This window comes from Vibrio chagasii (assembly GCA_041879415.1).
Taxonomy (GTDB): domain Bacteria; phylum Pseudomonadota; class Gammaproteobacteria; order Enterobacterales; family Vibrionaceae; genus Vibrio.
Genome location: CP090851.1, coordinates 2881536 through 2996878, shown reverse-complemented (window position 1 = coordinate 2996878; position 115343 = coordinate 2881536). Strand labels below are relative to the sequence as shown.

At 45.7% G+C, this 115343-nt stretch carries 93 protein-coding genes, 9 tRNA genes and 3 rRNA genes (1 of these 105 only partly in view); 52 read left to right on the top strand and 53 right to left on the bottom strand.

The annotated features are described in order from the left end of the window. The 5 genes in view from ilvG to ilvA are tightly spaced (at most 33 nt apart) and all read left to right on the top strand, a layout consistent with a single transcriptional unit that may run on beyond the window. Window positions 1–958, top strand: partial view of an acetolactate synthase 2 catalytic subunit gene (gene ilvG / locus L0991_13455; protein XGB62368.1) — the 3' portion only. The gene continues 689 nt to the left of window position 1, outside the view; 958 of the gene's 1647 nt are visible here — the last part of the coding sequence; the start codon falls outside the window, past its left edge; its stop codon occupies window positions 956–958. A 1-nt stretch (window position 959) separates the two neighbouring features. Continuing rightward, window positions 960–1244, top strand: coding sequence for an acetolactate synthase 2 small subunit (gene ilvM / locus L0991_13450; protein ID XGB62367.1), 285 nt, complete (start codon window positions 960–962; stop codon window positions 1242–1244). 12 nt (window positions 1245–1256) lie between these two features. Then, window positions 1257–2210: a branched-chain amino acid transaminase gene (locus L0991_13445; GenBank protein XGB62366.1), complete on the top strand. Its 954-nt coding sequence runs from the start codon at window positions 1257–1259 to the stop codon at window positions 2208–2210. Between the two features lie 33 nt (window positions 2211–2243). Further along, window positions 2244–4085 (top strand): dihydroxy-acid dehydratase, encoded by a 1842-nt coding sequence (ilvD, locus tag L0991_13440; GenBank protein XGB62365.1) that lies wholly within the window; start codon window positions 2244–2246, stop codon window positions 4083–4085. Window positions 4086–4088: 3 nt separating this feature from the next. Then, complete coding sequence (gene ilvA / locus L0991_13435; protein ID XGB62364.1) at window positions 4089–5633, top strand: threonine ammonia-lyase, biosynthetic; 1545 nt, start codon at window positions 4089–4091, stop codon at window positions 5631–5633. 71 nt (window positions 5634–5704) lie between these two features. Here the strand turns inward: ilvA and L0991_13430 are convergent, their stop codons facing one another. After that, window positions 5705–6619, bottom strand: a complete 915-nt coding sequence (locus tag L0991_13430) for a LysR family transcriptional regulator (GenBank protein ID XGB62363.1) — start codon at window positions 6617–6619, stop codon at window positions 5705–5707. Between the two features lie 163 nt (window positions 6620–6782). Here L0991_13430 and L0991_13425 point away from each other — a divergent pair, with 163 nt between their 5' ends. Continuing rightward, window positions 6783–7994 (top strand): Bcr/CflA family multidrug efflux MFS transporter, encoded by a 1212-nt coding sequence (locus tag L0991_13425; GenBank protein ID XGB62362.1) that lies wholly within the window; start codon window positions 6783–6785, stop codon window positions 7992–7994. Between the two features lie 75 nt (window positions 7995–8069). Here L0991_13425 and L0991_13420 read toward each other — a convergent pair whose 3' ends face one another. The 24 genes from L0991_13420 to L0991_13305 form a co-directional block, all read right to left on the bottom strand. Further along, a complete protein-coding gene (locus L0991_13420; protein ID XGB63904.1) occupies window positions 8070–9689 on the bottom strand; it encodes a sensor domain-containing diguanylate cyclase in 1620 nt (539 codons plus the stop codon). A gap of 221 nt (window positions 9690–9910) precedes the next feature. Beyond that, a complete protein-coding gene (gene glmU / locus L0991_13415; GenBank protein XGB62361.1) occupies window positions 9911–11269 on the bottom strand; it encodes a bifunctional UDP-N-acetylglucosamine diphosphorylase/glucosamine-1-phosphate N-acetyltransferase GlmU in 1359 nt (452 codons plus the stop codon). Window positions 11270–11452: 183 nt separating this feature from the next. Continuing rightward, on the bottom strand, window positions 11453–11875 hold the full coding sequence (gene atpC, locus L0991_13410) for a F0F1 ATP synthase subunit epsilon (protein ID XGB62360.1): 423 nt from the start codon (window positions 11873–11875) through the stop codon (window positions 11453–11455). 18 nt (window positions 11876–11893) lie between these two features. Then, entirely contained in the window at window positions 11894–13297 is a 1404-nt protein-coding gene (gene atpD / locus L0991_13405; GenBank protein XGB62359.1) for a F0F1 ATP synthase subunit beta, read from the bottom strand. Between the two features lie 51 nt (window positions 13298–13348). After that, entirely contained in the window at window positions 13349–14215 is an 867-nt protein-coding gene (atpG, locus tag L0991_13400; GenBank protein ID XGB62358.1) for a F0F1 ATP synthase subunit gamma, read from the bottom strand. A gap of 48 nt (window positions 14216–14263) precedes the next feature. Then, window positions 14264–15805, bottom strand: a complete 1542-nt coding sequence (atpA, locus tag L0991_13395) for a F0F1 ATP synthase subunit alpha (protein XGB62357.1) — start codon at window positions 15803–15805, stop codon at window positions 14264–14266. 13 nt (window positions 15806–15818) lie between these two features. After that, a complete protein-coding gene (gene atpH, locus L0991_13390; protein XGB62356.1) occupies window positions 15819–16352 on the bottom strand; it encodes a F0F1 ATP synthase subunit delta in 534 nt (177 codons plus the stop codon). A gap of 15 nt (window positions 16353–16367) precedes the next feature. Further along, entirely contained in the window at window positions 16368–16838 is a 471-nt protein-coding gene (gene atpF, locus L0991_13385; protein XGB62355.1) for a F0F1 ATP synthase subunit B, read from the bottom strand. Between the two features lie 59 nt (window positions 16839–16897). Beyond that, window positions 16898–17155 carry a F0F1 ATP synthase subunit C gene (atpE, locus tag L0991_13380; protein ID XGB62354.1) on the bottom strand — a complete coding sequence of 86 codons (258 nt, stop codon included), beginning with the start codon at window positions 17153–17155 and terminating at the stop codon, window positions 16898–16900. 51 nt (window positions 17156–17206) lie between these two features. Then, complete coding sequence (gene atpB / locus L0991_13375; protein XGB62353.1) at window positions 17207–18004, bottom strand: F0F1 ATP synthase subunit A; 798 nt, start codon at window positions 18002–18004, stop codon at window positions 17207–17209. 8 nt (window positions 18005–18012) lie between these two features. After that, window positions 18013–18402: a F0F1 ATP synthase subunit I gene (locus tag L0991_13370; GenBank protein ID XGB62352.1), complete on the bottom strand. Its 390-nt coding sequence runs from the start codon at window positions 18400–18402 to the stop codon at window positions 18013–18015. Window positions 18403–18593: 191 nt separating this feature from the next. Then, window positions 18594–19475, bottom strand: coding sequence for a ParB/RepB/Spo0J family partition protein (locus tag L0991_13365; GenBank protein ID XGB62351.1), 882 nt, complete (start codon window positions 19473–19475; stop codon window positions 18594–18596). A gap of 23 nt (window positions 19476–19498) precedes the next feature. Next, on the bottom strand, window positions 19499–20272 hold the full coding sequence (locus L0991_13360; GenBank protein ID XGB62350.1) for a ParA family protein: 774 nt from the start codon (window positions 20270–20272) through the stop codon (window positions 19499–19501). 14 nt (window positions 20273–20286) lie between these two features. Next, window positions 20287–20919, bottom strand: a complete 633-nt coding sequence (gene rsmG / locus L0991_13355; GenBank protein XGB62349.1) for a 16S rRNA (guanine(527)-N(7))-methyltransferase RsmG — start codon at window positions 20917–20919, stop codon at window positions 20287–20289. Continuing rightward, window positions 20919–22814 carry a tRNA uridine-5-carboxymethylaminomethyl(34) synthesis enzyme MnmG gene (gene mnmG, locus L0991_13350; protein ID XGB62348.1) on the bottom strand — a complete coding sequence of 632 codons (1896 nt, stop codon included), beginning with the start codon at window positions 22812–22814 and terminating at the stop codon, window positions 20919–20921. Before mnmG ends, rsmG begins: the two co-directional genes overlap by 1 nt. Window positions 22815–23296: 482 nt before the next feature. Further along, on the bottom strand, window positions 23297–23731 hold the full coding sequence (mioC, locus tag L0991_13345) for an FMN-binding protein MioC (protein XGB62347.1): 435 nt from the start codon (window positions 23729–23731) through the stop codon (window positions 23297–23299). Between the two features lie 50 nt (window positions 23732–23781). Then, window positions 23782–25143, bottom strand: a complete 1362-nt coding sequence (gene mnmE, locus L0991_13340) for a tRNA uridine-5-carboxymethylaminomethyl(34) synthesis GTPase MnmE (GenBank protein XGB62346.1) — start codon at window positions 25141–25143, stop codon at window positions 23782–23784. Window positions 25144–25272: 129 nt separating this feature from the next. Next, window positions 25273–26895 carry a membrane protein insertase YidC gene (gene yidC, locus L0991_13335; protein ID XGB62345.1) on the bottom strand — a complete coding sequence of 541 codons (1623 nt, stop codon included), beginning with the start codon at window positions 26893–26895 and terminating at the stop codon, window positions 25273–25275. A gap of 2 nt (window positions 26896–26897) precedes the next feature. Continuing rightward, complete coding sequence (gene yidD, locus L0991_13330) at window positions 26898–27155, bottom strand: membrane protein insertion efficiency factor YidD (GenBank protein ID XGB62344.1); 258 nt, start codon at window positions 27153–27155, stop codon at window positions 26898–26900. After that, window positions 27122–27445, bottom strand: coding sequence for a ribonuclease P protein component (gene rnpA, locus L0991_13325; GenBank protein XGB62343.1), 324 nt, complete (start codon window positions 27443–27445; stop codon window positions 27122–27124). Before rnpA ends, yidD begins: the two co-directional genes overlap by 34 nt. Before the next feature lie 45 nt (window positions 27446–27490). Next, window positions 27491–27625 carry a 50S ribosomal protein L34 gene (rpmH, locus tag L0991_13320; protein ID XGB62342.1) on the bottom strand — a complete coding sequence of 45 codons (135 nt, stop codon included), beginning with the start codon at window positions 27623–27625 and terminating at the stop codon, window positions 27491–27493. Window positions 27626–27831: 206 nt separating this feature from the next. After that, the gene (locus L0991_13315) at window positions 27832–28569 is read right to left on the bottom strand and encodes an amino acid ABC transporter ATP-binding protein (protein ID XGB62341.1); all 738 of its coding nucleotides are present in this window, start codon (window positions 28567–28569) and stop codon (window positions 27832–27834) included. Then, complete coding sequence (locus L0991_13310) at window positions 28566–29237, bottom strand: amino acid ABC transporter permease (protein XGB62340.1); 672 nt, start codon at window positions 29235–29237, stop codon at window positions 28566–28568. The genes L0991_13315 and L0991_13310 overlap by 4 nt, the downstream gene beginning before the upstream one ends. Window positions 29238–29352: 115 nt before the next feature. Further along, entirely contained in the window at window positions 29353–30102 is a 750-nt protein-coding gene (locus L0991_13305) for an amino acid ABC transporter substrate-binding protein (GenBank protein XGB62339.1), read from the bottom strand. A gap of 310 nt (window positions 30103–30412) precedes the next feature. Between L0991_13305 and dnaA the strand changes: the two genes are divergently transcribed. The 5 genes from dnaA to L0991_13280 all read left to right on the top strand — a co-directional run bounded on the left by dnaA (window position 30413) and on the right by L0991_13280 (window position 37512). Beyond that, on the top strand, window positions 30413–31840 hold the full coding sequence (gene dnaA, locus L0991_13300) for a chromosomal replication initiator protein DnaA (GenBank protein ID XGB62338.1): 1428 nt from the start codon (window positions 30413–30415) through the stop codon (window positions 31838–31840). A gap of 81 nt (window positions 31841–31921) precedes the next feature. Further along, window positions 31922–33022: a DNA polymerase III subunit beta gene (dnaN, locus tag L0991_13295; protein ID XGB62337.1), complete on the top strand. Its 1101-nt coding sequence runs from the start codon at window positions 31922–31924 to the stop codon at window positions 33020–33022. Window positions 33023–33059: 37 nt separating this feature from the next. Then, window positions 33060–34139 (top strand): DNA replication/repair protein RecF, encoded by a 1080-nt coding sequence (recF, locus tag L0991_13290; protein ID XGB62336.1) that lies wholly within the window; start codon window positions 33060–33062, stop codon window positions 34137–34139. A 17-nt stretch (window positions 34140–34156) separates the two neighbouring features. After that, a complete protein-coding gene (gyrB, locus tag L0991_13285) occupies window positions 34157–36574 on the top strand; it encodes a DNA topoisomerase (ATP-hydrolyzing) subunit B (protein XGB62335.1) in 2418 nt (805 codons plus the stop codon). Window positions 36575–37077: 503 nt separating this feature from the next. Continuing rightward, a complete protein-coding gene (locus tag L0991_13280; GenBank protein XGB62334.1) occupies window positions 37078–37512 on the top strand; it encodes an Hsp20 family protein in 435 nt (144 codons plus the stop codon). Window positions 37513–37752: 240 nt separating this feature from the next. On the opposite strand, the gene L0991_13275 is transcribed toward L0991_13280, so the two are convergent. From L0991_13275 to glyQ, 4 genes are all read right to left on the bottom strand, one after another. Next, on the bottom strand, window positions 37753–39006 hold the full coding sequence (locus L0991_13275) for a valine--pyruvate transaminase (GenBank protein XGB62333.1): 1254 nt from the start codon (window positions 39004–39006) through the stop codon (window positions 37753–37755). A 250-nt stretch (window positions 39007–39256) separates the two neighbouring features. After that, window positions 39257–41344 carry an alpha-amylase gene (locus L0991_13270; GenBank protein XGB62332.1) on the bottom strand — a complete coding sequence of 696 codons (2088 nt, stop codon included), beginning with the start codon at window positions 41342–41344 and terminating at the stop codon, window positions 39257–39259. 202 nt (window positions 41345–41546) lie between these two features. Continuing rightward, a complete protein-coding gene (gene glyS, locus L0991_13265) occupies window positions 41547–43613 on the bottom strand; it encodes a glycine--tRNA ligase subunit beta (protein ID XGB62331.1) in 2067 nt (688 codons plus the stop codon). 2 nt (window positions 43614–43615) lie between these two features. Then, window positions 43616–44536, bottom strand: coding sequence for a glycine--tRNA ligase subunit alpha (glyQ, locus tag L0991_13260; protein ID XGB62330.1), 921 nt, complete (start codon window positions 44534–44536; stop codon window positions 43616–43618). A 420-nt stretch (window positions 44537–44956) separates the two neighbouring features. On the opposite strand from glyQ, the gene L0991_13255 reads away from it, so the two are divergent. Both L0991_13255 and L0991_13250 read left to right on the top strand, forming a co-directional pair. Continuing rightward, window positions 44957–45514, top strand: coding sequence for a TMEM165/GDT1 family protein (locus L0991_13255; GenBank protein ID XGB62329.1), 558 nt, complete (start codon window positions 44957–44959; stop codon window positions 45512–45514). Between the two features lie 147 nt (window positions 45515–45661). Beyond that, the gene (locus tag L0991_13250; GenBank protein ID XGB62328.1) at window positions 45662–45916 is read left to right on the top strand and encodes a hypothetical protein; all 255 of its coding nucleotides are present in this window, start codon (window positions 45662–45664) and stop codon (window positions 45914–45916) included. Between the two features lie 83 nt (window positions 45917–45999). Here L0991_13250 and tusA read toward each other — a convergent pair whose 3' ends face one another. Then, entirely contained in the window at window positions 46000–46251 is a 252-nt protein-coding gene (gene tusA / locus L0991_13245) for a sulfurtransferase TusA (GenBank protein XGB62327.1), read from the bottom strand. A 149-nt stretch (window positions 46252–46400) separates the two neighbouring features. Between tusA and L0991_13240 the strand changes: the two genes are divergently transcribed. Then, entirely contained in the window at window positions 46401–46586 is a 186-nt protein-coding gene (locus L0991_13240; protein XGB62326.1) for a hypothetical protein, read from the top strand. 153 nt (window positions 46587–46739) lie between these two features. Beyond that, on the top strand, window positions 46740–47681 hold the full coding sequence (locus L0991_13235; GenBank protein ID XGB62325.1) for a LysR family transcriptional regulator: 942 nt from the start codon (window positions 46740–46742) through the stop codon (window positions 47679–47681). An 87-nt stretch (window positions 47682–47768) separates the two neighbouring features. On the opposite strand, the gene L0991_13230 is transcribed toward L0991_13235, so the two are convergent. The 3 genes from L0991_13230 to fadB form a co-directional block, all read right to left on the bottom strand. Next, window positions 47769–48749 (bottom strand): oxidoreductase, encoded by a 981-nt coding sequence (locus L0991_13230; protein XGB62324.1) that lies wholly within the window; start codon window positions 48747–48749, stop codon window positions 47769–47771. Between the two features lie 242 nt (window positions 48750–48991). Further along, the gene (gene fadA / locus L0991_13225) at window positions 48992–50155 is read right to left on the bottom strand and encodes an acetyl-CoA C-acyltransferase FadA (protein ID XGB62323.1); all 1164 of its coding nucleotides are present in this window, start codon (window positions 50153–50155) and stop codon (window positions 48992–48994) included. Window positions 50156–50181: 26 nt separating this feature from the next. Beyond that, a complete protein-coding gene (fadB, locus tag L0991_13220; protein ID XGB62322.1) occupies window positions 50182–52353 on the bottom strand; it encodes a fatty acid oxidation complex subunit alpha FadB in 2172 nt (723 codons plus the stop codon). A 227-nt stretch (window positions 52354–52580) separates the two neighbouring features. Between fadB and L0991_13215 the strand changes: the two genes are divergently transcribed. The 10 genes from L0991_13215 (at window position 52581) to L0991_13170 (ending at window position 61170) form a co-directional block, all read left to right on the top strand. Continuing rightward, on the top strand, window positions 52581–53204 hold the full coding sequence (locus L0991_13215) for a YigZ family protein (protein XGB62321.1): 624 nt from the start codon (window positions 52581–52583) through the stop codon (window positions 53202–53204). A 34-nt stretch (window positions 53205–53238) separates the two neighbouring features. Then, window positions 53239–54696, top strand: coding sequence for a TrkH family potassium uptake protein (locus tag L0991_13210; GenBank protein ID XGB62320.1), 1458 nt, complete (start codon window positions 53239–53241; stop codon window positions 54694–54696). A 10-nt stretch (window positions 54697–54706) separates the two neighbouring features. Next, window positions 54707–55234, top strand: coding sequence for a menaquinone-dependent protoporphyrinogen IX dehydrogenase (gene hemG, locus L0991_13205; protein XGB62319.1), 528 nt, complete (start codon window positions 54707–54709; stop codon window positions 55232–55234). Window positions 55235–55686: 452 nt separating this feature from the next. Further along, a 16S ribosomal RNA gene (locus L0991_13200) occupies window positions 55687–57239 on the top strand. A gap of 88 nt (window positions 57240–57327) precedes the next feature. Next, window positions 57328–57403 (top strand) — tRNA-Glu (locus tag L0991_13195). 2 nt (window positions 57404–57405) lie between these two features. Further along, window positions 57406–57481 (top strand) — tRNA-Lys (locus tag L0991_13190). 33 nt (window positions 57482–57514) lie between these two features. Next, window positions 57515–57590 (top strand) — tRNA-Val (locus tag L0991_13185). Between the two features lie 321 nt (window positions 57591–57911). Next, a 23S ribosomal RNA gene (locus L0991_13180) occupies window positions 57912–60802 on the top strand. Window positions 60803–60894: 92 nt separating this feature from the next. Next, window positions 60895–61010, top strand: a 5S ribosomal RNA gene (gene rrf / locus L0991_13175). The 16S, 23S and 5S rRNA genes sit together here with 4 tRNA genes alongside, the layout of an rRNA operon. Before the next feature lie 69 nt (window positions 61011–61079). Further along, window positions 61080–61170 (top strand) — tRNA-Ser (locus L0991_13170). Window positions 61171–61285: 115 nt separating this feature from the next. Here the strand turns inward: L0991_13170 and ilvY are convergent. Beyond that, the gene (ilvY, locus tag L0991_13165; protein XGB62318.1) at window positions 61286–62176 is read right to left on the bottom strand and encodes an HTH-type transcriptional activator IlvY; all 891 of its coding nucleotides are present in this window, start codon (window positions 62174–62176) and stop codon (window positions 61286–61288) included. A gap of 145 nt (window positions 62177–62321) precedes the next feature. Here ilvY and ilvC point away from each other — a divergent pair, with 145 nt between their 5' ends. Continuing rightward, window positions 62322–63806: a ketol-acid reductoisomerase gene (gene ilvC, locus L0991_13160; GenBank protein XGB62317.1), complete on the top strand. Its 1485-nt coding sequence runs from the start codon at window positions 62322–62324 to the stop codon at window positions 63804–63806. A 222-nt stretch (window positions 63807–64028) separates the two neighbouring features. Here the strand turns inward: ilvC and L0991_13155 are convergent, their stop codons facing one another. The 4 genes from L0991_13155 to L0991_13140 form a co-directional block, all read right to left on the bottom strand. Further along, window positions 64029–64280, bottom strand: a complete 252-nt coding sequence (locus tag L0991_13155; protein ID XGB62316.1) for an accessory factor UbiK family protein — start codon at window positions 64278–64280, stop codon at window positions 64029–64031. Window positions 64281–64399: 119 nt separating this feature from the next. Further along, on the bottom strand, window positions 64400–67522 hold the full coding sequence (locus tag L0991_13150) for a multidrug efflux RND transporter permease subunit (GenBank protein ID XGB62315.1): 3123 nt from the start codon (window positions 67520–67522) through the stop codon (window positions 64400–64402). Between the two features lie 11 nt (window positions 67523–67533). Next, the gene (locus L0991_13145; GenBank protein ID XGB62314.1) at window positions 67534–68640 is read right to left on the bottom strand and encodes an efflux RND transporter periplasmic adaptor subunit; all 1107 of its coding nucleotides are present in this window, start codon (window positions 68638–68640) and stop codon (window positions 67534–67536) included. Window positions 68641–68658: 18 nt separating this feature from the next. Then, complete coding sequence (locus tag L0991_13140) at window positions 68659–69240, bottom strand: TetR/AcrR family transcriptional regulator (protein ID XGB63903.1); 582 nt, start codon at window positions 69238–69240, stop codon at window positions 68659–68661. 180 nt (window positions 69241–69420) lie between these two features. Here L0991_13140 and rep point away from each other — a divergent pair, with 180 nt between their 5' ends. After that, entirely contained in the window at window positions 69421–71439 is a 2019-nt protein-coding gene (gene rep, locus L0991_13135) for a DNA helicase Rep (GenBank protein XGB62313.1), read from the top strand. A gap of 97 nt (window positions 71440–71536) precedes the next feature. Here the strand turns inward: rep and L0991_13130 are convergent, their stop codons facing one another. Further along, a complete protein-coding gene (locus tag L0991_13130; GenBank protein XGB62312.1) occupies window positions 71537–71950 on the bottom strand; it encodes a cytochrome c5 family protein in 414 nt (137 codons plus the stop codon). 298 nt (window positions 71951–72248) lie between these two features. Between L0991_13130 and L0991_13125 the strand changes: the two genes are divergently transcribed. The 11 genes from L0991_13125 to L0991_13075 all read left to right on the top strand — a co-directional run bounded on the left by L0991_13125 (window position 72249) and on the right by L0991_13075 (window position 81780). Next, window positions 72249–72325: transfer RNA gene (locus tag L0991_13125), tRNA-Arg, on the top strand. 50 nt (window positions 72326–72375) lie between these two features. After that, window positions 72376–72451: transfer RNA gene (locus L0991_13120), tRNA-His, on the top strand. Between the two features lie 76 nt (window positions 72452–72527). Continuing rightward, window positions 72528–72604: transfer RNA gene (locus tag L0991_13115), tRNA-Pro, on the top strand. Between the two features lie 46 nt (window positions 72605–72650). Next, a tRNA-His gene (locus L0991_13110) sits at window positions 72651–72726 on the top strand. Between the two features lie 10 nt (window positions 72727–72736). After that, a tRNA-Pro gene (locus L0991_13105) sits at window positions 72737–72813 on the top strand. A 903-nt stretch (window positions 72814–73716) separates the two neighbouring features. Beyond that, window positions 73717–75444, top strand: coding sequence for an ABC transporter ATP-binding protein (locus L0991_13100; protein ID XGB62311.1), 1728 nt, complete (start codon window positions 73717–73719; stop codon window positions 75442–75444). Between the two features lie 94 nt (window positions 75445–75538). Continuing rightward, complete coding sequence (locus tag L0991_13095) at window positions 75539–77092, top strand: ABC transporter substrate-binding protein (GenBank protein ID XGB62310.1); 1554 nt, start codon at window positions 75539–75541, stop codon at window positions 77090–77092. Window positions 77093–77270: 178 nt separating this feature from the next. Continuing rightward, the gene (locus L0991_13090) at window positions 77271–78248 is read left to right on the top strand and encodes an ABC transporter permease (GenBank protein ID XGB62309.1); all 978 of its coding nucleotides are present in this window, start codon (window positions 77271–77273) and stop codon (window positions 78246–78248) included. 2 nt (window positions 78249–78250) lie between these two features. Continuing rightward, on the top strand, window positions 78251–79189 hold the full coding sequence (locus L0991_13085; GenBank protein XGB62308.1) for an ABC transporter permease: 939 nt from the start codon (window positions 78251–78253) through the stop codon (window positions 79187–79189). Window positions 79190–79376: 187 nt separating this feature from the next. Next, on the top strand, window positions 79377–80321 hold the full coding sequence (locus tag L0991_13080) for an SPOR domain-containing protein (GenBank protein ID XGB62307.1): 945 nt from the start codon (window positions 79377–79379) through the stop codon (window positions 80319–80321). A gap of 217 nt (window positions 80322–80538) precedes the next feature. Next, on the top strand, window positions 80539–81780 hold the full coding sequence (locus L0991_13075; GenBank protein XGB62306.1) for an NADH:ubiquinone reductase (Na(+)-transporting) subunit B: 1242 nt from the start codon (window positions 80539–80541) through the stop codon (window positions 81778–81780). Between the two features lie 65 nt (window positions 81781–81845). On the opposite strand, the gene L0991_13070 is transcribed toward L0991_13075, so the two are convergent. The 9 genes from L0991_13070 to L0991_13030 form a co-directional block, all read right to left on the bottom strand. Then, window positions 81846–82097: a DUF6482 family protein gene (locus L0991_13070; protein XGB62305.1), complete on the bottom strand. Its 252-nt coding sequence runs from the start codon at window positions 82095–82097 to the stop codon at window positions 81846–81848. 142 nt (window positions 82098–82239) lie between these two features. Next, entirely contained in the window at window positions 82240–83934 is a 1695-nt protein-coding gene (locus L0991_13065) for a hypothetical protein (protein ID XGB62304.1), read from the bottom strand. Window positions 83935–84290: 356 nt separating this feature from the next. Further along, a complete protein-coding gene (locus tag L0991_13060; GenBank protein XGB62303.1) occupies window positions 84291–86786 on the bottom strand; it encodes an AAA family ATPase in 2496 nt (831 codons plus the stop codon). 309 nt (window positions 86787–87095) lie between these two features. Then, the gene (locus L0991_13055; protein XGB62302.1) at window positions 87096–87554 is read right to left on the bottom strand and encodes a hypothetical protein; all 459 of its coding nucleotides are present in this window, start codon (window positions 87552–87554) and stop codon (window positions 87096–87098) included. Beyond that, window positions 87551–89596: a hypothetical protein gene (locus tag L0991_13050; protein ID XGB62301.1), complete on the bottom strand. Its 2046-nt coding sequence runs from the start codon at window positions 89594–89596 to the stop codon at window positions 87551–87553. Before L0991_13050 ends, L0991_13055 begins: the two co-directional genes overlap by 4 nt. Next, window positions 89596–91344, bottom strand: coding sequence for a hypothetical protein (locus L0991_13045; protein ID XGB62300.1), 1749 nt, complete (start codon window positions 91342–91344; stop codon window positions 89596–89598). Before L0991_13045 ends, L0991_13050 begins: the two co-directional genes overlap by 1 nt. Beyond that, complete coding sequence (locus L0991_13040) at window positions 91337–92662, bottom strand: site-specific integrase (protein ID XGB62299.1); 1326 nt, start codon at window positions 92660–92662, stop codon at window positions 91337–91339. The genes L0991_13045 and L0991_13040 overlap by 8 nt, the downstream gene beginning before the upstream one ends. A gap of 97 nt (window positions 92663–92759) precedes the next feature. Next, the gene (gene gorA / locus L0991_13035) at window positions 92760–94118 is read right to left on the bottom strand and encodes a glutathione-disulfide reductase (GenBank protein XGB62298.1); all 1359 of its coding nucleotides are present in this window, start codon (window positions 94116–94118) and stop codon (window positions 92760–92762) included. A 187-nt stretch (window positions 94119–94305) separates the two neighbouring features. Next, window positions 94306–95145 carry a 23S rRNA (adenine(2030)-N(6))-methyltransferase RlmJ gene (locus L0991_13030; protein ID XGB62297.1) on the bottom strand — a complete coding sequence of 280 codons (840 nt, stop codon included), beginning with the start codon at window positions 95143–95145 and terminating at the stop codon, window positions 94306–94308. A gap of 278 nt (window positions 95146–95423) precedes the next feature. On the opposite strand from L0991_13030, the gene prlC reads away from it, so the two are divergent. Next, on the top strand, window positions 95424–97466 hold the full coding sequence (gene prlC, locus L0991_13025) for an oligopeptidase A (protein ID XGB62296.1): 2043 nt from the start codon (window positions 95424–95426) through the stop codon (window positions 97464–97466). A gap of 68 nt (window positions 97467–97534) precedes the next feature. On the opposite strand, the gene asnC is transcribed toward prlC, so the two are convergent. After that, window positions 97535–97999, bottom strand: a complete 465-nt coding sequence (asnC, locus tag L0991_13020) for a transcriptional regulator AsnC (protein XGB62295.1) — start codon at window positions 97997–97999, stop codon at window positions 97535–97537. A gap of 125 nt (window positions 98000–98124) precedes the next feature. On the opposite strand from asnC, the gene L0991_13015 reads away from it, so the two are divergent. The 3 genes from L0991_13015 (at window position 98125) to L0991_13005 (ending at window position 102853) form a co-directional block, all read left to right on the top strand. Then, window positions 98125–101247, top strand: coding sequence for an EAL domain-containing protein (locus L0991_13015; GenBank protein XGB63902.1), 3123 nt, complete (start codon window positions 98125–98127; stop codon window positions 101245–101247). A 138-nt stretch (window positions 101248–101385) separates the two neighbouring features. Further along, a complete protein-coding gene (locus L0991_13010) occupies window positions 101386–102165 on the top strand; it encodes a class I SAM-dependent methyltransferase (GenBank protein ID XGB62294.1) in 780 nt (259 codons plus the stop codon). Between the two features lie 121 nt (window positions 102166–102286). Next, window positions 102287–102853 carry a DUF3450 domain-containing protein gene (locus L0991_13005; protein ID XGB62293.1) on the top strand — a complete coding sequence of 189 codons (567 nt, stop codon included), beginning with the start codon at window positions 102287–102289 and terminating at the stop codon, window positions 102851–102853. Window positions 102854–102970: 117 nt separating this feature from the next. On the opposite strand, the gene L0991_13000 is transcribed toward L0991_13005, so the two are convergent. After that, complete coding sequence (locus L0991_13000) at window positions 102971–103849, bottom strand: carboxylate/amino acid/amine transporter (protein XGB62292.1); 879 nt, start codon at window positions 103847–103849, stop codon at window positions 102971–102973. A gap of 52 nt (window positions 103850–103901) precedes the next feature. After that, complete coding sequence (gene uspA / locus L0991_12995; GenBank protein ID XGB62291.1) at window positions 103902–104336, bottom strand: universal stress protein UspA; 435 nt, start codon at window positions 104334–104336, stop codon at window positions 103902–103904. A gap of 189 nt (window positions 104337–104525) precedes the next feature. Between uspA and ftnA the strand changes: the two genes are divergently transcribed. The 3 genes from ftnA to L0991_12980 all read left to right on the top strand — a co-directional run bounded on the left by ftnA (window position 104526) and on the right by L0991_12980 (window position 106868). Beyond that, window positions 104526–105053: a non-heme ferritin gene (ftnA, locus tag L0991_12990; protein ID XGB62290.1), complete on the top strand. Its 528-nt coding sequence runs from the start codon at window positions 104526–104528 to the stop codon at window positions 105051–105053. Between the two features lie 68 nt (window positions 105054–105121). Further along, window positions 105122–105445, top strand: coding sequence for a universal stress protein UspB (uspB, locus tag L0991_12985; GenBank protein XGB62289.1), 324 nt, complete (start codon window positions 105122–105124; stop codon window positions 105443–105445). Window positions 105446–105674: 229 nt separating this feature from the next. Next, on the top strand, window positions 105675–106868 hold the full coding sequence (locus tag L0991_12980; GenBank protein XGB62288.1) for an NAD(P)/FAD-dependent oxidoreductase: 1194 nt from the start codon (window positions 105675–105677) through the stop codon (window positions 106866–106868). A 124-nt stretch (window positions 106869–106992) separates the two neighbouring features. On the opposite strand, the gene L0991_12975 is transcribed toward L0991_12980, so the two are convergent. Further along, the gene (locus L0991_12975) at window positions 106993–107898 is read right to left on the bottom strand and encodes a DMT family transporter (GenBank protein ID XGB62287.1); all 906 of its coding nucleotides are present in this window, start codon (window positions 107896–107898) and stop codon (window positions 106993–106995) included. Window positions 107899–108036: 138 nt separating this feature from the next. Here L0991_12975 and rmuC point away from each other — a divergent pair, with 138 nt between their 5' ends. From rmuC to tatC, 7 genes are all read left to right on the top strand, one after another. Further along, the gene (gene rmuC / locus L0991_12970; GenBank protein XGB62286.1) at window positions 108037–109569 is read left to right on the top strand and encodes a DNA recombination protein RmuC; all 1533 of its coding nucleotides are present in this window, start codon (window positions 108037–108039) and stop codon (window positions 109567–109569) included. Window positions 109570–109634: 65 nt separating this feature from the next. Beyond that, window positions 109635–110414, top strand: coding sequence for a bifunctional demethylmenaquinone methyltransferase/2-methoxy-6-polyprenyl-1,4-benzoquinol methylase UbiE (gene ubiE, locus L0991_12965; GenBank protein ID XGB63901.1), 780 nt, complete (start codon window positions 109635–109637; stop codon window positions 110412–110414). Between the two features lie 102 nt (window positions 110415–110516). After that, window positions 110517–111122, top strand: coding sequence for an SCP2 domain-containing protein (locus tag L0991_12960; GenBank protein XGB62285.1), 606 nt, complete (start codon window positions 110517–110519; stop codon window positions 111120–111122). Continuing rightward, window positions 111119–112753 carry a ubiquinone biosynthesis regulatory protein kinase UbiB gene (gene ubiB, locus L0991_12955; GenBank protein ID XGB62284.1) on the top strand — a complete coding sequence of 545 codons (1635 nt, stop codon included), beginning with the start codon at window positions 111119–111121 and terminating at the stop codon, window positions 112751–112753. Before L0991_12960 ends, ubiB begins: the two co-directional genes overlap by 4 nt. A gap of 53 nt (window positions 112754–112806) precedes the next feature. Then, window positions 112807–113049 carry a Sec-independent protein translocase subunit TatA gene (gene tatA / locus L0991_12950; GenBank protein ID XGB62283.1) on the top strand — a complete coding sequence of 81 codons (243 nt, stop codon included), beginning with the start codon at window positions 112807–112809 and terminating at the stop codon, window positions 113047–113049. A gap of 3 nt (window positions 113050–113052) precedes the next feature. Continuing rightward, a complete protein-coding gene (gene tatB, locus L0991_12945) occupies window positions 113053–113460 on the top strand; it encodes a Sec-independent protein translocase protein TatB (GenBank protein XGB62282.1) in 408 nt (135 codons plus the stop codon). Between the two features lie 66 nt (window positions 113461–113526). Next, a complete protein-coding gene (gene tatC / locus L0991_12940) occupies window positions 113527–114282 on the top strand; it encodes a twin-arginine translocase subunit TatC (protein ID XGB62281.1) in 756 nt (251 codons plus the stop codon). 285 nt (window positions 114283–114567) lie between these two features. On the opposite strand, the gene L0991_12935 is transcribed toward tatC, so the two are convergent. Beyond that, window positions 114568–115329, bottom strand: a complete 762-nt coding sequence (locus L0991_12935) for a TatD family hydrolase (GenBank protein ID XGB62280.1) — start codon at window positions 115327–115329, stop codon at window positions 114568–114570. Window positions 115330–115343: the final 14 nt, after the last annotated feature.

The following is a 115343-nucleotide window of genomic DNA, read 5'->3' as shown; positions in this document are numbered from 1 at the left end:
TACACTGAAAGGCTTAGGTACCATTGAGCGTGACGACCCACACTACTTAGGCATGTTAGGTATGCACGGCACCAAAGCCGCTAACCTAGTGGTTCAAGAGAGTGATTTATTGATTGTTGTTGGTGCTCGTTTTGATGACCGAGTAACAGGCAAGCTCGATACCTTTGCACCTCACGCTAAGGTTATCCATATCGATATCGATGCAGCTGAGTTCAGTAAACTGCGTCTGGCTAATGCACCAATTCGTGGCGACATCAACAAGATCATGCCTCAACTAGAGCTTACTCAAGACATCTCTTCTTGGGTTCATCATTCTGAAGGCCTACGTAGCTCATTCAAGTGGCGATATGACCACCCAGGAGATCTGATCTTTGCTCCACTGCTGTTGAAGCAGCTTTCAGACATGATGCCAGCAAGCTCTATCGTTTCAACTGATGTAGGCCAACACCAAATGTGGGCTGCGCAGCATATTCAACCTCGCGATCCACAAAACTTCATCACCTCTGCCGGTTTAGGCACCATGGGCTTTGGTTTACCAGCCGCGATGGGTGCTTCGGTTGGCCGTCCTGATGACCAATCTATCCTTATCTCTGGTGATGGTTCGTTCATGATGAACGTGCAAGAGCTTGGTACGCTAAAACGCCGCCAAATCCCAGTGAAGATGGTACTGCTAAACAACTCTCGCTTGGGTATGGTTCGCCAATGGCAATCTCTGTTCTTTGATGGTCGCCACAGTGAAACCATCTTAGATGACAACCCAGACTTCGTAATGCTTGCAAAAGCCTTCGATATCCCAGGCAAGACCATCACTCGCAAAGAAGAAGTAGAACCCGCTCTAAAAGAGATGCTAGAGAGCAAGACGGCTTACCTACTTCATGTTCTTATCGATGAAGAAGAGAACGTATGGCCACTAGTACCGCCAGGTGCTTCAAACAGTGATATGTTGGAGAACACATAACATGAAAAGATACCTATTAGACATCAAAGCCGATGATAAGCCAGTACTACTAGAGCGTGTTCTTCGTGTTATTCGTCACCGTGGTTTCATCGTTAAGCAAGTAGCCGGTACTCAGAATCATGAAAGCAAGATCGCCAGCGTTGAGATCATTGTCGACAGTGAGCGTCCAATTTCCTTCTTGGTAAATCAAATCGAAAAGCTGTGGGATGTACGTACCGTTGACGTTATCTCTATCAGTCGTAATGAATTGCCAAACAACAACTTACAACAAAAGATAAGTGCATAAGGAACCGCAAACATGACAGCAAAAACGGCAGACTATATTTGGTTTAATGGTGAAATGGTTCCTTGGGCTGAGGCGAACGTTCACGTCTTAACCCACGCTATGCACTACGGTACTTCAGTGTTTGAAGGTGTACGTTGCTACGACACACCAAAAGGTCCGGTCATCTTCCGTCACCCAGAGCACGCAAAGCGCCTAAAAGACTCAGCAAAAATCTACCGCTTCCCGATTCCTTACACTGAGGAAGAAATTATGGAAGCGACTCGCGAAACACTACGTCAAAACAAACTAGAGTCTGCGTACATCCGCCCTCTAGGCTTTGTTGGTAACGTGGGTTTGGGTGTATGTCCTCCAGAAAATACTGAGATGGACCTAATCATCGCCGCTTTCCCTTGGGGCTCTTACCTAGGTGAAGAAGCGCTAGAAAATGGCGTAGATGCGATGATCTCAAGCTGGAACCGTGCGGCTCCAAACACCATCCCAACAGCTGCAAAAGCGGGTGGTAACTACCTATCTTCACTACTGGTTGGTGGTGAAGCACGTCGTCATGGTTACGATGAAGGTATCGCTCTCAGTGTCGATGGTTACCTTTCTGAAGGTGCGGGTGAGAACATCTTTGTTGTGCGCAATGGCGTGCTATCTACACCACCAGCGACCAGTGCAATTCTGCCGGGCATCACGCGTGATTCAATCATGACGCTAGCAAAAGACATGGGGTATGAGATCCGTGAAGAGAACATTGCTCGCGAAGCGCTATACCTTGCCGACGAAGTCTTCATGACAGGCACAGCAGCGGAAATTGTTCCAGTTCGCAGTGTAGACAAAATTACAGTAGGTGAAGGCAAACGCGGTCCTATCACTGAAAAAGTTCAAGCGGCTTACTTTGGTCTTTTCAATGGTACCACTGAAGATAAGTGGGGCTGGCTAGACTATGTTTACCCAGAAAACCAAACTTCAGAAAATCAGTAAGCAACAGCCAAATATTTTATAAGGATTTAAGCAATGCCAATCTATCGTTCAGCAACGACTACCCACGGACGCAACATGGCTGGTGCGCGCGCTTTATGGCGTGCAACTGGCGTTAAAGATGATGACTTCGGTAAGCCAATCATCGCAGTTGTAAACTCTTTCACTCAATTCGTACCGGGCCACGTTCACCTTAAAGATATGGGCCAATTAGTTGCAGGTGAAATCGAGAAAGCGGGCGGTATCGCTAAAGAATTCAATACCATCGCAGTTGATGATGGTATCGCAATGGGTCACGGCGGCATGCTGTACTCACTGCCATCACGTGAGCTTATCGCAGACTCTGTAGAGTACATGGTTAATGCTCACTGTGCGGATGCGATGGTATGTATCTCTAACTGTGACAAAATCACTCCGGGAATGATGATGGCAGCAATGCGCCTAAACATCCCAGTGATCTTTGTATCAGGTGGCCCAATGGAAGCAGGTAAAACCAAGCTTTCCGATCAGATCATCAAGCTAGACCTTGTTGATGCGATGATCCAAGGTGCCGATCCAACAATTTCAGATGAGCAAAGTGAGCAAGTAGAGCGCTCTGCATGTCCAACATGTGGTTCATGTTCAGGCATGTTCACGGCTAACTCAATGAACTGTCTAACCGAAGCGCTTGGTCTGTCTCAGCCAGGTAACGGCTCTATGCTAGCAACGCACGCTGACCGTGAAGAGCTGTTCATCAATGCCGGCAAGCGTATCGTTGACCTGACTAAGCGTTACTACGAGCAAGACGACGCATCAGCACTGCCTCGCAATATCGCGAACCGCGCAGCCTTTCAAAATGCGATGGCTCTAGATATCGCAATGGGTGGTTCTAGTAACACCGTTCTTCACCTATTAGCAGCGGCTCAAGAAGGTGAAGTGGACTTTGATATGGGCGATATCGACGAGATGTCTCGTCGTGTTCCACACCTATGTAAAGTGGCTCCTTCAACACCGAAATACCACATGGAAGACGTTCACCGCGCTGGTGGTGTAATGGCTATCCTAGGTGAGCTAGACCGTGCAGGCCTACTGAACAACCAAACTCGTACTGTACTTGGCCTAAGCATGCAAGAGCAGCTTGCTCAATACGACATCATGCAGACAGAGGACGAAGCGGTACTTAAGTTCTTCCGCGCGGGTCCTGCTGGTATTCGTACGACTAAAGCCTTCTCGCAAGATTGTCGTTGGGATCGCCTTGATGACGACCGTAAAGAAGGTTGTATCCGTACCAAAGAGAACGCATTCAGCCAAGAAGGTGGCCTAGCGGTACTTTCAGGTAATATCGCCGTTGACGGTTGTATCGTTAAGACAGCAGGCGTTGATGAAGAGAACCTGAAATTCCAAGGTCCTGCTATCGTATTTGAAAGCCAAGACACAGCCGTAGAAGGCATCTTAGGTGGCAAAGTAAAAGCGGGTGAAGTGGTTGTTATCCGTTACGAAGGCCCTAAAGGTGGTCCGGGCATGCAAGAGATGCTTTACCCGACGACTTACCTAAAATCTATGGGCTTAGGTAAGTCTTGTGCACTACTAACGGATGGTCGTTTCTCTGGTGGTACATCGGGTCTATCTATCGGTCACGCTTCTCCAGAAGCAGCAAGTGGCGGTACTATCGGCCTAGTTCAAGATGGCGACATCATCACTATCGATATCCCTAGCCGTTCAATCACACTGGATGTGCCTGAGGCTGAGCTAGAAGCACGTCGTGTTAAGCAGGATGCACTAGGCTGGAAACCAGCAGACCGTCAACGTGAAGTATCATTCGCACTAAAAGCTTACGCAAGCATGGCAACCAGTGCTGATAAAGGCGCGGTGCGTGATAAGTCGAAGCTTGAGGGCTAATCTATGAGTGATGACACGGTCAGTCCCCAAAAACAAACTGGCGCAGATTATCTGCGTCAGATCCTGAGAGCGCCAGTTTACGAAGCAGCAATAGTGACACCTCTGCAAGAGATGCCTCGCTTAAGTGCTCGTATTGGTAATCAGGTTCAGCTAAAGCGCGAAGACCGTCAGCCGGTCCACTCGTTCAAGCTACGTGGTGCCTACAACATGGTATCAAGCCTTTCAGAGCAGCAGAAAGCCGCAGGTGTGATTGCCGCATCGGCAGGTAACCATGCTCAAGGTATGGCACTGTCCGGTTCTAAGCTTGGTATTCAAACCACGATTGTGATGCCAAAAACCACACCAGATATCAAAGTTGATGCTGTACGTGGCTTTGGCGGTAACGTGGTTCTGCACGGCAGCAACTTTGATGAAGCAAAGGCTGAAGCAGAGCGCCTTTCCGCTGAACATGGCTACACCTTTGTGCCTCCTTTCGATCACCCATTGGTGATCGCAGGACAAGGCACCATGGGTATGGAGATGCTTCAGCAAAATGGTCACATGGATTACATCTTTGTGCCTGTCGGTGGTGGTGGTTTAGCGGCTGGTGTTGCAGTGCTAGTTAAGCAGCTGATGCCAGAAATCAAAGTCATCGCGGTTGAACCAGAAGATTCATCTTGCTTGAAAGCAGCACTCGACGCCGGAGAACCAGTAGTACTGGATCAAGTCAGCATGTTTGCCGATGGTGTTGCGGTTAAGCGCATTGGTGAAGAGACATTCCGTCTGTGTCAGCAGTACATCGATGGTCACATTGCTGTGTCTAGCGATGAGATCTGCTCTGCGGTGAAAGACATCTTTGAAGATACTCGCGCAATTGCCGAACCTTCTGGTGCACTTGCTCTGGCAGGATTGAAGAAGTTTGCTGAGCAGAACCAATTGCAAGGCAAGCAACTGGCAACGGTACTGTCTGGTGCTAATACCAACTTCCATGGTCTGCGCTATGTGTCTGAACGTTGTGAATTGGGTGAGAAGCGCGAAGGTCTGCTTGCGGTTACTATTCCTGAACGACAAGGTGCCTTCCTAGAGTTCTGTAATATCATTGGCGGCCGTGCTGTGACTGAGTTTAACTACCGTCATAACGATGACAGCCTGGCGAACATCTTCGTCGGTGTACGTCTCAATGGTGGACAGGAAGAACTCGATCACATCATCAACGACCTACGTGAAGGTGGCTACCCAGTCGTCGACCTGTCTGATGATGAGATGGCAAAACTGCACATTCGCTACATGATTGGTGGCAAGCCATCAAAACCATTGAAAGAGCGCTTGTACAGCTTTGAGTTTCCAGAATATCCAGGTGCATTGATTAAGTTCCTTGATACCTTAGGTACTCACTGGAATATCAGCCTGTTCAACTACCGTAACCACGGCGCTGATTACGGCCGCGTATTATGTGGTTTTGAACTGGACGATGAAGATTTGGCTCAGTTCTCTACTCACCTGAGAGAGCTTGGTTACCAGTGCAAAGATGAAACCGATAACCCTTCTTACAAGTTCTTCTTGTCATAAGAGCGAGTTACCGAAACAAAAGAGCGAGTGAAAACTCGCTCTTTTTGATCTTGCCGACAAAGATCTTTCAATTAGATCGCTTTGCGATGATCCAACCAATCTCGGTGAAGTTGTTCACTGGATCCTAAATAGTTGACCATCCACTCGATCAACTTGTGGTTGTCGTCTTTTCGCCACACCAAGCAGCACTGACTCAACGGGCTCGGCTCTGGCAAAATTTTCTCCACCAGCAAACCTTGCTCGATAATCGGCGCGGCAATATGCCTTGGCATGTACCCTACTCCAACACCGTTCTTCAGACATTCAATCGCGCTATACCAGTTAGGTAACAGCAAACGCCTTTGATTAGCGTAGTGGCCAGTGTGACGCTTAGGCAGCACGCTTGAGGTGTCATCCAAGCAGATGGCTGGATATTGGCTCACGAACTCTTCATTGAGATTCTGTTCGCGCACACACGGGTGACTTGGTGACATCACAAACGCCCAATCTAATTGCCCCATGTCTTTGACTTCAAAATCGCCGCCAACTGGCACTGCCGAGGTCGCGCCAATCACGATATCCGCTCTGCCTTGTGCTATTGCTTCCCAAGAGCCGTTAAACACTTCCATGTTGATCTGTAGCTCAGCAAACTCAAAGGTTTGATAAAACTCTTCAATCATCGGCTTCATCTTGTCGAGCTTCACCACATTGTCGAGCGTAAGACGCAAGGTTTTCTTCCAACCACGAGCTGCTCGACGAGTCTGGGCACTGACCTCTTCCATTTGTCTCAGTAGTGCACGCGCCTCTTCAATGAACAGTTCACCTGCCGGAGTGAGCTCGACCTTTCTCGGTAAACGCCTGAAAAGTAAAACATCCAGTTCTTGCTCGACTTGTCTGACACCATAGCTGATCGCCGAGGGCACTTTGTGCAACTGCTCAGCCGCCGCGGTAAAGCTACCCAAGCGCGCTACCGTATCGAGCATTTCTAAAGAGGATTTAGAGAACATAAGCCTTCAAATTTTTTGATTGATAACCACATATTTTAGCGTTTTATTTTATCAGATCCGAAAAATAGAATGTCAGCATAAATAAACAGGGACTTTCACCTCTGTATATCAAACAATTTTTTTGATGATAAAAACATCACTACTTTTAGCGTAATGGCATCTTATGAATATTTCTAAATTTCAATTGGTCTACCTTGCAGTACTTTCAATGCTAGGTTTTATCGCGACCGATATGTACCTTCCTGCATTTAAGGCGATGGAGATCGATTTCGCAACCGGCCCTGAGCAGATCGCACTATCTCTTACCGTGTTCCTTGGTGGTATGGCAATGGGTCAACTGCTTTGGGGACTGGCGAGTGATAAATACGGTCACCGCAATACGCTGGCGGTTGGTCTTTTTATTTTCACGGCCGCTTCGTTCGGTTTGGCATTCAGTACTGAGGTATGGCACCTACTGACGCTGCGCTTCATTCAAGCGATTGGCGTATGTGCACCAGCGGTAATCTGGCAAGCGATGGTTATCAAGCGCTACTCTGAGAGCAGCAGCCAACAAATTTTTGCAACCATCATGCCTTTGGTGGCACTGTCTCCAGCTCTGGCACCTCAACTTGGTGTACTACTGGCAGATAACTTTGGCTGGCACAGCATCTTCGTGACATTAACACTAATGGGTGCGCTGCTAGTGGCAACTACTATGGCTCAACCAAAAGAAGCGCCAGAAGTAAAACAAACATCAGTTAAAACTGATATCAAGATGCTGCTTAAATCAAAGCCTTACGTGGGCAACGTATTGATGTTTGCATCGGCTTCTGCAGCGTTCTTCGCTTACCTAACGGGTATGCCTGAGATCATGGCTCAGTTAGGCTACGAAGCAAAAGATATCGGCCTGAGTTTCATCCCACAGACGATCGCATTCATGGCGGGTGGTTACTTCGGTAAGCAAGCCGTGAAGAAGTATGGTGATGGTGTGGTACTAAGAAATCTGATTGGTTTGTTCAGCGTTGCTGCAATGCTTATCTTCATCGCATCGCAGTGGGAGCTGACATCAATCTGGCCTCTACTTGCACCTTTCTGTCTGATTGCAGTAGCGAATGGCGCACTTTACCCAATCGTGGTAAACCGTGCCCTATCAAGTGCGAAGCAAAGCCCAGCAACAGCGGCTGGCCTACAGAATAGCTTGCAAATCAGCATCAGCAGCCTATCAAGCGCATTGGTAGCAGCAATGGCTAGCCAAGCACTAAGTGCAACAGGTATTGCAGTTGTAATTTGTTTAGGCGCCCTATGGATTGGCTACATTGTGTCGAACAAAGAGCTTTCAGAACACTTTGCAGCACCAGATAACTCTCGTGTTGTAGCAGAAGAGAAGCAAGACTAGTTTCTAGCTTCATATAAACAAAAAAAGAGCGAGGTTACTCGCTCTTTTTATATCTGAATTTTGTACTCACTAGAGTTACTGCGAAACCGCTTCTCCATCAACAACTTCCAACGCAGGTGCCTTATGGCGGCTGTACTCATCATAGTTAACCACTCGACTGCGTCCCATGTCTTTTGCCATGTACAGAGCATTGTCCGCCATCTTAACCAGAGATTCGGTATCTGAGGCTGGCTTAGGATATGTCGCGACACCAATCGATACACCTAACTGGCCTAAAGAAAGCCCTTTGTGCTCTAAGTGCATAGAACGAACCGCATCACACAAGGTTTGTCCGAATTCGGTCGCTTGCTGCATGGTGTAATGTGGAAGCAGCACCGCCAACTCTTCACCACCTAAGCGACAAGCAATCTCATCTTCACTGACACTTTGCTTGAGCAAAGCGCTGATCTCTTTTAGTACGAAGTCACCCGCATCATGACCAAAGTTGTCATTAAAGCGTTTGAAATGATCCAAATCGAGCATTAACAAAGACAGTGGCTGCTCGCTGGTGGCCGAATTCATCGAGTGTTCTTCTAGCTTCTGCTCAAAGAAGCGACGGTTGAACAGTCCAGTGAGTGGATCGCTCAATGCTTGCGAGCGAAGCTTCTCTTGCAGGCTCAAGTTAGCCAGCGCCAAGCCTAGGTGTTCTGACACACTGAAAGCCAATTGCTCGGTGATTGGGTCAATCTCGATATGCCCTTGACCGAAATAAAGGTGCATGATGCCAATGGTGTTGCCATGAGCGGTCAATGGGATACAAAGCGTCTGATTGTTTTCCATCTCATGCATGTGACCACAAGTTAACGAGTGAAAGTCATCATTTGATTGATGTGCTCGCCCCTTTCGCAGTGACCAACACTCTTCCGGTGCAAAGCTCGCACTTCCTGGCCAAGCCTCTCCCCAATCTAGCTGAGTGATGAGCTGGTTACGCGAAGCACGCATCAATGAAACACTGCCGTTCACCTGACCAAGAATTCGCGGCAAGATATCTGAGACGATCTGCTGAGCTTCCACCATGTTGTTACATGCCGCAAGCATATTCGCCAAACGGTGCATCAACTCAATCTCATGGGTTCTTTGGCGAATACGCTCATCTTGCTTCTTCTGCTCTTCTTCAACCTTGTGCACAATCTGACGGTTACTCACATACGAAGTGCCAATCAAAAAGCTCAAGCTCAATACAACCATCCCGATCAGAATACCCATTAGCTGGAAGTTCATCTGCTTAAGTTGATGCATTGGTGAAGAGATCACGATAACGAAACTGCTGCCATTCATCGACTCTTTGTGCGAGTAATAGATACGATCGACAGAAGTGACGGTACTAAAGCGTACATCGCTGCCAAGGCCAGTTTTCAAAGCTTGCTGAAACTCGGGACGATTGCTGTGGTTCTCAACACTCGCAAGTGCATGATCGGAAAGGTCTGTATCACCAATGACCACACCGTCAGTGTTAATGACCTGTATTCTCAGCCGAGTGCTGGCTTGCGTCAAGTTGCCAATGTAGTCGTCCACATCCACTCCGGGAGTAAACAAACTGCTATCTTCACGGATTTCATAGACAACATCAGACATCAATGAGACGAGATGGTTACGTTCGTTCTCTACCACTAACTTTTCCAAGGTGATGTAAAAGCCGTATAAGCCCACCAGCATTGAAAAAGATAAAATAACGATCGGCAAGGTTTGCCACTTTTTATCAACAAGTCTCATTTTGCACACACTTTAAATTTACAGAATGACAGACCAAATATTAACAATCTGCCTACAAAATACAATTAGGAAATAGATTATTTTTTTATCAGTAAATGATGACAAAAAAGCCAGCAACGTTAGTTGCTGGCTTTCACAAGAATCAAACTTTAAGTGTTAGAAGATTACTTTTTCTTTGGGCGCTGCCAATCCGCAATCTTGCGCTCTTTAGCACGGCTGATAACCAGTTCATTTTCAGAAACATCACGCGTTACCGTTGAACCCGCGCCTACTGTCGCGCCATTGCCGATAGTAACAGGGGCGATTAATTGGCTATCAGAACCAACGAATACGTCATCGCCGATGATAGTCTTAAACTTGTTCGCACCATCGTAGTTACAAGTAATAGCACCAGCACCAACGTTAACACGCTGGCCAATCTCAGCATCACCTAAGTAAGTAAGGTGGTTCGCTTTAGAACCTTCACCAAGACGAGTGTTCTTCACTTCAACAAAGTTACCAACGTGCGAATCATTACGCATGTCAGCACCTGGACGTAGGCGAGTAAATGGACCAACTGTGCAGTCTTCACCAACAGTTGCACCTTCAATTACGCTGTATGGGCGAATAACCGTGTTGTCATCAATTTCACAGTCTTTTAAAACACAGCCAGTGCCGATAACCACGTTATCACCAATGCTTACGCTGCCTTCAATAATCACGTTGGTGTCGATTTCAACGTCCATACCACACTGCAGTTCGCCACGTAGATCAAAGCGGCTTGGATCGCGTAGCATAACGCCCTGCTTCAATAGCTTGTCTGCTTGCTCAGCTTGGTAAGCACGCTCTAGACGAGCCAGTTGAGAGCGATCGTTCACGCCTTCAACTTCAATTGGGCTTACAGGGTGTACAGCTTCTACCGCACGACCTTCATCATGAGCTGCAGCAATAACGTCAGTTAGGTAGTATTCACCTTGCGCGTTGTCATTGCTTAAGCCAGACAACCAACGCTTAAGATCACCACCTGTCGCGACCATAACGCCGGTGTTGATCTCTTTGATAAGCTTCTGCTCATCCGTTGCATCTTTTTGTTCAACTATAGCTACTACTGGGCCATTGCGACGAATGATACGGCCGTAACCCATTGGGTTATCCAGCACAACCGTAAGTAGTGCAATACCACCGTTTGGTTGAGCGTCTAATAGGTTTTCAATAGTTTCAGGCGAGATAAGAGGAACATCACCGTAAAGCACCAGTACTTTCTCATCATCAGCAAAGTGCGCTGATGCCTGATCAACCGCATGACCTGTACCTAACTGCTCTGCTTGCAGTGCCCAATTTACCGATTCCTCAGCCAAAGTAGCCTTCATCTGATCACCACCATGGCCGTAAACCAAGTGGATATTTTGAGCGCCTAGACCATTACAGGTATCGATCACATGCTTCACCATTGGTTTGCCTGCAAGAGTATGCAGAACCTTTGGTGTGTTTGAGTACATGCGAGTACCTTTGCCCGCTGCAAGAATTACCGCGCTAAACTTCATTGTAAACCTATCCGACGTAATTTTTATTTAAGCTGATATTGTAACCGTTTTGAGACAAAAACTTAAATTGTAATAACCATTTAATCGGTGGTGATACGTAAACGTATATATATGAGTATGCAAAAAAACAAAAAGGCGACCCTTAGGTCGCCTTTAGCTCAGAACCAATAATCTTATAAAAGATTAGCGGCGCTGTTTTGTCAGTTCGATAACTCGTAACTGAGCAATGGCTTTAGCCAGTTCACCGGCCGCTTGTGCGAAGTCTATGTCGCCATGCTGATTTTGGATATTCTCCACAGCTTTGCGTTTAGCTTCTTCCGCCTTTGCTGCGTCTAGCTCTTCACCACGGATAGCTGTATCAGCCAGTACAGTCGCTGTACCAGGCTGAACTTCTACCATACCACCAGAAACATAAATGATTTCTTCGTGGCCGTGCTGCTTAACAATACGCACCATACCAGGCTTGATAGCGGTCAGCAGTGGAGTATGACCATGGAAAATACCAAGCTCACCCTCACTACCGGTCACCTGAAACGTCTCAACAAGACCAGAGAAAAGCTTTTTCTCTGCACTTACTACGTCTAGGTGAAAGGTTATTGCTGCCATATCGCCTCCTAGTTAGCCTTATAGCTTCTTAGCATTCTCAATAGCTTCGTCGATAGTACCGCAGTACATGAACGCTTGCTCTGGAATGTCATCGTATTCACCAGATAGTAGACCTTGGAAGCCACGTAGAGTCTCTTTTAGAGGTACGTAAACACCTGGGTCACCAGTAAATACTTCCGCTACGTGGTAAGGCTGAGTAAGGAACTTCTCAATCTTACGAGCACGAGATACTACTTGCTTATCTTCTTCAGATAGCTCGTCCATACCTAGGATAGCAATGATATCTTTCAGCTCTTTATAGCGCTGAAGTGTAGACTGAACGCCACGAGCGATGTCGTAGTGCTCTTGTCCAACTACCAATGGATCCAGTTGGCGAGATGTAGAATCTAGCGGGTCGATCGCTGGGTATAGACCCATAGCTGCGATGTTACGGTTAAGTACAACCGTTGCATCCAAGTGCGCGAACGTTGTTGCTGGAGACGGGTCAGTCAAGTCATCCGCAGGTACGTATACCGCCTGTACAGACGTGATAGAACCTTGCTTAGTTGACGTGATACGCTCTTGTAGAACACCCATTTCTTCCGCAAGAGTAGGTTGGTAACCTACCGCAGAAGGCATACGGCCTAGAAGTGCTGATACCTCAGTACCTGCAAGCGTGTAACGGTAGATGTTATCTACGAATAGTAGAACGTCACGACCTTCGTCACGGAAACGCTCAGCCATTGTTAGACCAGTCAGTGCAACACGTAGGCGGTTACCTGGTGGCTCGTTCATCTGACCGTAAACCATCGCTACTTTTGATTCTTCAGGTTTTTCAACGTTTACAACGCCTGCTTCCTGCATCTCAAAGTAGAAATCGTTACCTTCACGAGTACGCTCACCTACACCTGCAAATACAGATAGGCCAGAGTGTTGAAGTGCGATGTTGTTGATAAGTTCCATCATGTTAACGGTCTTACCTACACCTGCACCACCGAATAGACCGATTTTACCACCCTTAGCGAATGGACAAACCAAGTCGATTACCTTAACACCCGTCTCTAGAAGAGCTGTCTCGTTAGACTGTTCTTCGTAGCTTGGAGCTTCACGGTGAATTGCGTAGTGCTCTTCTGCACCGATTTCACCACACTCATCAATCGCGTCACCTAGAACGTTCATGATACGACCTAAGGTCTTAGTACCTACTGGTACTGAGATTGGAGCGCCAGTATTTTCTACTGTCAAACCACGACGTAAACCATCAGAGCTACCCATTACGATTGCGCGAACTACGCCACCGCCAAGTTGTTGCTGAACTTCAAGAACTAGACGCTCTTTCACTTCATTAACATTCAGAGCATCGTATACACGAGGTACTTCGCCCTGTGGGAACTCTACGTCGACTACCGCACCGATGATCTGTACGATCTTACCTGTAGCCATCGTTAATCCTCTAACTATTTAGTTTTACCTAAGCTTAAAACGAATAAGCGATTAAACCGCTGCTGCGCCTGAAACGATTTCAGAAAGTTCTTGTGTAATAGCCGCTTGACGCGCCTTGTTGTACACAAGCTCTAAATCATCGATTAGGTCGCTAGCGTTGTCGGTTGCAGCTTTCATTGCAATCATTCGAGCCGCTTGCTCACAAGCAAGGTTCTCTACCACACCTTGGTACACTTGAGATTCGACGTAACGAACCAATAGTGCATCTAGTAGTGGTTTTGGCTCAGGCTCATAAATGTAGTCCCAAGCATGATCGCGCTGCATGTCTTCGCTATCTGATTTAGGCAAAGGAAGTAATTGATCGATCGTTGGTTCTTGTACCATAGTGTTTTCAAACTTGTTGAACACTACGAACAGGCGATCCAATTCACCTTCATCATATTTCTTTAGCATTACGCTTACAGAGCCGATTAAGTCTTCAAGGCTTGGGCTATCGCCTAGGCCAGAAACTTGAGCTGCTACTTTCGCGCCGCTGTTGTTGAAAAATGCTGTTGCTTTTGAACCGATAATTGCCAGTTCAACTTCAGCACCTTTCTCAGACCAGTCTTTCATGTCTAACATAGCTTTCTTGAACAAGTTAATGTTCAAGCCGCCACATAGACCACGGTCTGTAGAAACGATGATGTAACCAACACGTTTGGCTTCACGTTCCTCAAGATAAGGATGCTTATACTCAAGGCTACCGTTAGCCAAATGACCGATCACTTTACGCATTGTTTCTGCATATGGACGAGTAGCTTCCATTGCGTCTTGAGAACGACGCATTTTTGAAGCTGCTACCATTTCCATTGCTTTCGTAATCTTCTGTGTGCTTTTAACACTACCGATTTTATTACGTATCTCTTTTGCGCCGGCCATCGTTACTCTCCGTTAATGGTATGAGGTGACCCGAAGGCCACCCACCAATTACCAGGTCTGGGTTGCTTTGAAATCGTCAACAAGCTTCTTCAGCTCAGCTTCGATATCATTGTTGTAAGCACCCGTTGTGTCGATCTGTGTAGCTAGATCGCCATATTGACCGCGAGCAAACGATAGTAAAGCAGCTTCAAAATCTAGCAGCTTATCAAGCGCTACATCTTGAAGGTAACCACGCTCTGCAGCGAAGATTACAAGTGCTTGGTCAAATACAGACATAGGAGCGTACTGCTTCTGCTTCATTAGCTCTGTAACTTTTTGACCATGGTCTAGCTGCTTCTTAGTCGCTTCATCAAGGTCAGACGAGAACTGTGCGAATGCCGCTAGTTCACGATACTGTGCTAGAGCTGTACGGATACCGCCAGATAGCTTCTTGATGATTTTAGTCTGCGCTGAACCACCTACACGAGATACTGAGATACCTGGGTCAACAGCTGGACGTACGCCCGCGTTGAATAGCTCAGTTTGTAGGAAGATCTGACCATCGGTAATCGAGATTACGTTCGTCGGTACGAATGCAGATACGTCACCAGCTTGCGTTTCAATGATAGGAAGAGCAGTTAAAGAACCAGTCTTGCCTTTCACTTCACCTTTAGTGAATGTTTCTACGTAGTGTTCGCTTACACGAGCAGCACGCTCTAGTAGACGAGAGTGAAGGTAGAAAACATCACCAGGGAATGCTTCACGACCTGGTGGACGCTTAAGTAGTAGCGAGATCTGACGGTAAGCTACAGCTTGCTTAGATAGATCATCATAAACAATCAGTGCATCTTCACCGCGATCACGGAAGTATTCACCCATCGCACAACCTGCGTATGGCGCTAGGTATTGCAGCGCTGCAGATTCAGAAGCAGATGCAACAACAACGATAGTGTTAGCTAGCGCGCCGTGCTCTTCTAGTTTGCGAACTACGTTAGCGATAGTCGATGCTTTCTGACCGATTGCTACGTAGATAGAGAAAATACCAGAATCTTTTTGGTTAATAATCGCATCGATCGCCATCGCTGTTTTACCAGTTTGACGGTCACCGATTACTAGCTCACGTTGACCACGACCGATAGGGATCATTGAGTCAACAGACTTGTAACCAGTTTGTACAGGTTGATCTACCGATTTACGGTCGATTACACCTGGTGCAATTACTTCTACAGGCGAAGTTAGTTTCGCTTCGATAGGACCTTTACCATCAATTGGCTCACCTAGTGTGTTTACAACACGACCAAGTAGTTCTGGACCTACTGGCACTTCAAGAATGCGGCCAGTACCTGTAACTTTCATGCCTTCCTGTAGGTCAGCATATGGGCCCATTACAACAGCACCAACCGAATCACGGTTCAAGTTAAGTGCTAGCGCGTAACGGCCACCCGGTAGTTCAATCATTTCACCTTGCATCACGTCCGCTAGGCCGTGAATGCTAAGGATGCCATCGCTTACCGAAACGATAGTACCTTCATTGCGAGCTTCACTAACAACGTCGAAAGATTCAATACGTTGTTTAATTAGATCGCTAATTTCAGTGGAATTAAGTTGCATGCTCCAATCCCCATTAAGACTGCAATGCATCGCTCAGGCGGTCTAGTCGACCACGTGCTGAGTTATCGATGACTAGGTCTCCGGCTCGAATAATAACTCCGCTAAGCAGAGTCTCATCTATACTGCAATTCAGCTGTACTTTGCGCGCTAGGCGCTGTTCCAATTTGCTGCTGATATCTGCGCGTTGTTCTTCAGAAAGTTCAACCGCTGAAGTCACTTCAACGTCGATCTCTTTCTCGTGCTCTTGTTTGAGCAATAAGAACTCTTTGCAAACATCAGGAAAAGCCATTAATCGGCCATTCTCTGCCATCACTTTTATCAAGTTCTGGCCGAATTCATCAAATTGTTCGCCACAAACTGCAATGAATACTTCCGCTAATTTTTCAGCAGTTAGAGAACTGCTTAGTAGATTGTGGATATCATTGTTTTGTGCCACTTCGGCAGCAAAAGAGAGCATTTGACTCCATTGGTCAAGCTCACCTTTTTCTACCGCAAAGTCAAAAGCTGCTTTAGCATAGGGGCGTGCGATTGTTGTCAAATCAGACATATACAGCCCCTTGCTTTAAAGTTTTGCAGTAATGTTGTCAAGAAGGTCTTTGTGTACGTCTTTATCGATCGTACGCTCAAGGATCTTCTCAGCACCAGCTATAGCCAGAGTTGCGACTTGTTTGCGCAGGTCATCACGGGCACGTGTGCGCTCAGCTTCAAGTTCTGCTTCAGCTTGCGCTAAGATTTTCTGGCGTTCTGCCTGAGCTTCTTCGCGAGCTTCATCAATAATTTGAGCTTTACGTTTGTTTGCCTGTTCAATAACCTCAGTTGCAGTGCGCTTTGCTTCTTTCATTTGCTCAGAAGCGTTGGCTTGTGCCAGGTTCAAGTCTTTAGCAGCGCGCTCAGCGGCTACTAGACCGTCAGCAATTTTCTTCTGACGCTCTTCAATTGCTTGCATGATTGGTGGCCATACATATTTCATGCAGAACCAAACAAACAGTGAAAAAGCAATTGCTTGACCTAGCAGAGTTGCGTTCATATTCACAACAGCTACCCCTCGTTAAGAATCAACTACAAAAATTTAATTAACTATTAAAGAGTTAATTAGCCTGCTAGTTGACCAACAAATGGGTTAGCAAACGTGAATAGTAGTGCGATTACGATACCGATCATTGGAACAGCATCCAGTAGACCAGCGATGATGAACATCTTAACTTGTAGCATAGGAGCCATTTCAGGTTGACGCGCAGCGCCTTCTAGGAATTTACCACCAAGAATAGCAAAACCAATTGCAGTACCTACGGCACAAAGACCAACAATAATAGCAACAGCGATTGCTGAAAAACTTAGTACAGTTTCCATTTACGTTCTCCGATTAACATTAATAGTTAGAATAAAGCTTAAAAATTTTTTTTAGTGATCACTATCTTCGTGAGCCATTGATAAGTAAACAATTGTCAACATCATGAAAACAAATGCTTGAATCAAAATAACCAAGATGTGGAAGATAGCCCAAGGTAGTGCACCTACCCATTGTAAGTACCACGGTAGCATTGCCGCGATAAGAATAAACACCACCTCACCCGCAAACATATTACCAAACAAACGCATACCTAGAGATAGTGGCTTCGCCAGAAGCGAAATTACCTCAAGTACCAAGTTAAATGGAATCATGATTGGGTGATTAAATGGATGCAGTGCCAATTCTTTAGCAAATCCGCCCAAGCCTTTTACTTTGATGCTGTAGTAGATCATCAGAGCAAAAACACCTAGAGCCATTGCCATGGTTATATTTACATCAGCTGTAGGAACCACTTTCAAGTAAGGGATGCCTAACCAATGCTCTGCAGGATATGGTAAGAAATCGATTGGCACTAAGTCCATCAAGTTCATTAAAATAATCCAGCAGAATATAGTCAGTGCTAATGGGGCAATCAGCGGGTTGCGGCCATGGAAAGTTTCTTTAACGTTGTCGCCAACGAATTCCACTACCATTTCTACAAAACACTGAAGCTTACCAGGTACACCTACTGTTGCTTTCTTAGCGACTGAGCGAAAAACCCAAAGGAATAACATCCCTGTCAACACCGAAAAAAACAGACTGTCTATATGTACGTTCCAGAAACTTGTCTCCTCTACAAAACCTAACTTAGCTAAAGATAGATTCTGTAAGTGGTGTTCAATGTATCCGGATGCTGTTGCCGCAGCCATAACTCGTCCTATTTCTTATTGTTAATGAAAAGCACTGGCGCAAAGATATTAATACCAAGAACCAGTAAATAGGTCAGTTTGAGGGGAATTAACTCCACCTGCATATACATGTAGACAATAGAGAATAGTAGAACTGTGATTAGGATTTTTAGCGCTTCGCCAGCATAGAACGACGCCGCAACTAACTTAGTCGCGCGAGCTCCACAAAAAAGGAAAGCACACACACAAAAAACCACATTCGCGATGACAAAAATACCGCCACCGATTAATGCAGCAAAACCCCAGTCAGGATTAACAGCTAAACCTAACCCTATCGCCACTAATATAACCGCGCTAAGCTCGATCAATAACATTTGCTTTGCAAGCACTCGTCCTGGTCTTGCTAACGCCGCTACCATGTATTCGTTCCTCTTTAAGCCCACTTTACCACTCGCTAAAAAGCGTGCTGAGAAATTGGCGAAAATTATACGTTCAGCCAAATCGATTGCAATAAGAACGCTGCAATCATTTACATTTTTGCATACAAACCGACAACTTTTGTACGAAATTACTTGTTTATTACATAATTGACCTAAATCAATTATCTCATTTAGTACTCTAATTTAGCAATAAGTTGCTCTAATTTGTGAGGCTCATCAAGAGTAATTGTCACTTTTGACTTACCGCTAACAGAACGAGTAACTGAAACGTTTGCTTGCAATTTTTCCGTGAGTCTTCGCGAAAGTTCGATAGCTTCTGTGTCTTCAGGCTTTGATTCTGGCTCAACGTCTGGTTTTAAACACTTTTTAACAAGTTGTTCAGTTTGACGCACGGTCATGTTTTTAGTCGCCGCAGTGTTCGCAGCCTCAACTTGGGTATCACCTTCGAGCGCAAGCAGTGCTCGAGCATGCCCCATTTCCAATTGTTTGTTGGAAACTAAACCTTTTACTTCATTTTCGAGCTGATTTAGACGTAATAAGTTACTAACCGTTGCTCTCGATTTACCAATCACATCAGCGACTTGCTGGTGCGTTAGTTCAAATTCATTCTGTAAGCGCTCTAGCGCTTGTGCTTCTTCGATAACATTCAGGTCTTCACGCTGAATATTCTCGATTAACGCCATCGCAATCGCGGCTTTGTCTTCCACTCGCTTGATAAGACACGGCACTTGCTTAAGGCCCGCTTGACGAGCCGCTCTCCAACGACGCTCACCCGCAATAATCTCATACTGATCTTGCGCTAATGGACGTACAACGATTGGCTGGATGATGCCTTGAGATTGAATGGAAGCCGCCAGCTCTTCTAGCGCTTCAGGCGCGATATCTTTACGCGGTTGATAAACACCTGGCTTCAAGCTACCAACAGCCAATTCTGTTAGCTCTCCATCAGCCGATAACGCCTGACTATGAGAAGCGACTTGCTGTTTTTCACGAGCCAATGAACTAGTTGCAAGCAGTGCATCTAGCCCTTTTCCTAAACCACGCTTAGACATTGAGCGAATTCCTTTGGTTAGACCTATACTGGGACTTCTTCACGACGCAACATTTCGCCTGCAAGAGCAAGATATGCCTTAGCACCAGCGGAATATTTGTCGTAGTACATTGCTGGTTTGCCGTGACTCGGCGCTTCAGCAAGACGTACATTTCTAGGGATCACGGTTCGGTAAACTTTGCTACCGAAGTGTTTTTTGAGTTGATCTGATACTTCGTTTGATAAGCGGTTGCGAGGATCATACATAGTACGCAGAAGACCTTCGATCTTCAGGTTCTCGTTAACCACCGCCGCAAGCTTGCTTATGGTATCCATCAACGCAGTTAAACCTTCAAGAGCAAAGTATTCACATTGCATTGGAACTAATACGGAATCGGCAGCTGCCATGGCATTAATTGTAAGAAGGTTTAATGAGGGTGGGCAATCAATAAAGATGAAATCATAATTATCGCGAATGGATGCGAGTGCGTTTTTAAGGCGAACTTCGCGCGCAAACACTTCCATTAGCTTGATTTCTGCCGCAGTAACATCACCGTTTGCGGCGATGAGGTCATAATTGCCAGATGTACTCCGGCAAACTACCTCATCAAATGGGGTGTCTTCAACCAACAAATCGTAAGCAGTTGCTTCAACCTGATATTTGTCGACACCGCTCGCCATAGTGGCATTACCTTGAGGATCGAGGTCAACAACCAATATCTTGCGTTTAGTTGCCGCCATTGATGCTGCTAAGTTAATGCAAGTTGTTGTTTTTCCTACGCCGCCCTTCTGGTTGGCAATTGCTACGATTCTACCCACTATGGCCTCGCTGATTATCCCTGACGCGATAAAGTTACTAGATGACGCTCTCCGTCAAGCTCTGGCACTCGCAAAGCTTTAATGTCTGTCACTGAACACCATTCAGGTAACAGGTCAATTTCGTCTCTAGGATGTTGTCCCTTAAGAGCCAAAAATACACCGGATTGCTCTTTAGGTAAATGGTGACACCACTCTACCATGTCTGTCATTGACGCAAATGCGCGACTGAGCACTGCATCAAACTTTTCTTCAGATTGAAACTCTTCAACACGGCTTTGAACTGGCACAACGTTGTCGATACCCAGCTCATGAACCACTTGTTTAATGAAACGAATACGCTTACCTAAACTATCTAGCAAGTAAAACTCGCAGTCTGGGTTCATGATTGAGAGCGGAATCCCAGGTAAGCCAGGTCCGGTGCCTACATCGATAAAGCGCTTACCCTGTAAGTGAGTGCTAACAATGATGCTATCTAAGATATGTTTCACCATCATTTCTAATGGGTCACGAACCGAAGTCAGGTTGTAAGCCTTGTTCCATTTGTTGAGTAATTCAACGTAGCCAACCAACTGGCTACGTTGTTTTTCAGATACTTCTAGGTCAGTCTGGCCAATCAGGTGATCCAGTTTTTCGCGTAATACGCTCATTATGCTTCCTCACCCTTTTTCAACAGGCCGTGTTTTTTCAAGTAAACCAGTAGAATTGAAATTGCCGCAGGTGTAATACCCGAAATACGAGAGGCAATACCAATTGAATCCGGTTTAGCGTTAGTTAGTTTTAGGACTACTTCGTTAGAAAGCCCTTTTACCTGGGTGTAATCAATATCAGCAGGCAGTTTGGTGTTTTCATGACGCAGTGATTTTTCAATTTCGTCTTGTTGACGCTGAATGTAGCCTTCGTACTTCACTTGGATCTCAACTTGCTCAGCCGCTTGTTGATCTTCCAATGCTGGAGCAAAACGATCCAGAGCCGTCAGTTGTGAATAAGTCATTTCAGGACGACGCAGAAGATCTTCACCGCTCGCTTCACGAGACATTGGTGTTTTTAGGATCTGGTTCAGCGCGCCAATATCTTCAGATTTTGGATTAATCCAAGTCTCTTTCAGACGCTGACGTTCTTTCTCCATGTTGTCCATCTTCTCATTGAATCGAGCCCAACGTGCATCATCAATCAAACCAAGTTCACGAGATTTTTCCGTCAGACGGATATCGGCGTTGTCTTCACGAAGCAACAGACGGTATTCCGCACGAGACGTAAACATACGGTACGGTTCTTTGGTGCCCATGGTTGATAGGTCGTCGATCAGAACGCCCATGTAAGCTTGGTCACGACGTGGGCTCCAGCCTTCTTTGCCTTGAGTAAACAGACTCGCGTTCAAACCAGCCATCAGACCTTGCGCAGCTGCTTCTTCATAACCAGTTGTACCGTTGATTTGACCAGCGAAGAACAGACCTTTAATAAACTTCGTTTCGTAAGTCAGTTTTAGGTCGCGAGGATCGAAGAAATCATACTCAATCGCGTAGCCAGGGCGCACGATGTGAGCATTTTCGAAGCCCTTCATTGAGCGAACAATTTGAACCTGTACATCAAACGGTAGACTAGTAGAGATACCATTCGGGTATAGCTCATGTGTCGTTAGGCCTTCAGGCTCAATAAAAATTTGGTGGCTGTTTTTATCAGCAAAACGCATCACTTTGTCTTCAATCGAAGGACAGTAGCGAGGACCAATACCCTCAATCACACCAGCGTACATCGGGCTGCGGTCAAGGTTGGCACGAATCACATCGTGCGTATTTTCATTGGTGTGCGTGATGTAACATGGGATTTGGCGTGGCTGTTGTGCTCGGCTGCCCATGAATGAGAAAACCGGTGTTGGGTTATCACCGTGCTGAACCTCAAGCTCAGAAAAATCAACACTACGCGCATCGATACGAGGAGGCGTGCCGGTTTTCAGGCGATCAACTCTAAATGGAAGATCACGAAGACGGTCAGCTAAAGCGATCGATGGTGGATCACCAGCACGACCACCAGAAGAACTTTCCATACCAATATGGATCTTACCGCCTAGGAATGTACCCACCGTCAGTACCACAGCATCAGCACGGAACTTAAGACCCATTTGGGTTACCACACCGACCACTTGATCCTGTTCAACGATCAGGTCATCAACCGATTGTTGGAACAAGGTTAGGTTTGGTGTGTTTTCAAGAACATTACGCACAAAGGCTTTGTAAAGCGCTCGGTCAGCTTGAGCGCGAGTTGCACGAACCGCAGGACCTTTTGACGCGTTTAGTGTTCTGAACTGAATACCTGCATGATCAATGGCTTGTGCCATCAAACCACCCATTGCATCGACCTCTTTCACCAAGTGGCCCTTACCGATACCACCGATAGCTGGGTTACAAGACATTTGTCCCAAGGTATCGATATTATGAGTAAGTAATAACGTACTTTGACCAGTACGTGCAGATGCGAGTGCGGCTTCCGTTCCTGCATGGCCGCCACCAACAACGATGACGTCAAATTTTTCGTGATAAAGCATGAACCGACCTCAGGTATTCAAACGTTTTCTAGACTGATAAAAAGGAGCGATATTCTACCTGTTTTCATAGCTTGAGAAAACGTTTTTGGAATTTTTCGATTAAGCTGTTTTTAATTAATATAGATAAGATCTTTAAAGAGATCTTTTATTGGATCTATTATTAGGATCGAAGCGGTCTGTGGATAAGTCGGAAATGATCAACGAGATCATGGATCTTTTTTGGATCAAATGGTGTGATCTAACTTTGATCAGGATGAGGATTAGCTGGGATCAAAATGGCTACTTATTCACAGGGGTAAATAGCTCTAAAACTTGTTATTTGGATAACTATAGGTTAATCACCGAATATGTATGATCTTATCCACAGCAGATCTTGAAAATAAATGGCTAATTTTCGGCTTTTACCCCAAAAAGTTATTCACAATCTCGATATTCAGGCACAAAAAAAGCGGCAAAAGCCGCTTTTTTAAGAGGATAGACGGTTAAAATTGGTCACTATGATCGTTAAACCACTCTTCTGCAGCGTCTTCAGGGACCGGAGTCTCCAAAACATCGATGGTAAAACAGTCAGAAATCGCCTGTCCGCCAAGTTTTGTTAATAACTCATGAGCGGTTTGGCCTGCTGCGCAGAAGGTGTCGTAGCTTGAATCACCAATGGCAATCACAGCAAAGCGAACCTTATCGAGTTGAGGTGCGTGCTCTGTCAGATCGGCTATGAATGGCTTGATATTGTCAGGGAATTCACCAGCGCCATGGGTCGATGTCACTACTAACCAGAAGCCTTGCTGAGGAATATCATTGTATTCAGGCTGGTTGTGTAGCGTTATCTCATGGCCTTGTTCTTCTAGAAGATCATTAAGGTGATCGCCAACGTATTCAGCGCCACCTAAGGTGCTACCTGTAATAATGTGGATCATTAAGCTGTCCTTACTATAGAAAAAGGCCGGCATCAGCCAGCCTTCTTGGGTTATTTACCAATACAGAATGAAGAGAAGATACGCCCCAACAGATCGTCTGAGCTGAACTCGCCCGTGATCTCATTAAGGTGTTGCTGAGTGATACGAAGCTCTTCCGCCAAGATTTCACCCGCCATGTAGCCTTCAAGTTGCTGCTGGCCAATATCGAGGTGCTCTGAGGCACGCTCAAGCGCATCCAAGTGACGACGGCGAGCCATAAAGCCACCTTCATGACCACCAGCAAAGCCCATACACTCTTTTAGGTGACTACGTAGGGCATCCACGCCTTGACCTGTTTTTGCGGACAAGCGAATCAGAGTTGGATCGTTCACGTGACAAATCCCGAGCTCTTCATTGGTTTGATCCGCTTTGTTGCGAATGACGGTCATCCCAATGTTATTTGGCAAACGATCAACGAAATCTGGCCAGATATCTTTCGGGTCTGTGGCATCGGTTGTAGTGCCATCCACCATAAATAGGACTCGGTCTGCTTGAGCTATTTCTTCCCAAGCACGCTCAATACCGATTTTTTCAACTTCGTCAGATGCATCACGCAGGCCTGCGGTATCGATAATATGCAGTGGCATACCATCAATATGGATGTGTTCTCGCAGTACATCACGTGTGGTACCAGCAATATCGGTCACGATTGCCGACTCTTTGCCTGACAGCGCGTTTAGTAGGCTAGATTTACCGGCATTTGGGCGACCAGCGATCACCACCTTCATGCCTTCACGCATGATAGCACCTTGGTTGGCTTCTTGGCGTACTGCCTCTAGGTTGTCGATGATAGCCTGTAAGTCAGCACTTACTTTACCGTCTGCCAGAAAGTCGATTTCTTCTTCTGGGAAGTCGATAGCCGCTTCAACATAGATACGCAGGTGAATCAGTGAATCGACTAGGGTGTTAATGCGTTTTGAGAACTCACCTTGAAGAGATTGCAGTGCGGATTTAGCCGCTTCTTCTGAGCTTGCGTCAATCAAGTCAGCGATCGCTTCGGCTTGGGTTAAGTCCATCTTGTCGTTTAAGAACGCACGCTCTGAGAACTCACCAGGACGAGCTGCACGCACACCAGAGATCCCCAGGATGCGTTTGATGAGCATATCCATAACCACTGGGCCACCGTGACCTTGCAGCTCTAGGACATCTTCACCGGTAAAAGAGTGCGGGTTAGGGAAGTAGAGCGCGATACCTTGGTCGAGCTCGATGCCATCGCCAGATTTAAAAGGTAGGTACTCAGCGTAGCGAGGCTTAAGTGTTTTTCCCGTTACTTCTAGGGCAACCTGAGTCGCTAATGGGCCGGAAACGCGGATAATACCGACGCCACCACGGCCGGGCGCGGTCGCTTGAGCAACAATCGTATCTGTAGTCATAGTTGTGCCTGCTAGCATGTGAACGCGAAAAAGGGCATTCACGATTAATCAATTAGCTGAATTGTAATCAGCTAAAAACAAAAAGGCGACCTTTTGGTCGCCTTTCTTTAGCTCTTTCTACTATCGAACTTACTTAGAATGTAAGCCTTTCTTTTCCAGCGCGCGGTAGATAAGCGTTTGCTGAATCAGAGTTACGATGTTCGATACTAGCCAGTAAAGAACCAGACCTGAAGGGAAGAACAGGAAGAAGAATGTGAACATAACCGGCATAAAGGTCATGATCTTCTGCTGCATTGGATCCGTTACAGTTGTCGGGCTCATCTTCTGGATTAGGAACATTGAAGCACCCATCAGAAGTGGCAAGATGTAGTATGGGTCTTGCGCTGAAAGGTCAGTAATCCAACCGAAGAACGGTGAGTGACGCAGTTCAACAGACTCCATTAGTGCCCAGTATAGCGAAATGAAGATAGGCATTTGCAGGAGGATAGGTAAACAGCCACCTAGTGGGTTTACTTTCTCTTTCTTGTAAAGCTCCATCATTTCTTGGCTCATGCGTTGACGGTCGTCGCCGATACGCTCACGCATTGCAGTCAGCTTAGGCTGAAGCATACGCATTTTCGCCATAGACGTGTACTGAGCTTTCGTTAGTGGGTACATAGCACCACGAACGATGAAAGTTAGGATGATGATTGCCACACCCCAGTTCGATACGAAGCTTTGAATGAACGAAAGCAGAGTATGAAGTGGTTTAGCAATGAACCATAGCCAGCCGTAATCTACTACCAAGTCTAGGTTTGGTGCAGTTGCTGCCATTTGGTCTTGAAGTTTTGGACCAACCCAAAGCGTTGCTTTAAAGCTTGCTTCGTCACCGTTAGCGATGGTTTTGTTCGGCATACGAACACCGATGTCGCCTAGGTTACCGATTACACGAGTGTAAAGGTTGCTGCCTGCTTCGTCGCGTGGGATCCAAGCACTTGCAAAGTAGTGTTGAATCATCGCTGCCCAACCTTGACCATTTGCTAGGTTAAGAGACAGGTTGCGATCTTGCATGTCGTCGAAGCTGTATTTCTTGTAACGCGTATCTTCCGTAGAGTAAGCACCACCACGGTAAGTTGGCATTGTTAGGCTACCGCCGTCATCCATAACGTTTTGACGTAGGTGAGCGTACATACCGAATGTCGCGTTGTTGCCAGAGTTGTTGACTACATCGTATTCAACGTCAATCGCGTAGCTGCCGCGCTTAAGGATGAATGTTTTTGTGTAATCTAGGCCGTTCGCTTGGTAAGTCATTGGGATGCGTAGTTCATCCTGACCGTCAGCCAGCGTAAAGCTGTCTGCTGAAACCGTGTAGCTAGGGCGGTTTGTGCTGCTAAGGTCGATACCTTGAGGACCAACTAGACCGCTTTGAGCGATAAATTGGTGGCCTGGTTCATTCTTAAGAAGAACAAAGCTCTCTTCAGAATCAAACTCAGCTGAGTAATCATTTAGGTCTGCTTTCACAACATCACCACCAACCGTATCAATTGACAGAGTCAGTACATCAGTGGTCACTGTGATAGTTTTTGCAGAAGAAGCAACTTGACCAGGAGCCGGGTCTAGATCATCTGCATAAGATGGCGCTGGTAGGGTGCTGCCAGATTGTGCCTGCTCAACCGCTTGTGGAGCTGGGTTCTTAGCTACATTCCATTGTTGGAAAAGTAGGAAAGAAACCAAAGCCAATGCGATTAACAGGATATTACGTTGAGAATCCATCGTTATTTATCTCTGTCTTGTTTTTGGACTGGTGGAACGGGGTCAAAGCCCCCATCGTTCAAAGGATGGCATTTTAATAGACGTTTGCCTGATAACCAACACCCTTTTACAAAACCGTGAGCTTTCAACGCTTCTATCGCATATAAAGAGCAGGTTGGAGTAAATCGGCAGCGTGGGCCGATGAGTGGACTAATAAACCATCTATAAAAATAGATGGGTATTAGCGCTATCCACGCGAAGGGCGAGACAGGCGAAGCCATAATTTGTCGAGTAGCTTGAACATTTCTTCATTGCTTAAATCTTGCGCGCTCTTCTTAGCGATTACAACAAAATCTTTGTTAGGAAGTTTGTGCTGAGTGTTACGAAAACTTTCACGAGTAAGACGCTTGAATCGATTACGACCCACGGCGGTTTTAATCTGTTTTTTCGGAACGGCTAATCCAAGGCGAGGATTTGAAAGAGAGTTATTTCGAGCAATGATGGTGAAATGAGGAGAGCCAGCTCGATGAGCTTGCTTGAAGACATTTTGATAATGTTCGGGAGTTAACAAGCGTAACTCCCGACCGAAGGCTAGCTTATTCAAAATAATCAAAGATTACTTAGAAAGACGCTTACGGCCTTTTGCACGACGTGCATTGATTGTTGCGCGACCGTTCTTAGTAGCCATGCGAGCACGGAAACCGTGAGTACGCTTACGCTTTAGAACTGTAGGTTGAAAAGTGCGTTTCATTGTAATTACCTTACTGATCAGTAGTTTTAGGTTTTTGTTAAACCCGGCGTGGGCATTTTTTCTCTTCTTTATATAAGAAAGGAAAACCGACGCCTCTCAACAAAGAGGCGGAATTGTAATCACTGTCACAAAAAGTGTCAATGATTGGGTTAACTAAAATTCCGGTCGGGGGATTATACGTAGAATAACTAAAATCACAAGGATCCTTAGTCGATCCCAACCTTATTTAGGAATTTTTTTAATTTAGGATCTTGTGGATTACCAAAAATATCCTGTGGAGATCCCTGCTCGACAATATGGCCGTCAGCCATGAAGATCACTCGGTCTGCGACCTCTCTAGCGAACTGCATTTCATGAGTAACCACCAGCATGGTTTGATGCTGGTTTGCCAATTTTTTCATCAGGTTAAGTACTTCGCCAACCCACTCAGGATCCAGCGCAGAAGTTGGTTCATCAAACAGTAAAAGCTCTGGTTGGAGTGCCATTGCACGGCCAATACCAACACGTTGCTGCTGACCGCCAGAAAGCGCTGCTGGGTAGCTGTCTGCTTTGTCACCTAGGCCGATATCATCCAGTATTTGTTGTGCTTTTTCATAGGCTTGCTGCTTCTTCCAACCACGCACTGTAATCAAACCTTCAGCAATGTTCTGCTTGGCGGTTTGGTGAGCAAATAGGGCATAGTTTTGGAAAACAAAGCCAGTCTTACGTCGCAGTGCTAGCACCTCTGCTTTGGTATGCTTTTGGGCATCGACTTTGATGTCATCAATCGAGATCGTGCCTTGGTCGGCTTGCTCAAGAAAGTTCACACAGCGCAGTAGTGTCGACTTACCTGTACCACTCGAACCTATGATAACAATGATCTCACCTTGCTTGATTTCTAGGTCGATCCCTTTGAGAACTTCGGTGTCACCAAAGTGCTTGTGGATATTTTGTAATTTGATCATCGTACGTATGCCTTATTCAGTTTCACTTCGGCCCAGATTTGAATACGAGTTAGGATAACCACCACACCCCAGTAAATAAGAGCAACTGCCAAGAAAGCCTCGAAGAAACGGAAGCTTGAAGATGCCTCCATTTGAGCCTTAGCCATAATCTCAGCCACGCCTAGCGTAAAGGCAAGTGAGGTCGATTTGATCATGTCGATGAAGTAGTTCATCAGAGAAGGCAGAGCGACACGGGTCGCTTGCGGCAAGATCACTCGGCGCATCGCTTGGCTCGTCGTCATACCTACCGAAAGGCTCGCTTCCATCTGGCTGCGATCAATACCGATAATCGCGGCGCGAATACTTTCTGCCATGTAAGCGGCAAAGTGCAGGGTTAAACCAATGACTGCAGCACTGAATGCATCTAAGCCAACCATCCACGGGAACACCTGAGGTAAACCGTAATAAAGGAGGAATAGCTGAACCAGAAGTGGGGTGCCACGGAAGAAGCTAATATAAAGTTGGCTGAGTTGGTCGAGTACTGGGATTTTGAACACACGAATGTTTGCCAGTATCACAGACAGGATCAGAGCAAAGAACAAGCCCCAAATCGCCATCTCCATGGTGGTGCCAAGATACTTCAACAGTATCGGTAGCAGCTCTAGCATGTAGTTAAAATCAAATCCCATAATCTATCTCGTATTTTTATTGGAAGCCGCGTGATATCAAGCGTTTTTATCAGTGATATAAAAGCAAAAGCCCACCGCTGTATAAAGCAGTGGGCCTTGAATGGAGAGTGAGTGATTACTTCTGAGTAATGTCCGCACCAAACCATTTCTGAGAGATACTTTCTAGCGTACCATCTGCGCGCATTGCTGCTAATGCTTCGTTTACTTCGGCTTGTAGTTTCTTACCGTTATCGTTGTCTACGAAAGGCCAAGCATTTTCAATCGTTTCGAATGGCTGACCTGCTAGCTGTAATGGTAGACCAGTCTTCTTGATAAGCTCTAGTGCAGATAGGCGATCCATAACGAATGCATCGGCACGGCCAAGAGCGACATCGTGTTCAATGCCTGTGTCGTAGGTTTTCACGTTGATCTTGCCATCTTTGTCGTAGCTGCGTAGCAGTTGTTCAAAGTTCGAGCCTAGGTTTACCGCAACCGTTTTGCCTTCAAGGTCTTCGATACCTTTAATGCTGTCATTACCCTTACGAACGGTAATTTGTGCGCCGTCTACTACGTATGGGTCTGCGAATAGGTATTTCGCTTTACGTGCATCCGTCATTGTAATTTGGTTAGAAATGGTATCAATTCGACCCGTTTCAAGAAGACCAAACAGACCAGAGAAGTTCGCTGTCACGTACTCAACCTTGTAGTCGTTACGTTTACCGATCTCATCCCATAAATCCACTTCAAAACCTTGTAGCTGGTCTTGTTTAACAAAAGTAAATGGGAAGTAGCGACCAGACATGCCGACTTTAACTTCAGTCGCAGCTTGAACAGTAGCAGCAGAGAGTGCGATAGCCGCAATTGCAGCCTTAATCCAGTTATTCATTTGGTAACTCCTTATATTTATGGGATTGGATGTTACTGGTAAATTGCTCGATAGAATAAATAACCAGATGTTATTAACCATAACTAGATCGCATTCTCGTTTTGGGGATAACTAGCAAGGATCCGGGCATAAGTGGATCGTTGTGTGAGTAAATTAGGGGCAAGATGTGCGGATCCGCCGGTTAATTACAAATTTATTGTGAATAACTTGGATCTTATTCACTGGATCTGTGATCAATTGCTGGTGATCTGACTTATCAACAGGTAAAATTAGCAGTCATTTCATATTACTTAAATAGAGTGGGGGCACCGTGTCATCTTCGCTTTGGTTGCAGTGTTTGCAACAGCTTCAAGAAGAGTTACCAGCTACAGAATTCAGTATGTGGGTTCGTCCGTTACAAGCGGAGCTCAATGACAATACTCTAACTCTATTTGCACCGAACCGTTTCGTACTCGATTGGGTTCGTGATAAGTACTTAAATAGCATTAACCGTCTGCTGCAAGAATATTGCGGCAACGATATCCCGCATCTGCATTTTGAAGTAGGCAGCAAGCGTGTATCGGCACCTAAGCCGGCAACACCTGCATCGGCTCCTGCGCCAACTCGTACTGCTGCAGATGTAGCGGCAGAGTCTTCGGCGCCTGCACAGCTGCAAGCTCGTAAGCCTGTTCATAACACATGGCGCGATGAAGAGCCTGTGGATGTGGACATCAACCACCGTTCAAACGTCAACCCTAAGCACAAGTTCAATAACTTCGTTGAGGGTAAGTCGAACCAACTTGGTTTGGCTGCAGCACGTCAGGTGGCAGATAACCCAGGCGCGGCATACAACCCACTATTTCTATACGGTGGCACCGGCCTAGGTAAAACTCACTTGTTGCACGCGGTAGGTAATGCCATTGTTGATGGCAAGCCGAATGCAAAAGTGGTTTACATGCACTCTGAGCGTTTTGTTCAGGATATGGTTAAAGCGCTACAAAACAATGCGATCGAAGAATTCAAACGCTACTACCGTAGTGTTGATGCATTGCTTATCGATGACATCCAATTCTTCGCGAATAAAGAGCGTTCTCAAGAAGAGTTCTTCCATACCTTTAATGCGCTGCTTGAAGGCAACCAACAGATCATCCTAACTTCTGACCGTTATCCAAAAGAGATCAACGGCGTAGAAGATCGTCTTAAATCTCGTTTCGGTTGGGGTTTGACGGTTGCGATCGAGCCACCAGAGCTTGAGACGCGTGTTGCGATCTTAATGAAGAAAGCAGAAGACCATCAAATCCACCTTGCAGATGAAGTGGCATTCTTTATTGCTAAGCGTCTGCGTTCTAACGTTCGTGAGCTCGAAGGCGCACTGAACCGTGTTATCGCGAATGCGAACTTCACTGGTCGTCCAATCACTATCGATTTCGTGCGTGAAGCGCTACGTGATCTACTGGCACTGCAAGAGAAGCTGGTTACTATCGATAATATTCAGAAGACCGTTGCTGAGTACTACAAAATCAAAGTGGCGGACCTGCTGTCTAAGCGTCGCTCTCGTTCTGTTGCTCGTCCACGTCAATTGGCGATGGCATTGGCGAAAGAGCTGACTAACCACAGCTTGCCTGAGATTGGTGATGCATTTGGTGGTCGTGACCACACCACGGTACTGCACGCTTGCCGTAAGATTGCTCAGCTGCGTGAAGAGAGCCACGACATTAAAGAAGATTATTCGAACTTGATTCGTACCCTTTCTTCTTAATACACAGTATTCTTAACCTTAATAAGCAGAATCTTGGTCACGCACCTATGTTGCGTGCCATTTAGACCGTAAGAGCAAGATATGAAATTTACCATTGAACGTAGTCATCTGATTAAGCCGTTACAACAAGTGTCTGGCGCGCTAGGTGGCAGGCCAACACTTCCAATTCTAGGAAACCTACTGATTAAGGTAGAAGATAACGTGTTGTCGATGACAGCAACGGACCTAGAAGTTGAACTGATTAGCCGTGTAACGCTTGAAGGTGATTTCGAAGCGGGCAGCATTACAGTACCTTCTCGTAAATTCCTAGATATCTGCCGTGGTTTACCTGATAACTCAGTGATCACTGTGGTATTGGATGGCGACCGTGTTCAAGTACGCTCTGGTCGTAGCCGTTTTTCACTGGCAACTTTGCCAGCGGCCGATTTTCCTAATATTGAAGACTGGAGCAGCGAAGTTGAAGTGTCTGTGACACAAGCTGAACTGCGTGGTCTTATCGAAAAAACTCAATTCTCAATGGCGAACCAAGACGTTCGTTACTACCTCAACGGTATGTTGTTTGAGATTGAAGGTTCGACTTTACGCAGTGTGGCGACTGATGGTCACCGTATGGCGGTATCGCAAGCTCAGCTTGGTGCTGATTTTGCACAGAAGCAGATCATCGTGCCTCGTAAAGGTGTGCAAGAGCTAGTGAAGCTATTGGATGCGCCTGAGCAACCAGTAACGCTGCAAATTGGTAACTCAAACGTGCGTGCTGAAGTGAACAACTATGTCTTCACTTCGAAGCTGGTTGATGGTCGCTTCCCTGATTATCGCCGCGTAATGCCGCAAAATACCACCAAGACACTAGAAGCTGGCTGTGATGAACTACGTTCAGCGTTCTCTCGTGCAGCGATTCTGTCGAATGAAAAATTCCGTGGTGTTCGCGTGAACCTTGCAGATAGCGAGATGCGCATTACCGCCAACAACCCAGAGCAAGAAGAAGCCGAAGAGATGCTAGACGTGACTTATGATGGTGACGCGCTAGAGATCGGCTTCAACGTAAGCTATGTACTTGATGTATTGAATACACTGCGTTGTGAACAGGTTCGTATCTCAATGTCAGACGCGAACGCGAGTGCCTTGATTGAAAATGCACAAGATGACAGCGCAATGTACGTTGTTATGCCAATCCGTCTATAGAGTTGGTGCCATCGTTAATGATTAATATGATGATGCTATGCCACTCTCTCGTCTAATCGTTAAGCAGTTTAGAAATATTGAAGCCTGTGACATTCAACCGTCATCAGGCTTTAACTTTCTTATAGGGCCTAACGGAAGCGGTAAAACCAGTGTCCTTGAAGCGGTATATCTGCTCGGCCACGGTCGCTCATTTAAGAGTTCCCTAACGGGACGCATCATACAAAATGAGTGTAGCGAGCTGTTTGTGCACGGCCGTTTTATGACCTCGGATCAATTTGAGCTGCCAATTGGCATTAATAAGCAGCGCGATGGTACAACAGAGGTTAAAATAAGCGGTCAAACTGGGCAAAAACTCGCGCAGTTAGCGCAAGTCTTACCTTTGCAGTTGATTCACCCGGAAGGGTTTGATTTACTGACAGATGGACCTAAGCATCGACGCGCATTCATTGATTGGGGAGTCTTCCACAGTGAATCGGGTTTCTATGATGCATGGGGCAGGGTAAAGCGCCTCAATAAGCAGCGAAACGCCTTATTGAAAACGGCAACACACTATCGAGAGCTGAGCTACTGGGACCAAGAACTGGCCTGTTTAGCGGAAAGCATCAGTGAGTGGCGTGCCACCTACGTCAATCAGCTTAAAGAAGTCGCCGAAGAGATCTGCGCGACCTTCCTACCTGAGTTTGAGATAAAGATTAACTATTATCGCGGCTGGGACAAAGATACCCCATACGCCGAGATATTAGAGAAGAATTTTGAAAGGGATCAGCAGCTTGGTTACACCTTTAGTGGACCAAACAAAGCGGACCTGAAGATAAAAGTGAACGGCACTCCAGTGGAAGATGTCTTGTCACGAGGTCAATTGAAGTTGATGGTGTGTGCGTTGCGAGTAGCACAAGGGCAGCACCTCACTCAAATGACAGGTAAGCAGTGCATCTATTTAATAGATGACTTCGCTTCCGAATTAGATAGCCAACGCCGCGCACGTCTTGCTGAGTGTTTAAAGGCGACCGAGGCTCAAGTTTTTGTAAGCTCTATTACCGCTGATCAGATTGCAGATATGCATGATGAAAATAGCAGGATGTTTCATGTGGAACATGGCAAAATAGAGCAAGGATAATTAGTCAGAGAGTAACTATGTCAGATAATTACGATTCATCGAGTATTAAGGTACTGAAGGGTCTGGATGCGGTTCGTAAGCGTCCTGGAATGTACATTGGCGACACGGATGATGGTACCGGTCTGCACCACATGGTCTTCGAGGTAGTAGATAACTCTATTGATGAAGCGCTTGCTGGTCACTGTAATGACATCATTGTTACTATCCATGAAGACAATTCAGTATCGGTACGCGATGACGGCCGTGGTATTCCAACTGAAATTCACCCAGAAGAGAACGTGTCTGCTGCTGAAGTAATCATGACGGTTCTTCACGCTGGTGGTAAGTTCGATGATAACTCATACAAGGTATCAGGTGGCTTGCACGGTGTAGGTGTTTCAGTAGTAAATGCACTGTCTAAGCAGGTTACTCTTACTATCCACCGCGGTGGTCAAATCCATACTCAAACGTACCACCACGGTGAGCCTCAAGCGCCACTAGCTGTGATTGGTGATACGGACAAAACGGGTACAGAAATCCGTTTCTGGCCAAGTGAAGAGACATTCTCAAATGTACTTTTCCACTACGATATTCTAGCTAAACGTCTACGTGAACTGTCGTTCCTAAACTCAGGCGTTTCTATCAAGCTAATTGATGAGCGTGAAGAAGATAAATCGGATCACTTCATGTTTGAAGGTGGTATTCAGGCGTTCGTTGATCACCTAAACACCAACAAAACACCAATCATCCAAAAAATCTTCCACTTCGACCACGAACGTGAAGATGGCATTACTGTTGAAGTAGCAATGCAATGGAACGATGGTTACCAAGAGAACATCTACTGTTTCACCAATAACATACCTCAACGTGATGGTGGTACTCACCTTGCTGGTTTCCGTGCTGCGCTGACGCGTACTCTGAACAGCTTCATGGATAAGGAAGGCTTCTCTAAGAAAGCGAAGACAGCAACATCGGGTGATGATGCTCGTGAAGGTCTGACTGCAGTTATCTCGGTAAAAGTGCCAGATCCTAAGTTCTCTAGCCAAACTAAAGACAAGCTGGTTTCTTCTGAAGTGAAATCTGCCGTTGAACAAGCGATGGGTGAAAAACTGTCTGAGTTCCTGATCGAGAACCCAACAGAAGCGAAAACCGTTTGTACTAAAATTATCGATGCAGCACGAGCTCGTGATGCAGCGCGTAAAGCACGTGAAATGACTCGCCGTAAAGGTGCTTTAGACCTAGCGGGCCTACCAGGCAAGCTTGCAGACTGTCAGGAAAAAGACCCTGCACTGTCTGAACTATACATAGTGGAGGGTGACTCGGCAGGCGGCTCCGCAAAACAAGGCCGTAACCGTAAGAACCAAGCGATTCTTCCACTAAAAGGTAAGATCCTAAACGTAGAGAAAGCACGTTTCGACAAGATGCTTTCTTCACAAGAGGTAGCAACGCTGATCACTGCTCTTGGCTGTGGTATCGGCCGCGACGAATACAACCCAGATAAGCTGCGTTACCACAACATCATCATCATGACCGATGCCGATGTCGATGGTTCGCACATTCGTACGCTACTATTGACCTTCTTCTACCGTCAAATGCCAGAGCTTATTGAGCGTGGCTACATCTACATTGCTCAGCCACCGCTTTACAAAGTGAAGAAAGGTAAGCAAGAGCAGTACATCAAAGATGAAGATGCAATGAACCAATACCAAGTGGCATTGGCTCTAGACAACGCAGCGCTACACGTAAACCCTGATGCACCAGCATTGGCAGGTGAAGCACTAGAAAAGCTAGTTCAGCAATACAACTCTGGTATCAAGCTAGTGGAGCGTATGAGCCGCCGTTACCCACATGCTCTAATGCATGAAATGATCTACATGCCTCGTCTAACTGCAGAGCAGTGTCACGATGAGTCAGCAGTAGAGGCATGGGGCAAGCAGCTAGTAGAACAACTGAACGCGAAAGAGGTTGGTGCAAGCCAGTACTCTCTAGAAGTTGAGAAGCATGAAGAGCTAGGTCTAAGCCTACCTAAGATTGTGGTTCGTACTCACGGTGTGACACACGAACACGCGCTAAGCGTTGATCTGTTTAACTCGAAAGAGTACGGCAAGCTAGCAAGCCTATCAGAAGCGTTAGATGGCCTGATTGAAGAGGGTGCTTACATCAAACGTGGTGAGCGTACTCAAGCAGTATCAAACTTTGTTGAAGCGTTGAACTGGTTGATTAAAGAGTCTCGTCGTGGTCTAAGCCTACAACGATACAAAGGTCTAGGTGAGATGAACCCAGATCAGCTTTGGGAAACCACAATGGACCCAGAGACACGTCGCATGATGCAAGTAACGATTGAAGATGCGGTTGGCGCTGACCAACTGTTCACGACGCTAATGGGTGACCAAGTTGAGCCTCGTCGTAACTTCATCGAAGAGAATGCATTGAAAGTAGCCAACTTAGACGTTTAGATTGTTTTCTCTTCGTTGGATGAACTGATTTCTGTGTCGAAGGTGCTCATTTATGCTTATAAATTCCGCGCCTTCTCCTTGAACTAAGCTCATCTAGCTTCGATAAAAATAATCTAAAGATTTTAAAGAGACTGTCAGAAATGGCGGTCTTTTTTGTTTTTAAGTGATTGAAAAATATTGAATTGCAAAAATAATTGAAAATAATCCCTTGAAACTATTTTGCTTAATCCATATATCTATTTGTGAAGAGGATGACTGTCTTGCTCTACAAGAGAAGAAACAGAACCTTCATTACCGCTGACGAAGTATCGCTCAACAGAGGATAACTTTAGCAGCACACAACTTAAAAATTGATTCACTGTCATGTCCCAGTGTTGTCGCCAATAGAGGTGAAACCCGAGGAATGCAAATTGAATCTCTTAGCTGTTTACTTGGTCTCATACACAGGTTCGATCTAAGTAAAATTCGCAGCTAAGACTATTGCTTACTAAAAGGATAGCATTATGAGAACTGTAGATTTCACTCCACTTTACCGCAACGCAATCGGCTTCGATCGTCTATTCAACATGATGGAAGCGAACACATCGAAGAATACTTCTGGCGGTTACCCTCCATACAACATCGAGCAAAAAGACGAGAACAACTACCGTATCACTATGGCTGTTGCTGGTTTTGCTGATGACCAATTAGACCTGACTCAGAAAGAGAACATGCTAATTGTTAAAGGTGAGCGTAAACCTGAAGCAGAAAAAACCTATGTGTACCAAGGTATCGCAGAGCGTGATTTCGAGCGTAAATTCCAACTAGCAGACTACGTAAAAGTGGTAGGTGCGAGTATGGAAAATGGTCTTCTTCACATCGACCTAGAGCGCGAAATCCCAGAAGCGATGCAACCACGTAAGATTGCAATCAATGGTAATAGCCTACTAGAAGGTTAATACCCGTCATACTTGAATCTACAGCGTTGTTGACGTCGTAAATTCCCCCTAATCACATAGGTTCCCTATGCTCATAGGGCTGAATTTTCTAGTCGCCTAGCTGAACCCCCAATTATTTAGGGTATTCAAGTGACAAAACTATCGGGAAGTAAAAGTGAAAGAGCACCTATGAGGTGCTCTTTTTGTTTGTCTCTCTCTAACGTCATTCCACAGAGGGAGGAACGACCGAATAGGGAATCTCTATTTGCTTTCGCTGTAAGCCTTTTTCACTTCTTCAGCAATGATCGCAATACCCTTCTGCATTGCTTCATCGTCTTGTACGTAGTTCATACGTAGGCACTGATGAGCATGATCCCACTCGTCTTCTTGGCCGATAAAGAAGTATTCACCTGGAACAATCAATACACCGCGAGCTTTTAATCTGTCGTACAGTTCCATGGTGGTGATTGGTAGTTCATCAAACCATAGCCACAAGAAGATAGCGCCTTCAGGTTTGTGAATACGGAAACGTGGGTCATCAATCGCTTCTTGCAGCAGTTCAACGGCGCGCAAAGACTTCTCTTTATAGAAAGGCTTGATCACTTCGCTGCTTAAGCGCAGCAGGTCATCGTTTTCAATCATGTGGTTGGCGATAGCAGGGCCTACACTGTTTGGTGCTAAGCTGATGATGCCATTCATGTTGGTTAGCGCTTGGGTTACTTCTTCGCTCGCAATCACGATACCACAACGCACACCTGGCAAACCAAGCTTAGAAAGGCTCATGCACAGAATCGTGTTTTCATTCCAGAATGGTTCCACATCTTCAAAGATGATGTTTGGAAATGGTAGGCCGTAAGCATTGTCGATCAGCAGTGGGATGTTGTTGTCACGCGCCAGCTTATCCAGTTTACGCACTTCTTCGTCGGTCAGTACGTTACCGGTTGGGTTGGTTGGGCGAGATGCACAGATAGCAGCGACTGAGTCATCCACTTTTAGCTGTTCGAAATCGACGTGGTATTTGAACTGGCGGTTTTCTAGCAGCTCGATCTCAGGGTGGTAAGAGATAAAAATATCGTCATCAATCCCTGCGTCACCGTAGCCGATGTATTCGGGTGCGATTGGCAGCAAGATTTTCTTGTGAGAACCGTCAGGTTGTTGGCCTGCTAGTAGGTTGAACAGGTAGAAGAAGCCGCTTTGGCTGCCGTTAGTTAGGCTGATGTTCTTCTCGCTGATATCCCAGCCATAGGTCTCTTTCAGCATTGCCGCTAGAGACTTAATAAAGCTGTCTTTGCCTTGTGGGCCATCGTAGTTGGCGAGGGCGGCGATGAGTTCTCCACTGGCGAGCATGTTTGCACTGGCTTGGTTAAAGTAATCGAGCATGGCAGGGATAGCGGCTGGGTTGCCACCACCAAGCATGATTGCGCCAGGAGTGCGCAGGCCATCATTCAAATCATCCATCAAACGAGTGATTCCAGAGTAACGATTAAACTTTTCACCAAACTTAGAGAACTGCATTACTTATTTTACCTAATTCATTGTGATTGCTTGTTATGTGTCATTAAGGCAGACCTTATGTCTGCCATCAGTGTAATCCTTGAACATACCGCAATGTTTTTGCGACGCATAGCGCCAAATGCTCTAACACGTAAAAAACTTCTATAAAGTTTGGCTAATGAGTGACTGCTTGCTTATTGCACTGGTTTTTGAGATCAAAAAGGAGAAGCCTAAGCTTCTCCATGAGTTTTGACTGTTTAAACCTACTGGCTTATTTCGCTCCGGTATACACAACCAACACCTTGTCATCTTCGTATTGACGTTCGAAGGCGTAATAGCCCTTGCTGTTGCGGATAATGTGCTTCCCTTGCGCGACAGCTGGGTGGCGCTGACGGAATTGGCCAAGTGCTTGCCAGTGCTTTAACAGCTCAGCTCGCTCTCCGGCTATTTGCTCCCAAGGCATGTCTGAACGAGTACCCTGCATAGGGTCGGAACCCGTTGGGCCGAAATCACGGGCGATTTCATCTCCGTAATAGATCTGGACTGCACCCGGAGCCAACATCAATGCGTTTGCCGCTTTGGTCTGTTTGGCAAAGTCACTGCCGTGCTGCGTCCAGAATAGCGAGGTGTCGTGAGAGGATAAGTAACTCAACACGTTGAACTCGCTGTCACTGTTGATCTTCTCTGCGTAGCGAAGGTAATCAGCGTCGAGATCAGACAAACATTTGAGCGCCTTTGGTGCGATATCACTCTGGAATTCGAAGTTGATGATCGAATCAAATCCGTTGGCGAAGTAATCTGATTTCACCACGCTGTGTGCCCACACTTCGCCGGTCATCCAAAATGGTAAGTCATCTAAGGCTTTGTCAGGGTTATTCTGTTTCCATTCAGCCAGTGCTTGGTTGGCGCTCTCTTTTAGCTCTGCCCAGGCTTCGAGCTCAACGTGTTTTGCGGTATCGACTCTAAAACCATCCACGCCGTATTCACGAACCCAGTCTGAAAGCCAAGTGATGAGGTGGTCACGGGGTGTTTTGAGTTCATCAGTCGCGCTGGTGGATTTGTTGCGATAGAAGTTTGGTAGCCCTGTGGTTTCCGTCGATTCTGTTTTGAAATCAGGTAAGTGCGCCAATGACATGGTCAGGTTGTTGTAACCCGGAGAGTCGTAAGCACCGATATCGCTGCGCAGCCAGGCTTTGCCCCACCACTTTTCCCACGCTTCTTTATCGCCGTAAGAGATGTAGTTGTTGAAGTAGTGCCAGTTCTGACCTTTTGCGGGTTGCCAATCTGTCCAGTTATCACCAAGCGTTTTTGTTGCTTCTTCATCACTCAGGTTGAGCTTACCAAAGTCGAACTCCTGCATATCGGCCAGGGTAGCGTAGCCAGTATGGTTCATGACTATGTCCCAAACGACACGAATACCTTTGCTGTGCGCAGTATCGATGAAGGTTTTTAGCTCGTCTTCGGTACCCATGTTGCCATCAAGTTTGGTCCAATCTTGATGGTAGTAACCATGGTAGCCATAATGTTTGAAATCACCACGGTCACCGCCGCCAACCCAACCATGTATCTGCTCTAAGGGAGAGGTAATCCAGATAGCATTAGCACCGAGTGACTCTATGTAGTCGAGTTTTTCGGTTAAGCCTGCTAGGTCACCGCCATGGAATGTGCCGATTTCATCGTGTCCGTCTTGGCTACGGCCGTAGCTATTGTCGTTGTCAGGGTTGCCGTTGTGGAAGCGGTCGGTCATCACGAAGTAGACCGTGGCATTATCCCAACTAAAATCTGCTTTGGTTTCAGGCTCAACCTTTTCTAGTAATAAGACGCCTTGGCTACTTTCAGCTGGTTGTATGGTGATACTGCCGTTAGTGACCGTTGTTTGTATTCCGGAAAGGGCATCTCTGATCAAGGTGCCATCATCAAAGGTTTGAGCAACATTGATGGTGGTTGGCCCGTCACTAGGAACCGGACAAGCAAAGCTTTGGGCTTGTTGCTGTTTTGGTTTTATTTGAACCGTTAACTCATTGGTTTGCGGGTTGAGTGTAAATTGGTAGGTATTCGCGCGAAAGACCTTAATAGCGAGCTCTGATTTCTCAGCGCAATCGTCTAGGCGAAGGGGTTTATTGAATTTAATGCGACTCTCTTCCGCCAGTGCATAGTTGGTGCCACAGGTATTTTTACTGTCGCTGATAGAGAAGGTATAGCTACCTTTAGCGAGTTCCTGTTCTGCGATTACAGTGCCTTTGCCTGACGATTCGAATACCACGGTCTCGTTATCAATCGTCAGTAATAGGTTGTTGTCGCTGGTTTGGCTGCATGCGCTGAGTGCAAGCATTGAAAGTGCGAGTACTGTTTTTTTCATTGTTCCCTTCCCCTGAATAAACAGGTCAGTTATAGCAAACAATGCCCTATACAGTCTGAGTGCTGATTCATTCAGTTAATCAATAACACCTCTACAAACAAATGCTTGGTTCACAAAAACAAAAAGGGAAGCTTTCGCTTCCCTTTGGGTGTTTACCTTTTGTTGCTCAGAGCATCGCTTTGAACAGCTTTCTCACTCGTACTTATTTTTGTAGTAGAGAGATGTCAGCAATCTGTAGGAACAGGTTACGTAGGTTATTCAGTAGTGTCAGACGGTTCTTCTTAAGTGCTTCGTCATCAGCCATAACCATTACGTTATCGAAGAACGCATCAACAGGCTCACGTAGAGCTGCTAGCTTGCTTAGGGCTTCTTGGTAGTTACCTGTCGCGAATGCTGGCTCTAGTGCTTCTGTCATTACAGCAACGTTTTCAGCCAGTGCTTTCTCTGCATCTTCTTGAAGAAGTGCTAGATCGATATCTGCTGCTAGCTCACCATCGAATTTCGCAAGGATGTTACCTACACGTTTGTTCGCTGCTGCTAGTGCTTCTGCCGCTTCTAGTTCACGGAAGTGAGAAACCGCTTTAACACGTTGGTCAAAGTCAGTTGGCTTAGTTGGACGGTTAGCTAGTACTGCCTGGATGATATCCACGCTGAAACCAGCATCTTGGTACCATGCGCGGAAACGACCTAGCATGAAGTCGATAACGTCAGCTTCTACGTTGTCGTTGGTTAGCTTGTCGCCTAGTAGTTCTTTCGCTTTTGCGATCAGATCTGTTAGGTCTAGGTTGTAGCCGTTTTCAACGATAATACGTAGTACACCTAGTGATGCACGACGTAGAGCAAATGGGTCAGAACCTTTTGGAGCCTGGCCAATACCGAAGATACCTACGATAGTGTCTAGCTTGTCTGCCATTGCTACTGCAGAAGAAATGCCAGTGCTTGGTAGGTCATCACCTGCGAAACGAGGCATGTACTGCTCGTAAAGTGCTAGTGCAACTTGCTCGTCTTCACCATCGTGAGTCGCGTAGTGCATGCCCATAACACCCTGAGTATCCGTGAATTCGAATACCATAGAGGTCATTAGGTCACATTTCGCTAGTAGACCTGCGCGCTTAGATTTCTCAACGTCAGCATCGATCTGCTCAGCAATATAGCCAGCAAGCTCTGTGATGCGGTCTGTTTTGTCTTTGATAGTACCAAGCTGCTTCTGGAAGATAGCTTGGTCTAGTTCTGGAAGACGGTCGATTAGAGGACGCTTACGGTCTGTGTTGAAGAAGAATTCAGCATCAGCAAGACGTGGGCGTACAACCTTCTCGTTACCTTCGATAACATGGCGAGGCTCTTTAGACTCAATGTTTGATACGAAGATAAAGTTAGGAAGTAGTTTCTTGTTTTCATCGTAAACAGGGAAGTATTTTTGGTCACCCTTCATGGTGTAAACCAAAGCTTCAGAAGGAACTTTTAGGAACTCTTCTTCAAACTTAGCTGTTAGTACTACTGGCCATTCAACCAGAGACGTTACTTCTTCAACAAGGTCATCTTCTAGGTCAGCTTTACCGCCAACCGCTGCTGCTGCTTTTTGCGAATCAGCTAGGATGATTGCCTTACGCGCTTCGTAATCTGCCATTACTTTACCGCGCTCTTCTAGGATCGCTGGGTATTGCTCTGCAGAATCGATAGTGAACTCTTGTTCACCCATGAATCGGTGACCACGGATAGTGCGGCCAGATGCTACGCCTAGAATCTCACCTTCGATAAGGTCAGCGCCCATTAGCATAGTCAGTGTTTTAACCGGACGGATGAACTGAGTCGTCTTGTTACCCCAGCGCATTGGCTTAGCGATAGGCAGGTTACCTAGAGCTTTAGCCGCTAGCTCAACAACGATTTCAGACGTTGCTTGGCCTTTTACTTCTTGTTTGAAAAGAAGCCACTCGCCTTTGTCTGTTACTAGACGGTCAGCTTCTTCAACCGTGATGCCGTTACCACGAGCCCAACCTTGAGCAGCTTTTGTTGCGTTGCCGTCAGCATCGAATGCTACAGAAACTGCAGGGCCGCGTTTTTCAACAACTTTGTCTTCTTGGCCTTCAGCCAGTGCTGCTACTTTAAGAGCAAGACGACGAGGTGCTGCGTACCACTTCACGCCTTCGTGCGCTAGGTTTGCGCCTTTAAGCTCAGCTTCGAAGTTTGCTGCGAATGCTTCTGCTAGAGTGCGAAGTTGCGTTGGTGGTAGCTCTTCAGTACCTAGTTCAATTAGAAATTCTTTAGCCATGATTACTTCTCCTCGTCCTTCTTGCACATTGGGAAGCCAAGTGCTTCACGTGATGCGTAGTATGCTTCAGCAACTGATTTAGTTAGGTTGCGAATACGAAGGATGTAACGTTGACGCTCTGTTACAGAGATAGCTTTGCGCGCATCAAGGATGTTGAATGCGTGGCCTGCTTTTAGAATGCGCTCGTAAGCTGGAAGCGGAAGTGGCTTCTCAAGCTCAAGTAGCTCTTTACACTCTTTTTCACACTGGTCGAAGAAACCGAATAGGAAATCTACGTCTGCGTGTTCGAAGTTGTACGTTGATTGCTCAACTTCGTTTTGGTGGAAGATGTCACCGTAAGTTACGTTAGAGCCGTCTGGTGCAACGTTCCATACTAGGTCGTAAACTGAGTCTACTTCCTGGATGTACATTGCTAGACGCTCAATACCGTAAGTGATCTCGCCTGTTACAGGCTTACACTCAAGGCCGCCAACCTGTTGGAAGTAAGTAAACTGAGTTACTTCCATGCCGTTTAGCCATACTTCCCAACCAAGACCCCATGCACCTAGTGTTGGGTTTTCCCAGTTATCTTCAACGAAGCGAATGTCGTGAACAAGTGGGTCAACACCAAGAACCTCTAGTGAGCCTAGGTACAACTCTTGGATATTGTCTGGCGATGGTTTTAGCGCTACTTGGAATTGGTAGTAGTGCTGAAGACGGTTAGGGTTTTCACCGTAACGGCCATCAGTAGGACGACGTGAAGGTTGTACGTAAGCTGTAGACATTGGCTCTGGGCCAAGTGCTCTTAGACATGTCATTGGGTGAGAGGTGCCTGCACCTACTTCCATATCTAGAGGTTGAACAATGGTACAACCGTTTTGAGCCCAGTAATCCTGCAGCGCGAGGATCATTCCCTGGAAGGTTTTGATATCGTATTTTTGCATAGTCAGGTTCGCGCGATTCTTTTAAATGAATGAGAAAAATAACCTCTGAGTATACCGAGATATTCGTAAAGCGAGTAGGGGTAATCTTGTTTAATTAGTGGTCTAAAATGTCGTTTAATGGATTTTTTTGCCTTTATTGTTTGTTTTTCGGTGCAAGTAGATATTTTGATAAGTTTGACACTTGTTTTTGACTACGTGGGTGATTAGAATCTCGCGGTCTTTGGGGAGTAGCTTACTTGTTCATATCCTAGTGAATGAGTTCGTTCGTCAACATAATTGATGCAAAATCATCATGGCGTTCGAGGCAACCACCACCTTGGTGGCGCTTAGCAAGACCTTAGACAAGCATCGTGAACCGGGATGGGGCGCGAGGTTTGTCTTTGGTTAAATATAATAATCTCCATCCCAAATGAGCATGTCGTGAGCGTTTTAGCAATTTCAATTACAACTGTTGTCTTAGCCGAGATCGGTGATAAGACCCAGTTGCTATCCCTTTTATTAGCCAGTCGATATCGAAAACCGGTACCTATTATTGCGGCTATCTTCTTTGCCACTATAGCCAATCATGCTCTTGCAGCGTGGCTCGGTGTGGTTGTCGCTGATTATTTATCGCCAGAAGTTTTAAAGTGGGTGCTGGTGGTCAGTTTCATTGCAATGGCGGGCTGGATTCTGATTCCCGATAAGCTCGATGATGACGAACAGATCTCAAACCGTGGTCCTTTTGTCGCTAGCTTCATTGCGTTTTTTATCGCTGAAATTGGTGATAAGACCCAGATTGCGACTTCTATTCTAGGGGCGCAATACGCCGACGCCTTGGCGTGGGTGATTCTGGGTACAACCATAGGCATGTTGCTAGCGAATGTACCTGTAGTGATCATTGGTAAGCTGTCGGCAGACAAGATGCCACTCGATCTGATTCGTAAGATTACAGCCCTGTTATTTGTCGGTTTGGCTATCGCTGCTGCGTTTTACTCATGAGTGTTTTGAGTCTTATTATACTCAACCAGTGGAGTAATGTGTTGTAGGTCATACTCTTACAGTATTGTGGGGTTTATCGAGCGAATGGACATATAACTGTCATACTTGTCATGATATTTTAATCTTGTGAGTTAAGAACACGAGGGCATGATTATGTTGACGCGTTATATGGGTATTACTCCACAAAGCCAAAGCTATCTATTTACCTTTGGTCTTGCACTTACACTATTAGGCATGGTGCTGACGGACATGTGGCTACCAATGGTCGCCGGCGCTATGATCATGACTGGACTTGCAGTCGAGGCTTGGATTCGAGTCGCGCATATTATTCCGATGCGTAAAGACATTCGAGCGCTACAACAACAGCTTGATTATCTGCAAACCAAGTCTAGAGATGAATAAACAAAAAGCCGCTGGTACTCTGAGTTCTGCTTAAGAACATAAGGTACTAGCGGCTTTTTTGATGTTTGATTCTCGGTGGGGCGTTACGCCTCCAATCCCTTTTTGATCAAATACTGGTATGGCAGCGTTTCTGTCTCTTGGCCTACCAACTGGTGATCCATGAATCGACAAAAGCTCGGGATGTCTCGAGTGGTCGAAGGATCGTCAGCTTTTACCAGTAACACATCGCCATCCTGCATGTTTCTAATTGTCTTCCTGACCATCATTACTGGCTCTGGGCAACGCAGGCCTTCAGCTTCTAAAGTATGGGTTGCCAGTTCAGGTTTGAATGTCATGGTTTGTATCTCTATATCTATCTAACGTGTGAATAATACGTCTGCAGAAAAAATATGCAATAAGTGCTTGGCAAACAGAATCATTTCCTATAACTTAGTTAACAAGTTGATAACAACTTGAAACGAAGGCAACTAGCTAAGGAGTGGCGATGTTGACAGGATTAGATAGATTAACAATTTATTCGGTTCTCTGTTTTATTTCTTTTTGTGCGTTAGTTTTACGCTCATCGACAGAGACCTCACTGATGCCTATTTTTGGCATAGTAGCAACGATTATTGGTATTTGGGTTGAGATGCGCCGTTGGCAAGGTGTAGCCGAAGAGCAAGAGCACTAACCTAAGTACAGCAAACAAATTCCGATACGACATTCCGACACTATCCCCAAATTTTCTTGGGCTTCCCCGCGTAATTGCGGGATTTTTTTTATCTAAAGCATGCTATAAACAAGTTAGTGAACAATGATCATTGTATTCAGCTAGGTAAGTGGCGTGGAATTAGAAGACATCTATCGTAGAGACCTTAATTTATTGGTCGCCTTAAAGGTATTGATTGAAGAGGGCAGCGTTAGCCAAGCCGCGCTTCGTCTTAACTTGAGTCAGTCGGCAACCAGCCGAGTGCTAGGGCGCTTAAGAGATTTACTCAATGACCCTCTGTTTACTCGCCAGGGCCAACATCTTATTCCGACCAAAAAAGCGCTCGAGATCAGCCAGCGAATTGATCAGCCTTTGGAATCATTCCGTCAGTTACTTAGCCCTAGTGATTTTGACCCTTACTATTGCAGTGAACGCTTTCTAATTGCGACCACTGATTATGCGATGCAAACCATCTTGCCGTATGCGCTGCCGAAGATTTATGAGCAAGCACCGAATATCTCTTTAGAATTCGCCCCGCTGCAGCATGAACATTTGTTTAAGCAGCTTAGTACCGAGCGCGTCGATATGGCGATCTGCCGACCAAGTGGCAGTGTAGCGCCACTTCATCAAGAGGTCCTTGGCCCTGTGGGTGTGTCGTGCTTACTCTCTAAAAATCACCCTTTGGCAGACAGTTCATTGAGCCTTGAGGATTATGTCTGTTTGCCTCATGCGATGATTGCGATCAGTGATGGTGTAAAGGCTTTACTGGACAATGCGTTAGCTAATCAACAACCGAGAAAAATGGTACTGCGTGCTTATCACCTTGAAGCGGCATTGGCGATTGTTGATAGAATGCCGTTAGTGATTACGGTACCGGCTGATTTGGCATACTTAGTTGCAGAGCGTTATGACTTAGTCGTTAAGCCGCTGCCATTCGAGTTTATGCCGTTTGATTACTCGTTGATTTGGCATTCACGCTGCGACTCTTCAGCATCACAACAATGGTTGAGAAGAGTGGTCAAAGAAGAGTGTGGTGAGTTAATTCAAAAGCGGATTGCCGATGTCGGCTTAGGTTAGGCTTAATAGTCGGTAACAGATAGCAAAAAGGGCTGATCATGATCAGCCCTTTTGTTTTTTGCATGTCGCACTTTAGAGTGCGAGCGATTATAGCTTGATAACTACACGGCCTGTGATTTGACCGTTAGTGATGTCTTCTGCCGCTTGAATCGCGTCATCTAGAGATACTTCTTTTGTCGCGCTGTCGTAGAAAGACTCAGGTAGCAATTCAGCTAGTTGTTCCCACGCTTTAATGCGTTTTTCACGAGGGCACATAACAGAATCAACACCTTGCAGGCGAACGTTACGTAGAATGAATGGCATTACCGTTGTTGGTAAGTCAAAGCCACCTGCTAGACCACAGATTGCAACCGCACCGTTGTAATCAATTTGTGCCAATACTTTCGCAAGTACTTTGCTGCCTACAGTGTCGATAGCACCAGCCCACATTTGTTTCTCAAGTGGTTTCGCTGGCTCTTCTAATTCAGCACGCTCAACAATGCGAGTTGCACCTAATGATTTTAGTAGCTCACCATTTTCTGAAGCTCGACCTGTTACTGCTGCTACTTTGTAGCCTAGCTGGTTTAGTAGAGTGATAGACACGCTACCTACACCGCCACTTGCACCAGTCACTAGGATTTCACCGTCTTCAGGTTTGATGCCTGCATCGACAATAGCTTGAACACAAAGCATTGCTGTGAAGCCTGCTGTACCAATCGCCATTACTTTCTTAGCGTCTAGACCTTTAGGCATTGGTACTAACCAGTCACCGTTTAGGCTTGCTTTCTCAGCCATGCCACCCCAGTGACCTTCACCAACACCCCAACCAGTTAGAACCACTTCGTCGCCTGCTTTGTAGCGAGGGTCGTCAGATTGTGAAACCACACCTGACAGGTCGATACCAGGAACCATAGGGAAGTTGCGAACAATGCGCCCTTTACCTGTAATCGCCAAACCATCTTTGTAGTTCAAAGAAGAGTAGCTTACATCGATCTTCACGTTACCTTCAGGTAGTTGAGATTCTTCAATTTGAGAAACTGATGCGATAGTTTTTTTGTCTTCTTGGTTTAGTACAAGTGCTTTAAACATGATCTGCTCCATGGGAGAAATATTAGGAAACTGAAGTAACTTTAGTTGAATCGTTGGAGAAAAAATAATGAAACATCAACATTGAATCTATGCGTTTTATGCATAGATGTTGTTGGCTACTTTCCTCCTGATTCGGTTTGCTGAACGAACCTAGCGTTTTCTGATAGCTGGAAATAAAAAGTGCAGCTATATAAAGATAGCTGCACATAAGATTATCCGACAAATATTACCGTCGATGAGTGCTATGGGCGTTCAAATACCGTTGCAATACCTTGGCCTAAACCAATACACATGGTTGCTAATCCGTATTTCACGTCTTGCGCTTCCATAAGGTTGATTAGGGTTGTAGAGATACGAGAGCCTGAACAGCCGAGTGGGTGGCCTAGTGCAATTGCACCGCCATTAAGGTTCACTTTTTCGTCAACCACATCCAGTAGACCTAGGTCTTTAGCACAAGGTAGAGATTGTGCCGCGAACGCTTCGTTCAGTTCAATCACACCCATGTCTTCAATCGTTAAACCTGCACGCTTTAACGCTTTTTGAGTTGCAGGTACTGGGCCGTAACCCATGATTGAAGGATCGCAGCCTGCGATAGCCATAGACTTAACGCGAGCACGAATCTTAAGACCTAGTGCGTTAGCTTTTTCTTCACTCATGATAAGCATTGCCGATGCACCATCAGATAGGGCTGATGAAGTACCTGCTGTTACTGTACCGTTTGCTGGGTCGAACACTGGGCGCAGTTGAGATAGGCCTTCAACCGTCGTTTCTGGACGAATAACTTCATCGTGATCCAGTGTGAACAGTGAACCGTCAGCAGCGTGACCTTCCGTTGGTAGAATTTCGTTTTTGAAACGACCTTCAACCGTTGCCGCATGTGCACGAGCGTGTGAACGTGCAGCGAATGCATCTTGGTCTTCACGGCTAATACCGTGCAGTTTGCCAAGCATTTCAGCGGTTAGGCCCATCATGCCTGCAGCTTTTGCTACGTTCTTTGACATACCTGGGTGGAAATCAACACCGTGTGTCATTGGTACATGACCCATGTGTTCCACACCACCGATTAGGCAAATTTCCGCATCACCAACCATGATTGAGCGAGTCGCATCATGCAGAGCTTGCATAGATGAACCGCACAAACGGTTAACCGTGACAGCACCAATCTCAATCGGTAAACCAGCCAGTAGAGCAGCGTTACGTGCAACGTTGAAGCCTTGTTCTAGTGTTTGCTGTACACAGCCCCAGTAGATATCTTCAATCTCTGAAGGGTTCACTTCTGGGTTACGTTCTAAAATGCCTTTCATTAAATGTGCAGACAGATCTTCAGCACGAGTGTGACGGTAAGCTCCACCTTTGGAACGTCCCATTGGGGTGCGAAGGCAATCAACAACAACTACATTATTCATTTTGCTATTCCTTTTCCAAATGTGGGTTACAGAGAACTTGCTTGTTGAGCGTCGTAAAAGCTTTCGCCTTTCTCTGCCATATCAAGCAATAGTTGAGGAACTTGGTACATTGCACCTAAGTCTTGGTAGCCCTTCGCCATTTCTACGAAGTTACCAATACCCACACTGTCTAAGTAGCGGAATACGCCGCCTCGGAATGGAGGGAAGCCTAAACCGTAAACCAGTGCCATATCCGCTTCTTGCGGTGTCGCGATGATGCCTTCTTCTAAACAAAGAACGACTTCGTTGATCATTGGAATCATCACACGTTGGATAATTGTTTGGTCATCAAAATCTTGTGGTGCTTGGCATACGTCCGCCAGGATAGGAAGAATGTCTTCTGAGAAGGTCTTCTTCGGACGACCACGCTTGTCTACGCTGTATGTATAGAAACCGCTACCGTTTTTCTGACCGTATTTTTCAGCAACGTAAAGTGCATCAATCGCATCACGACCTTCTTTGCCCATACGCTCTGGGAAACCTTGCGCCATCACAGCTTGTGCGTGGTGTGCAGTGTCCAGGCCTACAACGTCTAGTAGGTAAGCAGGACCCATTGGCCAACCGAACTTACGCTCCATGACTTTATCTATCTTAGTGAAATCAGCGCCGTCGCGTAGCAACATGCTGAAACCGCCAAAGTAAGGGAAAAGTACACGGTTAACGAAGAAGCCTGGGCAATCATTTACAACGATAGGGGATTTGCCCATCTTTGCTGCGTAAGCTACAACGCGATTAATTGTCTCTTCTGAAGTGTGCTCGCCACGGATGATCTCAACCAAAGGCATGCGGTGCACTGGGTTAAAGAAGTGCATACCACAGAAGTTTTCTGGGCGTTTTAGAGATTTCGCTAGCAGATTGATAGGAATCGTAGAAGTGTTTGACGTCAGTACTGTGTCTTCACCGACTAGACCTTCCACTTCGCTCAGTACCGCAGCTTTTACTTTCGGATTTTCTACTACCGCTTCTACGACAACGTCTGATTGCTCAACACCTGCGTAATGCAGGCTTGGAGTAATCGAAGACAGGATGCCTGCCATCTTAAAGCCATCTAGGCGACCGCGAGATAGACGCTTATTCAATAGTTTAGATGCTTCATTCATACCAAGGTCAAGCGATGCTTGTGCGATATCTTTCATCATCACTGGCACGCCTTTCAGTGCAGATTGGTAAGCAATGCCGCCACCCATGATGCCAGCACCTAGTACAGCAGCACGTTGAGTGTCTTTGGTTGCTGACTTACCTGCTTTTTTAGCAAGACCTTTGATGTATTGGTCATTGAGGAACAGACCAACCAGTGCTTTCGCTTCTTCAGATTTCGCTAGCTTGATGAAGTGTTTACGTTCGATATCGAGCGCTGCATCACGATCGCTGCGTGCCGCTTCTTCAATAGCAATGACTGAAGTAATTGGAGCCGGGTAGTGAGGGCCAGCTTTTTGAGCAACGAGGCCTTTCGCCATGGTAAAGCTCATCATCGCTTCGAGTTTGCTTAGCGATAATGCTGATGTTTTCTGTTTACGGCGTAATTGCCAGTCTAGTTTTTCATTTGCAGCCAGAGAAACGGTATTGATTGCCGACTCTAGCAGTTGGTCTGTTTCTACAATCGCGTCTAACAAGCCAATTTTTAGTGCTTCATCAGCTCGGCATGCTTTGCCTTGAGTGATGACTTCCATTGCACTATCAGCACCGATAACGCGAGGCAGGCGCACACAACCACCAAAGCCAGGCATGATGCCAAGTTTGGTTTCAGGTAAGCCAATGCTAGTGGTCTTGTCACCGATACGGAAGTCAGTTGCCAATACACATTCACAACCGCCGCCTAGGGCATGGCCGCGCATCATTGAAAGAGTTGGAACAGGAAGGTCTTCTAGCTTGCTGAAGATGGAGTTTGCAAATCTTAACCATTCATCAAGTTCTGCTTCTGGCTTAGCAAATAGGCCAAGAAATTCAGTGATGTCTGCGCCTACAATGAATGCGTCTTTGTTTGAAGTTAAGATTAAACCACGTAGCCCTGCGTGAGCTTTAAGAGCGTCTAACGCTTTGTCTAGTGATTCTAAAGTAGCAAGGTCGAGTTTGTTTACAGAGGCTGGAGCACAGAAGCTTAATTCTGCAATGCCATCTTGTAATTCCTTTACCTGTAGGGTGTTAGCTTGGTAAATCATTGTCTATCTCCATGACATACAATCCACGATTGTTTGAGAGAATCTTGTTGTCTTTCTATTATTGTAGAATACCTGGTAAGACCAGTTATTCTAGTCTGTACCTCTGCAAGATGAATTTCAATACATTTTTTAAACAATTGTTTAACATTGTGCGATAGCACAGATCCTCTAACCCTTATTATTCACGCGTGATACACTTCGCAGCTCTTATTAATTAAGTTAACGATATGAATGAACAGCCTTATTTAATACCGTCAGCTCCGGCTCTGTTTGAAGAAGAGATCAAGAAGAGCATCTTTATTACTCACCTTGCGCATACTCCAAGTGTAGAAGCCGCAAAGCAGTTCGTAGAGCAGGTAAAAAAAGAGCACGCTTCAGCGAGACATAATTGTTGGGGCTTTGTTGCCGGTCGACCTGAAGATTCAATGCTTTGGGGCTTCAGTGATGATGGAGAGCCATCGGGCACGGCGGGTAAACCTATCTTGGCGCAATTGTCTGGATCGGGTGTGGGTGAATTAACGGCTGTCGTCACGCGTTACTCTGGCGGAATTAAGCTTGGAACCGGTGGTTTGGTTAAAGCTTATGGTGGCGGAGTGCAACAAGCTCTCAAGCTGCTTCAAACTATCGAGAAAAAAATAACCACAAAATTACGGCTAGAGTTAGACTATGGCTTTGTGCCAATCGCACAATCCATCATGGCTCAGCATCAGGCTGTTGAGGTCCAAGCGGATTATGGTGTGCAAGTTGAGCTTATTATTGAGATAGAGCTCCTTCAGGTAGATGCGTTTACCCAAACCATGATCAATAAAAGTGGTGCCAAGGCACTGGTAACGAAAGTAAAAGACAACTAGGAAGTGTGAAGCATTTCGCTTCGTTCAATAGCTCATGCAATTTCGCTCAATTATTCGAATCGTCGGATTATTATTAGCACTTTTTAGTGTATCAATGCTCGCACCTGCGTTAGTCGCCCTGATTTATCGAGATGGTGCGGGTGTGCCATTCGTGACGACTTTCTTTGTTCTGTTATTTTGTGGCGCGATGTGTTGGTTTCCAAACCGACGTTATAAGCATGAATTAAAAGCGCGCGATGGCTTTTTGATCGTAGTTCTTTTTTGGACGGTAATCGGTAGTGCGGGTGCTTTGCCGTTTTTGATCGCTGATAACCCGAATGTTTCAGTTACTGATGCCTTCTTCGAATCCTTTTCTGCACTGACCACTACCGGTGCGACGGTGATCGTCGGCCTTGATGACTTACCTAAGGCGATCTTGTTTTATCGCCAGTTCCTGCAATGGTTCGGTGGTATGGGTATCATCGTTTTGGCGGTAGCCATTCTTCCTGTTCTGGGTATCGGTGGCATGCAGCTGTACCGAGCTGAAATTCCAGGCCCAGTAAAAGACAGCAAAATGACCCCGCGTATCGCTGAAACAGCAAAAGCGCTGTGGTACATCTATCTCAGCCTAACCATTGCTTGTGCGGTTGCGTTTTGGCTTGCTGGCATGAGCTTCTTTGATGCAATCAGTCATAGCTTCTCGACTATAGCTATTGGTGGCTTCTCGACTCACGATGCAAGTATGGGCTATTTCAACAGCCCTGCAATAAACATGATTACTGTAGTGTTCCTGCTTATATCAGCATGTAATTACTCTCTTCACTTTGCCGCATTTGCTTCAGGTGGTGTGCATCCTAAGTATTACTGGAAAGATCCTGAGTTCCGTGCCTTTATCTTTATTCAGGCAGTACTGTTCTTGGTTTGTTTCTTATTACTGCTTAATCACCACTCTTATGACTCGTACTACGATGCTTTCGACCAAGCCTTGTTCCAAACCGTGTCTATATCTACGACCGCAGGTTTCACAACGACTGGTTTCTCTGAGTGGCCTCTGTTCTTACCCGTACTGCTTTTATTCTCTTCTTTTATAGGGGGATGTGCCGGTTCTACGGGCGGTGGTATGAAAGTGATTCGAATCTTGTTACTTACTCTGCAAGGTGCTCGTGAAATGAAGCGTCTTGTTCACCCACGCGCTGTCTATACCATCAAGGTTGGCGGCTCTGCACTATCACAACGTGTAGTAGATGCTGTTTGGGGTTTCTTCTCTGCATACGCATTAGTGTTTGTGGTTTGTATGCTAGCTCTTATTGCAACCGGTATGGACGAGTTAAGTGCTTTCTCAGCCGTAGCGGCAACGTTAAATAACCTTGGCCCAGGCCTTGGTGAAGTCGCGGTGCACTTTGGCGATGTGAACGACAAAGCAAAATGGGTACTTATCGTATCTATGCTGTTTGGCCGGTTAGAAATTTTCACTTTATTAATCTTATTGACCCCTACGTTTTGGCGTAGCTAAGGACAACATTGTGGCAAAAGCTCTATTTTTATATTCAAGCCGTGAAGGGCAGACCAAGAAAATCTTGAACTATATAAAAGAAGAAATGAGTGAGTTCGAATGTGAGCTTCAAGATCTGCATACTATTGGCAAGGTGGACTTTGCTCAATACGATAGAGTGTTGATTGGCGCATCGATTCGTTATGGCCACCTTAATAAGAAGCTATATCAATTTATTGATGCCAACCTTACTCAGTTGCAATCAAGCAAGGTTGCATTCTTCTGCGTGAACTTAACGGCGCGTAAAGAAGACCAAGGCAAAGATACACCAGAAGGCAGTGCTTACATTAAGAAGTTCCTTATCAAGTCTCCATGGCAGCCGACTTTAATCGGTGTATTTGCTGGTGCCCTCTATTACCCGCGTTATAACTGGTTCGATAGAACCATGATCCGCTTTATTATGAATATGACTGGTGGTGAAACGGATACAACGAAGGAAGTTGAGTACACAAACTGGGAAAAAGTCTCTTTGTTCACTGAAAAACTGAAGAATATGTAAGAGAAAAGCCTACTTTTGAGCCGTTTTGAGTTCTTTTTAATCGAACAAATAAAAAAACGGAAAAAACTTAAAAAAGGGCTTGCCAGTGTGATCGAAATCTCTATAATGCCACCTCGCTGACACGGGATGGCTTCTTAGGAAACCAAAACGAATCAGCAAGCCAAATTAGCCAAGCCAAGCGCTTGAAAAAAGTTTTGAAAATAGTGGTTGACACTAAAACTTAAATCGCTAAAATGGCCGTCCGATTTGAGCGAAGCTCAAAAAGGAAAAGCTCTTTAACAATTTAAACCTATCAATCTGTGTGGGCACTCGTTGATGAATATCAAAAATGAAACTTCGGTTTCAACTTGATTTCAATGAACTGAGTGACCAATTCGAATCGTAAGATTCGGCACAGTCAATTCAACATTACTATGTAATGTAATCAGTATTCATTGAGTCGACAAAATCTTAAATTGAAGAGTTTGATCATGGCTCAGATTGAACGCTGGCGGCAGGCCTAACACATGCAAGTCGAGCGGAAACGAGTTATCTGAACCTTCGGGGAACGATAACGGCGTCGAGCGGCGGACGGGTGAGTAATGCCTAGGAAATTGCCTTGATGTGGGGGATAACCATTGGAAACGATGGCTAATACCGCATAACGCCTACGGGCCAAAGAGGGGGACCTTCGGGCCTCTCGCGTCAAGATATGCCTAGGTGGGATTAGCTAGTTGGTGAGGTAATGGCTCACCAAGGCGACGATCCCTAGCTGGTCTGAGAGGATGATCAGCCACACTGGAACTGAGACACGGTCCAGACTCCTACGGGAGGCAGCAGTGGGGAATATTGCACAATGGGCGAAAGCCTGATGCAGCCATGCCGCGTGTATGAAGAAGGCCTTCGGGTTGTAAAGTACTTTCAGTTGTGAGGAAGGGGGTGTCGTTAATAGCGGCATCTCTTGACGTTAGCAACAGAAGAAGCACCGGCTAACTCCGTGCCAGCAGCCGCGGTAATACGGAGGGTGCGAGCGTTAATCGGAATTACTGGGCGTAAAGCGCATGCAGGTGGTTCATTAAGTCAGATGTGAAAGCCCGGGGCTCAACCTCGGAACTGCATTTGAAACTGGTGAACTAGAGTACTGTAGAGGGGGGTAGAATTTCAGGTGTAGCGGTGAAATGCGTAGAGATCTGAAGGAATACCAGTGGCGAAGGCGGCCCCCTGGACAGATACTGACACTCAGATGCGAAAGCGTGGGGAGCAAACAGGATTAGATACCCTGGTAGTCCACGCCGTAAACGATGTCTACTTGGAGGTTGTGGCCTTGAGCCGTGGCTTTCGGAGCTAACGCGTTAAGTAGACCGCCTGGGGAGTACGGTCGCAAGATTAAAACTCAAATGAATTGACGGGGGCCCGCACAAGCGGTGGAGCATGTGGTTTAATTCGATGCAACGCGAAGAACCTTACCTACTCTTGACATCCAGAGAAGCCAGCGGAGACGCAGGTGTGCCTTCGGGAGCTCTGAGACAGGTGCTGCATGGCTGTCGTCAGCTCGTGTTGTGAAATGTTGGGTTAAGTCCCGCAACGAGCGCAACCCTTATCCTTGTTTGCCAGCGAGTAATGTCGGGAACTCCAGGGAGACTGCCGGTGATAAACCGGAGGAAGGTGGGGACGACGTCAAGTCATCATGGCCCTTACGAGTAGGGCTACACACGTGCTACAATGGCGCATACAGAGGGCTGCAAACTTGCGAGAGTGAGCGAATCCCAAAAAGTGCGTCGTAGTCCGGATTGGAGTCTGCAACTCGACTCCATGAAGTCGGAATCGCTAGTAATCGTAGATCAGAATGCTACGGTGAATACGTTCCCGGGCCTTGTACACACCGCCCGTCACACCATGGGAGTGGGCTGCAAAAGAAGTGGGTAGTTTAACCTTCGGGAGGACGCTCACCACTTTGTGGTTCATGACTGGGGTGAAGTCGTAACAAGGTAGCCCTAGGGGAACCTGGGGCTGGATCACCTCCTTATACGAAGATATTCACGATAAGTGTCCACACAGATTGATACGGTTTAGAAAGTAAAGAGACGAAGAACTCCCAAGTTCTTCAATCCAGTGTCCCGTTCGTCTAGAGGCCTAGGACACCGCCCTTTCACGGCGGTAACAGGGGTTCGACTCCCCTACGGGATACCATTGGGTCGTTAGCTCAGTTGGTAGAGCAGTTGACTTTTAATCAATTGGTCGCAGGTTCGAATCCTGCACGACCCACCATTCTTTCTCCACGAAGGAATTAAAACTTGTAGTGGGCGATTAGCTCAGTTGGGAGAGCACCTGCCTTACAAGCAGGGGGTCACTGGTTCGAGCCCGGTATCGCCCACCATTCTCTAAATATTCTTGGAAGTTAAAAATCCAAACCACTTCTTATGTCGTTGGTTGGTTTTTTCGACTGCGAGAGTCTTTAGAAAATGCATTCTTCGGAATACATGCTCTTTAACAATTTGGAAAGCTGACTGATTAACTCTACGAGTTAATCAAATTAAAAGTTCTCAATGTTTATCTTTTAGATAAACACAACACAAACACATTCAAGTGTCTTGTATTCAAAATTGAGTCCGGCAAACACGTAATAAGAACTAACCCTTCTTATTACAACCAAAAACCTTGGTTGTTTACCATACATAAAGACCTCTTCGGGTTGTATGGTTAAGTGACTAAGCGTACACGGTGGATGCCTTGGCAGTCAGAGGCGATGAAGGACGTATTAACTTGCGATAAGCCCAGATTAGACAGTAAAAGTCATTTGAGTCTGGGATTTCCGAATGGGGAAACCCACTTACATAAGTAAGTATCTTGTTGTGAATACATAGCAGCAAGAGGCAAACCGGGGGAACTGAAACATCTAAGTACCCCGAGGAAGAGAAATCAACCGAGATTCCGAAAGTAGCGGCGAGCGAAATTGGATTAGCCCTTAAGCTTTTAATGAGACAGACGAAGGCTCTGGAAAGTGCCGCAATAAAGGGTGATAGCCCCGTAGTCGACATCTCATCATCAGTGAAAACGAGTAGGGCGGGACACGTGATATCCTGTCTGAATATGGGGGGACCATCCTCCAAGGCTAAATACTACTGACTGACCGATAGTGAACCAGTACCGTGAGGGAAAGGCGAAAAGAACCCCTGTGAGGGGAGTGAAATAGAACCTGAAACCGTGTACGTACAAGCAGTAGGAGCACCTTCGTGGTGTGACTGCGTACCTTTTGTATAATGGGTCAGCGACTTAATTTTAGTAGCAAGGTTAACCGTTTAGGGGAGCCGTAGGGAAACCGAGTCTTAACTGGGCGTACAGTTGCTAGGATTAGACCCGAAACCAGGTGATCTAGCCATGGGCAGGTTGAAGGTTGAGTAACATCAACTGGAGGACCGAACCGACTAATGTTGAAAAATTAGCGGATGACTTGTGGCTAGGGGTGAAAGGCCAATCAAACCTGGAGATAGCTGGTTCTCCCCGAAAGCTATTTAGGTAGCGCCTCGGACGAATACTACTGGGGGTAGAGCACTGTTAAGGCTAGGGGGTCATCCCGACTTACCAACCCTTTGCAAACTCCGAATACCAGTAAGTACTATCCGGGAGACACACGGCGGGTGCTAACGTCCGTCGTGGAGAGGGAAACAACCCAGACCGCCAGCTAAGGTCCCAAAGTATAGCTAAGTGGGAAACGATGTGGGAAGGCTCAGACAGCCAGGATGTTGGCTTAGAAGCAGCCATCATTTAAAGAAAGCGTAATAGCTCACTGGTCGAGTCGGCCTGCGCGGAAGATGTAACGGGGCTAAGCTATACACCGAAGCTGCGGCTACGCACTTATGTGCGTGGGGTAGGGGAGCGTTCTGTAAGCCGTTGAAGGTGGTCTGTAAGGGCTGCTGGAGGTATCAGAAGTGCGAATGCTGACATGAGTAACGATAAAGGGAGTGAAAAACTCCCTCGCCGGAAGACCAAGGGTTCCTGTCCAACGTTAATCGGGGCAGGGTAAGTCGACCCCTAAGGCGAGGCCGAAAGGCGTAGTCGATGGGAAACGGGTTAATATTCCCGTACTTCTTACAATTGCGATGGGGGGACGGAGAAGGCTAGGTGGGCCTGGCGACGGTTGTCCAGGTTCAAGTACGTAGGCGGAAGAATTAGGTAAATCCGGTTCTTCTTAACGCTGAGATACGATGTCGAGCTACTACGGTAGTGAAGTCATTGATGCCATGCTTCCAGGAAAAGCCTCTAAGCTTCAGATTGTAAGGAATCGTACCCCAAACCGACACAGGTGGTCGGGTAGAGAATACCAAGGCGCTTGAGAGAACTCGGGTGAAGGAACTAGGCAAAATGGTACCGTAACTTCGGGAGAAGGTACGCTCTTATCAGTGAAGTCCCTTGCGGATGGAGCAGACGAGAGTCGCAGATACCAGGTGGCTGCAACTGTTTATTAAAAACACAGCACTGTGCAAAATCGTAAGATGACGTATACGGTGTGACGCCTGCCCGGTGCCGGAAGGTTAATTGATGGGGTTAGACTTCGGTCGAAGCTCTTGATCGAAGCCCCGGTAAACGGCGGCCGTAACTATAACGGTCCTAAGGTAGCGAAATTCCTTGTCGGGTAAGTTCCGACCTGCACGAATGGCGTAATGATGGCCACGCTGTCTCCACCCGAGACTCAGTGAAATTGAAATCGCTGTGAAGATGCAGTGTACCCGCGGCTAGACGGAAAGACCCCGTGAACCTTTACTACAGCTTGGCACTGAACATTGACCCTACATGTGTAGGATAGGTGGGAGACTTTGAAACCGCGTCGCCAGATGTGGTGGAGTCGTCCTTGAAATACCACCCTTGTAGTGTTGATGTTCTAACGTTGGCCCCTGAATCGGGGTTACGGACAGTGCCTGGTGGGTAGTTTGACTGGGGCGGTCTCCTCCCAAAGAGTAACGGAGGAGCACGAAGGTGGGCTAATCACGGTTGGACATCGTGAGGTTAGTGCAATGGCATAAGCCCGCTTGACTGCGAGAATGACAATTCGAGCAGGTGCGAAAGCAGGTCATAGTGATCCGGTGGTTCTGAATGGAAGGGCCATCGCTCAACGGATAAAAGGTACTCCGGGGATAACAGGCTGATACCGCCCAAGAGTTCATATCGACGGCGGTGTTTGGCACCTCGATGTCGGCTCATCACATCCTGGGGCTGAAGTCGGTCCCAAGGGTATGGCTGTTCGCCATTTAAAGTGGTACGCGAGCTGGGTTTAGAACGTCGTGAGACAGTTCGGTCCCTATCTGCCGTGGGCGTTGGAAAATTGAAGGGGGCTGCTCCTAGTACGAGAGGACCGGAGTGGACGAACCTCTGGTGTTCGGGTTGTCATGCCAATGGCATTGCCCGGTAGCTAAGTTCGGAATCGATAACCGCTGAAAGCATCTAAGCGGGAAGCGAGCCCTGAGATGAGTTTTCCCTGACGCTTTAAGCGTCCTAAAGGGTTGTTCAAGACTAGAACGTTGATAGGCAGGGTGTGTAAGCGCTGTGAGGCGTTGAGCTAACCTGTACTAATTGCCCGTGAGGCTTAACCATACAACACCCAAGGGGTTTTGATGGACTCAAAGATACAAACGCTTGAATGAGTTTAAGAGAACAAGAAACAGCTTTCCGAATTTTAAAATTTGCTTGGCGACCATAGCATTGTGGACCCACCTGATTCCATGCCGAACTCAGAAGTGAAACACAATAGCGCCGATGGTAGTGTGGGGCTTCCCCATGTGAGAGTAGGACATCGCCAGGCTTTAATTTCGTTACTTGTACAACAAGTAGCAACCTCAACAGTGTACTAATCTGTTGATGACAATTTGTTGGAGGGATGGCTGAGTGGTCGAAAGCACCGGTCTTGAAAACCGGCAACCGTTAATAGCGGTTCTAGGGTTCAAATCCCTATCCCTCCACCACCATTAGAAAGCCCGCTGAGAAATCAGCGGGCTTTTTTATTATCTGCGATATATAAATAAAAAAGGGAAGAGCACTAACGTGCTCTTCCCTTCTTCGTATTGAAAGCAGTGACAACTAGTCCGCTAAATACTTACCTTCTGCGACTTGCCAGAACGCTCGAATTAGAGGGTTATCTAGCTGTGCTCGCTTACAACATACGCCTAACTCAAATGGCTTTATTGGTTCTATCTTTAAGCGGCTTACTTTATCTCTTACAGGGCTGTTGTTTATGACTACATCGGGTGCGATACCAACCCCACACCCTAACGCTACCATACTTACAATTGCCTCATGGCCTGATACTTGAGCATAAATGTTGGGTTTAATCTTCATCTTCTTAAACCATGCATTGGCACGCTCACGAGCTGTACCCGCTTCAGGGATGATAAAAGGGACTTCATTCCAGTTTGGTTTGTCGGATTGCAGTTGTTGGCTAAAGCTACTGACACCAGATGGGATGATGACAGATAGTGGTATATCACTAATGGTTTCGAATTCTAACCTTGAAGGGAGGATATCTGGCTTCGCTGAAATCGCGATATCCGCTTCGTCATTTAATATTTTATCGATAGATTGAGCTGGATCGCCTGTAGAAAGCTTGAACTCGATATATGGATGAATAGCTCTGAACTCGGTAATTAGTTCAGGAAGATGGCTATAGCTTGCAGTCACGGAACAAAATATCCTGATCTCACCTTTTAACTCTTGCTCACCGCCTTTTAGGTGAAGGTTATATTGCTGCCACTCTCCAACAATACTCAATGCTACTGGCAATAGGTGTTTCCCTGCTGGAGTAAGGTCAACGCTTCGGTTGTCCCTAATAAGCAGTTCTTGGCCTGTTTCTTCCTCAAGCTTTTGTACCTGACGGCTCAGTGCTGAAGGGCTGACATGCATAGCCGCAGCAGTTTTGCTGAAACTCTTGCTATCACATAAATGTATAAATAATTGTAGAGATTTTATGTTCATGTTCTGTGATCGTTTCCATGTTGCATTTATTGCAATAACTAATTGTGAATATATCACTTTCAGCAACGGAGTGTCTGCTTTAGTATGAAGTCATTCGATAGAGAGATATCGACCTTACGGACTTATTTTTAAAGGAGTGCCTCAAATGGCTAACTATTTCAATACATTAAACCTTCGTGAACAACTAGACCAACTAGGTCGTTGCCGCTTCATGGATCGTGAAGAATTTGCGACAGAAGCTGAATACCTTGAAGGCAAGAAAATCGTAATTGTTGGTTGTGGTGCTCAAGGCCTTAACCAAGGTCTAAACATGCGTGATTCAGGCCTAAACGTGGCTTACGCTCTACGTCAGGCTGCGATTGACGAGCAACGTCAGTCTTATAAAAACGCAAAAGAGAATGGTTTTGAAGTAGACAGCTACGAGAAGCTAATTCCTGAAGCGGATCTAGTAATCAACCTAACTCCAGACAAACAACACACTAACGTAGTTGAAACCGTAATGCCTCTAATGAAAGAAGGCGCTGCACTAGGTTACTCACACGGCTTCAACGTAGTTGAAGAAGGTATGCAAATCCGTAAAGACCTAACGGTTGTAATGGTTGCACCTAAGTGTCCAGGTACTGAAGTACGTGAAGAATACAAACGTGGTTTCGGTGTACCAACACTAATCGCTGTTCACCCAGAGAATGACCCTAAGGGTGAAGGTTGGGACATCGCTAAAGCTTGGGCTGCTGGTACTGGTGGTCACCGTGCAGGTTGTCTAGAGTCTTCTTTCGTTGCTGAAGTTAAATCTGACCTTATGGGTGAGCAAACAATTCTTTGTGGCATGCTACAAGCGGGTTCTATCGTATCTTACGAGAAGATGGTTGCTGACGGTATCGACCCAAGCTATGCAGGTAAACTTCTACAATACGGTTGGGAAACCATCACTGAAGCGCTTAAGTTTGGTGGCGTAACACATATGATGGACCGTCTATCTAACCCAGCTAAAATCAAAGCATTTGAGCTTTCTGAAGAGCTAAAAGACCTAATGCGTCCGCTTTACAACAAGCACATGGATGACATCATTCAAGGCGAATTCTCTAGCACTATGATGGCTGACTGGGCAAACGACGATGCGAACCTACTAGGCTGGCGTGAAGAGACAGGCGAAACAGCATTCGAAAACTACCCTGCTTCTGATCTAGAAATCTCAGAGCAAGAGTACTTCGACAACGGTATCCTACTTGTTGCTATGGTTCGTGCGGGTGTTGAGCTAGCATTTGAAGCTATGACAGCATCTGGCATCATCGATGAGTCTGCATACTACGAGTCTCTACATGAGCTTCCACTGATCGCAAACACGGTTGCTCGTAAACGTCTATACGAAATGAACGTGGTAATCTCTGATACAGCTGAGTACGGTAACTACCTATTTGCTAACGTAGCAACACCACTACTACGTGAGAAGTTCATGCCTTCAGTATCAACAGACGTAATTGGTAAAGGCTTGGGTGAAACATCTAACCAAGTAGACAACGCTCGTCTAATTGAAGTAAACGAAGCTATCCGTAACCACCCAGTTGAGTACATCGGTGAAGAGCTACGTGCTTACATGAGCGACATGAAGCGCATCGCAGTAGGCGGTTAATTTCTTAACTCGATAGCATCGAAAAATTTAAAGAGCTCCAAAAACTGGAGTCATAAATAAAAACACAACATCTAATTAAAAGGCTTGGTCGCCGTTGACCAAGCCTTTTTGTTTATTTGGGAAACGGGCAACGCAATCTAGAGCCGATCTCTCAAAGTTCGAGTGCATAAAAAAGGGCTGACGTTTTCACGCCAGCCCTCTTATCTTTTCTTGTTTGAGTGCTTACTTGTCTGCAAGTTTAGCTTCTAGCTCTGCAAGCTTTTGTTCCATTTCAGTCAGCTTCTGACGAGTGCGTAGTAGTACTTGAGTCTGAACATCAAACTCTTCACGGCTTACAACATCTAGTTTGTTTAGCTGGCCTTGGATAACTTGGCGAACTTTCTGATCTACGTCTGAACCCAGTTCTTTAACTGGCTGAGGCATAGAGTCGTGGATCTGCTTAGCAATTTGCTCTAGTTTTTTTGGATCAAACATATCGATTAAAACTCCTGACTATTTATCACTATTCTATTTAATCACACTTGAGATGTCGCCTATCGCGTATAAAAAAAGGCCACCGAAGTAGCCTTTTTGATTGTTTTACGACTTAGCGATTACTTGTTGTCTGCTAATTCTCTGTGTGCTGCTTTTGCTTCATCGACGCGAGCTAGTTTTTCTAGATCTTTGTCTTCAACAAATACAGGAAGAGGTTTGTGTTTTTCAGCTAGGTAGCTGTAAATCACTGGCAGTACAAATAGCGTAAAGATAGTACCAATCGCCAGACCAGCAACGATTACGATACCGATACTAAAGCGCTGAGCTGCACCCGCACCACTTGCGTACATCAGTGGGATTAGACCCGCGATCATCGCAGCTGTTGTCATCAGGATTGGACGAAGACGAACCTTCGCAGCTTCCATTACCGCTTCAATACGAGTCTTGTGGTGATGCAACTGTTCTTCTTTTGCAACCTCACAGATCAAGATACCGTGCTTGGTAATCAGACCGACCAGCGTAATCAAACCTACTTGCGAGTAGATGTTCATCGTTGCCGCGCCCCAAGCTAGAGCTATTAGGGCACCACAGATCGCCAGTGGTACAGATACCATGATAACCAATGGATCTTTTAGAGATTCGAACTGAATCGCCAGTACCAAGAAGATGATTGCTAGCGCCAGACCAAAGGTTGCGTAAAGTGCGCTACCTTCTGTTACGTATTGACGAGCTTCACCCATGTAATCGTGGTTGTAGCCACTTGGTAGCTTGTTCGTTGCCGTATCTTCAAACCATGCAATCGCGTCACCCATCGCTGCGCCTGGAGCTGGTACTGCACCAATCGTTGCTGAGTTCAATTGGTTGAAGTGAGGAAGAGAGCGAGGCTCCGCCACAACATCAATCGTAATTAAACTGCCCAGCGGTACCGCTCTGCCATCTGCAGCACGAACGTAGTAGTTATTCATCGATTCAGGGTTCAAACGGAACTTACGCTCTACTTGAGGGATAACCTCATAAGAACGACCGTTTAAGTCGATACGGTTTACGTAGCCATCAGACATCATAGTACCAAGTGTGATACCGATATCTTGCATGGTCACACCGTATGCGCCTGCTTTGTCTTTATCGATGTGTACCTTCATCGTTGCTGAGTCATAGTTCAGATCAAGATCTGAGTAAACGAACAGCGGGTTCGATGCTACATCAGCCAAGATGTCAGTAGTGATTTGGAACAAGCTCTCAAAACTGTTTGGTGTTGTAATAACAAACTGAATTGGAAGACCTGAACCCGCACCTGGTAGTTCTGGCATTTGGAACGCCGTTACTGCCATACCTGGAACATCTTTAACTAGACCACCAACGCGGTTTGCTACATCTGATTGGCTTGCTTCACGCTCACTCCATGGAACCATAGATGCAATACCAAACGCTTGGTTTGCATTAGGCACACCAGTAAACACCTGTGCGTACGCCACTTCTGGCTGATCAGACAGAATCGTGTTTACGTCGTTCATGGTATTTTGCATGAAGTCTAAGTTCGCATTTGATGGTGCTGTACCCATCAGCATGATTACACCTTTATCTTCAGAAGGTGCTAACTCACTTGGGATAAACTTAAACAGCATCGGCAAGCTTGCAAATACGATAACCGCAAAGCCAATGAATACTGGGCGATGGTTCATTACCGCGCCAAGCATACGCTCGTAACGGTTAGTCATGCCATCCAGTACGCTATGTACCTTTTGTTCAAACTTGCTTGGCTCAGCGTGAGCTTTAAGCATTTTTGAACACATCATTGGCGACAGCGTTAATGCCACGATACCTGATACAAATACTGAACCGGCTAGGGTTAACGCAAACTCTTTAAATAGCGAGCCTGTGATACCACCCATCATCGCGATAGGAGCGTATACCGCACCTAGCGTTAGTGTCATTGCAATAACGGGTACCGCGATTTCACGAGTACCGATGATTGCAGCACGGAAAGGGGACTCCCCGAGTTTGATATGTCGGTCGACGTTCTCTAGTACTACGATCGCATCATCTACCACCAGGCCGATGGCCAGTACCATTGCCAGTAGCGTCATTAGGTTCCAAGAGAAGCCCATCGCCTGCATTACCATTGCCACACCAATCAAAGACAGTGGGATAGTAACGATAGGGATCAGTACCGCACGGAAAGAACCTAGGAACAAGGTAATTACAACCAGTACGATTAATGCTGCTTCAAGGATGGTTTTGATAACCTCTTGAATCGATTCATTAATCGCAATCGTTGAGTCATACATTACGTTCATTGAGATGTTACTTGGTAGGTTCTTCTCTAGCTGAGGAAGAAGCTCAAGTACATCGGCTGCAATGTTGATCGGGTTAGCACTTGGTGCCGCGTTAATCGCTGCAACAACCGCTTCCTGGCCGTTCGCACTTGCACGGTACACATCGTGGCTTTTCTCTAGAGAAACCTTAGCAATGTCAGATAGACGGATGATTTCGCCTTCACCGCTTCGTACTACAAGATTCTCTAGCTCTTCAACGTTAGATACTTGGGTATCAGCACTGCCGTTGTAGAGAACGAACTCACCCGTTGCCTGACCCGTTGCCGATTGGTAGTTGTTGGCATTCAGTACCGACATCACATCGCTAGCGGTTAGATCAACTGCCGCCATTTTTGACGGGTCTAGCCATACGCGTAGTGCGTATTTCATACCACCGTATAGGTCAACCTTCGATACACCGTTTACCGTAAATAGCTGCGGGTTGATTACTCGCTCTAGATAATCGGTAATTTGGCTCGACACCAACTCATCACTAGTAAAACCAATGTAGAGTACCGCTGTCGTTGAACCGGTCGACATGGTTACAGTTGGATCTTCCGCTTCTTTTGGAAGCTGAGATCGAACTGAGTTTGTCTTCGCTAATATGTCAGACAGCGCTGCATTCGGGTCGGTGTTCAACTTCATGTTAACGGTAATCGTAGAGCTACCGAGTACAGAAGATGAAGTCATATAATCGATGTTATCCGCTTGTGCCACAGCCTGTTCGAGGGGCTGGGTGATAAAGCCTTGGATAAGATCGGCACTTGCACCGTAGTAACTCGTGGTTACGGTTACGACGGTATTCGTCATTTCAGGGTATTCACGCACCTGCATTTTGAAAATTGCTTGTAAGCCAAGCAGCGCAATCAAAAAGCTGATGGATACCGCTAGAACTGGACGTTTAATAAAAACATCAGTAAAGCGCATTGTGCCTCCAGTTACAGCTTAGGTGTTTCTGATGGTGGTGTGATTGCATCACTTTCCACAACCTTAACTTTGGCACCGTTACTTAGACGTACTTGGCCAGAAGTCACAACGGTATCGCCTGCTTTAACACCCTCAAGGATGTGTGCAATATCAGCGGTACGCTCACCTACTTTTACTACTTGCTGAGAAACGCGTTTAACGCCGTCTTCTTCAGTTAGGATGTAAACATTGTCGCCGTATAGAGTGAAAGTAATCGCTGTTTGAGGCAGAGTTACTTGGTTCTCTAATTTAGGCAGAATGATGTTAGCGCGAGCGAACATGCCGCTACGAAGTTTGCCATCATTGTTTGGAATGTCTGCTTGAACTTGAATTAGACCACTTTGCACACTTACAGCTGGTTCAATAGCACTGATCGAGCCCTCAAATGGGATTTCAGGGTAAGCGTCAACGAAGATATCAACCGCTTGACCCACACTGATGCGAGAGATGTCAGTTTGAGAAACCGTGAAGCGTAGGCGCATTACACTTGTGTCTTCTAAACGAACGATATCAGTACCTGATTGTAGGTATTGGCCCAGGTAAACGTTACGGATACCAACAGTACCATCGAATGGTGCGCGAATTTCACGACGATCGATAGACGCTTTTAGACTTTCAATATCAGCTGAAAGAGAGAAGTAGTTAGCTTCTGCTTCATCGTAAGCTTCTTTAGAGATAGAGCCTTTCTTGAATAGACCTTGGTAACGCTTGTACTTAGCTTTTGCAGCAGGTAAGCGAGCTTCAGAACTCTTAAGGTTCGCTTTCTCTACGTCTGAATCAAGGCGAACAAGTAGTTGATCGCTCTTAACTTCAGTACCAGACTCAAAAGAAATTTGGTCGATTACACCGCTAGTTTCGTTTGCTAGCGTGACACCTTGGTTTGGTTCAATGAAGCCGATAGCTTCAATCACCGGAACCCAATCGATCGGCTGAACTTCAGTAACCGTTACTGGAAATTCTGGTTCAGGGCGGTTTGCCATGTACTCAGCAATTTTTTGTTGTTTGAACATGTTGAACCCAATAACGCTGCCGAAAAGCAGTACAGCGATGAGTAACATGAAGAAAGTCCACTTTTTCATTATGGTCAAAACTCCGATCTAGTGTTTAATTATTGCGTCCCAACTGGCTTCTATTGCAGCTTCTAATGCTGCCTCGTCGAGTTGGTAAAATCCTAAAGAATGCTTTCGCGCTAGAGAGACACTAGCCGCTAAGCTCAAGCCGCTTAATACTTCATTATGCAGCGGTTTAAACAATCCTTGCTCTTTACCCTCATTAAATAGCAGCTCAACTTGGGCAAACATTTTTCGTTCAAGTTCCCTGAAGTTTAGGCTATTTGTGATGGGTAGAGAGTCATACTGAACTCGATTTTTAATCGCAGCTAAGTTCGTTCCCGCTAAGTTCCATATGTTGAGCCACATGGTTCTGTAGCGTTGCTTTATTGGATCCGAATCATTAACTCCGTCTTGTACAGCATCTGCTACTCGTTGTGTTACGAGCACTCGAACGTCATCGATCAAGTGATCCTTATCATCAAAGTAGCGATAGATAGTGCCTGCAGCCACTCCCGCTTCTTTTGCTAGTTTTTGCATTGAGAGGCCTTGAAAACCGACCTCCGCAATTAGCTTCTCTGCTGCAGAAAGTATTTGTTGGCGTTTATCCTGAGGTGCATGAGTAGTCATATTTACATCACCGATGAATGAACGTTCATTCATTATAGCCTAAGAACCATACACATGTGCAACAAAGTTTTGCATAAATGACGTAAAATTCTTGTAGAAGAGAACGTAGCATTCGTGATGTTGCAGCATTATTATAGGCGCGCAACCAATTCGACCTTGTAAGAATAGATAGAGAATCAAATGAAACTGAACCCAAGACAAGATGAAGCCGTGAAGTATGTTTCAGGCCCCTGCTTAGTATTAGCGGGCGCTGGATCAGGCAAGACACGTGTTATCACCAATAAAATTGCTTATTTGGTTCAGGAGTGTGGCTACAAGGCGCGTAACATCGCGGCAGTAACCTTTACCAATAAAGCAGCGCGTGAGATGAAAGAGCGTGTAGGGCAAACCTTAGGTAAAGGCGAAGCGAAAGGACTTATCGTTTCGACGTTCCATACTATGGGTCTAACCATTATTCGTCGCGAGTACAAAGCGCTGGGCCTAAAAGCGGGCTTCTCTCTATTTGATGACCAAGACCAGTTAGCCCTATTAAAAGAGCTAACTGAAAGACAAATCGATGGCGATAAGGATTTACTGCGTGCATTGATGAGTGCGATTTCGAATTGGAAGAATGACATGCTGACGCCAGACCAGGCGAAAGCACGTGCGCAAGGTGAACAAGAGCAACTATTTGCGTTCTGCTTCGAGATGTATCAAAAACAGATGAAGGCCTACAACGCCCTCGACTTTGATGACTTGATCGCACTGCCAGTACAATTGCTTAAAACTAATCAAGAAGTGCGTGAACGTTGGCAATCGCGTATTCGCTACCTGCTTGTGGACGAATACCAAGATACCAACACCAGCCAGTATGAATTGGTTCGCCTACTGGTTGGAGAACGTGGTCGCTTGACGGTAGTAGGTGACGATGACCAATCTATTTACTCATGGCGTGGTGCGAAACCGCAAAACTTGGTGTTGCTGGGTGAAGACTATCCAAACCTTCGCTTAATTAAGCTGGAGCAAAACTACCGCTCAACCAGTCGAATCTTGCGTGCAGCGAACATCTTGATCGCCAACAACCCGCACGTGTATGAGAAGTCTCTATTCTCTGAGATCCCGGATGGCGAAAAGCTTAAGGTATTGAATGCCAAGAACGAGGAGCATGAGGCTGAGCGTATTACCGGTGAGATCATCGCACACAAGTTTTTGAACCGTACTGAGTATAAAGATTACGCGGTACTTTACCGTGGTAACCACCAATCACGCTTGATTGAAAAAGCGCTGATGCAGAACCGCGTGCCTTATAAGATCTCTGGCGGCACCTCGTTTTTCGCCAGAGCAGAGATTAAAGACATCATGGCTTACCTGCGTGTATTGGTGAACCCTGATGATGACAACGCCTTCCTACGTATTGTAAACACGCCTCGCCGTGAGATCGGTCCGGTGACGCTAGAGAAGTTAGGTAGCTACGCCAACATGCGTGGTAAGAGCTTGTTTGAGGCCAGCTTTGAGATGGGCTTAGAGCAAACCCTAACAGGCAGAGGCTTGGAGAACCTGCGTCGATTCACTGATTGGATCGTTCGTATCTCGGATAATGCAGAGCGTGGTAATACCGTAGATGCGGTTCGTGCTTTGGTACGTGATATTAACTACGAAGATTGGTTATACGAAACCTCAGCAAGCCCGAAAGCGGCAGAGATGCGTATGAAGAACGTGTCTGATCTCTACAGCTGGATTGTGGCTGACTTAGAAGGCGACAATTACGATAAAGAAGAGAAGTCGCTACGTGAGGTTGTGCAGCGCTTAACCCTGCGCGACATGATGGAACGAGGTGAAGATGATGACGATGCTGACCAAGTACAGTTAATGACACTACACGCATCGAAAGGCTTGGAGTTCCCATATGTGTATTTGATGGGAACAGAAGAGGGCATCTTGCCGCACCAAACCAGTGTTGATGAAGGTAACGTTGAGGAAGAGCGTCGCCTGATGTATGTGGGTATCACTCGAGCGCAGAAAGAGCTGACTTTTACTAAGTGTCGTGAACGTCGCCAGTTTGGTGAGTTAATTAAACCAACACAAAGTCGCTTTCTTGATGAATTACCACATGATGATGTGGAATGGGAAAGCGTGAAGAAGCCACAGTCCGCTGAAGAGCGAATGGAGAAAGGGCAGGCGCATATTGCCAATATTCGAGCGATGTTCAATAAGAAGTAATGTTCTGCTTTATATAGCACTATATAGAAGACAATAAAAAAGGTGACCTGATGGTCACCTTTTTTGAATTTGGCATTTTTAACTATAGCTCGGCAAATTACAGACCAGCAATCATGTGCTCGATAGCATCTTTGATTTCATCGTCTGAACAGTCCATACATGAACCTTTTGCTGGCATCGCGTTGAAGCCGTTGATTGCGTGGTCAGCTAGAACATCGCGACCTTGAGCAATACGAGGACCCCAGTCACCAGCATCACCTGTTTTAGGTGCGCCACTTACGCCAGATGCGTGACAAGCGATACAAAAGGTACCATAAACTGTTGCGCCATCACGAGGACCTGTTGGTTCAGCGGCTACTGGCTCACTGCCGACTAGGTATACTTGACCAACTGGTTTGATGCGCTCAGCAATTGCATCTTGCTCTGCTTCACTTAGGCCTGAAGCCATTGCACCAGTTGAGAAGGTTAAAACTGCGATGACAACGCTTAAAATTCGACGAGACATATCCATTAAACTCACTTTACATTCCCAAGGTAAGTACATGCTTACCAAATTATAGTGTTGGAGGGGTGTTTTGGCTTTAACCAGTAAAGAGCAACTGTTAAACCAATGTAAATAATGGGTGATTATATCCCGATAAGTTGTTGCAATAAACAACAACTTATAAGCTGTGGCGGGTTGTAGTACTCAAATAAGGGGTTTATCACATATTAACTGTCGAAAAAGAGACCAAACAGAAAAAAAAGTTAAAAAAGTACTAGACGGCATTGGGTGATATACGTATTATTCCACTCCGCCGACAGGGCATGCGCCTGTAGCTCAGCTGGATAGAGCGTTGGCCTCCGGAGCCAAAGGCCGAAGGTTCGAATCCTTTCAGGCGCGCCATCCGGTCACTTACTTCGGTAAGCGAGAAATTGGCAGAAAAAGAAATTATGGTGGCTATAGCTCAGTTGGTAGAGCCCTGGATTGTGATTCCGGTGGTCGCGAGTTCGAATCTCGTTAGCCACCCCATTCTTTCTTTACAAATTATCGGTAGCTTCGGCTTCCAGTGTTGATTCACTATCCCAAGAATCGATACAAAACTAGTCGGTGAATAGCGCAGCTTGGTAGCGCATCTGGTTTGGGACCAGAGGGTCGGGGGTTCGAATCCCTCTTCACCGACCACTATTTCAATAATCGCTCGTTAAGCGGTTATACAAAAAAATTAGTGGTGGCTATAGCTCAGTTGGTAGAGCCCTGGATTGTGATTCCGGTGGTCGCGAGTTCGAATCTCGTTAGCCACCCCATTAATTTTGTCGGTGAATAGCGCAGCTTGGTAGCGCATCTGGTTTGGGACCAGAGGGTCGGGGGTTCGAATCCCTCTTCACCGACCACTATAAGAAAGCCTCGTCAGAAATGACGGGGCTTTTTTTCGTTTAGGATTTAGAGCATTTGTGACCAGAAGGCTGTTGGCTTGAGAGCTAACCCGATCGAACCCACTATAAATAGCCTTAACTAGCCGTCCGTGCCATAAATACGGTACAAGAAAAATAGCCTCTTCGAAGTGTTGCGCGTTTAGTGTGAATACCTCTTCTTCCTCAGCCTATCTACGAGTCCGCTTCTTCTCCACACAAAACCACAATTCATTAAACCGGTCGATCTATATCTAATTTTATATAATTTAATAGCTAATAAATTCGACAGGTTGATAAGTTTGGTCTAGAGACTTTTACGAAAAATGAAACCTAACCCCAAAACTGTCGATTAATGGCTGTATTTAGCATTTTTCCCTCTCCCAAATCGTCGAAAATTCCAACTAATTTATCCATCTGCTTGTTTTGTTATCTTACATTTGTCTAATCTATATTAGTGGTTGTAAATATGGCTCATGCAACTCTATTTAGTTGTTTTGTTTGATATAAATAGATAAATTAGATTATGTTTCTATAGTGTTAATTGTTTTTTGGAATAATTATTTGTTTTTAGTGGTTGGTAGTGAGATCTGCTTTTAACCATGGCTTTAGCTCTACAAGTAAGTTGTGGTAAGGGTTTTGTGAGTATTTATTACCACTAGTATGATGCTGTTTTTTCTTACTATATGCTTTTGTGGTGAATAGTTATGTGGTGGTTTTGCTTGTTAAGCGTTTAATGTCGACTTTTTATCCTATTTTTGTTGCTTTTCTGTGAATTATTTGCCAAATTGTCAGCCGTATAAAATATCAGAACAATATTCTGGTAAGAATGGATTCAATTTTGCAGACAGGGCAGAAAGCTGCCAAAGCAGTAGAGGTCTGGTAATGTCACTTTTAGAAGTAAAAAATCTTCGTATCGAATACCCATCTCGTCATGGAGTTCACGCCGCAGTTAAATCGCTTTCGTTCAATATTGAACGTGGTGAGATTGTTGGTGTTGTAGGCGAATCTGGTGCTGGTAAGTCAACGGTAGGTAACGCGGTTATCGATCTGTTGAGCCCTCCTGGTCGCATTGCTAGCGGCGAGGTATTTCTGGATGGCGAAAAAGTCTCTGGCTTATCTCCTGAACAGATGCGTTCTGTTCGCGGCTCAAAGATTGGTTTTATCTTCCAAGATCCAATGACGTCTCTTAACCCTCTATTCACCGTAGAACAGCAGTTAAAAGAAACGATCCACGCCAACATGAAGGTTTCTGATCAAGAAGCCTATGAGCGCTCCCTCGACTTGATGAATCAAGTTGGTATCCCACAGCCAGAAAACCGCTTAAAACAGTATCCTCACCAATTCTCTGGCGGTATGCGTCAGCGTGTGGTTATTGCGATTGCATTGGCTGGTGAGCCTGACCTTATCATCGCAGATGAACCAACCACCGCACTTGATGTGTCTATCCAAGATCAAATCTTAGGTTTGATTCGCGATCTATGTATTAAGAAAAACGTAGGTTGTATGTTGGTAACGCACGACATGGGCGTGGTATCTAACGTAACCGATCGCGTAGCCGTAATGTATCGTGGTGACTTGGTTGAGTTTGGCCCAACAGCCAAAGTGCTTGGTACGCCAGAACACCCATACACACACAGCTTGATCTCTGCGGTTCCGCGTTCAGACCGCAAACTCGACCGTTTCCCACTTGTGAGCTACATCGAAGAAGCACACGAGATGGAACCTCTTGATGTGAAAAATCACTGGTTAGGTCAAAGCCAAGACCACCGTGATTACACTGGCCCGCTATTAAATGTAGAAAACGTAAACCTGCGTTTCACCACTAAAGATTCATTCTTTGAGAGCCGTCGTGAGTACGTTCAGGCGTCAAACAATGTGAGCTTTGAAGTACATGAAGGCGAGACGTTTGGTTTGGTGGGTGAATCAGGCTCAGGTAAATCAACGATTGCTCGTGTAATTGCTGGTTTATACGCGCCAAACTCGGGCAAGGTAACGTTTGAAGGCGTTGATCTGACTGGCTTGAAATCTGAAAAAGAGCGTCGCCCAATGCGTCGCCAAATGCAGATGGTTTTCCAAAACCCTTACACATCAATGAACCCTCGAATGAAGATATTCGACATCATTGCTGAACCTATTCGATTCCATAAGCTTACTCGCAACGAAAGCGAAACTCGTCAGATCGTTAATGACCTGCTAGAGCACGTTGGTTTAGGCAAAATGGCTGGGGTGAAGTACCCACACGAATTCTCAGGTGGTCAACGTCAGCGTATTTCTATCGCTCGCGCTTTGGCGACTCGCCCACGTCTTTTGATTTGTGATGAACCAACATCGGCACTGGATGTGTCGGTACAGGCTCAGATTCTTAACCTACTTAAAGACTTACAAGACGAGCTAAACCTAACCATGCTGTTCATCAGTCACGATTTACCGGTTATTCGCCAAATGTGTGATCGTGTTGGTGTGATGCAGATGGGGACACTATTGGAAGTTGCGCCTACAGAGCAGCTGTTCCAATCACCTCAGCATGAATACAGCAAACAACTGATTTCTTTAATGCCTGAATTTACAGGTTTAAGAGAAGAAAAAGCAGTGGCACAAGCCGCGGTATAAAAATCAGCAGGCTGGAGTTTAGCTTGCTAACAACAATAAACAGACGCAAATACAACAACTAGGGATCTGGATTCCCGCATGAAGGAGTTATGCAATGAAAACCATGAAAAGCAAATTAGCAGTAGCTTTGATGGCAGCTGGCCTAAGCTTTAGTGCAGCAGCAGCAGATATTACCGTTGGCTACGCAGCTGACCCAGTATCACTTGACCCGCACGAGCAGCTGTCTGGTGGCACACTGCAAATGTCTCACATGGTGTTTGACCCTCTAGTACGTTTCACTCAAGAGATGGATTTCGAAGGCCGCCTAGCATCTAGCTGGGAGCGTGTCGATGAAACGACTTTCCGTTTCAACCTACGCAAAGGTGTGAAATTCCACTCTGGTAACGAACTGACTGCTGATGATGTTGTGTGGACTTTTGAACGTCTACAAGCTTCTCCAGACTTTAAGTCAATCTTCACGCCATACGAAAAAATGGTAAAAGTGGATGACTACACAGTTGAGCTAGTATCAAAAGCGGCTTACCCACTAGTACTACAAACAGCAACTTACATCTTCCCAATGGACAGCAAGTTCTACTCTGGTAAGACAGCGGAAGGTAAAGACAAGTCTGAGCTAGTTAAGCACGGTAACTCGTTCGCTTCGACTAACGTTTCAGGTACTGGTCCTTTCATCGTAACGCAGCGTGAGCAAGGCGTTAAGGTAACGTTCGAACGTTTCAACGATTACTGGGACACAGAGTCTGAAGGTAACGTAGACAAGCTAACACTTGTGCCAATCAAAGAAGACGCAACACGTGTTGCTGCACTTCTTTCTGGTGACGTAGATATGATTCACCCTGTAGCACCAAACGATCACAAGCGTGTTAAGAACGCTAAGAACATCGATCTAGTAACGCTACCAGGTACTCGTATCATCACGTTCCAAATGAACCAAAACAGCAACGAAGCTCTTAAAGATGTTCGCGTTCGTCAAGCGATTGTTCACGCAATCAACAACGAAGGCATCGTTAAGAAGATCATGAAAGGCTTCGCAACAGCTGCTGGTCAGCAAAGCCCAACAGGCTACGCGGGTCACAACGAAGAGCTAGTTCCTCGTTACGATCTTAAGAAAGCGAAAGAGCTGATGAAAGAAGCGGGTTACGAAGATGGCTTTACGCTAACTATGATGGCACCAAATAACCGTTACGTGAACGATGCGAAAGTAGCGCAAGCGTCTGCGGCAATGCTATCTAAGATTGGTATCAAAGTAGATCTTAAGACTATGCCTAAAGCACAGTACTGGCCTGAGTTTGACCTATGTTCTGCTGACATGATGATGATCGGCTGGCACTCAGATACTGAAGATTCAGCGAACTTCAACGAGTTCCTAACAATGACTCGTAACGAAGAGACTGGTCGTGGTCAATACAACTGTTCTGGTTACGCAAACCCAGAAATGGATGCGATTGTAGAAGCTTCTAACACTGAAACTGACCCAGTTAAGCGTTCTAAGATGCTGAAAGGCGTTGAAGCAACTCTATACAACGACGCTGCATTCGTACCTCTACACTGGCAAAGTGAAGCGTGGGGCGCGAAGTCTAACGTTGGTGCTGCAGATATCGTAAACCCAATGGTTATGCCTTACTTCGGCGACCTAGTTGTAAAATAATCTAGCTTGCTAGAATCGAGAGCCTGAAGCTTTCAGGCTCTCAAATTATTAAGAAATAGATTTAAGTTTAGGTATTTGGTCTTCCTTCAGTCTGGCTAAATACCTTTTTTAAGACTGAATTATTGTTATCTAGTCGCGGATTTCGATTAGATAGTCATGGATAGATAAGGGGCAAGGAATGGTTACGTTTCTGGTCAAGCGCCTGTTTCAGGCACTGATAGTGATGTTTGTGATCAGTTTGGTGGCGTTTGCCATTCAGGATAACCTGGGCGACCCGTTGCGTGAGTTAGTCGGTCAATCTGTGTCAGAATCGGAGCGTCAAGCGCTGCGTGATGAACTCGGCTTAAATGATCCCTTCATTACAAAATACACTCGCTTTGTAGGCGCTGCTCTACAAGGTGATCTTGGTACTTCATATTTCTTTAAACGCCCAGCTGTGGACGTAATCTTAGATAAGCTGGTGGCGACGCTTGAACTTGTGTTTGGCGCTTCTCTGATCATCGTTTGTCTGTCGATTCCACTTGGCGTTTATTCAGCAATACACCCAAAAAGTTTCTTCACTAAGTTGGTGATGGCGGGCAGCAGTATCGGTATCTCTGTGCCTGTTTTCTTAACGGCAATCATGCTGATGTACGTCTTCTCAATTGAACTTGGCTGGCTACCGTCGTTTGGCCGTGGTGAAACGGCAAACTGGTTTGGCTGGGAGTCTGGTTTCCTAACGCTAGATGGCCTTGCACACTTAGTTCTGCCAAGTATTGCGCTTGCATCTATCATGCTACCGCTTTTCATCCGTCTGGTTCGTTCAGAGATGCTCGAAGTTCTTAGCTCTGAGTACATCAAGTTTGGTAAAGCTAAAGGTCTGGAACTGAACAAGATTTACTACCAGCACGCTCTGAAAAACACAATGCTACCTGTACTAACGGTAGGTGGTGTTCAGATTGGTACTATGGTGGCTTACACAATTCTTACTGAAACCGTTTTCCAGTGGCCGGGCACCGGCTTCCTATTCCTTGAAGCGATTAACCGAGTGGATACACCACTGATTACCGCATACGTTATCTTCGTTGGTCTTATCTTCGTAGTAACGAACACCATTGTTGACCTGCTATACGGCATCATTAACCCAACAGTGAACATCACAGGGAAAGGAGCATAATCATGGAACAAACAACAGCAGCTCCATCTCGTTGGGAGCGATTTAAGCAGTCAGACATTCTGTACTACTTCTTGCGTGACAAAGTGGCAATGTTCAGCTTTGCTGTTTTCACTGCTTTCTTGGTAATGGCATTAGCGGCACCTATTCTAGCGCCAACAGACCCGTATGACGTGACGTCTATCGACATCATGGATTCTGAGCTACCACCGTCTTGGATGGAAGATGGTGAAGAGCGCTTCCTACTGGGTACCGATGAGCAGGGTCGTGACATTCTATCGACCATGCTTTACGGCTCTCGCTTATCACTGACGATTGGTTTCCTAGCCGTTGGTCTACAGCTGACTCTAGGTATCATCATTGGTCTATCTGCGGGTTACTTCGGTGGTCGTATCGATAGCTTCTTGATGCGTTTTGCTGATGTTCAGCTTTCGTTCTCAACCATGATGGTTGCGATCATTGTCTCGGCTATCTTTAAGGCGAGTTTTGGCAGTGACTTCTACGCGCAATATGCGGTTGTGATGCTGGTGGTGATCATCGGTATTGCCGAATGGCCACAGTATGCTCGTACGATTCGTGCATCGGTATTGGCTGAGAAGAAGAAAGAGTATGTAGAAGCAGCACGCGTGATGGGCTTCAGAGCACCGCGTATCATGTTCCGTCATATTCTACCAAACTGTTTATCGCCAATTTTGGTTATCTCTACGGTACAGGTGGCAAATGCCATCATGTCAGAAGCGGCACTTTCTTTCCTAGGTTTGGGCCTACCGGTAGACCAACCGTCACTGGGCGCACTGATCAGTACTGGTTTTAACTACATTTTCTCTGGTGCGTGGTGGATAACAGCCTTTCCTGGTGTCGTATTGGTGACGCTAGTACTGGTGATCAACCTACTGGGTGACTGGTTACGTGACGTGTTTAACCCTAAAATTTATAAAGGGTGATAGCTTGGTTTGATTTTTAGTAAAAAAAATCACTAAACTAAGAGCCGTAAGCAATTACGGCTCTTTTTTTGCTTAATGGATCTTGAACTAAGTATCATTGATAGTGTCAATAATACTTAAAATGGAATTCATGTTTTATCGACATTGATTCGGTAACAATTAACCCGTAAGGGTTTAAGTGGTGGTTATGAAATTGACAATGAATGATGTATGTCGCGCTGTGATTAGAAATTATCGTATGGGGCTTATTGCTGCATCCCTCTTGGTATCGAGCCAAGTTAATGCAGAATCGGTTTTATGTGATGCTACTCAGGCAAGTACTAATCAATTACCACAGCTAGAGCAATCATGTCCGATCGGTAAGGGTGTTTGGGGGAATAAAGCGCCTAAGCGTCATTCAGATAATGAGCTGTTTTGGGTTCAATGTGGCCTGCTGAACAAGCCTTTGTCACTGAGCCAAGCAAAACCTCTCTACGGCAAAATTTCGACCAACGTATGGATGAAACCTGAGGGTGGCGACTATCGTTGTTTGATTGGTCCTTACTCTACATTTTCAGATGCAAGAAAAGATCTAGCTCAGGTTCGTAAGGTGCCAGGTTATGGCGAAGCGTTTATTCGTATGGTTGATAAGTCGAAGACCTCATCACAACCTATCGTGGCAAAAGCGGCCGAGCCTAAAGCAGCAAAACCTGCACCGGTTAAGGCTCCTGTAAAACCTGCAACTAAGCCAGCGGCAGCAGTTACCAGTGCGGCTGCCATTCAGGCATTGCCAAGTAGTGGCAAAAATTCAGATAACGATCTAGAGATTGAAGTTCGCGTGACGGCAAATGTTGCCGGTAGCCAATATGCGATCCCTTACTTGCTAGACCATGAGCAGCAGTTCTACATGGAGCAAGGTAAGCCTTGGAGTCGTTTGGATTATGGCAGCGCAGAGTTGGTATGTAACAAGATCAACATGAAACTGATGACTGAAAAACAATGGCAGAGCATTCTTGGCTCAAAAGTGATGGAAAACCAGAATTGGCCAATGCACCTACCTTATTGGGGAGCGGATAAGAAAGGCCTGTTCACCAATGGTAACGTAAACCAACTAAAAGGCTCTTCACTACTTAACGTGATGTGTGTGAAGTAACTCGTCGGATTGAAACCTTACTTAAGCCTCAGCGATTGCTGGGGCTTTGTTGTTTTTAGACCTTGTAATTCAGAGGCTAGGACACGTTGTTAAGCGACATATAGATAGCCGATGGCAGACACCTTCAAATGAATTTGATCAAAAAGCATTAAAAATTGCTCAAATAGTGCAGTTGATGCGTAGAAAACCATAACTCAACAACAAGGTGATTGAGATTATGAGTTTGAAAAAACGATTAGAAGATGTGGCTCCTAGCTTCGAAGCTGGGGGGAAGTACGAAAAGCTCTACCCAGTGTATGAGGCATTTGCGACCATATTTTACACGCCAGGGAATGTGAACCGAGGGATAACCCATGTCCGAGACAGTATTGACCTAAAACGGATTATGATTCTGGTGTGGTTAGCCACTTTTCCCGCGATGTTTTGGGGTATGTACAACGTAGGTCATCAATCCGTGATGGGGTTAACGGCTACCTATTCCGGTGCCGAACTGGCTTCTATCATAGACAGCAGCTGGCGCTTATCGTGGGCGTTTGGTGATGCACCGTCGTTAGTAGCAAGCGGCTGGGGAAGCCAAATGTTCTTGGGGGCGCTCTACTTCTTACCTGTTTATGCCACAGTATTTGTGGTCGGGGGCTTCTGGGAAGTTTTATTTGCCGTTGTAAGAAAACACGAGGTGAATGAAGGCTTTTTTGTAAGCTCAGTACTGTTCGCACTTATTCTTCCGCCAACTATCCCATTATGGCAAGCAGCCTTGGGCATAACCTTTGGTATTGTCGTTGCCAAAGAGTTGTTCGGTGGTACAGGGCGAAACTTCCTCAATCCTGCATTAGCGGGTCGAGCGTTCCTCTACTTTGCCTATCCCGCTAACATGTCCGGTGGCTTAGTATGGGTTGCCGCTGACGGCTACTCAGGAGCGACACCGCTCAGCCAATGGTATGAAGGTGGTGGCTCGTCGCTGATCAATAACATGACAGGTGAGGCAATCACTTGGATGGATGCCTTTATCGGTAATATTCCGGGATCGATGGGTGAAGTGTCTTCACTGCTCATTATGTTGACTGGTGTGATTCTGATTGTCATGAAGATAGCGTCTTGGCGCATTGTGGCTGGTGTGATTGTTGGTCTTGTGGCGACGTCGAGTTTACTGAACTGGATTGGATCAGACACTAACTCAATGTTTTCGATGCCGTTCTACTGGCACTTTGTATTAGGTGGCGTCGCGTTTGGTACCTTCTTTATGGCGACTGACCCAGTATCTGCAGCGTTCACCAACAACAGTAAATGGGCTTACGGGATTCTGATAGGCGTGATGACTGTCGGTATTCGAGTACTCAACCCCGCCTATCCAGAGGGCATCATGCTCGCTATCTTGTTCGCGAATCTGTTTGCTCCGCTATTTGATTTCATGGTGAAAGAACAGAATATTAAGCGTAGGCAAAAACGCATGGTGCGTTAAGCCACTAAAGAAAAAGGCTTGCCGATGTGCAAGCCTTTCTATTGATAAAGAAACATAAAAGCCATTCAACTCCACTTCAAATCAATCTCGAATGGTTGTGTATTGCCACAGTGTTCGCCACACATTTCATCGTAAGCGCTGTTATGTATCAGCGTTGCTGACGATACACCTTGATCACTAAAGTGGTCACGCGCTTGATTGACACTTAAAAACTTCATCGGGTGCTGGTGGTCGTCTTTAATTAACCGTTTTTGCTCGCCAACGACTTGGTAAGCTAAATAAATCCCGCCTTCAAATGATTCAATTAGTAGGTTCATCACAAACTCCATTATTGTTCTAGATAGGTCTTTGTTTTGGTATCTACGTTAATAGTTGTTTGAAGGTTCATGTGGCTTAAAAATGAAAAAACCAGAAGCAAGGCTTCTGGTTTCTGATTAGGTCATCAAACTAACTCAGTGACTAGTTGATTTTCTGCATGATGCTAACACGACCGTTGGTATTGCCTTGGTTATCCATCTTACGACGGATAAGTAGGCCTTCATCCCAGTTGGTGCCAGCAGGTTGGTATTCCCACTTAACGAAGTATTCATCGCTTGGGTCACAAGACGAGCCAGCAACGTAATTACCGTTCTCTGGGTCGCAGAAGCGAACTACAGTGTTCAGTTCTGTTAGTGTCGCTTTAGAAGCTCGATCTGTTTGACCAAACCACCAGTAATCGATAGCGCCTAACTCCGCGTAAGTTGCATCAAACTGCCCCATATCTTCTGGCGAAGATTGACCGCCGTTTTCGCTGCCACATTCAGAACCTGATGTCGTTACTTTTGTCGCGCCGAATACCATAGTACTCACTGCAACTTCGCCATTGTCACAGTACTCTTTAGTTTCCCATGTACCAGTGAAATCTACGTAACGTTCAGAGTCTGTTGTCGGGATTTCGTAGTAGTAAGCAACACGCTTTGTTTTTCTGTCTACTGAACAGTTTGCAGAACTACAATCGGTATTATCTTGTAACTCTTCTTTTTCAGTGATTTCAGTATAGATCTTAGTTACGGGATCGTATGAGCCAGAAATATTTTGGTTTACCCATGAATGACCACCATCGCCGCTATCGTTGAACTTTTCATCTGCGGTAAAGTGATTGAGTTCATTAATAGTTGTTGCTGAGAATGGAAGGAAATTGCCTACAGTTGTCCAGTCCATAGATTCATCGGAATCTTCAGCACCATCAGGATCAACGAGCAAGTATTTAAATTTGCCTTCCAAAGCGTAATGAGAGACAGGGGTACCACTACATGTGTTTGGGGATGTAAATGTGTTGTTAGGGTCACCAGCTAAACAGTTGAGGTAATCCTGAGCAAAACCTTCTGTTAGCTGAGCATCATTAGACCCCTTTAGAGCAGTTAAGTTGGCGGTGTTTACTTGGTAGTCCATTTGAACCATGCCACGTGTGGCTTCAAATAAGTCGTTTGGTAGAGTTTTATCAGCATGGACAAAGATAAAATTGCCGTCTAGGCGTTCTTGGGTTACGTCAATGTATCGAACAAATTTTCCATTTTTCTCTGCAAATGGGTTTGCTGATCCATCACCGCGTTCCATTGATCCAAATGCAGATTGCATGTGTGTTAGAGCGTCGCTTTCTGAAGCGATATTTGCAGCTTCTACACCAACAGTTTCTAGGAAGTCCGTTACACTTGTAGTGTCGTCTAGGCTTAGATCTTTCATCTTCGCTAACGTAGCAGCATCAGGTTCGCGCAGCATATCTGGAATTGTCAGAATTTCATCTGAAGTGTTACCAAACTGGTTATCAAGAGACTGAAGTAAAATTGCTAGGTTAAGTGCACGAGCGTATTTACCCGCCGCTTCAAATGGAGTCAGTACATCACGGTTTGATGCAGCACCTACTTTTAAGCCGTTTTCACCGCCAATGAAGAAGGTAACTGTGTCGCTAGTTTTAGCGGTAAATTCGCCATCACTGTTCGTAACACCGTTTAAGCCAGAGCTAGTGTTGTAGTAGATACCTTCTACAGCCGCGTCGATAAATTTGTTGGTTGTTGATGGTTCTTCAGGCGTTGTAATACCTGAATTAGAACTGTCGCTACCACAACCTGTTAAAGCCACTGCAATCGCCGCTGCGAGAATACTCACTTTTTTCATTACTCGTACATCCCTTATGTAGTTGAGTTATTTTTGTTGTTATGTGTGTGATTTTATAGCGGCGCGATTGTAGTGAGATCTTCATTCCAAGTTAAGTAGGTAAAATACTGTTCGGTTAACAAGTATTCGAACCATACGGTAAAAAACGCAAAAAGCCGACAGATGTCGGCTTTTTTATAATATTTCTTTGACTTACAAAGGGTTAACGCATAGTTTCAAACTACTAACACAGGTTGGCTCTGTAAAAAATCTGGAAAGTTCTATGTGATAAGGTTTGGTGACCTTTTCCAGAAAAGTAGAGAAATATCTCCACTTTTCCTAAAATACTGAGCTGTAGTATACCACTTTCCAGAGTTTTATCTATTTGGCCTTAAGTCTAGCTGATCAATGCCTTCTAACGTTTGGACAACTTTTTCAACTTGTTCGCTATCAAAATCATCACGATCAGCTTCTTCATGCGTCCCTTTGTTAAGGTAAGTCCAAACTAAGTTATTTTCGGGAATGCCCAGAATATGCGTATAAGCTGTGATGAGAGGAGCTTTGTTTGGATGTTCGAATGTTCTGGCGTCTCTTAGGTTTTTGCATATGGCATTGCACAGATCTCTTAAAGAAGGCTCAGCTCCTGCGCCAACAATCATCAGCTTTAGTACACCATGACCATGACTTCCAAGCCATCTCCATACTTTTTCCGATATCATTTCTAAAGCTTGTCTTGACGCAGATAGAGCATCTCTATCATTTAAAACATCTTTTGCAGCTCTAGCCTTGGCAATGTAATTAGCGCTTGGGATATTACCTACAACTCTCGGCTGGTAGTTTCCATTGTGATGGCGGAGCACATAAACCTTACAGTCATTTCGTTTTTGGACGGGCAAGTGTTGTTGGATATCTTTAATAAACTCATTGCTATGGCAAGTAACAATCAATTGATGCTCTTCAAAATTATCACTTTCAAATATTGTTTCTCGAATCCCGCCTCTATGATCGTGATCTATTGCATTGATAGCATCATCAAACACAATTACAGGGCATCCTATGCTTTTGGCTTTCGCTAGCAAAATTGCTAGCCCTAAACAGCGGATATGTCCTTCACTAAGGACATGTAGAGCATCGACACTGTTCTCTAGATTACCTTTAAAACAAATTTCAATCTTTCCATTTCCGTCTATTGGGAGGTGTAATGCTGCAAGCTTATCTTCCTCACGATCACTACGATTAAAAGAGTTGTATAACTCCATAGTAGCTTCATTTAGTCCTTCCATTAACTGAGCTGGAAGCTCTGACCTGTACACCTTAAGTGCCTCAAGGAATTGGTCATAACAAGTTTTGTATGGGCGATCTCTTTCAATATTGGCTTTTTCTTGCTCAGCAAGAGCGATCAATTCAGCATTTGCTTCATCAAACTCTTCAATACGCCGTTTCGCGGCCTGTAATTCGTTTAAGAGTTGTTGTCGCTTAAGGTCTTGTGCTTGAACGCGAAGCTGATACTGGATTAATGTTTGGCGTTCCTCAATGTGTATTTGACGTTGTTGTTCAGCTAGCTGTGACTGTTCATCCTGCTGAGATATTAGTCCTACAATGCTATATAGTTGGCTTAGAAGGCTGTTATTTAGTCTGGCCTCCTCTGTTTTTGGGTAGATATCTAGCCACCATATATCTGTTGGTTCATCAGGAAGTTGTTCTAAATACTGCTTAAGTGGGGCAAAATCTTTACTTTCGCCGTTAAGGAATGAATGGATAGTTTTTAGTGTATTACGAAGCGTTCTAGAGGCTCGCTCTAGCGCAATTTGCTTTTCCTGCTTTTGCTCTTGCAGAACTGTCAACTCCCTTAATTGTTCTAGCCCACTAGTCGCTTTTTCAAATGGGTTTTCTCGTACACTTGATTCTCCTGTTAAAGGTGTATTGCAAGCAGGACATCGGTCACCAGTTATTTCTTGAAGCTCTAGAATAGAATTGTAGAGAGCTTTATAAGAAACTTGGTCGCTCATTGTGTGGAGGGCGGTCGTGATTTCATTAAGGCTATCACTTAGGGTCTGGACGCTATCTAGTGTTTCACTGATTTTTGGGAGTGTTAGTCCAATTTGCGCAGGAGGAATAGTTTCAATTAGTTGATTCAGTTCATGTATGCGACTAGGTTTTTCGTCTGAGCCAATCAGTAGCTTTAAAGATTCGTATGTAGTCTCATCACTATAGGTAAGTGCTAGTGCCTGTTCTTCATTTGTTAGGTTAGCAAGTGAAGCTGCCTCATTTGCAACAAGTGCTTGGTCAGCAGTAAGAGTAGCTTTACGAGCGGTGAGAGTCGTTTGGTGTTCATTGGTGAGTACGAGCTGCCCATCAATACTCTCGTTGAAATGGCTTACAAAATCGCTGAATTGATCCATTCCGAATAGAGTGGCTATCAACTCCGCACGCTGTCCGTTGGGGCGTGCTGCCATTCTAGAGAATGAGTCGATGCGATTTCTTTCAACAAAACAGAATCGGTAACTTTCAGGATTAGAAACGACGTTTACTTCCTCACCCTCATGATTGATGGCAGTTAGTTGCGGCACCTCGAATCTATTTTCAATGACATTCTTTAAATATGTATTTGCAGCAATACGTTTACTACCAGCCTCTTCCACTTCACCCAGTAAAGCATACTCAAGTCCTTCACAAAGGCTGGTTTTTCCACTTCCATTTGGGCCATAGAAAAGGGTTATCTGCTTCGATAAATCAAATGGTTCTGGAGTACGAAAACCTCGAAATGGCCCAAGTGTTAAATTATTTAATTTAGCCCATGACCATTCACTTTTTTCGTTCTCAAGGGTGATTACTGGTTCATTATCTTCAGCCGCTTCAAGTGCGCCGCGCATTAGCTCTACAAGATAGATAGATCGGCTACTTCGGTGTCGCGTAGTTTGAGATAGCTCGTCAAAATTACGAAGAACAAGATTTGCTAGCTTACGCACGCTGCTAGGTGTATTTTTGTCTGGTTGGTGAAGCCATCGAACAAATTGCTCGAAGTCTTGCTGACTAGATGCCATTGTGAATCCTATACTGAACGAATTTCATATTTCAGGTCAGTATAATTCTCCATCAATGGCATATATACCTGTTTTAATGGCTTTTGTGATAGTTGGCCTCATTTGACAATTGTTGTGACTCAACGAATATTGATATGTCTATTTGATAGATATCACCTGACTTCGTCTTAATGTTGCAAGCTGCTCTCGAAGATCCGCATTCTCATACTCCAACTCATCAATACGAGCCAATGCCTGCACTAGCTTGTCGTTCAAGTGATGCTGTGCCGCTGCAAAAAGAGCTAGCTTCTTGCGTTCTGCTTCGTACTTGGCCTTGTAGTTATCCTTGATGCGCTTTTGCTCTTTGAGCTTGGTGCGTACAGTCTGGATCTCTGGTTGGACTATTTCACCTTTGCCTGTCGCAATTTCAGCTTTGGTTTGCTTAACTTTTTCCACAAACTCAGGGTAATAATAGCCGCTGCCATTACCTAGGTTAGCTTCTTCCTCTACAGCTCTCACACTGAGCTTACGGTGAGTAGGGATACGCTTAGGCTTGCCTTGTTTAATTCGTTCTAGGGCAGCCTCTAATACTAGTCGTGTATTTTCGCTCTTACTCATAAATTCGCTACCTTCAAATCAGGTTCAAAAGGCGTGAAGGGCATATCAAAGTCAGCCATGACTTTTTCAGCAGCCCTTACTTGAGTTATGTAGTGGCTCTGTTCACTGACTGAAATATCTTCATCCGACTTCATGTAGGCCACTAAACGACGATGTTTTTTTTGCCACCACTTGGCTTGCTGTTCATCTATGATGCTGCTACCAGACCCACAGTCCACACAGAATTGGGGGGCGACCACACCGTTCATATCGCAGTCATAACCAGATTTGCAATAGCTATGCATTGAACCATGCAGTGTCAACTTACCATCCTTTACGGCTTTATAGATAACATCCCATGAGCTATAAATAGTCGGTACATCCCCTCGCATTTTCATGATCGCTTTGCCATAAGTGCCCGATAGTTTTTCATCTGAGTGCCATTGTTTAAAGATTTTATTTGTGGTGGTTTCAGCATTAATTTCATCGAGTGCCTTTTGCACTTGCTCGTCAACTTTCAGATCCCGTAGGCTCGCCAGCCTCCCACCATTGGTATACCACTCGGTCATCGCGAGGTATAAGTGCTTGAACTGTTGTTTGAGCGCTACTAATGTCCCTAGGCGGTTCTTAATGCAATAAAAGGCCAAAGTGCGCCTAAACTGATGAGTTGTTATGTGCCATGGATTTCCAACTGTTACGTCTTTTTTTACACGGTTGAATGCGTGAGGGTTTGACTCAAGGCATTCTGCAAAATCCTCTTCAGTTACAATGAAATTGAACTGCTTACAAAAACGCTGTAGTCGGTGATTCCAGCCTGTAATTAATGTGGGGGGCTTGGAGCGGTATGATTTATTTACCCAAATAGAGTCTTTGTATTTTTTATCTGGATAACTAACTTCCTTCCGCCATTCTTCAGTTAGTGTGGTCATTAACTCTATTGCAGTTTTAGAAGATGAAGCGGTAACCCATGTTTCTCTTTTATGCCCTAACTTAAAAGTATGAGATTGCAGCATGTGGAAGTCACGCCCTTCAAAGTTATCTTTGTAATAACTTTTAGGTGTTAGTTTATCGATTTCGGAATCTCGCATACCGCTAAAACCGCCACAGATAATATAGCAAGCATTGGTTAGTTGACCCCAGTAGCGTTTAAAGTCCATTCCATTTTTTAACTTGATACTTGGTATTTTAGTGGCTAATGGTTCGACAAGGTCTTTAACTTTGCGGGGTTGTAACTCTTGAGCTGCGGAAATGTATTTTCGTTTATCGAAGCTACCATCTTCACCCATGAAGGAATAACGGTTCCCTTGCTTTATTTTTTCTTCAAGATTACGCACCCCCTCGTCATAGTTATGCTGTAGAGACTTCTCAATATCTAAAATCAATTGTCTATGTGGGTGAGCACTATTGATCAGTTCTATAGCCTTTCCATAAATGGCATCACATAGACGTCCAGGTATAACAAGAGTTTGTTGTGCTTCATTTGAATTTATCCGTCTTGCTTCAATATTTGACTTTATTGGATTAAGGCCAAGCTCAAGTTTGTGCCATGACTCATCATTTATGGCGGTATTTATTGCCACGAAAGTAGACTCGATGGTTCCTTGGGCATAGCTACATTTTTGCAAGAAGCGCTCAAACTCAGCCCAAACAACAGGTGAGCCAAGATCTTTCAATGAATTATAGTTACTCTCCATCAAGAAACTATAAGCTACCTTTATACTACTTAGTCGAGTGCGAACACTTGAGAACTTTACTGCTTTTTTTTGTTTAGGGCTTTTATTGAATAACCAGCCAAAAGTCAGCAACTTAAGTTCTCGCTGTAATTTAGGAGCACATTCAAATTCCTTTGTGTTTAGATTGTTCTTATCTTTCTTTCGAGAGAAAGGAAAGCAATCCCAATTGTTTTGCCCAAAGGTAGCAGTAACGTTGCCCTTTTTGTCTTTGCAGATGACGACTGCATCTAACTCTTCAAATCGTCCCTCATGGCAGAGTGTAACTACGTCAACGTCTTCAACTTTATGTTGCTGTGGAAAATCGGGTAAATAGAGCTTAGATGTATCCACTATCCTACCTCGGCCATTGAGTTTGGAATTAACCCTAAAACGGAATCACTGTCATCCCAAGCGGGGTGGTAGCCATCATCGTCGAGCTTGGTTTCTGCCTGCCTCAATAACCGCTTATTGATGTTCGGCAGTATTTTTTGCTTAATGAACTGCACGATATCCTCAAAGTTTTTTCGGTAATGGCTGGCATCTAAATGAAGGTAAAGTGACTCCTCAATGCAGGCCTTGAATGAGAGAAGACACCAGATATCTGAGACCGACTGCACAATGATTTGGTCAGGGCAGCCAAAGCACCCCAGTAGGTCGGCACAGGCTAATCGCTCCCCCTTCTTGGTAAGCCCTTGCGCTTGAGCTTTCTTGGTATACTTTCGTGACTTTTCACCGAATGGGGCAGCGCAGCTACCACCATTCGAGGTACGACTCAAATTGGGATGGTTAATCTTGTTCTCTTCCTCTATGACCAGTACCTTAATATTGAGGTTTTCTTGTGCTTGCTGAGTACTAACCCCGCTCTTGATCTGCTCCTCCCGAATTAACAGCGTATCTTGCATCATGCCGTTATTTATCTGCTTATTTCCCTCGCTGTAGTGACGTCTGCGGGTGTTGGGCGTGTTGTTAAGCATGAGGTTATTAATCATTTCTCCTTGATGATATGAGGTTAATTGAGAGCCTGTCTCTCTAAAACGGCTAATGACAGGACGTAATCGTCGTCCTAGTTGGTCGGTAAAGCTAAAGTGTTTTTCAACCCAGATTTTTGTGAAGGCTTGTAGTGTTCTCGATGTTAAGGGTTTTGCTTTTTGGAAGGTCACTGTTTGGATCAGTGTGGCGTCGTTATTTGCATTTATTATTTTTGAAGCATTAATTAGCTTATCGAAAAAATCTAATGCATATTTGGGTACTTCCAACTCATGAGCTCCCATCTCAACTTGGATAGTTTTAAAAGCACGACGCTTGAATGCTGGCATGGTGTACCATGCTTCCCCCGTAGACATTGAAGCGTTATTTGGTTGTTTTAGTTGAAGTAAATTACTGGTGTTAGTATAGGTGTAATACGCCAAAAGATATGTAGCTGCACTCATCATTTTTGAAATACCGGCACACAAAGGATACACCTCGCCTTTCCACTCAAATGTCATCGTAGGAACGACTCTCCATGCATTAATATGTTTGTCAGGAGCTTCGATAAACTGCTTGTAAGTCTGTTTGAAGACTTGTCTTAAAAAGGGGAGAAGTTTGTTTAAATCACTGCGCGTATACGATTCAAAAGATTCAGTATCTCTGCTATCCATTATCACTACATTATCAAAGTAGCTATGTGGTAACTCTAGATACTGCGTAAAGAGTGCGTTCATTTTGCTATGCTTTATCTTATATGTACTGCTCTTTAGTACTCCCAACATGACGTTGTTTTGCAGTTTAGACATATACTGTTCAAGTGATTTTTGGGTAAATGCTGGCGAATTAATTGCGTCGCATAACTTGAGGTACCTAGAGGTTTCCAAGAATATGGAGTGGAGCCAACAACTGCTACTACCTTCTTCAATTTTTTCATCAAATCGGTCTTTTAGCTGAAAGATGAAACTTTTTCGACCAGCATCTTCAAACTGCTCTCCTCGTTGTAACCGCTCAGTTTTAGGAACCCCTTTGAAGAAAAAACGATTGAAATCGGCGAGACAATTTTCACCCATAATGCTTAGATTAATGCATAGCTCAGGCTTCCAATTACTTAGGTAAGTGAGGTTACTCATCGTCATCTCCTAGCGCTTCGTGCATGATGCTATCAAGGATGCCAAATTTCACCTTGAAGGCTTCTTTGCGTTTTAAGTAACGCAAGTATTTCCAAGTGGTACTTTCGTCTTTATGTCCCATCCAGCTCATTAGCAGCTCCATACACTCAGTTACGGGCAAATTCGCCGCTAACATATCATTGAGTCGATAAGTGCCATAAGTGGCACGTAAATCATGGAAGCGATGGGCAAATGATGGCTCTGCCCGTTTTATTTCTGCCCTGAACTCAATCCATCGAGCTTCAATGGATTTACCCGTAGCAGGATTACCTTGTTGGCTAACAAAAAGTGGTTCGTGACGATCACAACGCTCTAGTATTTCAATGGTCTTTTGGGTAAAGCTGACAGCATCGCTTTGTAATTGTTCGATTTTCTCGTTAAGCCTAGTAACACGCTTAAGGCGGCGTTCTGAAACTCGATACTCATTCAATGATTGGAGCAAGTCCGATGAAATCTCGACAGTCCGAGTTTTTAGGAACTTGGTTTGTACGCCTGTAGAGCGGGGGCATAACAGAATTTCAAAGCGATGTTGACTCTCAGCAAGTGGAGTTGCAGTATCTAACGCATCTAGTGTTAGGGTTGCTACTTCTTCAACCCGCATGCCTGTATCAGTCGCTAGCAAGGCTTGTAAGCGCAACTCTTCAGACGTTTGTGGAAGGTACTGCGTTAAAATACCAAGAGCATCACGGCTTAAGGGGGATAGTGGCCTGATGTTTCTACTATCTGCATCCCTCGGTACTTTTATGCGTAAATCACTGGTCTCAACAATGAAAGTTGGAGAGACGTGGGCAAGCATCCCACGATTCTGAACAGAGACGAACTCCATTTTGAATGGAGCTTCCTTCTCACTCTTTACGCGTAAGTAACCATCATGCATTAGCCACTTATAATAATTGACGATTTGGTTCATACGAACACTGGCAGTGCTGTATGCAAGCTCGCCTTGCTTTATTTGCTTGAGCAGGTGAGAGCGGTATAGGTAAGTCGGTTTGAGCCTCTTTACTGGTGGGAATCCATCCCAGCGAAGTTCCTTGTCCTCAAGAAATTGGTAATAGGCACGTAGAGCCTGTGCGCAAGGAGATAAATCTTCTGCTTTCTTTACAGCCTTGAGATAAAACAGGTAGCTATTGGCTTCGTGATTGAATACACCATCTTGCGAAAAGAGGGTTGGCAGCGAACCGATATTGTCATTGGAAGGGAGGCAATGGAATGTACCATTGTCCAGTTTTTGTAGCTCAGTTTCTTTGAAAACATCGCTGGAGTGTACAAGGTAAGTCATAAATCATCCTGAAAAATATCACTGCCCATGTATACAGTATGGACAGTGATTGATTATTTTCCAGATTTGTTTACGTGTGTAAGATGTTTTTCCTACACTAACCCCTCATGGTAACGAATTCTTCGCTGCCCGTTGGGTGAATTGCCACAACAGAGTCGAAGTCTGCTTTGGTTGCGCCCATCTTCATTGCAACGCCGAAGCCTTGAATCATCTCATCAACCGTGAAGCCGATGCCGTGAAGACCAACAACTGTTTCTTCTTCGCCAGCACACACTAGTTTCATCTTACAAGGTTGACGGTGTTTGGTTACTGCTGTGTACATCGCAGTGAAGCCAGATGTGTAAACCTTGATGTTGTCTTTGCCGTACTTCTCTTCAGCTTCCTGAGTCGTTAGACCGATTGTGCCGATAGGTGGGTGGCTGAATACAACAGTAGGGACTAGGTTGTAGTCCATTTTCGCGTTAGTTTGACCGTTGAATAGACGCTCAGAAAGTTGACGACCTGCTTTAACCGCTACAGGAGTTAGCTCGATGCCGCCTTCCATGATGTCACCAACACAGTAGATGCCAGGAACGTTAGTCGCTTGGAACTCGTCTACCTTGATGTAGCCACGGTCATTTGTCTCAACGCCCGTTGATGCTAGGTTGATCGCGTCAGTTGCTGGGTGACGGCCGATAGCCCAGATTAGGTGGTCAACGTTTTGAGTGTTGCCATTCTCTAGGTGTAGCGTCAGTGTGCCATCCGCTTCTTTCACTACTTCTTTAGGCACAGAGTGCGTGTGAAGTGTTGGACCTTCTGCTTCCATTACCTCAACCAATGTCTCAACGATCATTGGGTCGAAGCTACGTAGCGGAGACTCTTTACGGCAGAACAGATGTGTTTCTGTACCAAGTGCGCTTAGTACGCCTGCGATCTCAACCGCGATATAGCCTGCACCGATAACCGCAACGCGTTTTGGTTGCTCCATTAGCTCGAAGAAGCCATTTGAGTCGATGCCGTATTCTGCACCTGGGATGTTTGGAATCGTTGGACGACCACCTACAGCGATCAGGATGTGATCAGCTGTGTAGTGTTCACCGTTTACTTCAACCGTCTTTTCGTCAACGAATTTAGCAAAACCTTTGATTACGTTTACTTTGTTGTTACCGAGAACGCGATCGTAAGATTGGTGGATACGACCAATGTACGCTTGGCGGTTCTCAATCAGTTTGCTCCAGTTGAAATTCTTCACTTCAACATCAAAGCCGTAGTCTTCAGAGTATAGGTTGATCGCTTCAGCGACTTGAGCGCCGTGCCACATTACCTTTTTAGGAACACAACCAACGTTTACACAAGTACCACCAAGGTCTTGAGCTTCGATAAGTGCAACTTTTGCACCGTGCATTGCCGCGCGGTTTGCTGATGCGATGCCGCCGCTGCCGCCACCGATACAGATGTAATCAAAATGAGTCGCCATTACTTTCTCCATTTATTGAGGGTTGTAGTCACAGTGAGCACACTGGATACCTACGTCCTATAGATTCTAAAATTGTCTAATTATTATATTGAGGGCAGATTGGTTGAACTCAATCTCCCTGTTTTAAATTTATTCGTCCACATCACAGTCTTTTGGCTGCTCTTTGAGCTTGGATGTGGTGTCGAGATTACTCAGGTACGATCCACTCTACTTTGTAGTGACCGGTTGCTGGTGCAATAGCTTCCTTCAAGAATGGAAGAATCTCGTTCATTTGGCTTTCTAGCTTCCAAGGTGGGTTGATAACAATCATGCCTGATGCTGTCATGCCACGCTCGTTGGTGTCTGGTGATACGCCAAGCTCGATCTGTAGAATCTTGTTGATGCCCAAGCTTTCTAAGCCTTCGATCATGTCTTCGATGTCGCAACGGTTCACTACTGGGTACCAAATTGCGTAGATACCCGTTGCCCAGCGCTTATGGCTTTGAGCAATGGCGGTCACTACATCACGGTACTCTTTTGCAAGCTCGTACGGTGGGTCGATCAGTACTAAGCCGCGGCGCTCTTTTGGCGGCAGGCTTGCTTTTAGACGCTTAAAGCCATCTTCTTTGTAGATCGATACCTGACGATCGCGGTGGAACTCTTGCTCAAGCAGCGGGTGATCAGCTGGGTGAAGCTCGGTCAGTACCATACGGTCCTGGTCACGTAGGTGAGCACGTGCAACACGTGGTGAGCCTGGGTAGTAGCGCAGCTTGTCGCCGTTGTTTAGTGTTGAGATAGACTCAAGGTAGCTTTGAATGTCTTCAGGAAGATTTTGCTGTTCCCAGACGCGAGCGATACCTTGTTTGTATTCACCGGTTTTTTCAGACCATTCATGCGTTAAGTCGTAACGACCTACACCAGAGTGAGTGTCATGGTAAACAAAAGGCTTATCCTTCTGTTTCAAAGAATTAAGAATAAGGCTCTGTACGATATGCTTTACTACGTCGGCATGGTTGCCTGCGTGGAAGCTGTGGCGATAACTTAACAAATTAAACTCTCGTAACACTCTCGTTTTAGAGTGTGGTTAGTGTAGGTGGGTTAATCTGATTATTATAACCCTCAATGGACCATAAATTCTCGAACAATTCAGGGACAGTCGTCAGCTATCTGCAGTTAGTTATTGGTTCTACTATTGAAATTTGCCTTTATGGGCACTATTTAATAACTATTCGCAGGTGATTTTTTAGGGCGCTGCTTAGCCTGATGACTGTAAGACGACCTCATTACAAAAAAGACGAAAGTCTCTAACGCCAAAGGAATGTTTATATGTCTAATCCGCTATTAACCTTCACGGACTTACCTCCGTTTTCACAAATCAAACCTGAGCACGTTAAGCCAGCGGTTGAGCAAGTGATCGAAGCGTGTCGCAACAAGATAGAACAAGTACTTGAAGGTAATACTTCACCAAGCTGGGACAACCTAGTTGCTCCAATTGAAGAAGTGGATGATCGTTTAGGCCGTGTTTGGTCACCAGTAAGCCACATGAACTCGGTTGTGAACAGCGACGAGCTGCGTGAAGCGTATGAAAGCTGTTTACCTCTGCTGTCTGAGTACGGCACCTGGGTTGGTCAACACAAAGGTCTGTTTGAAGCGTACAAAGCGATCAAGGCGAGCGAAGCATTCTCTGGATTAAATCGAGCTCAACAAAAAACCATTACCGATGCACTGCGTGATTTCGAATTATCAGGCATTGGTTTACCCGCTGACGAGCAGCACCGCTATGGCGAGATCAGCAAGCGTCAGTCTGAGCTGGGTTCTCAATTCTCAAACAATGTACTTGATGCAACTATGGGTTGGAGCAAGCAGGTGACTGATGTTGCTGAATTGGCAGGCATGCCTGAATCAGCACTGGCTGCGGCAAAAGCGGCGGCAGAGGCTAAAGAGCAAGAAGGTTACCTACTGACTTTAGATATCCCATCGTACCTACCAGTAATGACTTACTGTGATAACCAAGAGCTACGTAAAGAGCTGTACGAAGCTTACGTTACTCGCGCTTCAGACCGTGGTCCAAACGCAGGCAAGTGGGACAACACAGAGATCATCACCGAGCAGCTTAAATTGCGTCATGAGATCGCGCGAATGCTTGGCTTTGGCACTTACAGTGAGAAGTCGCTGGCAACTAAAATGGCAGAGACGCCAGATCAGGTTCTGGGCTTCTTAAATGATTTAGCGGTGAAAGCGAAACCTCAAGGTGAGCGTGAAGTGGAAGAACTGCGCCAGTTCGCTGAAAAAGAGTTTGGTGTGTCTGAGCTAGAACTTTGGGATATCCCTTACTACAGCGAAAAACAGAAACAGCACCTTTTCCAAATTTCAGATGAAGAGCTGCGCCCTTACTTCCCTGAATCGAAAGCGGTATCGGGCCTGTTTGAAGTACTGAATCGTGTATTTGGTATGACAGTGAAAGAGCGTGAAGGCGTCGACACATGGCATGAGTCGGTACGCTTCTTTGATATCTTTGATGCTAATGACACATTGCGAGGTAGCTTCTACCTAGATTTGTACGCTCGTGAACACAAGCGTGGCGGAGCATGGATGGACGACTGCCGTGGTCGTCGTATTACCGCTGCTGGAGAACTACAAACGCCAGTTGCTTACCTAACGTGTAACTTCAATAAACCGGTTGGCGACAAGCCAGCATTGTTTACCCACGATGAAGTTGTGACTCTGTTCCATGAGTTTGGCCATGGTATCCACCATATGCTGACTCAAGTAGAAGCAGGCGCGGTTGCAGGTATCAATGGTGTGCCTTGGGATGCGGTTGAGTTGCCAAGTCAGTTCCTAGAAAACTGGTGTTGGGAAGAAGAGGCATTGGCGTTCATTTCTGGTCACTTCGAAACCGGCGAAGCTTTACCAAAAGAGATGCTAGAGAAAATGCTAGCGGCGAAGAATTTCCAATCAGCGATGTTCATTTTACGCCAGTTAGAATTCGGTCTGTTCGACTTTACGCTACATACCACTTACGACCCAGAAGTGGGTGCGCGCGTACTTGAAACACTGGCTGACGTGAAGTCTAAAGTGGCGGTACTACCAAGTCTTGATTGGAACCGTTTCTCACACAGCTTTAGCCACATCTTCGCTGGTGGTTACAGCGCGGGTTACTACAGCTACCTATGGGCTGAAGTGCTATCGGCAGATGCGTTCTCAGCATTTGAAGAAGAGGGTATCTTCAACACTGAAACGGGTAACCGCTTCCTGAATAACATCCTAGAAATGGGTGGCAGTGAAGAGCCTATGGAGTTGTTCAAACGATTCCGTGGCCGCGAACCACAAATCGATGCGATGCTGCGCCACGCTGGTATCAGCGCGTAATATTGTACTGGTCAGAATGTAAAAAGAGCCTCCTCGTGAGGCTCTTTTTGTATCTGTTTATCAAGCGGCTATGGGTTCACATTACGATTGATTGGGTTTTGCAGTGAGATTAGCGTCTCGGTCGACTGCACCTCATCAATTGCCTGCAACTTATCGATCAGGACGAACTGCAGCTCTTCAATCGACTTACACATCAACTTAACGAAAATATTGTACGCACCAGTGGTGTAGTAGGCTTCAACCACCTCATCTAGGGCATTCAGCTTAGCGATTGCCGAGTGGTAATCTTTGGCTGCATTAAGGTTGATGCCGATAAAGCAACATACGTCGTAACCTAGCTTTTTCGTGTTTACCACCACCTCGGTGCGCTCAATAATGTCGGCCGATCTCATTTTCTCGATGCGGACGTGAATAGTCGCGGGGCTTACGTCAAACTGCTTGGCCATCTCGGCGTAAGGCGTACGAGCATCTTCCATTAAGGTTTTCAGAATGGCACGGTCTAGGTCATCGAGACGAGCGGTAGTTGTGGACATGCTTAACCCTTAGATTTAATGAAAATATATTGGCTAGAGTACATATCATAGCCAAGGGTGATAATATTAGCAGCAACAATGATGTTAGGGTGAATTCAGTGCGATTTTGGGTGTTATTTATTGCGATGTGTTGGAGCGTATTGGCTTCGGCGCAGACAAAAGATGTATTGGTGATCCACTCCTACCATCAAGGTTTTTTCTGGACGGATGATTTCCATAAAGGATTGTCCGAAGAACTCGATCGCGACGGGTTGTCTTACCGCGTCGTTTACCTCGACAGCAAACGCTCTCAAAACCCTGAATACCTCGAGCGTGTTTACCAGCTTTATCACACCAAATTGATGCACGAAGAGTTTGCGGCGGTTGTGGTGAGTGATAACAACGCTCTTAATCTGATGAAGCGTTTAGCGTCAGATCTCAATGGAACCCCGGTCATCTTTGGTGGCATCAATAACTTTTCTCCTAAAATGATCGAAGGTTTGAACGCCACGGGCATCACTGAAGACATCGATCTGGTTGGTAACATCGAACTTATTAAGCGTCTTCAAGCGACCGTGAAAAAGGTTTATATGGTGACCGATCACTCGGTGACTGGTGAGGCTATTCGCGCGCAAATCGATCTTTTCATTGAAAAAAATCCTAACTTTGCAGACTTAATTGAACACTATGTTCCAGACTCATACCAAGAACTGACGACTTTTTCTCAGCGAGCAGACCTAGGGAAAAGTTTGCTGTTTTGGGCGTATTACCGAGATGCGAAAGGTGATGTGAGTAGTGATGAAGACTGGCGTCAGCTGAACATAAAAACGCAAATGCCACTCTATATGGTGCACGACTTAGGCCTAGGTTTTGGGGCCATTGGCGGTGTGATTCAAAGCGGTGAAACTCAAGGGCGTAACACTGGTCGCGTTTTGTTGCAGGTGTTGGCGAACCCCAATGATCCGTTGCCTCCTGTGGTCGCAGGTGCTCCGGAGATTAAACTCGACTATCAACAAATATCGCGTTGGGATTTAGGCGCAGAGAACGAAGCTGCAGTAACGTTTCTTAACAAGCCAAAGCCTTTCCTGATGCGCTATCGCGATGAAATTCGCACCATTGGTTTAATGTTCCTTGGTATGTCATGCGTGATCGCCACCTTGGTGTATTACCTCAATCGTCTCAAGAAGAGCGAACGAGCAAGCCGCCAAAGCCAGCGACTGTTGGAGTCGATATTCGACCAGAGTCTTCAGTTTATGGGCATTATCGACAAAGGTGGTGTATTGCTGTCGAGTAACAGCAAGCTGCATGAGCTGCTCTACAATCAAGGTTATAAGTTAGGAACACCTTTGCAAGAGCATCAGCACTGGGAAGATTCTGCCAGTGAGGTGTTGAAAGAGTATTTTGTTGAGCGAGATGATCACCCATCTTTACGCTTTGAAGCTGAGGTTTGGTGTCGAGATCGCGGTGCCATGGTATTGGATATCTCACTGAAGCCGATGCCGGGCAGCGAAGAAGGCGATATTCAGTTCTTGTTTGAGGCTCGTGATGTCACTTCACGCAAGCTGGCTGAGAATAAGCTGTTCCAACGTGAAGCGAACCTAAAACTCTATTACGACAAGCAACCAGTGATGATGATTACCTTGGACGGTAATAACCGCATCCAACAAGTGAACCAGTTTGCCGAAGAGCTGCTTGGCTACCCACTGGATGAACTTTTAGGTCACCGTCCTAGAGAGTTCTATGTCGATGAAAACGCGATGATTCCACGTCATATCTTGTTGCAGCCACAGCACAAGATTCGTGGTGTATGGCGTCGTGATATTGAATATCGTCATGCTGATGGTAGCACGATCTGGATTCGAGAAAATATTCGTCCGCTGGTGGAGTCTGATCAGTTGTTGATTGTCGGTGAGGACATCACCGAGACACATGAGCTTTCTGAAAAGTTGGAGTATCAGGCGCGCTATGATTTGCTGACTGATACCTTTAACCGCAACCACTTTGAGCAAGAGCTACAGAAGGCACTCAAAGAGGTTGAGAGCCACATGCGCACTCACGCAATGCTGTTCTTAGACCTAGACCAACTGAAAGTACTGAACGATACCGCGGGGCATGAAGCGGGCGATGCTGCGATCTTGTTTAGCGCGCAGTTATTGGAAGAGGTACTGCCATACAATGCGGTATTGGCGCGTATGGGTGGGGACGAGTTTGCGGTACTCATCAAAGACTGTACTGAGCGAGACGCGGTGAATGTGTGTCGCAGTATTATCTCGATGATGGGCGACAATCCATTCTTGTGGGATGACATCCGACTTAACTTAACCTGCTCTATCGGCATTCGATTGATCGACCATACTGCCGCAACGCCACAAATGGTACACGCTCAGGCAGATGCGGCGTGTCATGCGGCTAAAGAGGAAGGGCGTAACCGCTATCACCTTTACCATCAAGATGATGAAGATTTACGTCGACGTCACCTAGAGATGGAGTGCGTTAACCTAGTGCATGAAGCTCTAGCCAATGATCGCCTGGAGTTGTTTGCACAGCGTATTCTTGGCTTAGATGAAGACAGTGACAAGATGCACTTCGAGATCTTGGTGCGGATTAAGAATGTGGATGGGGAATACATCTCTCCGGGTATCTTCATGCCTGCTTCCGAGCGCTACAACATCGCGCATTTAATTGACCGCCAAGTGATCGGTCAGACATTGAGTTGGTTAGAGCAACGCCCACACCTGATTGATGATTTAGGGATGTGTTCTATCAACCTTTCTGGCCACTCGATGGGCAATCGAGAGTTTGTTGAGTTCTTGATTGAAAGCTTGAGCAACTCGTCGATTCCGTGTCATAAGATCTGCTTAGAGATCACCGAAACAGCGGCGATGAGTAACATGAAACAGGCGATCAAGTTCTTCACTCGAATCAAAGACCTTGGCTGCATGATTGCGCTCGATGACTTCGGGTCTGGGTTATCGTCGTTTGGTTACTTGAAGAAGCTGCCAGTCGACATCGTTAAGATCGATGGCCTGTTCGTGCGCGATATTGATGTCAATGAGATGGACCATGTGATGGTTCGCTCTATCAATGATCTAGCCAAGCAGATGGGTAAGCACACCGTGGCCGAGTTCGTTGAAAACACCCAGATCATCGACAAGCTGATTGAACTCGGCGTGAACTATGCACAGGGCTACATCATTGGTCGACCTAAGCCGCTTGCTGAGCTGATTGATGAACTTCAGCAAGAACGAGCGTTAGAAAACGCAAACTAACTAGGCCTGTGTACAGCCTTGTTTTAATCTCGTGATTTTCGGTGCTAATAGTTTGCACCGCTAATATGTATTGTTGAGGCAATCAGGTAAACTGGTTGCCTCTTTTGTTTTGAATACTACTGTCTGTTGGAGACGACCTTGCAATTACAACTGATTTGCGAAGATGCTACCCAAATCGATCATCTGAATGACTTAGCGACTCGTTGGAATTTATCTCACGATGAAAACAGCGAATTTGCTTTGGTGCTGACTAGCGAGCGACTTGAGCTGCGCAAAGTAGACGAGCCCAAGTTAGGCGCTATCTTCGTTGATTTAGTTGGCGGCGCGGTTGGTCATCGACGTAAATTTGGTGGTGGCAAAGGCCAAGCTATCGCCAAGGCGGCAGGTTTAAATAAAGGCGCTACGCCAACCATTCTTGATGGTACGGCTGGCCTAGGGCGCGATGCATTTGTACTGGCTTCTCTAGGTTGTAAGGTGCAGATGGTCGAGCGTCACCCTGTTGTTGCAGCGTTGCTTGATGATGGATTACAGCGTGCGCAGCAAGACCCTGATATCGGTGGTTGGGTTAGCGAACGTATGAAGTTGATTCATGCTTCAAGCCATGATGCGCTGGATAAGCTCAGTGACGACCCTAGCTTTGAGCAACCGGATGTAGTGTATCTAGATCCTATGTACCCACACCCAGAGAACAAAAAGAAATCGGCACTAGTCAAAAAAGAGATGCGCGTATTCCAATCTTTGGTCGGTGCAGACTTAGATGCGGATGCTTTATTGGCACCTGCGATGAAGCTCGCATCAAAGCGAGTTGTAGTCAAAAGACCCGATTATGCGGCTTGGTTAGATGAGCAAAAACCGAGTATGGCGATTGAAACCAAAAAGAACCGTTTTGACGTGTATGTGAAAGCATCAATGACTTAGCGATGTGCTAAGAAAATTTCCCGTCATAAATACGATAAATTGCCATTTAACACTTGCGATAGTCGCGTTACGGATGTATATCTAACTAAGAATCATTATTATTCTTAGCTGGAGTTGTAGCATGGCTAAACGCTTTTGTAAGTTAAACCGTCGAGACATTACCGAACACCTAGGCGAGATCCACAGCTTGGTTACTGAACCTAAGTTTGTGTGCCGCTCTTGTGCACGTTCATCGGCGGACGAAGCGAACCTATGTAAACCAACAGCAATTCCACCGCTCGGTTGTCAGAATAAGCCTGCTGAAGAGAAGGCAGCTTGTGGTTTGTTAGCTGAAACGCTACCGAAGCCTGAAGTCACCTTGGCAGAGATGCCTGATTCATCAGTACAGATGTTTGACCCAGCCGTTGCTCTTGGAAACGCAGAGAAACAAGCGTCACCGAAAAAATCCAAACTGAAAAAACGCATCGCCAACGCGAGTGGTGATGAGAAATCAGAATTGAAGCGAGCGAAGAAAGCGGCGAAGAAACAAGAGAAATACAACAAGAAGCTGGCGAAGATGATTAAGAAGCAGCAAAAGCTGTTTAAGAAAAGTCAGAAGCTGGAAAGTGAATTGCAACGCATCAACTTACGACTTGATGATGTAGCTTTCACTGAAAACCAGGCTGTGGTTGTCAATCATATTCACTAACACCAACTGTTGAACATTATTCAACACGTTAGCCAGATCTAAAAAGAGCGACCTTAGGTCGCTCTTTTGCTTTTTGTCTCCGAAGAGAACTTGGCCGCGCTGGCGCATAAAAATTTGTTAGGCGTTGGCCGCCGATCTCGCCACACGCTTTTTCACCCACGTCTCATTCACGATGAGAGAAAGCAAGATAACTCCGCCGCCAATCGATAGTCGTACCAAATCAACGTCTCGGTTCCAGATCAGGATGTTTACGACTAGACCTGCAGGTACCAACACGTTGTTCATTACAGCAAGTGCACCTGCGTTTACCATGCATGCGCCTTTGTTCCACATAAAGTAACCCAACCCAGAAGCAATTAAGCCTAGGTAGATAAGGATTCCCCATTGAAGTGAAGTGGTTGGTAGTTTTTCAGGGTTGCCTAGAAGCATGAACGCAACCGAAGCCACGCACAGAGCGCCCAGGTAGAAATAGCCAAATACCGTATGTTGAGGAAGCTCTGTCGATTCCTTCTCCATCACCACTTTGTAGCCCACCTGACCAATCGCAAAGCAGAGGTTTGCACCTTGCACGACTAGGAATCCAACCAAAAAGTTGTCGTTAATTCCAGCGAACTTAATGAATACTGCGCCCAATACCGCAATCGCAGCCGTGACTAAGTACCAAGGTGAGAATTGCCCTTTTAGGAAGTCATAAATCAGAGTGACATAGATTGGAGTAAAGACGGTAAATAGCAGCACTTCCGGTACGGATAGCAGCAAGAAAGATTGATAGTAGAAGCAGTACATCAGACCAAGCTGAATACCACCAATCGCCATCAACTTACCGATCAACTTACCAGGGATGCCACGGAACTTCAGGAAAGGAAGGAAGACGATACCGGCTAGAGCAACACGCATCAGAACAGAGAACCAAGAATCAACCTGACCAGCAAGGTAGACGCCAATCAGGCTAAAAGAGAAGGCCCATAGGAGGGTAACACCAGCTAAATAGCTCATAGTAAAACTTCGTTATTAAGAGATGAGCTGTATGTTACCTAACCTTAAATCATTAGTCTTCTGAATCTCTTAGAGGCACGACCAGCATATCAACCGGAGTAGCATTGATCAGTTGTCGTGTAGAAGAGAGCAGCTTGCTCCAAAAATCTTGATGGTGACCACACACCACTAAATCAACGTTGTATTCGGTGATGGTATCGCACAACTCATGGCTCAAATCGCCACTGCCAACGAGGGTATGGGTGATCGGGTATTGAGCGTGCTCCGCAAAATTTTGCAGCTGAATACGAGATGCTTCCATCGCGTTGTGTTGGGTCTCTGCCATGTTGATGTCAATCAGCCCGGTATAGAGCTCGGCATAGTTAATATCGATATGGATAAAAGAGACTTTGGCTTCTAATGGCTTTGCCAATGCTACCGCTTTATCCACAATTAATTTGCTGTCATCTGATAAATCGACTGCGACCAAAATATGTTTGTAACTCATATCGCTACCTCCTTTATTCATTGTCTGATTAAAGATTAGCACTATGCGATGCCTTTTTTTGCTGAAGTGATCTCATATCCATCGTCTTGCGTAATGAAGGTTCGAAATATCGGTTAACTAATGGTCAGCGAGATATTAATAAAATAGTGATATAGTAGAGAAAATTGAGGATGTACTTAGGAGTCTTAAATGCTGTCAAAAACTATGGTTGAGCAACTGAACGAGCAAATTAATCTAGAATTTTTCTCATCCAATCTATACTTACAAATGAGTGCTTGGTGTGAAGACAAAGGATTTGAAGGTGCAGCAGAGTTTCTGCGTGCTCATGCGGTAGAAGAAATGGAACACATGCAGCGTCTTTTCACTTACGTAAGTGAGACAGGTGCAATGCCAATTTTAGGTGCGATCGAAGCCCCAAAACATGAATTTGAAAGCCTTGGCGCAGTATTCCGTGAAACCTACGAGCACGAGCAGATGATTACTGAAAAGATCAATAAGTTGGCTCACGTTGCTTTCAGCACACAAGACTACTCAACCTTTAACTTCCTGCAATGGTACGTTGCAGAGCAACACGAAGAAGAGAAGTTGTTTAAAGGTGTATTGGATAAGCTAGAACTTGTTGGTGAAGACGGTAAAGCACTGTTCTTTATTGATAAAGACCTAGCGCAATTGGCAAAAGATGGTTCATCTTCAATCATGGATGCTCCTGCAGCCTAGGCTGTAAGAAAAAGACTCTGATTATCTTTTTCTTTTGAGTTTTCCTTTGAAGATGTAGGGAGGAAAGGATGATCAGCGGCGACACTATTCTATTTGCACTAATGGTTGTGACTTGCGTGAACTGGGCGCGTTATTTTACGGCGCTACGAACGCTTATTTATATTATGCGAGAAGCACATCCTCTACTTTATCAACAAGTAGACGGAGGTGGGTTCTTCACAACTCATGGCAATATGACCAAACAAGTACGCTTGTTTAGTTACATCAAAAGCAAAGAGTACCACCATCACCACGACGAGGTGTTTACCTCTAAATGTGATAGAGTGAGAGAGCTATTTATACTGTCTTCGGCTCTGCTTGGTGTGACGTTACTGGCTGCGTTTATCGTCTAGGTAAATCAGCGTGTGTGATTAGAGTGTCGTTTATTTTCTCGTTGGACTTTGAAAAACACTAGCTAGTGTTCGAAGTTTGTACGATGGAACACCAATTGCAAAGTTTAAAATTGCCGCTAAAATAGCGAGCAATTAGTAAGGATGTGCTGTTAATGCACATCCTTTTTTATTGATGGCATTTTGAGAACAGGGCGTCCTCAAGGTGCAAAGTGAAGAAAGCAGAACCGCAATGAGTGAAAAATTTGATGTAATCGTGATTGGTGCGGGCGCCGCAGGCTTAATGTGTGCCGCGGAAGCTGGTAAACGTGGCCGACGAGTGCTGGTGGTTGATCATGCGAAAAAACCAGGCAGAAAAATTTTAATCTCAGGTGGTGGCCGTTGTAACTTTACCAACTACGATGTGTCTGCGAATAACTTCCTGTGTAAAAACCCCCACTTCGTCAAATCGGCTCTGTCTCAATACACCAACTGGGATTTCATCTCTATGGTGAGCAAGTACGGCATTGAGTTTGAAGAGCGCGATCATGGTCAGCTATTTTGTGTGAATGACCACACAGCAAAAGATATCGTCAGCATGCTGCTTGAAGAATGTCAGCAAGCGAAAGTTGAGCAACGCTACCGCTGCGACGTTCACTCTATCGAAAAGACCGATTCTGGCTTCAAGATGCACCTCAATACCGACCAAGTTGAATGTGATTCACTGGTGGTAGCAACCGGTGGTTTATCGATGCCTAAGTTGGGCGCAACGCCATTTGGCTACAAGATTGCAGAGCAATTTGGTTTGTCGGTTATGCCGACTACAGCAGGCTTAGTGCCGTTCACGCTGCATAAAGAAGACAAAGAAGATTTCGCCGAGCTCTCTGGTATTGCGATTCCTGCGGAGATCACAGCGCAAGATGGGACCTTATTTAAAGAAGCGCTGCTGTTTACGCACCGCGGTCTATCTGGTCCTTCTGTACTGCAAATCTCCTCATTTTGGAAAGCGGGTCAGTCGGTGTCGATTAACCTAGTACCAGAAGTCGATGTGGCTGAGTTATTGGCGAACTCTCGCGAGAAGCATCCAAATCAGAGTCTAAAGAACACATTAGCAAAAGCACTACCAAAGCGTTTTGTTGAGGTGCTGATTGACCGTAAAGAGCTAGAAGATAAACCGCTTAAGCAGTTCAACGAAAAGCAGCTTAATGGCATTGTTGAGCATCTAGAAAACTGGAAAATCGCACCAAATGGCACTGAAGGCTACCGTACGGCGGAAGTTACTCTTGGTGGCGTTGATACCGATCACCTGTCTTCAAAAACCATGGAATGTAAGAACATCAAAGGCTTATTCTTCGTTGGTGAGGTGATGGACGTAACGGGTTGGCTTGGTGGTTACAACTTCCAATGGTGTTGGAGCTCAGGTTTTACTGCTGGTCAGTGGGTGTAAGCGCTTAGCTTTTCTAACCTAGATAAATTACATAAAAATGGCGAGTCATACGACTCGCCATTTTTGTATCTGATTTATAACCTAAAGCGGCTAAGTTGATAATTTTCTCTATCAATCGACGCTTTTAGCTCTCATTAGCAACCGCTTTGTCTTTTGAGAATTTGATTTGTTGAATCACTAAGCCAGCAATAATCAGCACTAAACCAAACAGGGTTGATGGGTGAATTTCTTCGCCGATAATGGTGGAAAGTAGCATCAAAGAGATAAAAGGTGATGCGAAAATCAGGTTGCTGATGCGTGCTGTGTTGTTGGTGAGCTTCAATGCCGATAGCCACAACACAAAGGTAATTCCCATCTCAAACAGGCCAACGTAAGTCACCGCCATCCAACCTTTCGCCGTGATTTGGCTAAAGCTCTCGCCCTCGAAAATGGTTAAACCAATCGCAAAGGGTAGCGCCACTAAGAATCCAAGCAGTACACCCACCACAGGATCAGCCTTGTTTTTGGTGTTCAAGATCCAGTAGCCCGCCCAAAGTAGGGTTGAAAGCAGAGCCAACGCGACACCAAGTGGGCTATCGAACTGCATGCCTAGTACGTCGCCTTTGGTAGCAATCACGACCACACCCGCATAACTGAAGGTACAAGCCACCCAATCTTGCTTGCGAATCTTTTGCCCCAGAAAAACGGCTGCCATCAGCGTTAGAGTGATTGCCCAGCTGTAGTTGATGGCCTGAGCTTGAGAAGCTGGCAGCAGATCATATGCTTTAAAGAGAATCAGGTAGTAGGCCAGCGGGTTAACCAAACCAAGCAGTAGGTAGTACCAAGGGTTTGATAGGAATGTTGTGCTTAGCTGAGAAAGCTTACCTTGAAAGGCGCAGACCGCGATCAGCGCAATCGACGACACAATGCTGGCAATGGTCAGCATTTGGATAGGTGAAAACTCAGCAAGGGTCAGCTTAAAAGCAGTAGCGACCGTTGACCACAGCAGTACTGCGGAAAGGCCAAAGCCCAAGGCACGACGTTCGTTCATGGCAACTCATTCTAATTGGGTGGGACTGAATACGGAGCGCTTAGTCTATCTGTCGAATTTTAATACGGCAAACTGGACATTTATCCAGTATCAAAATACCATTTAATGAGTTATTTCCAATTAGGCTAAATCATTATCATGCAATGGATTATCGAACATCAGGCAACGCTTATTGCTGCTATTTCTGGCGCACTCGTCAGTGGCGGCGTCGTGGGTTGGTGGGTTAAACAGAAGCTCTCTTTTCAGCAGCGATTGCTCGAGCAGCAACTTGAGTCTGATCGTTTGTTGCATGAATCTCAGCAGTCACAGCTCAAATCCTCCTTAGCAGAGGCACAGCAAGAGCTCGATGAAATGGATGACGAGCGAGACAAAGCCGCATTTGAGCTTAAACAAGCACACGGTAAGGTGATGGCGGCGATGGAAAAGCTTCGCTACTTCGAAGCGGTCAAACAAGAACGACAGCAGTATGCCGATGAGATTAACGTACTGAAAGACCATAAGTCGGAGTTGGAGGCTGAACTGCGTGAGCAAGAAGCAAGGCACGATCAAGAGAACCTTGCTAACAGTGAAAAGCTGCAGCTCTTAGAGCAGGCTGAATCACGCCTAAAGCAGCAGTTCGAGCATCTCGCCAATCAGCTTTTTGAAACCAAAACCGCTAAGGTTGATCAGCAAAACAAGCAGAGTTTAGAAGGGTTACTCTCACCGCTAAGAGAGCAACTAGAAGGCTTCAAGAAGCAAGTTAACGATAGCTTTAGCCAAGAAGCTAAAGAGCGTCATACCTTAGTGCATGAACTAAAAAACCTGCAGCGCCTTAATGAAAGCATGACTCGTGAAGCGGTTAACCTAACGCAGGCGCTCAAGGGTGACAACAAACAGCAAGGTAACTGGGGTGAAGTGGTGCTGGCTCGTGTGCTTGCTGAGTCTGGTCTGCGAGAAGGGCACGAGTACCAAACGCAAGTGAACCTACAGAACGATGCAGGCAAGCGCTATCAGCCCGATGTGATTGTCCATTTGCCACAAGATAAGCAAGTGGTGGTCGATTCTAAAATGGCGTTGGTTGCTTTTGAGCGCTACTTCAATGCCGAAACCGATCAGCAGCGTGATGCCGCATTACGTGATCACTTGGTCTCACTGAGAGCGCACATCAAAGGCCTGAGCCAGAAGGATTATCATCAGCTTAAAGGCATCCAAAGCTTGGATTACGTACTGATGTTTATTCCCGTTGAACCTGCATTCCAAGTGGCGATTCAAGCTGACCCTAGCTTGGTGAAAGACGCGATGGAGCAAAACATCATCTTGGTCAGTCCAACTACTTTGCTGGTGGCACTGCGCACCATTGATAACTTGTGGCGCAATGAAAGACAGAACCAGAACGCGCAAGTGATTGCTGAGCGCGCAAGCAAGCTTTACGACAAGCTGCGTCTGTTTGTCGATGATATGGAAGGCCTTGGTAGTTCGCTAGATAGAGCCAATCAAAGCTATCAAGGTGCCATGAATAAGCTAGTAACAGGCCGTGGTAATGTGATTCGTCAGGCCGAAAGCTTCAAGCAACTTGGCGTTGAGGTGAAGAAACCTATCTCTATTGGTTTGGCAGAAATGGCGCAAAATGAGGCTTTTTCAGAAAATGCCCCCTTAGTAGAAAGACAACCCGCTGAGGATAAAGTAAACTAATCGGCCGCAGCGCCTCTAAACACAGAGTGTGCTGTCGATGAGAACTTACCATGGTAGATAACAGCATTATGGACACAAGCGTGCAGACAAATTCAGCAGTAGAGTCAGAAACCACACACTTTGGTTTCGAAACAGTCGCGAAAGACGAAAAAGTCGCGAAAGTAGCAGAGGTATTTCACTCTGTAGCCGCTAAATACGACATCATGAATGACTTAATGTCGGGTGGTGTTCACCGTTTGTGGAAACGATTCACGATTGATTGCAGTGGCGTTCGCCCTGGTCAACGTATTCTAGACCTTGGTGGTGGTACTGGTGACCTGACGGCGAAATTCTCGCGTATCGTTGGTGAAAAAGGCCATGTAGTTCTTGCTGATATCAACAATTCAATGCTGAATGTTGGCCGCGATAAACTGCGTGATAGCGGTATTGTTGGCAACGTACATTACGTACAAGCGAATGCTGAAGAGCTGCCTTTCCCAGACAACTATTTCGATTGCATTACTATCAGCTTCTGTCTGCGTAACGTAACCGATAAAGATAAAGCACTTCGCTCTATGTACCGTGTGCTTAAGCCGGGTGGTCGCCTATTGGTTCTAGAGTTTTCTAAGCCAGTGCTTGAGCCACTGTCTAAAGTATACGATGCGTACTCATTCCACCTATTGCCAAAAATGGGTGAGTTGATTGCTAACGATGCAGACAGCTACCGTTACCTTGCAGAATCTATCCGCATGCACCCAGACCAAGAAACGCTGGAAGGCATGATGCAAGAAGCCGGTTTTGAGAATACGAAATACTACAACCTAACGGGCGGCATTGTAGCGCTGCACCGAGGTTACAAGTTCTAGTTGAGCTTGGTAGCAAGCGCTTTGAGCGTGTTAGATAGAAAATAAGAATAAAGATAGAACGGATAGGTTAAGGCTTATCCGTTTTCAAAGGTAAGGACAGTCATGCCATTTGATCCATTGGTAACCGCGGTTATTGAAACCTCTTTGAATACGCTAGTAAACGATGATCCAGCATTGGTTCGTCGTTTGTCTCGTTTAAAAGGGCAGATCATTCAAGTCAATTTGAAAGAGTTGAATAAAACACTTACGTTCGTTTTTAGCCAACAAATTGATGTGTTGTCAGAATACGAGGGGCAACCTGATTGCTACTTATCTTTGAATCTATCTGTATTGCCAGAACTGCGTGAACAATCGAATATTACTAAGCTAATCAAGCAAGATAAGCTGATTTTGGACGGTGATATTCAGTTGGCACAGAAGTTTTCTCAGCTGATGACAGACTGCAAACCTGATTTGGAAGAGTGGTTGTCTCGCGTGACAGGTGATGTGGTAGCTCATACCTTGGTACAAGGCGTTAAGAACGTTGGTGGCCTTGTGGCAAAGCAGGCAACAAAACATCAGAATCACTTCGCTCAGGTTCTGACCGAGGAGTGGAAAATTGCCCCTGCGCCATTAGAGGTGGCACACTTTTGCGATCAGGTTGATGACGTAAAAAGCTCAGCAGCACGCCTAGAAGCTAAGTTGAACGCGCTGTTGGAGAAAGCATGACCCCAACAGAACTGAAACGTCTTTATCATATTATCAAGGTACAGTTGGAATATGGCCTTGATGAATTGATGCCAGAGCACCAACTGACCAAAGCGCCTCTGTTGGCGAGAAAGTCACTGTTTTGGATTAAGAACAAGCACAAAGATAAAGAGTTAGGGCATCGTCTACGTCTGGCTTTGCAAGAGCTAGGGCCAGTGTGGATCAAGTTTGGACAGATGATGTCGACACGTCGTGATCTGTTCCCCCCTCATATCGCTGATCAGTTGGCACTTTTGCAAGACCAAGTGGCGCCGTTTGATGGTGAATTGGCTAAGCAAGATATGGAGAAGGCTCTGGGTGGCAGTTTAGATAACTGGTTTACCGACTTCGATATTGAACCACTTGCTTCAGCGTCCATCGCTCAGGTGCATACTGCGAAGTTAAAAGAGAATGGCCGAGAGGTGGTTCTGAAGGTAATTCGACCAGATATTCGCCCGGTGATTGATGCAGATCTAAAACTGATGCATCGAATGGCGAGTATAGTCGCTAAGTCGCTTCCTGAAGCACGTCGTTTAAGACCGGTTGAAGTCGTTCATGAGTACGAAAAAACCTTACTTGATGAATTGGACCTACGCCGAGAGGCTGCAAATGCCATTCAACTGCGTCGCAATTTTGAAGGCAGCGAAGAGTTATACGTTCCTGAGGTGATTCCTGATTTAAGCAGCGAAACCTTGATGGTATCGGAGCGTATCTACGGTATTCAGGTTTCGGATGTCGAGACCTTAAAAGCCAACGGCACCAACATGAAACTGCTGGCGGAACGTGGTGTGACAGTATTCTTCACCCAAGTTTTCCGAGACAGCTTTTTCCATGCTGACATGCACCCGGGCAACGTGTTCGTTAACCCAGAAAATCCAGATAACCCTCAGTGGATTGGTCTCGATTGTGGCATTGTCGGCACACTTAACAGTGAAGATAAGCGTTATTTAGCTGAAAACTTGCTGGCTTTCTTCAACCGAGATTACCGTAAAGTTGCAGAACTGCACGTTGATTCGGGGTGGGTGCCGCATGATACCAACGTTAATGACTTCGAGTTCGCGATCCGCATGGTGTGTGAGCCGATCTTTGCCAAGCCACTTGGTGAGATCTCATTTGGCCATGTGTTGCTAAACTTATTTAATACAGCAAGGCGTTTCAACATGGAGGTTCAGCCTCAGTTGGTATTGCTGCAAAAGACCTTGTTGTATGTTGAAGGATTGGGTCGTCAGTTGTATCCGCAACTCGATTTGTGGGAAACCGCGAAGCCTTTCCTTGAAACCTGGATGATGAATCAGGTGGGGCCGCAAGCTGTGATTAACGCAGTGAAAGAGCGCGCGCCATTCTGGGCAGAAAAACTGCCAGAGCTGCCAGAGTTACTTTATGACAGCTTGCGCCAAGGTAAAGCGATGAACCATAGAATGGATCAGCTTTATCAAGGTTACCGAGAGAGTAAGCGTCAGCAAGCAACTGGAAAGTTTTTGTTTGGCGTTGGAGCCACTTTAGTCGTATGCTCCGCAATATTAGTTTCAAGCCCTTATGAGCAGCTATCTATGGGCTGTGGCATCGCAGGTGTCACATTTTGGCTGCTTAGTTGGCGAGCTTACCGTCGTTAGACAGTAGACTCTCTTTATATTTTTTTGTGTAGACAGACCCGAGGACAATGACAATGGGTGGTATCAGTATTTGGCAACTTCTAATCATTGCTGTAATTGTAATTTTGCTATTCGGAACAAAGAAACTGCGCGGTATGGGCGGTGACTTAGGTTCAGCGGTTAAAGGCTTCAAGAAAGCAATGAGCGATGATGAAAAGCCTGCAGATAAGAAAGACGCAGACTTCGAACCAAAGAATATTGAACAGCAGAAGACAGAAGCGACTGCTGAAACAAAGAAAGACAAAGAGCAGGCGTAAATCGTGTTTGATATCGGTTTTTGGGAACTGGTATTAATATCTGTCGTTGGGTTAGTGGTTCTAGGGCCTGAGCGTTTGCCTGTGGCAATTCGCAGTGTATCCAAGTTTGTGGGTGCGGCGAAAAGTATGGCAAACAGTGTGAAAGATGAACTTTCTCACGAGCTTAAGGTGCAAGAGCTACAAGAAAATCTACGCAAGGCCGAACAAATGGGTATGGAAGATTTATCTCCAGACCTTAAAGCGTCAGTCGATGAACTAAAGCAGGCCGCTGCTGAAGTTCAACGTCCATACGCTAAGCCTGAGTCTGATAAGCCGAGTGAGACTACACCTAGTGTCACGGAAACTGTGGAATCTGAAACCATTCAGGTTAACAGTGAAGCTTCAGCACCGTCAGATAAAAAAGCCGAATAGTCTCGCAAGGAGGGGTCGCCAGATATACGCGACTCCTTTTCGATCTTCCTGTTTAAGAGGTTTGAAATGTCTTCGACTGAGCAGACACAGCCTTTAATTAGCCATCTTCTAGAACTCCGTAATCGACTACTACGATCGATTCTCGCCGTTCTAGTGGTGTTTATCGGGCTAATTTATTTTGCTAATGATATTTATGAATTCGTATCCGCACCTTTGGTAGATCGTCTACCTGAAGGGGCGACGATGATCGCAACCGATGTTGCATCGCCATTTTTCACACCTTTGAAACTAACGTTAATTTCCGCTGTGTTTGTCGCGGTACCGTTTATTTTGTATCAGGTGTGGGCTTTTGTGGCTCCGGGTTTGTACAAGCATGAGAAGCGCTTGATCATGCCACTTTTGGCTTCAAGTTCTCTGCTGTTTTACTGTGGTGTGGCGTTTGCTTACTTCGTGGTATTCCCATTGGTATTCAGCTTCTTTACGGCTATCTCGTTAGGGCAGGTAGAGTTTGCGACGGACATATCGAGTTATCTTGATTTTGTACTCGCGCTGTTCTTTGCTTTTGGTATTGCCTTTGAAGTACCAGTGGCGATCATCTTGTTGTGTTGGACGGGTGCAACGACACCTAAAGCGCTAGCTGAGAAGCGCCCTTACATTGTCGTGGGTGCTTTTATTATCGGTATGATGCTGACACCGCCAGATATGATTTCTCAAACACTGTTGGCGATTCCAATGTGTATCTTGTTTGAAATCGGTCTGTTCTTCGCTCGCTTCTATGTGCGCAAGCCAGACGGCGATGAAGAGGAAGAAGCAGAATCGTAAGTTAGAGCTCTGCAGTAAAAATCTCATAATAAAAAAGCGGCCCTGGGCCGCTTTTTTATTATGTCTGATTATCGAATCTTCAACTGATAGCCACAGTTTTGACATACATAGAGCTCTTTGATGCCCAAAATTTTATGCCATAGGGTTCGATGTTGACGTTGCAAGTGTTGTGAATGGTCACACATAATCAACTACCTCCATATGCAGATGGTTGATAATATACACATCACTGCGTATTAACAAATGAATTTTATTGAAAACAATAGAAATCGATTTCGGTTTTATTTACAAATTAAACAATGATTTAGCGTTGTTTGTTGTAATCGCTTCAACCTCTTCTAGAGTGATACCTCGTAGGTCTGCAATACGCTTGGCGACTAGTTCTGTGTACGCTGGTTCATTGCGTTTACCACGGTTTGGCGCTGGCGCTAAGTAAGGGCAGTCCGTTTCTAAGATAACGTAGTCCATATCTAGGTGTGGAATGACTTTATCCATACCTGAATTCTTAAAGGTCGAAACACCCCCTAAACCAAGGTGGAAGCCGAGTGCATTGATCGCTTGAGCTTCTTCTAGGCTGCTGCCAAAGCAGTGAAATACACCACGTAAGCTGCCGTCTTGCTCTTGTTTTAGTAGAGCCAGAGTCTCTTCTATTGAATCTCGAGTGTGGATCACCACCGGTAGGTCGAGTTCTTTTGCCCACTGCAGTTGGGTAACGAAAGCCATCTCTTGTTCGGCTTTAAAGGTTTTATCCCAGTAGAGATCGATACCGATTTCACCCACTGCGATAAAGTCGCGTTTATCGAACCAAGCACGAATGATCTTTAGTGTTTCTTCAATATTTCCATCCACATAACAGGGGTGTAAGCCCATCATTGAACGACATACTTCCGGAAATTGAGCTTCCGTTGCTAGCATTGGCTCGATAGATTCTAGGTCGATGTTTGGTAGTAGAATCGTATCAATACCTTGAGCCAGTGCGCGCTGCACCACTTGTTCGCGGTCTTCATCGAATTCGCTAGCGTAAATATGAGCATGGGTGTCGATCATTGTTTTGTCCTGAA

Coding starts and splice junctions, on each gene's coding strand:
- ilvM (XGB62367.1), top strand. CDS start 960: ATGAAAAGATACCTATTAGACATCAAAGCCGATGATAAGCCAGTACTA.
- L0991_13445 (XGB62366.1), top strand. CDS start 1,257: ATGACAGCAAAAACGGCAGACTATATTTGGTTTAATGGTGAAATGGTT.
- ilvD (XGB62365.1), top strand. CDS start 2,244: ATGCCAATCTATCGTTCAGCAACGACTACCCACGGACGCAACATGGCT.
- ilvA (XGB62364.1), top strand. CDS start 4,089: ATGAGTGATGACACGGTCAGTCCCCAAAAACAAACTGGCGCAGATTAT.
- L0991_13430 (XGB62363.1), bottom strand. CDS start 6,619: ATGTTCTCTAAATCCTCTTTAGAAATGCTCGATACGGTAGCGCGCTTG.
- L0991_13425 (XGB62362.1), top strand. CDS start 6,783: ATGAATATTTCTAAATTTCAATTGGTCTACCTTGCAGTACTTTCAATG.
- L0991_13420 (XGB63904.1), bottom strand. CDS start 9,689: ATGCTGGTGGGCTTATACGGCTTTTACATCACCTTGGAAAAGTTAGTG.
- glmU (XGB62361.1), bottom strand. CDS start 11,269: ATGAAGTTTAGCGCGGTAATTCTTGCAGCGGGCAAAGGTACTCGCATG.
- atpC (XGB62360.1), bottom strand. CDS start 11,875: ATGGCAGCAATAACCTTTCACCTAGACGTAGTAAGTGCAGAGAAAAAG.
- atpD (XGB62359.1), bottom strand. CDS start 13,297: ATGGCTACAGGTAAGATCGTACAGATCATCGGTGCGGTAGTCGACGTA.
- atpG (XGB62358.1), bottom strand. CDS start 14,215: ATGGCCGGCGCAAAAGAGATACGTAATAAAATCGGTAGTGTTAAAAGC.
- atpA (XGB62357.1), bottom strand. CDS start 15,805: ATGCAACTTAATTCCACTGAAATTAGCGATCTAATTAAACAACGTATT.
- atpH (XGB62356.1), bottom strand. CDS start 16,352: ATGTCTGATTTGACAACAATCGCACGCCCCTATGCTAAAGCAGCTTTT.
- atpE (XGB62354.1), bottom strand. CDS start 17,155: ATGGAAACTGTACTAAGTTTTTCAGCAATCGCTGTTGCTATTATTGTT.
- atpB (XGB62353.1), bottom strand. CDS start 18,004: ATGGCTGCGGCAACAGCATCCGGATACATTGAACACCACTTACAGAAT.
- L0991_13370 (XGB62352.1), bottom strand. CDS start 18,402: ATGGTAGCGGCGTTAGCAAGACCAGGACGAGTGCTTGCAAAGCAAATG.
- L0991_13365 (XGB62351.1), bottom strand. CDS start 19,475: ATGTCTAAGCGTGGTTTAGGAAAAGGGCTAGATGCACTGCTTGCAACT.
- rsmG (XGB62349.1), bottom strand. CDS start 20,919: ATGAGCGTATTACGCGAAAAACTGGATCACCTGATTGGCCAGACTGAC.
- mnmG (XGB62348.1), bottom strand. CDS start 22,814: ATGCTTTATCACGAAAAATTTGACGTCATCGTTGTTGGTGGCGGCCAT.
- mioC (XGB62347.1), bottom strand. CDS start 23,731: ATGATCCACATTATTACAGGTAGCACCTTAGGTGGCGCTGAATACGTT.
- mnmE (XGB62346.1), bottom strand. CDS start 25,143: ATGACTACAGATACGATTGTTGCTCAAGCGACCGCGCCCGGCCGTGGT.
- yidC (XGB62345.1), bottom strand. CDS start 26,895: ATGGATTCTCAACGTAATATCCTGTTAATCGCATTGGCTTTGGTTTCT.
- yidD (XGB62344.1), bottom strand. CDS start 27,155: ATGGCTTCGCCTGTCTCGCCCTTCGCGTGGATAGCGCTAATACCCATC.
- rpmH (XGB62342.1), bottom strand. CDS start 27,625: ATGAAACGCACTTTTCAACCTACAGTTCTAAAGCGTAAGCGTACTCAC.
- L0991_13315 (XGB62341.1), bottom strand. CDS start 28,569: ATGATCAAATTACAAAATATCCACAAGCACTTTGGTGACACCGAAGTT.
- L0991_13310 (XGB62340.1), bottom strand. CDS start 29,237: ATGGGATTTGATTTTAACTACATGCTAGAGCTGCTACCGATACTGTTG.
- L0991_13305 (XGB62339.1), bottom strand. CDS start 30,102: ATGAATAACTGGATTAAGGCTGCAATTGCGGCTATCGCACTCTCTGCT.
- dnaN (XGB62337.1), top strand. CDS start 31,922: ATGAAATTTACCATTGAACGTAGTCATCTGATTAAGCCGTTACAACAA.
- recF (XGB62336.1), top strand. CDS start 33,060: ATGCCACTCTCTCGTCTAATCGTTAAGCAGTTTAGAAATATTGAAGCC.
- gyrB (XGB62335.1), top strand. CDS start 34,157: ATGTCAGATAATTACGATTCATCGAGTATTAAGGTACTGAAGGGTCTG.
- L0991_13280 (XGB62334.1), top strand. CDS start 37,078: ATGAGAACTGTAGATTTCACTCCACTTTACCGCAACGCAATCGGCTTC.
- L0991_13275 (XGB62333.1), bottom strand. CDS start 39,006: ATGCAGTTCTCTAAGTTTGGTGAAAAGTTTAATCGTTACTCTGGAATC.
- L0991_13270 (XGB62332.1), bottom strand. CDS start 41,344: ATGAAAAAAACAGTACTCGCACTTTCAATGCTTGCACTCAGCGCATGC.
- glyS (XGB62331.1), bottom strand. CDS start 43,613: ATGGCTAAAGAATTTCTAATTGAACTAGGTACTGAAGAGCTACCACCA.
- glyQ (XGB62330.1), bottom strand. CDS start 44,536: ATGCAAAAATACGATATCAAAACCTTCCAGGGAATGATCCTCGCGCTG.
- L0991_13250 (XGB62328.1), top strand. CDS start 45,662: ATGATTATGTTGACGCGTTATATGGGTATTACTCCACAAAGCCAAAGC.
- tusA (XGB62327.1), bottom strand. CDS start 46,251: ATGACATTCAAACCTGAACTGGCAACCCATACTTTAGAAGCTGAAGGC.
- L0991_13240 (XGB62326.1), top strand. CDS start 46,401: ATGTTGACAGGATTAGATAGATTAACAATTTATTCGGTTCTCTGTTTT.
- L0991_13230 (XGB62324.1), bottom strand. CDS start 48,749: ATGTTTAAAGCACTTGTACTAAACCAAGAAGACAAAAAAACTATCGCA.
- fadA (XGB62323.1), bottom strand. CDS start 50,155: ATGAATAATGTAGTTGTTGTTGATTGCCTTCGCACCCCAATGGGACGT.
- fadB (XGB62322.1), bottom strand. CDS start 52,353: ATGATTTACCAAGCTAACACCCTACAGGTAAAGGAATTACAAGATGGC.
- L0991_13215 (XGB62321.1), top strand. CDS start 52,581: ATGAATGAACAGCCTTATTTAATACCGTCAGCTCCGGCTCTGTTTGAA.
- L0991_13210 (XGB62320.1), top strand. CDS start 53,239: ATGCAATTTCGCTCAATTATTCGAATCGTCGGATTATTATTAGCACTT.
- ilvY (XGB62318.1), bottom strand. CDS start 62,176: ATGAACATAAAATCTCTACAATTATTTATACATTTATGTGATAGCAAG.
- ilvC (XGB62317.1), top strand. CDS start 62,322: ATGGCTAACTATTTCAATACATTAAACCTTCGTGAACAACTAGACCAA.
- L0991_13155 (XGB62316.1), bottom strand. CDS start 64,280: ATGTTTGATCCAAAAAAACTAGAGCAAATTGCTAAGCAGATCCACGAC.
- L0991_13150 (XGB62315.1), bottom strand. CDS start 67,522: ATGCGCTTTACTGATGTTTTTATTAAACGTCCAGTTCTAGCGGTATCC.
- L0991_13145 (XGB62314.1), bottom strand. CDS start 68,640: ATGAAAAAGTGGACTTTCTTCATGTTACTCATCGCTGTACTGCTTTTC.
- L0991_13140 (XGB63903.1), bottom strand. CDS start 69,240: ATGACTACTCATGCACCTCAGGATAAACGCCAACAAATACTTTCTGCA.
- rep (XGB62313.1), top strand. CDS start 69,421: ATGAAACTGAACCCAAGACAAGATGAAGCCGTGAAGTATGTTTCAGGC.
- L0991_13130 (XGB62312.1), bottom strand. CDS start 71,950: ATGGATATGTCTCGTCGAATTTTAAGCGTTGTCATCGCAGTTTTAACC.
- L0991_13100 (XGB62311.1), top strand. CDS start 73,717: ATGTCACTTTTAGAAGTAAAAAATCTTCGTATCGAATACCCATCTCGT.
- L0991_13095 (XGB62310.1), top strand. CDS start 75,539: ATGAAAACCATGAAAAGCAAATTAGCAGTAGCTTTGATGGCAGCTGGC.
- L0991_13090 (XGB62309.1), top strand. CDS start 77,271: ATGGTTACGTTTCTGGTCAAGCGCCTGTTTCAGGCACTGATAGTGATG.
- L0991_13085 (XGB62308.1), top strand. CDS start 78,251: ATGGAACAAACAACAGCAGCTCCATCTCGTTGGGAGCGATTTAAGCAG.
- L0991_13080 (XGB62307.1), top strand. CDS start 79,377: ATGAAATTGACAATGAATGATGTATGTCGCGCTGTGATTAGAAATTAT.
- L0991_13075 (XGB62306.1), top strand. CDS start 80,539: ATGAGTTTGAAAAAACGATTAGAAGATGTGGCTCCTAGCTTCGAAGCT.
- L0991_13070 (XGB62305.1), bottom strand. CDS start 82,097: ATGAACCTACTAATTGAATCATTTGAAGGCGGGATTTATTTAGCTTAC.
- L0991_13065 (XGB62304.1), bottom strand. CDS start 83,934: ATGAAAAAAGTGAGTATTCTCGCAGCGGCGATTGCAGTGGCTTTAACA.
- L0991_13060 (XGB62303.1), bottom strand. CDS start 86,786: ATGCGCGGCGCACTTGAAGCGGCTGAAGATAATGAACCAGTAATCACC.
- L0991_13055 (XGB62302.1), bottom strand. CDS start 87,554: ATGAGTAAGAGCGAAAATACACGACTAGTATTAGAGGCTGCCCTAGAA.
- L0991_13045 (XGB62300.1), bottom strand. CDS start 91,344: ATGAGTAACCTCACTTACCTAAGTAATTGGAAGCCTGAGCTATGCATT.
- L0991_13040 (XGB62299.1), bottom strand. CDS start 92,662: ATGACTTACCTTGTACACTCCAGCGATGTTTTCAAAGAAACTGAGCTA.
- gorA (XGB62298.1), bottom strand. CDS start 94,118: ATGGCGACTCATTTTGATTACATCTGTATCGGTGGCGGCAGCGGCGGC.
- prlC (XGB62296.1), top strand. CDS start 95,424: ATGTCTAATCCGCTATTAACCTTCACGGACTTACCTCCGTTTTCACAA.
- asnC (XGB62295.1), bottom strand. CDS start 97,999: ATGTCCACAACTACCGCTCGTCTCGATGACCTAGACCGTGCCATTCTG.
- L0991_13015 (XGB63902.1), top strand. CDS start 98,125: ATGTGTTGGAGCGTATTGGCTTCGGCGCAGACAAAAGATGTATTGGTG.
- L0991_13005 (XGB62293.1), top strand. CDS start 102,287: ATGGCTAAACGCTTTTGTAAGTTAAACCGTCGAGACATTACCGAACAC.
- L0991_13000 (XGB62292.1), bottom strand. CDS start 103,849: ATGAGCTATTTAGCTGGTGTTACCCTCCTATGGGCCTTCTCTTTTAGC.
- uspA (XGB62291.1), bottom strand. CDS start 104,336: ATGAGTTACAAACATATTTTGGTCGCAGTCGATTTATCAGATGACAGC.
- ftnA (XGB62290.1), top strand. CDS start 104,526: ATGCTGTCAAAAACTATGGTTGAGCAACTGAACGAGCAAATTAATCTA.
- uspB (XGB62289.1), top strand. CDS start 105,122: ATGATCAGCGGCGACACTATTCTATTTGCACTAATGGTTGTGACTTGC.
- L0991_12980 (XGB62288.1), top strand. CDS start 105,675: ATGAGTGAAAAATTTGATGTAATCGTGATTGGTGCGGGCGCCGCAGGC.
- L0991_12975 (XGB62287.1), bottom strand. CDS start 107,898: ATGAACGAACGTCGTGCCTTGGGCTTTGGCCTTTCCGCAGTACTGCTG.
- rmuC (XGB62286.1), top strand. CDS start 108,037: ATGCAATGGATTATCGAACATCAGGCAACGCTTATTGCTGCTATTTCT.
- L0991_12960 (XGB62285.1), top strand. CDS start 110,517: ATGCCATTTGATCCATTGGTAACCGCGGTTATTGAAACCTCTTTGAAT.
- ubiB (XGB62284.1), top strand. CDS start 111,119: ATGACCCCAACAGAACTGAAACGTCTTTATCATATTATCAAGGTACAG.
- tatA (XGB62283.1), top strand. CDS start 112,807: ATGGGTGGTATCAGTATTTGGCAACTTCTAATCATTGCTGTAATTGTA.
- tatC (XGB62281.1), top strand. CDS start 113,527: ATGTCTTCGACTGAGCAGACACAGCCTTTAATTAGCCATCTTCTAGAA.
- L0991_12935 (XGB62280.1), bottom strand. CDS start 115,329: ATGATCGACACCCATGCTCATATTTACGCTAGCGAATTCGATGAAGAC.